The organism is Moraxella sp. ZY200743, from assembly GCF_050885545.1.
Classification (GTDB): Bacteria; Pseudomonadota; Gammaproteobacteria; order Pseudomonadales; family Moraxellaceae; genus Moraxella; species Moraxella haemolytica.
Map to the genome: position 1 here is coordinate 1,095,761 of NZ_CP091313.1, position 115,343 is coordinate 1,211,103.

The window sequence follows — 115,343 nt, forward strand, 5'->3', positions numbered from 1 at the left end:
CCCATTGCCTAGCGACATGACCGACTTGATTGATACCTTAATGCAGCAGTAGCAAACATTATGACCACCTACGCCACAGGCACAGCATGCAGCGACCCAGCACTTATCCTACACCATACACCACAAATTTTGGTGGCACAAAGCACGGCAGGAGCGTTTGAGAAATTCGCCAAAGATGACATTTATGGGCAGTTTAACCTTGCCTTGCATGTCAAAGATGACCCTAAACAGGTTTTGTCTCATCGTGCGACTTTTTTGAGAATATTCAAAGAGTATGGTGTGCATACCATTCATTGGCTTAATCAGACGCACAGCGATGTTGTGGTGAATGTTGATGAATGTTCGCCATCTATCCATGCTAGGTGTGCTGATGCACTGATCGGTACACAGATAGGGCAAGCACTTGCCATCATGACGGCAGATTGTGTACCGATTGTGATTTTTGGCGATGATAAGCATAATGACAACCAGACACCCATTGCCTGTGTGCATGCAGGCTGGCAGGGGTTGACTAACGGCATCATTAAAAATACGATCTCTTGTATGCGACAAAAACAACCGCATCTAACCTACCGTGCCATTATTGGTGCTCATATTCGCCAGTCATCTTATCAAATCACTCGCACGCTTGGTAATGACATCATTACAAGCATACATCAAAAACAGCTCACTGCCTTTGATGTTGATGCTTTATATCACACCATCATCAAAGATAGTACCGATGATGCCAAATGCCTAATTGATCTAAACAGGCTTGCTCAATTACAGCTAAGCCATTTGGGGGTTGAGGTCATAGGTGGCGATGTGCCATGCACTTATCAAGACCCACGCTTTTACTCATACCGTGCCCAGACCCACGCCAATAAGCCATCAACAGGACGAATGGCGATGGTGGTGGTTAAGCTGATTTGACAATAATCTAAAACAACCGATTATTGGACAGTTTAAATCAACAATTCACTTAAGCAAAGCACTTGCATCAAAACCAGCTTTCTAATAGATAAAACTTGGTCAAGCCGGTGTATTTTTTAGCATCAGACTTATTTTTGATGAGTGAATTTGTTGGACTTAACATCAATGGTTGGTCGCCTGCCATCACATGGGAGTTGTCAAGCATGGCTTGTTGAGTGGCATTGGGCTTTAGGGTAACAGGAAGGGGGCTTCTGGTTACTTGAATGTGCTGACATCCTGTTAATACCAAAACAGTCAAGATTGCCAATAATATCCGAACAATAGCCATGTGTTTCATCTTGTGCCTTTTGATTGGGATTGGCGATATGGGCTAAATGGGCTGAAAAGTACGCTAAGTTTGGCTGTGCCAAAAAGCATGGGTGCGATAAGTGGTTTGGTGTTAGCCATAGATAAAATCCTAGCAGGTGCGTTTTGTTTTGATGAAATCACTGTGGTTGATATATATTTCATGGTTATCGCTAAACAAGCTAAGGCATACCAACCGCCCCTAATATCACCGTCATTGTCTTGGTCAGCCCTGCAACTTCACTAAACGGGGCGGCATCATAAATGGCGGCAATCGCATTAGAAGCCAACGCTTGGTCGTCGCCCACCACCTTAACTTGGGTAACATTACCCGCTTCATCAAGATGTATGGTCAGTTTGATTTGTTGATCGCCAATGTTAGCATATCGCTCCCATGCCTGTATCATGCGTGCGGTTGCTTGTATGGAGGCTTGTTTGGCATCTTGACCACTTGGGGGTTGATTGATGTGGGTTGTCTGATTATGCTGGGCGGTGTCATCTTGAGTGCCATCAAAAAGCTGTGCATCATCAAAAGTGGCAGGATTCATCTCTTTGTGTATATCATCATGCTCGGTGGCAATCTTATTATCTATCTTCTGCGGATTTTGCCAAGTATTTGCCATCTTGGGCGGTGATGACCTAAGTCTTGATTGCCCATCCTTATGATGATGAGTGGTTTTTTGTTGATGGGAGGTCGCATGGCGTTGGTTGATTTGTACGGCTTGGTTATTGGACAGGATTTGAGCTTCTAGCACACGAATGGTTGGCTTAGTATCCATTATTGACCGAATAACATTCTTATTGGATAAAACAACAATCACAAACATATGCACAACCACCACCATCAAGACGATGACAAGCACCCATAATGGTCTGATGGGTTGAGCTTGACTGGTTGAAGATTGGGAGATGTTCATATCAATCATAAAAAAATACTGCTTACATATCTTAGCATAATTTTTTACTACATTTTTTATTACATTTAAAAAATAGTCTTAAAAATGCTATTTTTTATTGGTCATTTTACGCCATCTTGTACCCAATCCTGCCAATCTTACCAGACAAGTTTGCACACAAGATAAAAGTGCATTACAATAATCATTTTAAGTAGCCAAACTGCCACTTTATATTCACCATTATTTAATATAGCAACCATAAAACATAGCCATCATTTAGCATCACTGTATTTGATGCCACTATTTCATTAACAGTTCATCATCAATCACACCTTATGAATCCATCATCCATATTAAGCAAAGACCGTCATTATCTATATCGTTTAGCCCAAGAAATCAAAAACACACATGGCGATGATCAGTCTGCCAAACAAGCCAGATATGACGAAATATTAAACCGTTCCCATGCTGCTTTTTTAAAAAGACAATCCGCCATTCCCAAAAATTTGGACGAACTTTTAAATCATGATCTGCCTGTTACCAAAGAAGCAGATATGCTCATTAACGCCATCAAGGACAATCAGGTCATCATCGTAGCAGGGGAGACAGGCTCAGGCAAGACCACGCAGTTGCCAAAACTTGCCATGCTTGCCGGTCGTGGTATCGCAGGGCAAATCGGACACACACAACCACGCCGTCTAGCCGCTCGCTCGGTGGCAAGTCGCATTGCAGAGGAGTTGGGCGAGCCTTTAGGGCAGACCGTGAGTTTTAAAGTGCGGTTTACCGAAGAGGGTGGTCAACACAGCATTGTCAAGCTAATGACAGATGGCATCTTGCTAGCTGAACTTGGCTCGGACAGATTTTTGACTCGATACGATACCATCATCATTGACGAAGCACATGAACGCAGTCTTAATATTGATTTTATTTTGGGTTATTTAAAGAGCCTGCTCCCCAAACGACCAGATTTGAAAGTCATCATCACTTCTGCCACGCTAGATACTGAGCGGTTTGCCAATTACTTTGCCAAAGAGGGTAAGCCTGCACCTGTATTTAGTGTAGAAGGCAGAAGCTACCCTGTGGAGATACGCTATCGTCCTTTGACAGATCAGATTGTTCTAAGTCATGATGACGATGCCTTTGATGAGATAGAAGATGCCCTACCTCGAGCTTTGACAGCAGCGGTTACTGAGTGTTTTGACGATGCTGCCAAAAAAAGGCATCCTCACCAAGCCGATATACTAATCTTTGCCAGTACTGAAGCACAGATTCGTGAGCTTGGTGAAATTTTGACCACTCATGCACCGCCACATACCGAGATTTTACCGCTATTTGCTCGCCAAAGTTTTGCTGAACAGCAAAGAATCTTTCACCACACAGGCAAAGGGCGACGCATCATCATCGCCACCAATGTCGCTGAGACCGCTCTTACTGTCCCTAATATTCGTTATGTAATTGATTTGGGTTTTGCACGCATCAGCCGCTATAATTATCGTTCTCGTATTCAAAGACTGCCCATTGAGGCCGTCAGTCAGGCTGCCGCCAACCAAAGAGCAGGACGATGCGGTCGTATTGGTCATGGCGTGTGTATTCGTCTGTATTCTGAAGAGGATTTTTATGCTCGTTTAGAATTTACTGAGCCTGAGATTTTGCGTACTAATTTGGCCAGTGTGATTTTGCAGATGACTCAGTTAAATCTAGGTGATGTGGCAGAGTTTGATTTTATTACACCGCCTGATTTTCGCCTTGTCAATGACGGCAAAAAACTACTCCTTGAGCTTGGGGCAATTACTGATATCCCCACAAAAACCGCCATCAAAAAACGCAAGTCCACACCGACCAAGCTGACCAAGATAGGTCAAATTATGGCAAAAATGCCCATCGATCCAAGACTTGCTAGAATGCTCATTGCTGGCAATCATTTTGATTGTTTGGCGGATATGCTCATCATTGTCTCTGCACTTGCGGTACAAGATGTGCGTGAAAGACCGATTAACAAACAATCGCAAGCCGACCAAAAGCACGCCTTGTTCCGCCGTGAACATTCAGATTTTTTGTTTTATTTAGAGCTTTATCAGGCATTGTTTGGACTGCATGAGACCAATGACCATCAGTTACTAAGCACCAATGCACGCCGTAATTTTGCCAAAAAACATTATCTTAGCTTTACTCGTATCCGTGAATGGCAAAAGACGCATGAACAGTTGTCATCTATGATGGCAGAATTGGGCTTTGAAATTAAGCCGGCACAAGCCGAGCTGAAGGCTAGTGGTAACGACAGCATAACCAAGATTGATACCAAAAAAGGCGTTAGACTATCTTTGGATAAAAATAAAAAGCACAAAAAATCCAAACAAGCCAGTCTATCCGCCCTAAAAGGCATCAGTAAGCAAGGCATACCTGACCAAACCGCCCTAAATTACTCCAATATTCATCGAGCTTTATTAACCGCCTTATTGTCTTTTGTGGCACACAAAACTGATGTCATGGGAGAGTATCTCATGGCTCGTAGCCAAAAAGCACGCATATTTCCAGCTTCCACTTTGCACAAAAAAGGTGTGGACTGGCTTATGGCGTTTGAGGTGGTGGAAACTTCTCAGGTCTATATGCGATGCAATGCCAAGATTGAACCTGAATGGATCGTGGTGGTGGCAGACGGTTTGTTAAAATATCATTATTTTGAGCCGCACTGGTCAAAAAAAGTAGGGCGAGTGCGTGCTTATATGCAAATCAGTCTTTTCGGGCTTGTTATTGTTGCCAAAGAGCTGACCAATTATGAGCCTGTAGATATCGAGCATGCACGAGAGATTTTCATTCGTGATGCACTTGTGGGGGATAATTACGGTTTTAATGCCAAATTTCTTAGCCACAATACCGCTAAAATCAAAGATGTTGAACGCATTGAGGATAAGTTGCGTCGTCGAGATTTATTGGTTGATGAAGAAAGGCTTTATCAATTTTATGATGAAAAAATCCCAAAACACATCGCCAGTCGCAAGGCTTTTGAAGAATTTTATCATGAAAAAGCCAATGACGACCCAAACTATCTATTCTTTGGTGATGACGATGTTCTCACTCAAAGCATTGATACCAATCAGGATTTTCCAGAAACATGGCAAATGGGCACAATCAAGCTACCATTGTCTTATGTATTTGACCCAAGCTCCGATGATGATGGCGTAACGGTGCGAGTACCCATTAAGGCACTATCCCAGATTGATTCAGTTGCACTGCTTTGGGGGATTGCAGGGTGGCGATATGAGTTGGTACTACAGCTGTTAAAGACCTTACCCAAAGAGCTACGCCGTCAAATCGTTCCCATTCCTGATACTACGGATAAGATTTTTGACCAGTTAAACGCTGATGGCAGAACAGGACTTCTTGACCAGATTTGTCAAAACCTGCTAAGACTGGGCGTGCGTGTTGTGCCTGCCGACTTTGATCCTAGTAAAGTGGATAATTACCTACGACCGCTCATCTGTGTGGTTGATGACAAAAACCATGTCATTGAAAAAAGCCGAGATTTGGCACGATTAAAAGCACGCCATACCACAACCATTCGCCAAGAAGTGATGGTGGAAGAAGGGTTGCATCATGATTTTCCTGAGCATTTTAATTTTGTGAGAAATAAGCACAGTGCTGGCGTGGTCATGCAAGAATTTTCAGCACTAAAAGCCGATAAAACAGGCGTGGCGGTATCCATCGCCCAGTTTACTGAGTTAAAGTCAGCACTCAATACGCATCAAGCAGGCGTGCTATCGCTTATTAAAGCCAAACTAGGTGCCAAACAAAAACAACTCACAGGACAGATTGATAAAGCATTTAAGCTGTCATTTGCACCGCTTGGCGACCTTGAGAAGCTAAAAACTTTGGTCGTTGATGCAACCTTGCAAGCATGCCTTCATGACCATGCTCCTGCCTTTATGGATGATAGCCAAAGTGTCCGTGAGCATATTGACGCACTCATTGATGATGAGACTGCGTGGCTGTCAGAACATTTGCCTTTTAACAAGACAGAATTTGATTTAACTAAAGACAAATTACTAACAGAGTTTTTATTAACAGGGCAGTCCACTTTAAAGACCTTAAAAGACATCTACATCAGTTGGCAGAGTGCTCGAGGCAAGCTACTCATGCTTGATCGTGAGATTTTTGGTGAGAGTATTGAAGATATCGAGGATCAGCTAGATGATTTGAGTTTGTCTGATTTTATCTATCGTACCGATGTGGATCATTGGCGAGAATACCCCCGCTACTTACAAGCACTTAATATTCGCCTAGATAGATTGGTACACAACCTAGATGCCGACCTTGATGGGGTGTATCTGCTTGATGTACACATGGAACGCCTTGCCAATCGAGTACACGACCCCAAAGTGAGCGACTATCGTTGGGCGGTAGAAGAGTATCGCATCAATCTATTTGCCCAACCCATGAAAACTAAGTTTGCCATTTCAGAAAAACGCCTAGAAAAACTATGGGTCAGTCTAAATACAAAGTAGCAGGGCAAAAAATACATCATGGGTGAAAAAATGTTCACTAATTTTTGAAAAGTTGTGATAAAATTTTACAACTGGTTACATTTTTTATGGTAAACTAATCATCATAAGTCATAAGTACGACTGATTAACAAATCGTGTAAATAAGGATAATCTATGGCAATTTATCTAACCGCCACAGGACTACATAAACCAAAAGATAAAATCACCAATGAAGAGTTGGTGTCAGCATTTAACGCCTATGTAGATAACTACAACCGTGATAATGCCACCGCCATTGAAGCAGGCGACAAGACCGCTTTACAGCATTCATCTGCCGAGTTCATTGAAAAGGCTTCTGGCATCAAATCCCGCTATGTCATTGACAAAAAAGGCATCTTAGACCCAAACATCATGGCGCCAATTTTCCCTGCTAGAAAGTTGGGTGAGGAGCTGTCTATCATGGCAGAGATGGGGGTGGATGCGTTAAATCAGGCTTTAGATAATGCAGGGCTTAAAGCAGAGGATTTGGACGGTATTATCTGTGCTTGTTCAAATTTTCAGCGTGTCTATCCTGCCATCGCCATTGAAATCCAAAATGCTGTTGGTATGACTGGAGGTTTTGCTTTTGATACCAATGTGGCGTGCAGTGCAGCGACCTTTGGCATTGCCCAAGCTACTGGCATGATTAAAGCAGGCTTGGCTAAGCGTGTGGCAGTGGTCAATGTTGAGATTACTTCCGCTCACCTTAACTGGCGTAATCGTGATAGCCACTTTATTTTTGGCGATATCGCAGCAGCGACCATCATTGAACAAAGTGATACACCAAAAGGCTATGAGATCCTAGATTGCAAGCTGTTTACGCAGTTCTCTACCAACATCAAGAATGAATATGGCTTTATGGATAGAAGTGAGTACTTGGCATCTGGGGAAGAGATGCATCACGATATTAAAGAGCCTGTAACGGACAAGTTGTTTTTGCAAGAAGGACGCAAAGTGTTCCGTGAAGTCTGCCCAAAGGTCTCTGAAATCATCAGTACGCATTTGGCGGAAAACCAGATTGCAAGTGAGCAGGTCAAACGCCTATGGCTACATCAAGCCAATATTAACATGATTGATTTGATTTTACGCACTGTGATGGGTAAAGATGCTGACAAAAACATTGCACCAATTGCCATCACCGAATATGGCAACACCAGTTCAGCAAGCCCAATGATTGCCTTTCATGAACATCAAGATGGTGTAAGTTCTGGTGATTTGGGTGTCATTTGCTCGTTTGGGGCAGGCTATTCCATCGGTTCGGTCATTGTTAAAAAAATCTAACCCACCACTTTTAAGATAGCTTGTCTAAAACAGCTCACTACGAATAACACACCCCAATCGCTATACAGCTGTTGGGGTGTGTTATTCGTCAGTGTCTTCACACCCCATCATACTGCCCATTTTTAGGGGTGTAATCAGTATACAAAGGATACCCACGACTTAAACCAGAATGTTTTGGCATATCAGCTATCATCTGTTATAATGCTTAGTTATTCAAAAACAAGCCATATAGCAATGACAAAACACCAACAAGACGACTATCAAGCCCAGCTATCTGCCAAAATTCAGCGTATTGAACAGCAGTTTAGCACTTTTAATCCACCTGTTTTGCAGGTTTATCCATCGCCTATCAGTCATTTTCGCTTTCGGGCAGAATTTCGTATTTGGCATGATGAAGATGACCTGTTTTATGCCATGTTTGATAGACAAGAAAATGGCACAAAAACTGTCGTGCGTATCAATGATTTTGCCATTGCAAGTGCTGATATTAACGCACTCATGCCTGTGTTATTAGAAAAATTAAAGCAAAATCAATCTCTTAGCCAACGCTTGTTTGAGGTTCATTTCTTAAATACCTTAAGCGGTGAAATGCTTGTTACTTTAATTTATCATAAAAAATTAGATGAAAATTGGCAGGCATTGGCAAATACGCTGGCAGATGAATTAAACATTAAACTCATCGGTAGAAGTCGTGGACAAAAGATTGTATTGTCTGATGAATTTGTTACCGAAAAAATGACGGTTAAAATCAAGGAAAATGATACTGACTTTTTTTATCGTCAAATAGAAGGGGGGTTTAGTCAGCCTAACGCTTATGTCTGTCGTGATATGCTAAACTTTGCTTGTGATGTGGCAGAGTGTATTGACGGCAACAAGGACTTATTGGAATTATATTGTGGCAATGGTAATTTTACTTTGCCTTTATCCAAATACTTTAATAGAGTGCTTGCCACTGAATTGGCAAAATCTTCGGTCAATGCCGCCAAATGGGCAATCAAACATAACAATATTGATAATATTGCTATCGCCAGATTGTCAGCAGAAGAGTTTAGTGAGGCATGCACAGGTCAAAGAGAATTTCGTCGGTTGAGTGAAAGTGGCATTGATATTAAAGATTATGATTTTAATACAGTATTTGTAGATCCGCCAAGAGCAGGGATTGATGATGATACCTTAAAGATTTTGGCGGAGTTTGACAACATTATTTATATCTCGTGCAATCCTGATACTTTATTTGATAATTTGCAATTTTTAACCCAAACCCATCAAATCAAACGCCTTGCTTTATTTGATCAATTCCCCTATACACATCATATAGAAAGTGGCGTTTGGTTGGTTAGACGCTAAAATCATTGGCAATAATCCCTAAATTATGGCAGAATAAACAGTTTTTAGACATTAATCATTGATAAAAATATGAAAGAATCCCTACGCCAACGCCTAGATCAAATGTCGGATAGATTTGAAGAGGTTACGGCACTTTTATCCGACCCTGATACCATTTCTGATAACAAGAAGTTTCGTGCTTTATCGGTGGAGCATAGCGACCTGTCCGAGCTTGTGGCACTTTGGCAATCTTTTATCCAGTGTGAAAGCGATCTCCAGACCGCTCAAGAAATGCTTGCTGACCCTGATATGAAAGAGCTTGCCCAAGAGGAAATTACCACCGCCAGAGCTAAAATTGATGAGCTTACCGAAACTTTAAATGTATCAATGTTGCCCAAAGACCCCAATGACAAGGCAACGGCATTTTTGGAGATTCGTGCAGGCACAGGTGGGGACGAGGCGGCCATATTTTCGGGCGATTTATTTCGTATGTATCAAAAATACGCTCAATCACAAGGCTGGCAAGTGGAAGTGTTATCCGCCAATGAAGGTGAACACGGTGGTTATAAAGAAATCATCAGTCGTGTGTCGGGTGCAGGCGTGTATGGACGGCTTAAGTTTGAGTCTGGGGCACATCGTGTTCAGCGAGTTCCAGAGACCGAATCTCAAGGGCGAGTACATACTTCAGCGTGTACCGTAGCGGTAATGCCTGAGGTAGAGATTGATGATATGGTTGAGATCAATCCTGCCGATTTACGCATTGATACTTATCGTTCAAGTGGTGCAGGTGGTCAGCATGTCAATACCACAGACTCTGCGGTGCGTATTACTCACATTCCTACAGGTGTGGTGGCAGAATGCCAACAAGAACGCTCACAGCATGCCAATAAAGACAAAGCGATGAAAATGCTCATTGCGAAAATCCAACAAGCCAAAGTTCAGGCTCAAATTGACCAAACTAGCGACATGAGACGAAACCTAGTCGGCTCTGGCGATAGAAGTGAACGCATTCGTACTTATAACTTCCCACAAGGGCGAATCACGGATCATCGCATTAATCTCACCCTCTACAAGCTAGATGCCATCATGGAAGGGGATTTGGGTGAATTGCTTGATAGCTTGCTAAGAGAACATCAAGCAGATTTGATGGCGAGTGTATCAGGGTAGTTTATTTGGGGTGATGATTCTTAGTCGTTGATGCAAAAACTATCCCAAACATGACTGTCAGAAAAATCCCAAAACCAATCAAAGTAGGTAACAGATACCGTATCCAAACCATGATAAATGGTAAGCGGTACTCTAAGTTGCATAATGTACTTGCTAAGGTGTTTGCTTTTATAGTAATAGATAATAGCAAAACAACCAATGTTTAAAAAAACTGTGATAAACTTTTGCGTGCTGTAAAAACACAAATTTTTAATCTTATTTTATTTAACCACTGATGAAAAATCTTAATATATCCTTATGATTTTATCATCAAATAATAGGTACTTTTATAAAGGTTTTAATTATGTCAAACCAATCTCAAACCCCTGAACAACCAATCAGCGAAAATGATTTAATTGCAGGGCGACTCGCCAAATTACAAGTACTAGAAAATAAAGCTAAGGAAGTTGGTAAAACCGCTTATCCAAATACCTTTAAGCGTAAAGACTATGCTCAGGATTTACAGACTCAATTTGAAGGCGTAGATAAACAAGCCATTGAAGATGGCGAAAAGGTCTATGCCAAAGTCGCAGGGCGAGTCATGCTGAATCGTGGGTCGTTCATTGTCATTCAAGACATGACAGGACGCATTCAGCTGTATGTGGATAGAAAAGGATTGGATGGCGAAACGCTAGATTTAATCAAATCACTTGATTTGGGCGATATTGTTGCAGGGAGTGGCTATATTGGTCGTTCTGGTAAAGGTGATTTGTACATTCATTTGGAGCAGTTTGAGCTACTGACCAAATCTTTACGCCCTTTGCCTGATAAATTTCACGGACTTAATGACACCGAAGTCAAATATCGCCAAAGATATTTGGATCTCATGGTCAATGAAGAGACACGCAAAACTTTTGAAATTCGTTCAAAAGTCGTGGCGGGCATTCGTGATTATCTAACCAAAGAACGCTATATGGAAGTAGAAACGCCAATGATGCACATTATTCCTGGTGGTGCATCTGCCAAGCCGTTTATTACCCATCATAATGCTTTGGATATGGATTTATATCTACGCATCGCTCCAGAGCTGTATTTAAAACGCTTGGTTGTTGGTGGATTTGAGCGAGTATTTGAGATTAATCGTAATTTTAGAAATGAAGGCGTATCCACTCGCCACAACCCTGAATTTACGATGATTGAATTTTATGAAGCCTATGCTGATTATAAAGATTTGATGGCATTGACTGAAAATATGCTAGAAAAATTGGCAACTGATATTCTAGGTACGACCGATGTTCCTTATGGCGATGAAGTATTTAGCTTTAAAGCCCCATTTGCCAAAATCCCAATGAGTGAGGCGATTTTAAAATACAACCCAAACTTATCATTGGAAAATATCAACGACCGTGAGTTCTTGGCAGATTTTGTAAAAAATACGCTAAAAGAAGAGGTTAAGCCCTCTTTTGGACTGGGTAAACTTCAAACAATCGTCTTTGAAGAAACGGTAGAAACACAGCTAAGACAGCCGACTTTCATTACCGAATACCCAGCAGAAACTTCGCCATTGGCTCGCCGTAATGATGATGATCCACACATTACTGACCGTTTTGAGTTTTTTATTGGCGGACGAGAATTGGCAAATGGTTTTTCAGAGTTAAACGACCCTATTGATCAAGCCGAACGCTTTCGTGCCCAAGTCGCCGAAAAAGATGCAGGCGATGATGAAGCAATGCACTATGACGCCGATTTCATTGAAGCCTTAGAATATGGCTTACCGCCAACAGCCGGTGAAGGCATTGGTATTGACCGCCTTGTGATGATTTTTGCCAACGCTCCGAGTATTCGTGATGTCATTTTGTTTCCGCACATGAGACATAAACAAGAGAGCTGATCGATTGACTTACTTTGGAATCGGTTTACATTTTATCTAAATAAGGCATATGCTACAAGACAGCCTAAATATTAGCTGTTATACTAGCTATGCATCACTTGGCGTCTTTTAGTTGTGGTGTCATCTGCACACGAGAATCGTATGAGCGAGCAATATCAAGTCTTAGCAAGAAAATACCGTCCAAAAAACTTTGCTCAAATGATAGGGCAGACGCACATCACGCATGCCCTAACCAATGCCATTGATACAGGTCGGTTGCATCATGCTTATCTGTTTACAGGCACTCGTGGGGTGGGTAAGACAACCATCGCTAGGATTTTGGCAAAATGTCTCAATTGCGAAACAGGTATCACAAGTCAGCCTTGCGGGGTGTGTGATACTTGTGTGAGTGTGGATAATGGACGATTTATTGACCTAATAGAAATTGATGCCGCTAGCCGAACCAAAGTTGAAGACACCAGAGACCTGCTTGAAAATGTGCCTTACGCACCCACTCAAGGACGCTATAAGGTCTATCTGATTGATGAAGTGCATATGCTTTCAACGCACTCTTTTAATGCACTATTAAAGACATTAGAAGAGCCACCTGAACATGTTAAGTTTATCCTAGCAACGACCGACCCCCAAAAACTACCCATCACCATCGTATCCCGCTGCCTACAATTTGTGTTGCGTCCGATGTCTCAAGCATTGCTACATGAGCATCTAAGTGGCATCTTAAATACTGAACGCATTGACTTTGATGAGAATGCCGTTTGGCAACTGGCTAGCTCCGCTAAAGGCTCGGTGCGTGATGCATTATCCTTAACTGACCAAGCCATTGCCTTTGGTGGCGGTCGTCTCAATGCTGATACAGTCGCACAAATGCTAGGGCTTGTTGATGGGCTTGATGTGATATCGCTGATTGACGATATTTATACCGACAGACGCCAACAGGTTGCACAGCATATCACTCGTTTGCGTGAGCAGATGGTTGATGCAGTGGCAGTACTTGATGCCATCATTGATGGACTGCATGAGCTTGCCTTGATACAATTTTTGCCATTACAGATGGATAAAAATCAAGAGCAAAGACAAGCATTTTTAAACCTATCCCAAAAAATCTCTGCCGATACTCTGCAACTGTATTATGAGATTGCCATCAAAACTCGTGAATCAGTCCGCCTTGCTAGCACGCCAATGCAGGCACTTGAAATGGGGATTTTAAGACTTCTGGCGTTTCGTCCGCTACACACCCATCAAACCTTTTCCAATCAAACCACCACCAACGAAATCAATGTGGCTGATACAACCGCTGATGTAGCCGAACAAGCCGATAACCATACAGATGGCAATACGAATGATAATATCAACAACCATGCCATAGACAGCCACGCCACCGAAGAGCTGTCTGATGGTGTTGATGTAACGCATACACAAAAGGTAAGCATAGAGCCACAGATGAGTCATCGCCCATCAAATGATAATGATGAGATGGCTTGCCAAGAACTAGATTTGCAACCTAAAGAGATTCAAGGGGTTCAAAGTCTAACAGATGATATTTTAACCAATGATGACTCAATCTTGGATACAGACTTGCAAAGTACTGCGGATACCAAGCACGCCCATCAAGATAGCTTACCATCTGATGTACTAGCCAATCATACAAATGAGCCAATAGAGCTGACCAATAAAGCCAGCTTGATTCAAAAATTACACGCACCAAAAGCTGAGCTGACGGGTGAATGGGATGCACAAAAGTGGGACTATTGGTTATTTTTAGCACGCCAAGAGGGCATTTTTGATAATGATGAGTTGGCGTTATTACATCATAGCCGAATGATGGGGAGTATTGACAATGTCAGTACATTATATGTACAAAGTAATAACGCACAAGTTGATACCAGCTTTGCTTCTGCTAAAGAGAAAATCGCTCGTCATTTTCCAGATATGCAACTTAGCGATGAACTGCCTTCGTTGACGGATAATGACAAACACAGCACGCCATATGTTTTACAACAAGAGCGTGTAGCAGATGTACTCATTGATGCTCAAAACCAAATTATCCAAAGTCCTGTTGTGCAGCAACTGTGGCAACTTGGCTTCATCCAAAATGACAAAAACCCCATCATCGTAAGCACCAAGCTCACTTTGGATCATTCTACTAAATAACAGATGTAGAGATTTAGCAACAAAAAGGGCGTCTTGTTTCAACCAATATCAATAACAAAAAGGTGTTTATGTTAGATAATTTGCGTAGTATGGCGATTTTTGCTAGCGTGGCTCGTCATGGGTCATTTAGCAGTGCTGCCAAGGAATTGGGCATTACCACCAGTGCGGTCAGTCAGCAGATTCGTACGCTTGAGACGGACTTGGGCGTAACGCTCATGCATCGCTCTACTCGCAAGCTGAGTCTAAGTGAGGCAGGTGAAAGCCTGTATCATGCCGCCTTGCAGATGATGAAAGCTGCCGAGCAGGGCAAAGAAAATGTCCTACAATTAAAAGATGAAATCTCAGGCAATTTGCGTATTGCTACCTCGCCTGTCATCGCCAGCAATTACCTCATTCCCGCACTAAACTCATGGTTAAAAACACATGAAAATCTAGCACTCAATATCATTTGTCGTGGCAATAATCTTGATATGATAGAAGACCGCATTGATTTTGCGTTATTGCTAGAAGAAAGTCCTCAAGGTGTTAGCTTGACCAAACTAAAACAGCTACTACTTGCTTCGCCAAGTTATCTAGACAAGCATTCAGCCATCAGTGTACCAAAAGACCTATCCACACACGCTTTTATTACCAATGATGAAAGACTCTATGATAACCTAGAGTTTCAAAAAGCTCATGATAAATTTAGCATCAAAGTATCATCACGCCTCATCAGCAACGACCAAACCGTTGCTCTAGAACTTGCCGCATCAGGCTATGGCATTGTCAAGGCAAGCGAGCTTGATGCCAAGCCATTTATTCTATCTGGTAGACTTGTTCCTGTGTTGACTGAATACTCACTACCATCACTAACTTTAAGTGCAGTATCCATCTCCAAAGAACAGTTGCCCGCCAAAGCCAAAAAGTGCCTTGAGGTTTTGTTGGATTATTTTGGTAAATAATTTAGTAAAATCATTGGATTGATGTGGTTATCCTATTTTTAAGGCAAATAGGCGATTGGTTTTGTGGTGATTTTGTGATGATGGGGCTATTTTTCACAAAGATATAAAATATCTCTGATACCAAGAGAGCTTTTTAGTATAATAAAATTCATTAGTTTATAAAATAAGGAAATAATCATGAAAAAATCAACCAAGCCCACCTTGAAGCTAGGTGTTGTCTTGATTGGTGCATTGATGTTAAGTGCTTGCCAAAGCACGCCTAGCACTCAGCCTAGTAGCTTAGCTAAGACCAATTGGGCATACGGTCAGATGCATGGAAATGCTTCAGAGTTATTCAGCGATGAGCAATCGCCTGCCACCATCAGTAAAAATAAGCTAACCAATGCCCTAAAAAACCACCTACAATCAGAGCGTTTCGCCTTATCTACCATTCATTCTAGAGCCATGCCTATGGTTGGTAAAGACAGTGTCAATCATGGTGCTGATACACTAATAGCTAGCATTCTAAAGACCTACACATACCAAAATCAAAATAAATACCAGCCTGCATATCGCTCGTATGATGACTACTTGACAGAGGAAGTATTGGGTGGTTTGCGTTATGATGATGAGGTATTGGGGAGAATTCCTGAAGGCATTACCACCCAAAGTCATGACGCTGATGATGTTAGTCGTGCACTTATTGAGCAAGGTGCTTTTGTGCAGAGCTTGGCTTATCAGCTACAAGAAGATGTTGCTGATATCTCCTTGTCGCTTGATGACTTGATTGAAAAAGACCCTACGATTACCACCAATAAAGCCGAAGTAAAACAACTGCTCGAACAGTTGGATGTCGCCATCAAAGATTTTGACACCCAAAGTCAGCCGTTGTATGGCAAAGGTGGCTATATTGCTGAAGACTTGGCATATGCCAAAAGCTGTGCAATGATGTACAACACCACCATTAGACAGGCTTTATCGCCAAACCGTCAAATTCAATCCTATGCTGATGAGCAATATGATTATTATGATTTGGTCTATAAAAATTATCATGATTGTAGTGAAGTGATTACATTAAATGCCAATCTATCGCCCAGCTTTTATATCATGCAATCAATAACAAAAGACGATTTGGATTTTTTGGTGCAAGAAAAACAATGCCATCTGAATAAATACCGCACCATACAGTCGTTACTGAATTCAGGAAAGGGTCATCATAATGACGCAGAAGCATTCGCACAGGCATACATTGACAACATTAACTGTCTAGATGTTGCCTTGCATGACAGATATGATGAGTATCAGCCATCACAGATGACAACACTGCATGACGCCATTAGACATAGTGCCGAGCAATACCATCATCCAGAATCCAATACAGAACGCAGTCCACTCACTCAAATCAAGACGGCGTTTGATGATTACAAACGCATGAAACAAGAAGGCTTGGCAGACCAACCTGTCCTGTCATCCAAAAATTATGCGTTAGGTAACCTTCCGCCCATGCTTGCAGGGTTTTTGAGTATGTTTTTGGATAATAATAAACAGACTGACGGGCAAATATCAGCAAAAAACCTTTATGTTTATGACCGAAATGTCGTTACCGTACTTAGTCATCATCAACCACAAGCACGCCAAATCACAACGGTAGGCTCAATGGATTTTTATTCGCCAACGATGGAATACTCCATTCAGTTGCCCATACAGCTTGATTTTAATCAATCTAAACTAAAAGCTGATGTGTCTGCCATACTGCCAATCATTGCTACTAGGGCATCAAAGCATATGCCATCGCTTAGCGAGTTACCAGAGCGGGAGATGACTTTTGCACTGCCCAATGATTTACATAAGCAGTTACCCATGCCTGTCATTTTTGATGCCATCAATCAAGGCATACTTGATACCATCAAAGAGTTAGATGATGAAAACTTCACGGCTGTTGATATCTCAAATGACAAATTTGCCAAAAAAATAGGGGCAACTTCTGCCATTAAGGTGCATTTTGATCTGCATGATTTGGGCAATGCTACAGGTGTTGTCATTAAGCATATCAGTAAAGCCCTAAAAGCCCATGTAGATGCCAATACTGCCGACTACACTGATGGTAAATCAGCTAAAATTAAGCAGGCGATTGATGATTTGGCACTCATCAATGATGGCTATCATAGCCAAGATTTGGGCAACTTAATGCAGCTCATCGAGAGCGTCTTGTCAATGAATTTGACTCAAACGAATTATTTTTATCTAGACCATCAAGGTAAGATTGTTGGTACGCAGGTTATTGAGTCGCTCAATGAGTCTTTGGAAAATGTACGCACAAAATCCATTCATCAGACACGATTTTCTAGCAAGCCATTTGCACATCCGCTAAATGATAAACTTGTCAATAGTTTTAATACCAACAAAGAGTTTGATGGCACAAAGTGGCTTATTGATACGATTGAAGACGCTAAATTACAAAAACAGGCCAAACAAGCACGCCAATCATATGAATACACTCAAGATGGTGATTATGGCGTTGTAGAAGAGATGTCTCAAGAAGCGATGGATCAATTTGACAAATAAAAAATAGCATGGTTAATATTATAAAACATCAAGGATAAGTCATGAAAAACAACCACTCATTTCAATCAGCAAAACTAGGCTCGTTGGTTCTGATGCTTAGCATGGCATTGACAGGCTGTGCTACGACGACCCAACAAAAGACGCATAGCACCCAAAGCATGAATAATCCCAAACAAATCCTATCTGATGCGGTGCAATCACAGCTACGATCATCGTTTGGCTACCAAACCACAATTAGCGTATCACTACCGCATGATGATATGGGAAAGGCAGATGCCATTGAAATTTGTCAGCGGCAACATGATACCGCCTATATTGCGTTACTAAAATCTGCCAAAGATGATGAGTTACGCATCGCAAATGATGGTAATGTCATCAAAGAAGCCTATTTGTCTTGTCTTAATGACAACATGAGCGTCAATCACTATCAGCGTTTTGATTTTGAAAATTTTTATAAACAAAATCAATCACTTGAAACATCAGAACTTGAACAAAAATTCATCGCAGAAATACAAGAACACGCCATGGGTCAGCAAGAAATGCTGACTGGGGTGGTTATTGCTAGCGAACCAGACCCTTTAGCCATTAAAAAATCCCAACTGCTTAATGAGTACCTAATCAAGCCTACCAAGATTACCATTACAGGCAACTATCAGCCCTTATCTGGGGTCATCACCGCCATTCCAGAAGCTCGTTATGACGCCAAAAATCTTACCCTTGCCGTTAGTCAGCCAATTTATATTGACATAAAGAACGGTGTGGTTTATCTATGGGCGGATAATATCGCCTTAATTCAAAGCCTAGCATTAGATAAACAGCTTGGTGATCAGTGGAAAGATAAGTGGCTTGCCATTCCGTTAAATGATGGTAGTCTCCCCAAGACCTTTACTCAAGATTTTATTAAATCTTATTTAAAGGCAACCAAAGAAAGTTATTTGGCACTTGATGCGACGCAGATGAGACAAGTGAACGCCCAAACTGTGCTTGATTTACCGAATTTTACTAAAAATTTAGATGATCATACCAAAAATCTCATCAAAAACAGCAAAACCATCATTCAAAATGCTCCTGATAACAAAGGGTTGGCGTACAGTCGCTATGTTTTTGCTGATACTTTATATAATGAGCTGATCGCCAAATACCCACAGCTTGACAATCATGCAGGTTATCATGAATATGAAATCATTGATGGTGAGAGCCATGTTAATATCAGTACGCAAACTCAGCAGGCACAAGAGTCATCGCAAGAGATTCAAACAAAAAAAATTAATAGCCAAAAATTTGTCACATTGATTGTCAATATCTTAAAATCTCAAATCAATCATTACTATCATGTCAAGCTACCCAATCAAGATGACTACACCAAAGAGCCACCGGTGTGGCACTATGGTATTGACAATGGCAAAATCAGTTGGATACACAACCGCAAACAGTTTGGACTGGTTAATCAAATTCAACAGCTCACTAAAGCTCCGATGAGTGATAAGCCCATCTTTATTGACACATTGACGCTCATAGAGTCAGGGGTTAAATACAACTTTGACCGCCTGCCAAATCATGCACGCACCCCAAACACTGCCAATAGCATTGATGTGCTTGCCTATGCCAATGAATTTGTTGAAAACTTTGCAAGCAACAACCCTTATCTACCCATCATGCATAATGGCTGGATTGAGACTCCAACACAAACAGATGATACAGAAAATGCAACGCCGTAATATGACAAAACGACTTAGAGTCAGACGCAAGGTGCGTCCTGCTAAATTGCAAACCCATCGCTTGCGTCATGCCACAAGTCAAAAACAGCTTGCTATCAAACGCCGTTGCCGTCTGTGGCGATTTGCTTGTACTAAGGTAATGTTGTCATTAAGGGTGCAAGCTATAGAGAATAAATCCAAAACAACAAACAAAGAACCATAAAAAAAGGGTGGATATTCACTCCTTTTTTTATGGTTCTTTGTTTAATATTCTAGAAACTTTGAATCACTTGGTTTGTTTTGGAGCAAGTAGATGATTTTCTAGATAATGGATATTTTGTGCTTCATTGACGAATGCTTCATCTTGCAAAATCACATCACGATGTAAAGGCACATTTGTCTTGATGCCTTCAATGATTAGCTCATCTAATGCGTGCAATGTCTTAGCGATGGCTTGACTTCGTGTCTGAGCATGGCAGATGAGCTTACCAATCAAAGAATCATAATAACTTGGAATATTATATCCTTGATATAAATGCGAATCAAAACGCACGCCTGAACCACTTGGGGTAAAGAGATTTTCTATCTTACCAGGGCAGGGCATGAAAGTTGATGGGTCTTCTGCATTGATACGGCATTCAATGGCGTGCCCACGAATGGTAATTTCATCTTGATGATAAGACAAACCATAACCTGCAGCGATTTTTAACTGCTCAACCACAATGTCAATACCTGTAATCATCTCAGTAACAGGATGCTCTACTTGCACACGAGTGTTCATCTCAATAAAGAAAAACTGGTCATCTTCATATAAGAATTCAAAAGTGCCTGCACCACGATACTTAATTTGTTCGCAAGCACGCACACACGCATCTAAAATGGGTTGCCTAATGTCGTTAGGAATGCCTGGGGCAGGGGCTTCTTCTAGAACTTTTTGATGACGGCGTTGCAATGAGCAATCACGATCAAACAGATGTAAGGCATTGCCATTGCCGTCCCCCAAAACCTGCACCTCAACATGGCGTGGGTTTTTTAAGAATCTCTCCATGTACACCGTGTCATCACCAAAAGCACTTTCCGCTTCGGCTTTGGCAGCTTGCACTTGGTTGATGAGTTCCTCAAACCTTTCTACCACACGCATACCACGACCGCCACCGCCAGCTGCTGCTTTGACAATGAGTGGAAAACCGATGTTTTTGGCTTGTTCTTCGGCATTGTGTAGAGTAATCGCCCCAACAGAGCCTGGTACTGTTGGTACACCTGCTTTTTTCATGGCATTGATGGCAGAAACTTTATTGCCCATTAGGCGGATGTGGTCAGCATGAGGACCTACAAAGGTTAAGCCTGCTTCTTCAACTTTTTCAGCAAATTCAGCGTTCTCGGATAAAAACCCATAGCCAGGATGAATGGCGTCAGCACCTGTAACCTCAGCTGCAGAGAGCAGGGCGTTCATGTCTAGGTAGCTTTGTGATGATGGAGCATTACCAATACAGACCGCCTCATCAACGAAACGCAAGTGCATCAAATCCTTATCAGCGGTAGAATATACGCCGACAGTTGAGATGCCAAGCTGCTTACACGCACGCACGATACGCAGGGCAATCTCGCCACGGTTTGCAATCAATAATTTTTTAATCATCGCTCACCTACGCTTTATAGCGAATAACAGGCTGACCAAATTGCACCACATCAGCATTATTGACCAAGATTTCTTCGATGATACCGCTTTGGGTGGCTTCTAGCGGATTCATGATTTTCATTGCTTCAATGATGCCAAGCTGATCGCCTGCTTGTACTTTTTGACCAACTTTAACGAACGGTGGGTCATTTGGGCTTGGTGCAGAGTAGAATACACCCACCATTGGCGAGGTCTCAACTTTGCCGCTTGGGGCTTTTGGAGTGGCAGATACTGCTGTGGTGGCAGGAGCGACCACAGGGCTAGCGGCGATGGTCTGAACAGCTACATTACGCGTTAAATTGACATAATTGTCATCATGACCATACTCAAGATTGACCAAATCTTTTTCTTCCATTAAATCAATAAGCTCACGAATCTTTTTGATGTCCATAGCCATCACCTTTTTAATTACAGTTAAAATAGAATAAATAATATCTGTTTATTGTAACAAATTTTTTCAAAAACACCTAGTCAAAAACTCAAGGTGAAATCATTTAATTTTGAATAAATTGCCAATAATCAGACAAAACACACGCATAAAGCAGATGGATATAGTGTACATTCGTTTTATTTTATTGCAAGTGTTTTTTGTATATTTTTTGCCAATTCATCTAAAAACCTGATGACTTTTATCCAAAATCGTGTTTTTGACAGCCCACTACCAAGTTGGTATGGCCTTTTTATCTAGCCAGCTTGGTTGCACCCATTTTGGTGAATCATAAAATTTAAACTTTGCCATCTTATTGAGTAGTTCAATTGGGTCATCAGAGACACAAAGCAGTGCCATGCTCTGTTGTGGCATGAACCCTTCATCAGCACATTTTTGCAAAGTATTTAACAGTGGGTCAAAAAATCCATTTGTATTTAGTATGCCAACTGGCTTGGCGTGCTGTTTTAATTGTAGCAAAGACAGTACTTCATACAGCTCTTCTAGCGTACCAATGCCACCAGCCATCGCAATAAATCCATCAGCAAGCTCAATCATCTTGCATTTGCGAGTCGCCATATCTGCTGTCTCAATCAGTGTGGTCAGACCCAGATGAGCGACTTCTTTTTGTTTTAAAAAGGTAGGGATAACACCTGTCGCCATACCACCACTTTCTAGCACGCTATCAGCAATCGTACCCATCAACCCAACATTGCCACCACCATAAACCAACTGAATGTCGTTATCGGCAAGTGTTTTACCCATCAGTTTGGCGGCTTCATAATACTTAGGCGTATTACCAAAGTTAGAACCACAATATACCGCAATGCTCTTTAAGCTATTCATAATCTCTCCTAATCAGTCAAAAATAAACAATCAATCAACGCTTTAGCCACTGCCACGGCTGTACTGTACCAAGCCCCATACCAATGAGTCCAAGCACCATCACAGGGTTTAGTGCCTCATTGAGCAGTGGTACAGCAAGTAGGGCGGAAATGAACGGAGCAAGCGATGACAGACCGCCTGCCGAGAATGCTCCAAGCCTTGCTACCGCCATCGCATAGGTTAAGGTAGCAACAATCATCACCAATACGCTATGAAAGACCCCTTGGATTACCAAATGAGTTAGGCTAGCATTAGGAGATGAAAAACCAATAAATAACCCATAAATTGGCAGATATACCACTGCCGACCAAAACACCGTACTACACATAGTTTGCCATGGTGTGAATTGCCATTCTTTTAATAAAATACCAAAACCCGACCAACAAAAAGCACAAGTAATAAAAATCACATCGCCCACATTAAAATGATATGCCCCTGATAGTATCATCGCACTCATCATAAATAATGTGGCAATGATGATGGCGAGAGCGATTTTGGTATTTACATCAGGCTTCACCCCAAAAAATATTGCCAACAGCAAAGTGGTAGCAACAGGTATCATGCCATTTAAAAAAACCGCTCCGTGTACGACAGGTGCTAGAGTAAATGCCGTATAAACCAAACTACTATAACCCACACCCCCTAGCATGGCAAGCACAAAGGCACGCCAAGTAAACAAAAAATCCCATCGCTTCATGCCCCATACCACTGGCAATAAAATCACGCCAGCAAAGGCAAACCGCATGGCAATCACATCCCATACTGATACCTGCCAATGGACATTCACTCGGGCAAACAGACTAAACCCTCCCCAAATACACATTGTAAAAAACACCAGTAAATACCCTTGTGTTTTTAAGGATAATTTGCCAAAAAAATCTTGAATGAATGTCATGTTAGCCAATCTTATGTTTGGTGGTTGGGTTTTATTATATCAAAAACAACAATCCCCAAAACAGTTTGGGGATTGTTGTTGTCCATCAGTCTTTAGCGTTTTGAATGTCGGGGTCAGCAAATACAACCACCTCTTCTTCAAATTCAGGCTTAACCTGAACAATAAAGTCTTCACGAGATAAACCCATGCGAAGCGGAATTGAACTTGCAACATATACCGATGAGTAAGTACCTGCAATCGTCCCAATAAATTGAGCCAAGGCGAACCAAAATAAGCTTTCGCCACCCAAGAATAATAGGGAGAGTACTACCACAAAGATTGTGCCTGAAGTCATGATGGTACGCCTTAGCGTCTCTGTCAATGACAAATCAACCACTTGATATGGTGTCAGTCCACGCACACGACGGAAATTCTCACGCATACGGTCATAAACAACAATCGTATCGTTCACCGAATAACCAATCAAGGCAAGTACAGAAGCTAATACTGTTAAGTCAAACGGCCAGCCAAAAAGGGCGAACAAACCACACACCACAATCACATCATGAAATAGGGCAAGCACCGCACCCAAAGCTAGCTTAAACTGGAATCGCACGGATACATAAATCATCATCAAGACAAGTGCCAGCCCAAGTGCTAAGATAGAGTCTAGATAAATCTCATTGCCCACTTGGCTACCGATGATGCTGATATTGTCTACGGTAGCGGCATTTGATGGCAAGTCTAAGGCTTGATTTAGTGCTTGGCTTAACCCTTCTGGATCCTTAGTATCTTGGGGTGGCAGACGCACGAGCAGTTCGTTGCGAGTTCCAAGATATTGCACTACGGCATCATCAAACCCTTTTTCTGAAAGTGCAGAGATGACTTGTGCTTGCTCAACAGATTGTTCATACTTAACATCCGCCGACACACCGCCTGTAAAATCAAGCCCTAAATTTAACCCTTTAACTGTGATGGCAACAATGCTAACAATCACCAACAAAGCCGAGATGATAATCATCGGTATCTCGATTTTCATAAAGGGAATGATGCGACGATTACCAATCAGCTTAACACCACCTGCTTTTTCGGCAGCCTCATCAACAGTAATGATGTCTTGCCCAGCCAGTGCTTGCTCATTAGCTCTTGCATTACTACCTTTACCATCACGGCGTGGGCCACGACGGCGACGCACAGGTTCGGCAACTGATGACTGCTCGATTGGATTATTTTCATTACTCATCATAGACTCCTAACCGATGCTAATTTTTGTTAAGTTTTTGCGATTGCCGTACCACAGTTGCATGATTGCACGAGTTACGGTAATGGCGGTAAATAATGAAGTAATAATACCGATAGCAAGCGTGATTGCAAAACCTTTGATTGGACCTGTACCAACCGCAAACAAGATGAACGCCACTAACAAAGTGGTGATTTGCCCATCAAAAATTGAATTAAATGCACGATCAAAGCCTGCTACAATCGCTGATTTTGGTTTTGCACCTGCAGCCAGTTCTTCTCGAATACGCTCAAAAATTAGCACATTAGCATCGACTGCCATACCCATCGTCAAGACCACGCCTGCGATGCCTGGCAAGGTTAATGATGAACCCAGAATTGACATCAAAGCAATCAACATCATGATGTTTAACGCCAATGCAATATTAGCAATCACACCACACGCACGATAGAAGATAATCATCCATAAGAACACCAGCAGATAACCAATCATCGACGCTGTCAGACCTTTATCAATATTATCTTGACCTAAAGAAGGGCCGATGGTACGCTCTTCAACAAAGTACATCGGTGCTGCCAATGCACCTGAACGAAGCAGTAGGGCAAGCTCGCCAGCTTCAGCATGAGAATCAATACCTGTAATGACGAATGAAGAGCTAAGCACATCATTGATGGTTGCACGGTTGATGACGCGCATCTCGGCATATGGCGTACGAACTTCTTTGGTTTCGCCTGTTTGTGGGTCGGTCTCATAGCCAATGCGTTGTTTGTTCTCAATGAACAATACAGCCATTTGTTTGCCAACACTTGTACGAGTGGCGTTCTGCATCATTTTACCGCCCGCTGTATCTAGTCTGATAGACACTTGCGGACGACCATGGTCATCTAGACCTGGCTGAGCATCTTGTACTTTTTCACCCGTAACAATCGCTTGGCGATTAAGGAGTACTGGTGGACCATTTAAATCACCAAACGGATAAGCCTCTGTACCTGCAGGTGCGATTCCACCTGCATAGTTATCTGATTCATCACTAACCAGACGGAACTCAAGATTGGCTGTACGACCAAGCACACGCTTCGCCTCGGCGGTATCTTGAACACCTGGCAATTCAACAACGATGCGGTTTTCTCCTTGAGACTGTACCAATGCTTCTGCCACACCCAGCTCATTGATGCGGTTACGCAAGGTGGTCAAGTTTTGACCAACAGCATAGTCGTTAATCTCTTGAAGGCGTGCCTCAGTATAAGACATCTGCAATGCTGCACCTTCAGCATCTGCCAATGGACGCAAGGAGAATTCATCTGCCATGCTAGCTTGTAAAATGCTTTGAGCACGGTCACGAGTTTCACTCCCATTAAAAATCAACACTAAACCATCGTCAGTAGTTCTTAGGCTTTTAATGGCAACTTTGTCGGCTCGCAAGGCACGACGCACATCTTGACTGGCAGTAGCTAGGCGTTGCTCTAGGGCTTTATCCATATCCACTTCAAGCACAAAACGCACACCACCACGCAAGTCTAATCCAAGTTTCATTGGCTTAGAACCGATATTGCGTAACCACTCTGGAGTGGTTTGGGCAAGGTTTAGTGCCACGACATAGTTTTCACCAAGCTCACGGCGTAGCACTTCTTGTGCTTTTAGTTGGTCTTCGGCTGTTTTTAAGCGAAGTAGGGCACTGTTATTAACAAAACTACCACCATGATGGCTAAGATTGGCTTGGTCTAGCAGTCCTTGTGATTGTGTCAGTACATCTTCGGTCAGCTCCACACCGGCAGAAGCACCTGTAACCTGTACCGCAGGTTCGTCTGGGTAAAGATTGGGCAGGGCGTACAAACCAGAAACAGCTAATACCACAGCGATGAGTATGTATTTCCAAACAGGGTAATGCATAAGTATTTCTTATGGTTAAGGCATGATGATTTGATGGTGCTTTAAGCAACTTATCGCTTAACATCATGCAAATAAAACAAAAAACAAAACCTGCCAACGCAAGTTTTGTCATTTTTAATTAAATGTTGTCAATCGTACCCGCAGGCAATACACTGATTACGCTGGCACGCTGAATTTTGATTGAGTTGGTTGGATTTAGGGCAACAACAGCATAATCGCCTTCAATCTTGGTAACTTTACCCATCAGACCGCCAGCAAATACCACTTCATTGCCGACTGCCAAAGCATCAACCATCGCACGATGCTGTTTTCTTTGCTTTGATTGTGGGCGAAGAACCAAAAAATAAAAAATCGCAAAAATTGCAATCATGGGTAAAATTTGCAAAAAAGCGTTTGGTTGGGCAGGGGCTGCTGCAGTAGCGTGAGCACTAGCGATGAAAAAATCTAACATATAAACTCCTTACTATGAATGAAAATTGGTCAGACAAAGACAAAAAATAACGCATATCATACCATAAAATCACTACATAACGCTATGCAATTCATCTAAAACACTCTATTTTGCCATGTTTTGTTCACCTTAGTGGTTACCATTGGCGACAAGAGCACAAAAAAGCTAAAAAAGTAGGTAGTGGCGACAAAGTAGGGCGAGACAAACGATACACAAGTGCGTTGTGTATCGTTATTCTTAAATGGGCAAGCACGCATCGCATCAATTTAGATGATAATCATCCATGAAAAATAGAAATTTGGCTTAAGACTTGCAGTTATGATGGATTTGCCTTAATATATTGGTTTATTTTTTTAGAACAAATTTTTATGCCCCGACACCGATTAAGCTTGACTTCTTTTTTTGTATTGCCTTTATTGCTTAGCACTTTATTCTTTACTAGCCAAGCAATCGCCAGTCAAGCCACGCCAGTAACATCTGCCAATATTGCGTTACTCATCTTTTTTATTTCCTTGTCTTTGGTTGCTTCTTTTTTGTGTTCTATTTCAGAAGCCACGCTACTGACGATGACGCCGTCCTATATTGATACACTACAAGAGACCAATCCCAAGATTGCCAATCTCTTGGCGGATGTCAAAGTTAACAATATTGAAAAATCCATTTCATCTATTTTAACTTTAAACACTGTTGCTCACACATTAGGCTCGCTTGGTGCAGGTGCTCAGGCAACCATCGTTTTTGGCGATATGTGGTTTGGCGTATTTAGTGCAGTCATGACGATTGCTATTTTGCTTGGTACGGAGATTATCCCAAAAACACTAGGCACAACTTACTGGCGACGCTTTGCTGTGCCTGTGGCATATTATGTGCGTTTTATCAATATTATTTTAATGCCAATTGTCTGGGTGGCAGAAAAAATCTCTCGTTTACTCACTCGTGGCAATACTGAAAATACTTTTAGCCGTCATGAATTCATCGCTCTTGCCAATCAAGGTGAAAGTTTGGGTGAGATAAGTGAGCTTGAGACACGCATCATCAAAAACTCATTGGCACTGAGCATGATAAATGTTGAAGATATCGTAACACCACGCTCGGTAACGATGGCGTTTGATGAGAGCATGACTGTCGGCGATGTTTTTGCCAACCACCCAAGGTTACCATTCTCACGCTTTCCAATTTTTGATGAAGATTTGGATAGTGCCACAGGCTTTGTCCTAAAATCAGACCTACTGATTGCTAAGGCTAATCAAGAGATACATACACCCATCAAAAAATTTCGCCGAGACATTAACTTTGTTTTTGCTAAGATGAAGCTGTTTGACCTGCTTGATTTGATGCTCAAAGAACGAGTACACATTGCTTTGGCGGTAGGTGAGTTTGGTGAAGTTAAAGGATTGGTCAGTTTAGAAGATGTACTTGAGACCTTATTAGGGCTTGAGATTGTTGATGAATTTGACCGTGTTGATGATATGCAGATTTTGGCCAGACAGCTTATGGAAAGACGCATGAGCCATATCGGAGCAAAGCTTGAAAACACAGATGTGCCAGAAGATACCAAATAAATATTTGATAGAATTTACGGTACATGAATACCCAATAATTGCAACAATTCGTTACAATCAGCCATCATCAGTTAAAGCACATCTGCTATTGTAGCTACAATACACCTAAAAACAAGGGCTTGTTATGAATACAACACAACACAAAGACCGCACAAAAACGCTACTCAAAAAAGGAGTGTATATTGGTGCTTTGGCTACCATCATTGGTACGCTGGGTAAAATGTCAGGCAAGCGATTGTTGCCATCAATGAGTATTGGTCTCATCACGGCTTTAGGGGCGACAACACTTATTTCATCGCCTGCCCACGCCATCAGTGAATCGTCCGTGCAGGCATATGCCAGTGCCATGAGTAACGCTGCCAATAGCAAAAACATCGGACAAGTTGCTCGCTTGGTGTCCAATGAAGCAATTATTTCTTTAACCAGAAACGGTAAAACCGCCAATTTGGATAAAAATAACTACTTGCAATTACTACAAACAAGCTGGGCAAAATCTACTAATTATCATTATGATATTGCCATTAGTGATATCATAGTTTCAGGCAACCAAGCTCGTGCCCAAGTCATCACCACCGAAACTTGGCTAGAAGATGGTAAGCCTGTCAAGTTGATAACCACTTCTCGTGTAACTTTGTCATCGGTGGGTGGTAGTGCGGTATTGCTACGCTCAGTATCACAAGTTGCCATCAATTAAGATGGGCAAAAGCGTTAAGCAACCAACACTTGCGGTTATTTGCTATCTATTTGCCGTCAGTTGTGCTTTATATAAGAAAAATTGGCGGTTTTTTGATATTTTTTTAGGATGGCGATTGATAATACTGAAAAAATAAGGCATTATTACCCCTTTCATTAAGCATCTTTTTTGTAATTTTTTCATATTCATATTTAAAGGTCTTTAACATGACGCAGCTGCCTTTGTCAAAAAAAACATCAAACCTATCACAAAAAACCCCAAAGCAATCACAACTACCAAAACCACTCACCTTAGCGGTATCTGCCTGTTTGTTGGCAGCGTGTAGCACCACCAACACCACGCCTACCCCTAGTACCGCATCCGTTAGCAAACCCATCGTTACCAAGCAATCCAAACCAATCTCTCAACCATCTAGACCGGTTGCCCAACCATCGAGTTATGCTGGCGTGCTTGATGAGGGCACGCTTGATGAGCTAGAAGAGTTGCTTCAAGCCACTGATATGAGTATGGTAGAAAGCGATGCTTTGACTGTTCAACGCTATGGCAACTTATGGGATAGGCTACGCCGTGGCTATCGCATGGGCGAGACGAATAATGCTCGCATTGAAGCACAAAAATCATGGTTCTATAGCCGTCAAAGTTATCTTAATCGTCTGACTGCCCGTGCTTCACGCTATCTATATCATACTGTAACCGAAGCTGAACGCCGAGGCATCCCCACCGAACTTGCTTTGCTACCCATCATTGAAAGTTCGTATGACCCATCAGCCACTTCAAATGCAGCAGCAGCAGGTCTGTGGCAGTTTATCCCTAGTACAGGGCGTATCTATGGTCTAAACCAGACATCAGGCTATGATGGTCGCCGTGATGTTATTGAATCCACTCGTGCTGCCTATGATTTTTTGACCAGTCTTTATAATCAATTTGGCTCATGGGAGCTAGCATTAGCCGCCTATAATGCAGGTCCAGGCAGGGTATCTCGTGCAATCAGAGCCAACGAAGCGGCAGGGCTACCGACAGACTACTGGTCACTCAACTTGCCCAAAGAAACCATGAATTATGTACCACGATTCATCGCTGTATCACAGATTGTGGCATCGCCATCTAGCTACGGAGTGAGTTTGCCTGCCATTGCCAACCATTCGCATTTTAGAACTGTGCCTGTCAACTATGGGGTAAGTCTGCAGGAAGTTGCTAGCGTAACAGGTGTTAGCTTTGATGAACTGCGTCTATTAAACCCTGCATTGATCAGCTTGATGGTGGATAGTGCAGGCCCAAATCGCATTGTTGTTCCTGACAGTCTAAGCAACAGCATCAATGCCAAGCTATCCGCCCTAACAGGCTATAGTTATCATGATGGTGGCAACTATGTTGCTACCGCACCTGCCCAAAGCACACAATATGTTCTACCAAAATCAGGGGCGGTTGCCAACACCAATTCACAAAAAGAGCTAATGCAGTCAAACACACTACCGACCACCATTGCTCAGGTAACCGCTAATAATACCATCGTCCAAGAGCCAGCGTTAACCCAAGAAGAGCGTGATTTTATCGCCACACAGATTCAGTCTGCCACACCAGAAATGGTGCAGGCGGTCAATCCTAATGATGGCAATATCAAGTTAGATGCAATACAAACCGCCCAGTCGGTATTGGAAGCTCGTGGACAAACTAAGACGCTTAGTTATTCTGCACCTGCAACTACCAAGAGTACACCGCCAGCCCCCACACCAGTACCACCACCTGTCGTTCATCATGCACCAACACCTGCTGTTAACACGCCTGTGATTGTACAACCAACGCCGCCAAAGAGTACGCCTAAACCAGTTGTTGCCAATCCTAAGCCGAAAACACCGCAAACACCGCCCAAGCCGAAAGTCGCTCCTGAAAGCTATACGGTAAAATCAGGCGACACACTGACAGGTATCGCTGCCGCACACAACCTAAGTGTCAGCCAATTGGCAAGCTATAATAACATTACAACCAACACTTATGTTCAGCGTGGTCAAAAACTTTGGCTCGTCCCTGGCAAAGTCAAAGAACAGCCTATCCAAGCAAGTACTCAAAAGCCGACTAGTGAAACCACGAAGTCCACTAACACCAAAACAACCAACTATCGTGTAAAAGCAGGCGATAGCCTAACCGTTATTGCACGCAGACATAACATCAGCTTGCATGAACTGGCAACGATGAATGATCTTGAGCCAACTTATGGCGTGCTTATTGGTCAAGTGTTAAAAGTACCTGCGGATACAACCGCCGAACCTACACGCTCATCTCAAGTAGCAACAACCAAAACCAATGCCAAGACCAACAGTACCGCTACCACGAATTATACGGTTAAGGCAGGAGATACACTAACAGGCGTAGCAAACAGTCTGGGTGTTAGCACTCAAGAGATTGCTGCCTTAAATGACTTTTCTCCGACCGCTAATCTCATCAGAGGTCAGACCATCAAAGTGCCTGCCAAGACAGCCACCGCATCAAAAACGACTGATAAAAAGTCAGCCATCCCAAGCAAATACACCGTCAAATCGGGCGATAGCTTGACATCGGTAGCATCAAAACACGGCATCAGCATTGATGAGCTAGCAGCTGCCAATAACATGACTCGCACATCAAATCTAATCTTGGGTGCAACCATCACGATTCCTGTAGCAGGCGATACGCAAAAACCATCCAAATCCGAACGCAGTGTTCGTTCAAGCACACCAAGCTTCCCTACCGAAAACTACACTGTACAAGCTGGCGATAACCTAACTGTGCTTGCCAATAAATACGATATATCACTTGCTGAGCTTGCCAAAGCAAATAACCTTTCGGCCAATGCACAGCTACGCCGTGGTCAGACCATCAAAGTGCCAAAGCTAACCACCACTTATAAGGTGAAATCTGGTGATAACTTGACTTCTTTGGCACGCCGCTATAGTATCAGTATAGAGCAACTGATCAAGATGAATAATCTTGAAAATAATACCAATTTGCGTATTGGGCAAACCTTAATTGTGCCAAATAAATAAAGCAAATGAAAAACACCCCAAAGCTCGATGCTTTTGGGGTGTTTTTTTATGACAAAAATCAAGCGGGATTATCAATGTCAATAAACTCAACCACAACACCAAGCTCTTGGGTAATAAGCTCGCCCAACGCACGAATGCCATCTTTTTCGGTGGCATGATGACCGGCAGCAAAATAATCCAAACCAAGCTCTCTGGCACTGTGTGTGGTTCGCTCTGAGATTTCCCCTGAGATAAAGGCATCACAACCCATTTTGGCTGCCTGTTCAATCATATCTTGAGCACCGCCTGAGCATAGGGCGATTTTTGATAAACTATGCTTACCGCTTGAAATATGTAGTGGTTTTCTGCCTAGTTTTTTAGTAATCTTGTCAGCAAAATCACTTGGCATAATCGGCAAACAAGTTGCTATATTGCCTATAGGGTGTTTTTCATGTGGGTATAAAGCACCGGTAATGGTCAAATCCAGATTTTGTGCCAGTAGGGCGTTATTGCCAATGATAGGGTGGGCGTCTAATGGCAGATGATAGGCAAGCATCGATATGCCTGATTTCATCAAAGTACGCACACGCCGACCTTTCATTCCAGTTAGAGAGGTAGGCTCTCCTTTCCAAAAATAGCCATGATGCACTAAAATTGCCTGTGCGTCTTGCTTTGCAGCTGCATCAATTAACGCCTGACAAGCCGTTACGCCTGTAATAATCTTGGTGATGGGAGTGTCTGCATCAACTTGCAAACCATTGGGACGGTAGTCGTTAAACTCGCAAACTTGTAGATAATTATCACAAAAAGTTGCCAAATCCTGTGGTGAAATCGCCATATAGCACCTTCATTTTCTCGTTAAATGTATTGATGAAACCATGAGTTTTTCGGCTAATTGTAACGACTTTTTATCTGATGTGCAAATAAGTCGCAAAAATCACGAAATCTTAACAAAAATTTTTAACAAAATTTTTAACAAAAAACCATTATTTTTTTATAAAATTTTAGCAAATTATTTTATCTTGTATCACCAACCCCAATCTTAGCCCAAAGTTTCTAATTCGTTATAACCCATAGGAAAGCCCATGAAACCAACCTTAGAACATTTTAAAAAATACGAACAAGGTATAAGCTTTTGGGTGGTCTTGCCGTGGCTGATTGCAGTAGCTTTAGCTTGCTGTTTACTTGTTTTTTGGTTATTTGCCAAAGTTGATGACAAAGCAGTTGCTATTAAAAATACAGCCACACCAACGCCCATCATTGAACAATCAGTCAGCACCGCCACACCAGTCATCTCTTATAAAAATGCGGTCAACCGTGCCGCCAAATCGGTGGTGAATATTTATACCACCCAAACCATCCAACACCCTTATATGAACGACCCTGCATTTCGTGAGTTTTTTGAGCGGTACTACGGCAATCAGATGCAACAGCAGGGTTCAAATCTAGGCTCTGGCGTCATTGTCTCAAAAGATGGCTACATCGTTACCAATGCCCATGTCATTAGTAAGGCAGATGAAATCATTGTCGCACTTAACGATGGCAGAAAAACACACGCCAAGGTCATCGGCAGTGATGAAGAGAGCGATTTGGCGGTCATTAAAGTGAATCTTAATGGGTTAGAGCCATTGGCATTTCGCAGTACGCCTGTCAGTGTTGGCGATGTAGCACTTGCCATCGGCAACCCCTTTGGTGTCGGTCAAACAGTAACACAGGGTATCGTCTCAGCACTTGGGCGTGCAGGGCTTGGCGTGAGTGTTTTCGAGGACTTTATTCAAACAGATGCTGCCATCAACCCTGGTAATTCTGGTGGTGCATTGGTGGATGCAGGCGGTGCATTGATTGGTATCAACACCGCCATCTATTCACGCTCAGGTGGCTCAATGGGTATTGGTTTTGCCATTCCAAACACCATCGTTGAACGAGTGATGAACGCACTCATTAAAGACGGTAAGGTCAGTCGTGGTTGGTTGGGCGTTGGAATTGCCCAATCTAATCATAGCCCCCTCAGCTTAGAATCCGCCCAAGGCGTCATCGTCTCACAAGTATGGGAAGATACGCCTGCTCACCGAGCAGGACTTAGAGTAGGGGATATCATTACCGATCTTGATGGCATACCAACCAATGACATCAACACCCTAACAGGAATTGTCGCTAAGCACACCCCAAATACCAAACTTGACGCTCAGATTTTACGAGATGGCAAGTCGCTCAAGATTAGCATTACGCTTGGCGAACGACCAAGTATCCAGCAGTAGCTTACTAACCAATAAAAACAGCCTGTCAATAATGCAGGCTGTTTTTATTGGATTTATCAATGTGTATTATACAAAATATCATCGTTTTTGTTAGATAAAACCGCTAACCAATCACTTTGAAAAACTGCAACAAAAACAAGATGCTAAATCCAGTCAAAAAGATAATACCACTAATCGCAAACCATTTCATACCAGAAGAAGTGGTTGGCTGATTTTTAATCAAAGAATAATTAAGATAAGCATAAATCGGTGCGGCAATAAATGCAACAATCATGGCAAATTTCAATAAAGCTGCCATTTGACCTAAGAAAAATGCAATAATGGCATAACCCATCACTAATGCAAAAGTTGTCCATATTTTGACATATTTTTCGGTAAGTTCAGTAGTGCCTTTCATGATGAGTGATAAGCTCTCAGCATTGGTGCGTCCATAACCATCAGCCGAAGTGATGACCGTACCAAACATACATAAAAAAGCAATGAAAGTTACCAGTAATTTTGACCAGTCGCCAATGGTCATTGTATACATGCTGATGAGCTGACCAACATAAGCACCACCTTGCATGGCAATCTCTTGACCTGAGCCATACTGTACAAAGACGCCCAACGCCAAGAAAAATAATGCCAGCACCACTGAAGTTAAATAACCCACATTAAGGTCTACCATGCCCTGATAACGACTCGTGTTATCCGTGCTAATCTTTTTGGCAGTCCAAACCGAGGTGATTACTGAAAATTCAAGTGGGGCAGGCATAAAGCCCATCAGTGCAACAACAAAACCCAAAGCTGATAGATTCCAAGGCGATGGCTCAATAAAATCAGGTGCGACCACCGATGCCTTGCTTGCTGCAATGATCACCGCAACAACCGTAGCAATGGTCAAGGCTGCCATAATCCATTTTGTCAAATTATCCAACACCTTATAACGACCACCTATCAGCAATACCCATGATGATGACATCACAATAGCTGACAACACCAAAGTATTCGTCTCAAAAGGCAATATATACCCCAAAATTACCGCACATAACAAGGAAACCGCACCTGTGGTGATGACACTTGAGATGGTATTCATCACAAAGAAAACCAATAGGTATAACCGAGATTTTTTTGCGTAACCAACCACTAGGCTATTGCCCGTATTGTACGCATACTCGGTGGCAAAACGATAAAAAGGGTACTTAAAAAAGTTTGCTAAGATGATTATGATTGCAAGCTGCCAGCCGTACAAAGCACCTGCTTGAGTTGATGAAATTAAATGCGAAGCCCCAATGGCTGCAGATGCCATCAAGATGCCTGGGCCAAATGCCCGCCAAGATAATTTTCTGTCGGTGCTGATTTGTGATAGATTGCTCACAAAACTCTCCTTAATCCAATTCAATATCAAAAATGATAGTGTAAATAAAATTGTTATATACTAAAACAAAAATGCTACAAAAACCATATTTTATTACTCAATTTTTACAAAATTAGCAATAAAGCTGACCAATCTTGGAATTTTTAGAATAACTGGGCAGATTTTCCAATATTATGGCAAATAAAAGAAGGGTTGGTTTGGATTAGATATCTAAGTAAACGCATACCTTGACATTTGAGTATCAGATATTTCAACACATAAAAAAGCAATTAATAAAAGTTATTTAATGTAATTTGAAGCCATCAAAGAAAACAAGAGCTTGTGGAACAATCCAAAAGTTGTAGTGCCTAGGATTTTCGTCAGAACAAAAAGCAGTAAATAAACAAAAAAACCCAAGTTTTTAAACTTGGGTTTTTATAATTCATACACTTACGCATATGAATTAGCTTTATGTTGCTAAGACCAGTCCTGACCAGTGAGCCTAAAAGAAAGAAGATTACATAAAACACTTGCTTAGCTTGTAATGTTTTAGCTGCCCACACGAACCCTAGAAATGCTATATTGTATGAGATTAATAATAACACAAAAATACTATCTGTCAAGAATTTTTAATTTTTTGATAGAATATGCTTTGGCAATGACAGGTCTGTTTGAGAAGATAGGTGAAAAATAGTTTATTTAACATAATATACATTATGCGAAGTATAACTAACCAAACCGGAGTTTTTTGGAATTGCTGGGCATCATGCCATCATACTTAACCAGATTCCAATATTGACGATAAAATTTTCTCAAAATTACAAATTAGCACAACCATTCACGCAAATTTTATTTTATAATAGATGTATGCTTTATCTGATTTGGTATCTTATCGGTGATTTTATGAAATTTGTTTATTTATCCTTGCTCATGGCATCTACCTTGCCATTCATCACTCACGCCCAAAGCCTACCAGTCAATCCCGACGCTCGCCTTAGTCTTGGTTTGAATGTTGCCTATGGCAAAAACGCTTATCAAGCAGACGATATTTTGGTCGTCAGTCCACATGGTTTTTATGACAACAACCGATGGTATATTGAAGGTGGTGAAGCTGGATTTTACCCTTATAAAGACAACAAGCACCATGCTCGCATTGGCTTGGCATATGATGGACCGAGTTTTAATCCCAAAAACTCTAAAGGCACACTACAGGGCTTGGATAAACGAAAAGCATCGGCACAAGCATTGATAAGCTATATGTATGTAAGCCCCATTGGCGGTTTTAAGGCAAAAGTTGCTACAGACGCCCTATCGCATCATGATGGCACTGTCATTACATTGTCGCATATTAGTCGTTTTGAGCACGATAAATTCACTATTTACCCCACCGTTGGTGTTAATTGGTATGATAAGAACTACAATAGCTACTACTATGGCGTATCCTCAGCTGAAAGTAATCGCACAGGCATAGATGCTTATCAACCTAATAGTGGCTTTGCCCCTTTTGCCTCAGCGATGATCAACTATGAAATGAAAGACAATATTACCTTATTTGCCAATCAACGCATAGAATGGCTTGCATCCGCCCAAAAAAATAGTCCAATGACCGACGACAAAATCACCAGTACCACAAGATTGGGCGTTAGCTATCGATTTTAAACAATGATGGGTATCTGGTTATGCCATACAGTAACCGCTCAGTATTTGAGCGGTTTTTTGTGGTTTAATCAGTACTGGCATTATGATTACTTGGTTAAGGGTTGTAATACCAGACTCTCTGCTTTTTTTACTGTCTCTTTATTGGCAATATTATTTGCCCATTTTTGCACATGTGGATATTCATCAACATTCAAGAACCGAGCAGCATTATAATGCTCACCAATATACAATTTACCCAGTATAAGCCAACCATACCAAGGATAAATTGCCATATCCGCCACCGTATATTCATCGCTAGCCACATACTCACGACTTGCCAAATGCTGATTTAGAACATCAAGCTGTCGTTTGGTTTCCATCGTGTAACGATTGATGGCATATTCTACAGGTTCTGGTGCATAAGCATAAAAATGACCAAAACCACCACCTACAAACGGTGCAGAACCCATCTGCCACATGAGCCACGACAACACTTCGGCATGCTTGGCGGTATCGGTTGGCAAGAATTTATTATATTTTTGGGCAAGGTGCAATAAAATCGCCCCGCTTTCAAAAATATTCACAGGCTCATCACCTGATCTATCAATCAAGGCAGGTATTTTAGAATTAGGATTGATTGACACAAAATCCGTACCAAACTGATCGCCTGCCACGATATCAATCTTATAGGCATCAAAATCTAAAAGACCTAACGCTTTTAGCTCCTCTAAGATGATGTTTACCTTAACACCATTGGGCGTATTTAGACTATATAGTTGATATGGTTTATCGCCTTTTGGCAGGATATATTCATGGCGAGCTCCTGCAGTTGGGCGGTTAGTGCCACCAAATTTACCACCCATATTGATGGCATTAAAATCCCAGACTGCTGGCGGTGTGTATGTTGTCATAAAAAATCTCTCTTTTGGGGTAATTTTCTTAATAAACTTTATGGGTTAAGTCCATGCTGATTGATGGGCAATTATGCCATTACTTTATACATTCAAAATAAAGACAATGGCTATACCAACCATCACCATGCCAATCACTTTATGATTTCATCTGTTTTTATGTTAAGCGACGGCATTCACCAAAAAAACCATCTTCAAAAATATAGCGGTGCCTATCTTTACCATCAAATTCAACCGAATGCTGATTATTAACTTCCATCAACTGCTCGACTTCTGCTTTGATGTCGGCAGTTGCTTGATCGCTCAGTTTTACCAAACTGTCGCCAATAAAATGATAAGTATAATCTTCATTGATTTTTTGATTGGTCATATACAGCTTATCATCTTGAACATGCCAATCATAAGTAATGCTTGTTATATTAAGAAAAGATTGGTATGGAGGTAAGGACTTATCAATATACTCTATCAGTTCATGAGCCCATCCATCTTGATGATAGCGAATTATATTTTTCGCATGAATGTTTTGCATTTTTGCTTCACACAGCCAGTCACCCACCAAATCATCACGGATAGATGACTGGGCGTGGCTAAGCGTTGCCAGCAGCACAGACAGGCTACATAATAGTATTTTTAGCATTAGATACTCCTTATTTATTCTTTTTAAAAGAGTGCAAGACAAGATGATTGGATTTCTTTGTTCGCTCTTTTTTAATTAAATTAAGTATAGCCAAGTCATACCTATTTTACAATCGTTGATACAAATAAAAAGGCAGTATGACACCGCCCTTTTATTTGTATCGCCAGTTAACTTATCTTTGCCTTTATAGCAAAATCTTGCGTGGGTCAGCAAGCAGTTTGGCGATATAGCGAGTAAATACGGCAGCATCAGCACCATTGATGGTGCGATGGTCGTAAGACAGCGACAATGGCAACATCAAGCGTGGCTCGAATTCTTTACCATTCCAACGAGGTTGGAAGGTTGACTCTGAAATACCCAAGATTGCCACTTGTGGGTGATTAACTAACGGCGTAAAGTAAGTGCCACCCATATTACCTTGAGATGAGATGGTAAATGACGCACCTTGTAAGTCCTTAGCACCAAGTTTCTTATCTCGTGCTTTTTTGGCAAGCTCACCAATTTCAATCGCCAACTGCTTAATGCCTTTGGATTGAGCATCACGAATGACAGGGACAATCAAACCATCGTCAGTTGCCACCGCAATCCCCATGTGTACAGATTTGCGGATAATCATCTGCGTGTTGTCATCTGATACATGGCTATTAAATTTTGGATGCTGTGTTAGAGCATATGCCACCGCCTTAACAATAAAGGCTAAGATGGTCAAACCCACACCCTGTGCTTTAAACTCTGTTTTTAGTTCATTACGCAAGTTTTCGGTATCGGTGATATCCGCCAAATCAAACTGCGTTACCTGTGGTAATAGCGTGTTTAGATTCAGTTGTGGAATCGAGACTTTTTGTAGACGGGTCAAATCCACTGTCTCAATCTCACCCCAAATCTCTTTATTGGACATATCAGGCAATGGCGGTAAGCTAATGCCAGTAGCTTTGGCAGGTGTGCCATTTGCCACCGATGTGGCTTTTGCTCCTGTCATGACTGACTTCACATAACCAAACAAGTCTTCTTTTAGAATGCGACCATGAGCCGCTGTGCCTGTAACCGCACTAATATCCACACCCAATTCACGAGCCAACTTACGCACAGCAGGCCCTGCGTGTGCATTGCGTGCTTTTTCATTCACTTGTACTTCAGATAACTTGGTGGCAGGTGCTGATGGTGCAACAGTGGCATTGGTTTCTGATTTTGGTGTATCTGCCTTTGGTTGTTGCGTTTGGGCCGGCTGTGCCTGCTCTGTCGCAACGGTTGTAGTAGCTGCAGCTGACTTGATGACCACAAAGGACTGACCGTTTGATACGCTATCGCCTGCATTAACCAAAATAGACTCAATCATGCCAGAAACAGGGGCAGGCACCTCAACCGATGCTTTATCCGACTCAACCAGTAGTAATGGCTGATTCTCATCAACAATATCGCCAACAGCCACTAAAATCTCAGCGACTTCGGCACTCTCTACACCCAAATCAGGTAGGTTATAGGTTTGGCTGCTAGCCACTTCGCTTTTGGTAGGCTGTGAATGCTCAACAACTGGGGTGGCTTGCGGTTGATTGTCTTGCTGAACTGACTGCTCTTCTGCTTGAACAGGTGTATTGTCCGCTGTATCTGTTGCCTCAACAGTTAACAGAATACTACCTTCGCTTACGCTATCTCCCACATTGATGGCAATAGCAGTAACTTTTCCTGAGACAGGCGACGGTATTTCTACCGACGCTTTATCCGATTCAACTAGGATAATGTTGTCATTTTCGCTGATCACATCACCGATATTTACCAAAATCTCAGCGACTTCGGCACTCTCTACACCCAAATCAGGGGCTTTAATTTCCATGTTCGTCTCCTTATTTTGGCTCTACAACTTGGTTGTCATTTAGGATTGGTGCATCAGCTTGATTCTTGATACGACCTTCGTTACTGATGACCTCGTCAGAATCCTCAACAAAGTCAGGCACTGGTGTTGGATTTTGATTGACCGATACCGCAGGAGCATCTGGGAAATAATCATAATGTGGTTGTGGCTGCCAAGCCGGTGCTTGATCCACATCAATCTCAAGGCTGTTGATGGCATCTAGAACCAAACGCACATCAATCTCACCTTCATCTGCCAATTTTTTCAATGTTGCCACAACAATATGTTCAGCATTCACATGGAAGAAATTACGCAACTGTTCACGACTGTCTGAGCGACCAAAGCCATCAGTACCTAGCGTGGTGTATGGACGGCTATCAGGTAACCAACCACGAATCTGTTCTGAATAGTTACGCATATAATCTGTCGCTGCAACCACGATACCTTTGTGCGGTGCAAGCTGTTTGGTTATCCAAGGTGTCTTAACCTCTTCGGTTGGGTGTAGGCGGTTATAATCATCACACGCCATACCATCACGAGTCAGCTCGTTGAAGCTAGTTACACTCCAGACATTCGCTTTGATACCAAAATCGTCATTTAAAATGCGAGCAGCTTTTTGAACTTCACGCAAAATAACACCTGAGCCTAACAACTGCACTTGGCTTGAACCGTTGTCTTCTAGAAGATACATACCACGCTTAATGCCTTCTTCAACACCCTCTGGCATGGCGTGATGTTGGTAGTTCTCATTCATCAAGGTAATGTAGTAGTACACACGCTCACCCTCACCATACATGCGTCTTAAACCATCGTGCATGATGACCGCCAACTCATAACCAAAGCATGGATCGTAGGTTACACAGTTTGGTACAGTGCCAAATAAGATATGACTATGACCATCTTGATGTTGCAAGCCCTCACCGTTTAGCGTGGTGCGACCTGCTGTCGCTCCGAACAAGAAACCTTGCGACTGCATATCACCAGCAAGCCATGCCAAATCACCGATACGCTGGAATCCAAACATTGAGTAGTAGATATACATGGGAATCATCGGCAAGGCATTGGTTGAATAACTGGTTGCCAAGGCAAGCCACGCACTCATTGCCCCTGCTTCGTTAATCCCCTCTTCTAGCATATGTCCATCTTTGGCTTCTTTATAGCCCATCAAAGCTTCGGCGTCTTCTGCAGTATAATTTTGACCTGCAGCAGAGTAGATGCCCAACTGACGGAACATACCCTCTAGACCAAAGGTGCGTGCCTCATCTGGCACAATTGGTACGACATATTTATTTAGCGCTTTGTCTTTTAATAGAGCTGATAATAGACGCACGAACACCATCGTGGTTGATTGCTCTTTACCTTTTGAGCCTTGTAATACTTGGTCAAAGATAGACAGCTCGGGAATTTGTAGTGGAATATGACCGCTACGACGAGCAGGTAGATGTCCACCCAATGCCTGACGGCGACCCATTAAGTATTTGTATTCTGCCGAGTCTTCTGATGGGCGATAAAATGGTAGTGTTTGTAGGTCTTCATCACTAAATGGCAAGTCAAAACGATCTCGGAAATATTTTAGACCTGTTTCATCAAGTTTTTTTAGCTGATGTGCTTTGTTCACCGCTTGAATTTGACTTGATAGACCATAGCCTTTAACGGTTTTTACCAAAATAACGGTAGGCTGACCTTTGGTTTTCATTGCTTCAGCATAGGCAGCATAGACTTTCTTTGGATCATGACCACCACGGTTTAGGTGCATCAATTCTTCATCGGAAAGGTCTTTGACCATCTCTGCAAGTTCTGGATACTTGCCAAAGAATTCTTTACGCACAAAAGCACCATCACGAGCAGTATATAGCTGATATTCACCATCTACGACCTCTTCCATGCGGTGTTTTAAAGCGCCTGTATGGTCTTTGGCAAGCAGACTATCCCAATGGTCGCCCCAGATTACTTTAATTACTCGCCAGCCGGCACCACGGAAGACAGATTCTAGTTCTTGAATGATTTTGCCATTGCCACGCACAGGACCATCAAGTCGTTGCAAGTTGCAGTTAATCACCCAAATAAGGTTGTCAAGCTTTTCACGACCTGCCATGCTAATAGCACCCAAGCTTTCTGGTTCGTCCGTTTCACCATCGCCTAGAAACGCCCAAATTTTGCGGTTTTCGTCTTTAATGAGCTTGCGGTTGGTTAGGTATTTTTGGATATGTGCTTGATAAATTGAAGTCAATGGACCTAGACCCATTGATACGGTTGGAAACTGCCAATAATCAGGCATTAGGTAAGGATGCGGATAACTTGATAGACCCTTACCACCCACTTCACGGCGAAAATTGGTTAACTGCTCTTCGGTCAAACGACCTTCTAAGAATGAACGAGCGTACATACCTGGTGCACCATGACCTTGATAATAAATCATATCACCGCCAAAGTTCTCATCTGGGGCACGCCAAAAATGGTTAAAACCTGTTTCATACAAGGTTGCTGATGACGCAAAAGTCGCCAAATGCCCACCTAACTCATCGTCATTTTGGTTGGCACGCATCACCATCGCCAAAGCATTATAACGCACAAGGGCACGCAACTTACGCTCCATGTGCAAATCACCTGGATAGGTTGGTTCATCTTCTACAGGAATGGTGTTGATATAGGCGGTATCTAGGCGGTTAAACGGTAGGCCTTCTTGCACCGCCATGTTATACAAGGCTTTTAGCAAAAATTGAGCACGCTCTTTGTCGGCATTTTTAATGACTGAAGCAAATGCGTCAAGCCATTCTTGGGTTTCGACATGGTCAGAATCTTTATAGTAAGTCGTCATGATGATTCCTTAGGAAGTTTCGCCAAATTGGCAGTGAATTGGTGCACCACCTCATTCTCTTTGTTGTGTTCTACAGAGATATTTGAGATTGTTTTGCACTTTTTTGATGGTTTAATATTATAAAGGCTTTTTAAAAAAAAGTTTATCGCTTTTAGAAAATGTAAAAATTATCAGTATTTTTTAAAAAAATACTGATTGAAAATCAATTTATTATAACATAAAAATTTTATAAAAATAAGAATTATAATTATTTATACAATAAAAAACTAAGACCGATCAGCGTGATGCTCATCGGTCTTTTTGTGGTTAAATTTACGCTTCGCCGGCTTGCATTTGAATGTAGTTTTGGATACCAATGTCTTCAATTTTTTCTAATTGAGTCTCTAGGTAGTCCTCATACTCTTCATTAGCATCTTTTAGCGTGATGAGTAGTTCACGAGAAACAAAGTCCCGTTTTTGCGTGCAAATGTCAATGGCGTTAAGCAATACATCATGCTTGCGTTTCTCTAAACGCAAATCACAGTTTAGGATTTCTTGAACATCTTCGCCGATAAGCAATTTGCCCAGCTCCTGCAGATTTGGTAGACCCTCAAGCAACAAGATACGCTCAATGAGTTCATCAGACCATTTCATTTCACGAATTGACTGATGGTAAAATACATCGTTTAATTCATTGATGCCCCAATTTTTAACGATACGAGCATGCAAAAAATATTGGTTGATGGCAATTAACGACTGATTCAATACCGAATTTAATGCACGGATAACCTCTTTATCACCTTTCATGACTTATCCTTAATTGTATGATTTTATCTTTATGAGTAAAGATAGTCTATCATTAGTGAGTTACTGTTGCCATGTTTGGTTCGGCGGTTTGACTTTGTAGGTAGTTTTGTAGCCCCATCAAGTCAATCAAACGAAGCTGTTTTTCTAGCCAATGAGCATGGTCTTCTTCGGTGTCTTTTAGCTGTCCGACCAACATATCACGAGTAACATAATCACGCTCTGCCTCACAAATGGCGATACCCTCTTTTAGATGCTCTTGTACAGCATATTCTAGGTCTAAATCACTTTTTAGCATGGCTGGCACATCAGCACCAATATTAATCTCACCTACTTGCATATTTGGTGTGCCGCCCAGCATAATGATGCGATTGATGAGCAAGCGAGCATGCAAAGTCTCATCTTCCATTTCGTGATAAATACGGTCATGTAACTTGCCAAGTTCCCATTCAGCATACATTTGCGAATGGATAAAATACTGATCTCTTGCACCCAGCTCACCTGCCAATAAGAAATTTAAATAATCAATAACTTTTTGAGACGACTTCATCATAAGCTCCTTTAATTAAACAAAACATGATTTCATACAGCATGGTTAATGAATATGATAAACGGAAAAATGAACGAACTACAATGGGTTTGGATAATGCTTAACCAACTTAATCTCGCTCACCGCTTAGCTTACTGCATTGATACTATCGTCTTATATTAACATAATCACCACAAAAATCATGTCAAAATTTGTATCACTAATGAACTGATAACGAAGTGCAATCTGCGAATGCCTCTCAAATTTACCAAGACATAAGCCTACCAACACAATCAAAGTCAAAAGATAATCATTTTAAAAAATATTTTATAACATATTGATTTTATTGATAAAAATAAAAAAATAACAACTCACAAAAGCAAGTTGTTATCATTTCATCATGATTGCGGTCATTTTATTCAAGAATGATTATTCATTAGCTATTTTAACCAATGCCCACCAAGCTAAACCACCCACCGCTTTCTTTATTCATAGAAACAATACGGTAATAATTTAATGGTAAAGATTTAATTTTTAGGTTCGGTGTTATTTGTAACATTAGCCTGCCATCACATCAATCGCAGGCAAATTGGCAAGATGCTCATCAACCAAATCTTGCACCATAGGAATACAACAACCACAACAAGTGCCTACCTGCAAAGTATCTTGTAGTCCCTGCACGGTCGTGATGCCTTGCACCATGGCAGTGTTGATTTGTGTGTCCTTGACATCATGGCAGATACATACATACATTATTATTCTCCCTAGGTGGCAACTCTCGGTTTATTGCTTGCTTGGATTTCACAACCGCATGATAGCAGAGATGATATATTAGCTGAAGCAATCGCTTAATTACTCGGATACTAATATAGCAAGAATAATTCTTGTTTGCAATAGTTTTTGAGAATTTTTCTTATATGATAAAGAAAATAAATAATAATATCCTTAACGATTGATAAAATCAAATATCCGACCAAAACACTCAGATTTGACAAGTTTGAATTTTATGATTGATTTGGTATCAAATATGGGCATTTTGTTTTGTGTTATTTTGTGGCATAATGGCAAAAAAATGATTAGATCTAAGGAGTGGTCATGATTAGTGTTTTTGATTTATTTAAAATTGGTATTGGGCCGTCCAGTTCGCATACGGTTGGACCAATGGTAGCGGCAAGTCGTTTTTTATCACTATTAGGCGAACGCATCAATCAAGTTAAGCAAGTGCGAGTGGATTTGTATGGTTCGCTATCTGCTACAGGCAAAGGGCACGCTACCGATACAGCAACAATCTTGGGTTTGCTTGGGCATAAGCCACGAACCATTGACACCACCAAAACCGAAAGCTATCTACACCCTGTCATGGAAGATGGCGTGATGATGCTAGGTGGCGTACAACAGATTGCCTTTGATTATGGTCGAGATGTTGTATGGTATGACGATGTTACCCTGCCTTTTCACCCCAATGGCATGACTTTAACCGCCTTATTTGATGAAGGCGAATCCATTAACCAGACTTATTACTCAATTGGTGGTGGCTTTGTGATGGACGATAAGGAAATCAATGCAGAATCAGTCCATGATGATGAATGTCAATACCCCTACCCATTTAGGCTTGCTTCTGAATTATCTGCCATCTGCGAAGCAAAATCATGGAATATTGCAGAGCTGATGCAACACAACGAAACTGCCATTAGAAGTGAAGAAGAAGTCAAAAACTACCTAAATGAAATTTGGGAAGTCATGCAGGCGTGCGTTACAGAAGGCTGTAAAAAAGACGGTATCTTGCCAGGCGGTCTAAATGTCAAAAGAAGAGCTAAAGCTCTGTATGATCAGCTATCCAAAGAATATGGCAAATCCACTGATGGCGGACTGTTAGCAATGGACTGGGTGGATTTATACGCCCTAGCGGTCAATGAAGAGAATGCTGCAGGCGGTAAAGTGGTAACCGCCCCCACTAATGGTGCAGCAGGCATTATTCCTGCAGTTTTGCATTATTATCGTGGGTTTATTCCTGAATTTAGTTATCAAGGCGTGCGAGATTTCTTGTTGGTAGCAGGAGCAATCGGTGCACTCATCAAACAAAATGCTTCTATTTCAGGTGCGGAAGTTGGCTGTCAAGGCGAGGTAGGTTCAGCCTGTGCGATGGCGGCGGCAGGACTTGCCCATGTCATGGGCGGTTCGGTCGCTCAATGCCTAAATGCTGCCGAGATCGGTCTTGAACATAACCTAGGATTAACCTGCGATCCCATCGCAGGATTGGTACAGGTCCCCTGTATTGAGCGAAATGCGATGGCATCGGTCAAAGCAATCAATGCTGCTCGCCTTGCCTTGCGTGGCGATGGTTCTCATCATGTCTCACTGGATAAGGCAATCTTAACCATGAAAGAGACAGGAAAAGACATGATGGATAAATACAAAGAAACTGCTCGTGGTGGTCTTGCGGTCTATGCCGACAACCGCATTCCGACCGCAAGCGTTGGCGTAATGGTGGGTTTTAGTCAGTGCTAAGATATCCATCAGCCCTAAAATCAAGCCAATAAAAAGAGCGATATGCTTTTTTATTGGCTAATTAAATACTTAGAGCAGTAAATACTTAAAACAGCAAGTTTTTAACAATTAAAGTAGCAGGCTTAATTAAGCTAAGTATCATGGATCGTAAAGCCTTGCACCTTCTTACAAAGATGCGGTCTTTTGGATAAACGCACATCAGTGCTTTTCTTTTTCTTTTTTATTATCATCTGGAACAACTGCCCGCACCACAGCCACCGTGCCTTTTACCACACCTTTGGTGGTCTTATAAGCAATTTTCACAGGTGTTGTTACAACCTTATGTACACAGGCTTGCAACACCAAGCCTGACAACCCAAGCGTTATTATCAATATCAATTTTTTCACGGTTATCTTATCTTTTTAGAACCCTAATCAGCTAGCTACGATAATCAGCATTGATACTGACATAATCGTGCGATAAATCGCAAGTATAAACCGTATCAACATAAGCTGTATCATACCCCAAATCAATACTGACAGTAATTTCAGGGCGATTCATCACCGCTTGACCTAGGCTTTCTGTATAGCCATCAACCAGACCGCCACGCTGACAGATGACAACTTCATCAAGCAAGACATTAACACAAGCCTGATCAATAGATGCACCCGCATAACCAACCGCCGCCAAAATCCTTCCCCAATTCGGATCAGACGCAAAAAATGCCGTCTTTACAAGCGGTGAATGTGCCACTGCATAAGCAACTTTGGTACAATCATTAAGACTTTGACCACCTGACACCTTCACCGTGATGAACTTGCTCGCTCCTTCGCCATCTCGTACGATAAGCTGAGCAATTTTTAGCATGACTTCTTTGATTAACTCAAATACTGCCTGATAGTGGGCATGATTTTCATCATCAATAAGCGTACCCACTTTTCCTGTAGCAATGAGCGTACAGCAGTCATTGGTTGATGTATCGCCATCAACGGTAATGCGGTTAAAAGTCTGATTGGTGAGCGTAGCTAGGATTCGTTGTAAGAGTGGCCGGCTGATATTAGCATCCGTTGCTACAAAACCAAGCATGGTTGCCATATTTGGACGAATCATACCCGCCCCTTTACTAATACCAGTAACAGTATAGGTTGTGCCGTCAATAGTCGTCTGCACGCTATGCCCCTTTGGCGTGGTATCAGTGGTCATGATGGCATAAGCAGCGTTTAGCCAGTTGTCTGCTTTTAGGTCTGCTAACGCAGCATCAAGCCCAGCGATAATGCGTTCGCTTGGCAATCGCTCGCCAATTACCCCTGTAGAATATGGCAACACCTCTACCATATCCACACCGGTTTTATTCGCCAAAGCCTGACAGACTGCCACCGCCCTATCAATCCCTTCTTGACCCGTAGCAGCATTGGCATTTCCTGTATTAATGACAAGATAGCAAGGCATAGTTTTGGAGATATGCGACCGAACCACTTGCACAGGGGCGGCAGCAAAGGCGTTTTGGGTGGTAACCACCGCCACATTTGCTTTGTCGCTAATCTCAAATATGCTTAAATCACGGCGATTTTCATAACGCACCGCCGCCTCTGCAATACCAATTCTCACCCCATTGATGGGCAATAAAGGCACTAAGTTTACATCACCTACAGGCATAAGACCTCTTTATTTATCTAAAATTCACTGATTATTTGGGTTGTGATAAACACACAAACGATTACAATGCAAATCTCGCCCAAATTGGTGCATGGTCAGACGGCTTCTCCAATCCACGAATATCATAGCTAATCCCTGCATCCACACAGTCGGCGATGAGTTTATCCGTACACAAAATATGGTCGATGCGTAATCCTCGTTTTGGTGTATCCTCAAAACCCCTTGAGCGGTAATCAAACCAGCTAAATTCATCAGCACTATCAGGCTTAAACTTGCGATAAGTGTCGTGCAAATCACGACTCATTAAAGCATCATACCACTCTCTTTCTTCTGGCAAAAATGAACAAGTGCCATTTTTTAACCAGCGTTTAGCATTTTGTTCACCAATACCAACATCACAATCATGCGGTGAGATGTTCATATCCCCCATGATAATCAGCTCTCGCCCTTGACCTTTTAGTTCATCAATATAAGTATTTAAATCCGCATAAAAAGCACGCTTCATGGGAAATTTAATCTCATGATCTCGGTTTTCGCCTTGTGGAAAATAGCCATTCATCACATCAATCTGACGCCCACCTACTTCAAATCTGGCATGAATCAAACGCCTTTGGGCATCAGCATCGGCAAAAGGGAAGCCCTTTTGCACAAAAATCGGTTTAGATTTTGATAAAATCGCCACACCATAATGGGCTTTTTGTCCAAAAAACTCCACATGATAGCCCAAGCTCTTAACATCAATCAGCGGAAATGCCTCATCATGCACTTTGGTTTCTTGCAATCCAATGATGTCCGCTCCCAACATATCGCGCACAGCAACAAGTTGATGCAGTCTGGCACGCAGCCCATTGATATTAAAGCTCACAAAAGTTGTCATGTCTCAATCTCTATCTATAAAAATGATGCTATTGTAACAAACTTTTGATAAAAATTTTGCAAATTTTGCATGACTTTGCTAAATTGGGCGTAGCATAATGCCAATTTAGATAACTCACCCACCATCAGGATACACCATGAATAGCCCTATTTTTCATCATACTTATAAAGTCTATATCAATCACACAGACGCAGGTGGCATCGTCTATCATGCCAATCACCTGACCTTTTTTGAAAATTGTCGCAGAGATTGGCTAAGCTCGCTTGGGTTTCATGGTTATTTTTTTGATGCTGATGGTGTGGCAGGTGGTACAGACAGCCATGATGGAAAAATTCACTTTGTGGTCGCTCGTGCCGATTTGACCTATAAATTACCACTCTTTGTTGATGATGTGCTGATTGTTACCGTGCAAAAGATGACAAAAAAGTCCGCCAGTCTTATTCTAACCCAACATATTTATCGCTCGTATGATGATTTTAAAAGCGGTAAGGTTGCAAGTACTGGCGTGATTACCTTAGCTTGCGTTATCAATAGCGATGATGGCATTCGCCCCTATCGACTGCCTCGCACCTTTTAACAGCACACCAAGTCATTTGTTATCGCCTAGAAAAAGGAGCGGTACTACCTACTGCTCCTTTTTTATGCTCTTTATTTTAAAGCAAGTCAGTTATCAAGACTACCAAATCACAACCACCAAATCACAAAAACTTAGTAATCAATCGCAGTGGCAAATACTTCATGCCCAGACCAATTGGCAACCACGGCCATGCAGGCACATATGCTTCATCAACTTTCGCTTCAATCGCTTTGACAATCACATCAGCACCCTCCTCTTCTTCAACTTCAAAAGGTAGGTATTTTGCTCCAATATTTAAATCAGTACGAACATACCCTGGATAGATGGTTGATACCGTGATAGGCAGTTTTTCAGTGATGGAATCAGCACGAATTCCCTCTGCCAATGTTGCAAGCCCTGCCTTAGCTGCAGCATAGGTGGTTAAATGGCGTGGCAGACCACGCACAGCCGACATGCTAGATATGACCACCAGATGACCACTATTTTGACGGCGGAAAATCTGCATGGCAGATTCACACTGTGCCAATGCAGAGATGAAGTTGGTCTCAGCGGTAGCACGGTTAATGGCAAAACGACCATAACCAATCACACGGCTGTCCCCAACCCCTGCATTCACAATGATTTTATCAATGGTTGTGCCATTTGCCTGCACTTCTTTATCAAAGTCATCGAACACCAAGAATACATCATCATAGATGGTAACATCAAGTGGGCGAACATAAACCTTGATGCCAAACTCTTGCTCAAGCTCTGCTTTTAGTGCCTCTAGGCGGTCAAGCCGTCTGGCACAGATTGCCAAATCATAACCTAAAAAAGCAAACTTACGAGCCATCATCGCCCCAAGTCCTGAGCTTGCCCCTGTAATTAGAACAACTTTACCTTGACCGATGCCACGAATGTCTTTTAAATCTTTAATTTTATTAAACCGGTTTGCCACCACACGACCAAACTTATCCGCTTTAGCAAACAACTCTTCTAATCTTTTCATAACTTACCCATAAAACAACTTAAAAAATAAGTAGCTATTTTAGCGTATTTTTTGGTAAAATTCTAATAATTTACTGTGTACAATCAATCACTTAAGGGCGATTAATCTTCGCCAAAAACTCGGCAGCTCTTAAGCCAGCTTTACCAACAAAGTCTGTTATAGAAACGCCAATTTGCTCATCTAAGCCTAATTTTTCTAGCAAATTTGGCTTGGTGCGTAAGTTTAATGCAAAGACATTGTGATTATCCATTAATCCCAAAATATACGCATCTGATGTGCCAAGCTCATCAATCAAGCCCAAAATATGGGCGTCTTTACCAAACCAAAATTCGCCTGTCGCTACTTTTTCAATATCTAGGCGTGGTCGATGTGAGGCAACATGATTTTTAAACAACCAATGAATGCGTTCTAGTTCAGATTGGTATTTTTCACGGTCTTTATCATCATTTTTATCAAACATGGTAACGGTGCGTTTATATTCCCCTGCTGTAAAAGACTCAATATTGATGTCGTATTTTTTAAGAAAATCATAAAAGTTCGGCATTTGGCTAACCACACCGATAGAACCAACGATAGAAAAAGATGCACCAATAATCTTATCAGCCACGCACGCCATCATATAGCCACCACTGGCAGCGATTTTATCCACACAGACGGTTAAAGACAGCTGAGCTTCTTTAATTCTTTGCAACTGTTCAGCAGCCAGTCCATAAGCATGCACCTGACCACCACCACTTTCAAGACGAATCACCACCTCATCGTTGGCTTTAGCCACGCTAATAATGGCACTAATCTCTTCACGAAGCTGTGATACGGCACTTGCTTTGATGTCGCCATCAAAATCTAGCACATAGATGGTTTTGGCATCATCTTGCTTATTGGTTGTCTTATCCTGCCCTTTTTCTTTAGCATTTGACTTAGCCAAAGACAAAAGTTTAGATAGACAACCACCACAATCATCGGCAGTAACTACTTGCTCAAACTCTTGTCGTTGCTTTTTTTGGACTTTGTTTAAGTGAGTGATTTGTAACTCTACTGGTTTTTTTGATGAAAAAAGTAGCATATTAACCCTTAAAATTTTATAGCATGGTTGATAAAAACTTTTATGCAAATTCACTAAAAATAAATTGGTGCGGTGTTTTTCAAGTTCAGCCAAACGGCAGACCCTTAGCTGTCTGTTGTATTTTTTAGACCTACGCCACGCAAGCGACCGTACCCATCAATATCACGAACAATCAGCGACCAAGCATCATTGAGTCTCACCTCATCGCCCTTGACAGGCTCCGCCTTAAAATGCGATAGCATGAACTCTTCAACCGTCTGATCACGAGCATCGCTCAAAGTTTGCATCAACTCATCATCAATACCAGCCAAGCCTGTGGCACTAGGCGATAAAGTAAACATATCTAAAGCACTGGCAACGGGTGCGATTTTACTAAAACGATTTTGACTAAGGCTACGAGTTGCCAAATTATAAAACGGTAAATCCATGATGCGTGCGTGTGGAGACAACAGCCAATCACCATAAAACTCACTGGTTTTTTGATATTGAGTAGCGGAGTTGTTAAAAACCTTAGCAATATTACCCGCCCAATCACCCAGCAAAGCATACCAAACAATATCGCCAACTTTAAGCACTGTATCATCGTCAACATGCACAAGATGACTGCCACGAACAACAGCGAAGACGCTGATTTCTTGAGGATTTACCTTTCCTGAAATGTCTTGTGGGTGGCGACCAATGGCAAACGCACCGGGCTTAACCTCAAACTCATATAAAGTTATATTGGCTTGATCACCCACCCAAATTTCATGTTCAGCCTTAGGTTCAGCATCGGTTGGCACCCAAACTTTAAACAACCGAGACATGAATGGAATTGTTGTGCCTTGTGCCAACAAAGATAAAATCACCACACCAAAGACGATGTCAAACGCTAAATTTGCCCCTACAACACCGCTGACCACAGGAATGATGGCCAGTGTGATTGGTACTGCACCTCTTAGACCAACCCACGAGATAAAACCAATCTCTTTTAGACGAAAGCCAAACGGTATTAGGCTTGTTGCCACCGCAATCGGACGAGCTACAAATAACAAGAATAAAAAGATTGCCAGTGAATAATACCACTCTTCAATCATTCTTGATGGTGTAACCAATAGACCCAACACCACAAATAGTACTGCTTGTGATAGCCAAGCAAAACTATCCATGACACGCAAAACATGTTCTGTAGCACGGACTTTGGTATTGCCAATGATGACACCTGCCAAATACACCGCCAAAAATCCACTGCCCCCAAATAAGTTGGTCGCACCAAACACCGCCATACCTGCTGACATGATTAAAATGGCGTACATACCATCAGCCAAATGCACCTTTGGTAATAACTTAGATAACAACCAACCTGCCGCCAATCCTGTAATCAGACCAACTAAAATCTGTTGGGTTAGCATTAGGATGATGCTGCCGATTGTTTGACTCTCTGGATTGAGATTCAAAGCAATCATGACCGTAACCAACAAAATTGCCAAAGGGTCGTTCGTGCCAGATTCCAACTCAAGTGTGGCCTGCACACGGTCATTGAGCTTGACCCCGCCATTTCTAAGTAGGCTAAAAACCGCTGCAGCGTCAGTTGAACCAACAATCGCTGCCATTAAAAAACCCAATCGCCAATCAATATCAAGTAGCCAGCTAACAAAAAGACCCAATGCACAAACCGTTGCAATAACGCCCCAAGTTGCCAGTGTAATCGCAGGTTTTAGACCGACACGAAAAGATTGGAATGAAGTGCGAAGTCCACCATCAAGCAAGATGCAGGCAAGTGCTGCCTGACCAATGAAATTTGCGGCAGAATACTCCTGAAATTCAATACCCAGCACCCCTTCTTCGCCAGCAAGCATGCCCACACCCAAGAAAAACAACAACAAAGGCACACCCAAGCGTGCTGACAAGGTGTTTGTCATGATGCTGATAAAAATCAGCATAGAAGTAACAAGATAAATGATATTTAAAGTATCCATCGGCGAAGAAATGCTCCTTTTGGTAAATAACCCGCTTGACAAGTAACGGCTAATTTGGCTTTATTACCACAAATAAATCAGCTAATACTATCACAATATACCGTCAAATTTCCATAACAAACTCATCAATTTAATCGGTTTTTTCATATTAAACATAGTTATTGATTATACTAATTGTATTTAGTACATAGAATATCAAAAACCACCTAAGCCGATATTCCGACAAAGGTGGTTTTATGGTAGTGATTTAAAGAGTTAAGTCAATCAAGATAGGTTTGATGCCTGTACCAAAATCTTGGTATACTCTTCTTGTGGGTTTTCAAAAATCTGCTCGGCAGTACCCTCTTCGATAACTTCGCCTTTACTCATCACCATCACACGGTCAGATAAAGCACGAACCACAGACAAATCATGGCTGATGAAAATATAGCTTAGTCCATATTTGCGTTGCAGGTCATTTAACAGCTCAACCACCATAATTTGGGTTGATCGGTCAAGTGCTGAAGTTGGCTCGTCCAGAAGAACAAACTTAGGTTCTAAAATAATTGCACGAGCAATGGCGATGCGTTGACGCTGACCGCCTGAAAACTCATGCGGATAGCGGTTAATCATTATAGGTGATAGATTAACCTCTTTGAGCATCTTCACCACTTTTTGACGACGCTCCTCTTTGGTCATCTGCGGAAAATGTACTGTCAGACCCTCACCAACAATCTCCCCCACCGTTAAGCGTGGCGACAGCGAGTTAAATGGGTCTTGAAAAACAATTTGCATATCACGGCGAAGCACATCACGCTCTTTGGCATTCATCTGCTTGATGGGTCTGCCACCAAAGCTGATTTCTCCTGTAGATTCCACAATTTGCATGATGGCACGACCAATGGTTGATTTACCAGAACCAGATTCACCCACAATCCCTAAAGTCTCCCCCTCTTTTAGGTGAAGAGAGATGCCCTTGACCGCACTAAAGGTCTTGGTTGGTTTACCAAAGAAACTACGCTCCATCACATAATCTACATGCACTTTGTTAGCAGTAATGATATCTGGCACACCCTCTCCCAATAACGGCTTTTGATTCATTGGGATTGGCATCAGCAGCTCTTTGGTGTATTTATGCTGTGGTTGATTAAATACGCTTTGAGTATCACCTCGTTCGATAATCACCCCATGTTGCATGACACACACTTGATGGCTATACCTTCTAACCAAACGCAAATCATGAGAAATCAAGATGATTGCCATGCCAAGATCTTTTTGTAATTGCATGAGCAAATCTAAAATCTCAGCTTGAGTGGTAACATCAAGTGCTGTGGTTGGTTCGTCAGCAATGAGCAAGTCAGGCTTATTGATGATTGTCATTGCAATCATAATACGCTGAAGCTGACCGCCTGAAAACTCATGCGGATAACAGTCCATCTTACGCTCAGCATCAGGGATTTTCACCGTTTCAAGGGTTTCCAATGCCATTTGACGAGCCTGTTTTTGGCTGATGTTTGGGTTGTGAATACACACCGCTTCGGCAACTTGTTTACCGATTTTCACAAAAGGATTAAGACTGGTCATTGGCTCTTGGAAAATCATGCCAATGCGGTCGCCCCTTAAGGATCGCATTTGTTTTTCAGACAGTTTTAAAATCTCTTTGCCATCAAAAACAACCGAAGAATTCTGACCAAATGTAGCAATCTTTTTGGGCAATAACTGCATGATTGCCATACTGGTAACTGACTTACCCGAACCTGATTCACCCACAATGGCAAGTGTCTGCCCACGATTTAGGCTAAATGTCATGTCTTTGACAACATGAACATTTTCCTCATCAGTCTTTAAAAATATATCTAAGTCTTTAACTTCTAATAGTGCCATCTTCTCATCCTACCATTCGATTATTTATCTTTAGGGTCTAAGGCATCGCGTAAGCCATCGCCTAAAAAGTTAAAACAGAACAATGTCGCTACCAAAAATATTGATGGAATGAGAAGTTGCCACGGTGCTACTTGCATACTTTGAGCTCCTTCTTGTAGCAATGCACCCCAACTGGTCATTGGTTCTTGTACTCCCAATCCTAAGAAACTTAAGAAGGATTCAAACAAAATCATGCCTGGCACAATGAGTGATGCATAAATTACAACCAACCCTAAGACATTTGGCACAATATGACGCATAATGATGCCAGTACTAGAGACGCCTGTGATTTTTGCAGCTTCAACAAATTCTTTATTTTTTAGGCTTAAAGTTTGTCCACGCACGATACGAGCGACATCCAACCATGACACCATACCAATTGCCACAAAGATTAAGAAAATATTTCTACCGAACAAAGTTACGAGTAAAATCACAAAAAACATAAAGGGGAAAGCGTTTAACACATCCAAAAAACGCATGAGCAACATATCCACTTTACCACCCAAGTAGCCTGATAAAGCACCATAGATAGTACCAATCAATACCGCAACGAACGCACCTGCCACACCTACCATAAGCGAAATGCGACCACCAACAGCAACACGAACAAGCAAATCTCTACCAATCGGATCTGTGCCAAAATAATGTCCTGAGCTTAGTGAAGGTGCAGTACCCATACTCGCCCAATCAGTGTGGTCATAAGTATAAGGTATGAACATTGGTGAAAAAATAACAAAAATGGTAATAATTAGCAGAATTAATGCACTAGCAATGGCGGCTTTATTTCGGCGAAAGCGTCGCCACGCATCCTGCCAAAGACTGCGTCCTTTAACATCATCAAGGTTGTGAGGCTTTATGGTTGTATCAATAGACATAAAACATCCTTTTTTATTTTAATATTTGATTTTTGGATCAATGAGTGCGTATAAAATATCAACGATAGCATTAAATGTAATTGTTAGCACTCCCACCAGGATGGTTAGGCTTAGCACCAAACTATAATCACGGTTTAATGCCCCATTGACAAAGAGCTGACCAATGCCTGGCAGACCAAAAATTGACTCAATCACGATAGAGCCTGTAATAATACCTACAAAAGCAGGTCCTAAAAATGAGATAACAGGCAACATCGCAGGACGCAAAGCGTGTTTAAAGACAATGTGAGAGGTTGGCAAGCCTTTTGCTTTGGTGGTGCGGATATAAGGGCTGTTTAGCACTTCAATCATAGAACCCCTTGTTACCCTTGCGATGCTAGAGGCATAACCAAGAGCTAACGTGCCCACAGGTAGGATAAGATTTGGCAATGCACCACTATTCCAACCCCCTGCTGGCAGTACCTGCCAAATAACAGCAAACAACAAGACAAGCAATGGACCTTTTACAAAACTTGGCATGACCACACCTGTCATGGCAACCGTCATGAGTGCATAGTCAAAAAAGGTATTTTGTTTTAAGGCGGCGATAACGCCAAGCGTGATGCCCAATACAAGTGCTATCACGAAGGCGTAAATACCTATCTCCACCGAGACAGGCAAAGACTGAGCAAGCAATTCATTGATGGTGTAATCTTTGTACTTAAAAGAAGGGCCAAAATCCCCCATGAAGAGTTGCTTTAGATAATTTAGGTATTGAAGCCATAACGGATCGTTTAAATTATATTTAGCTTCAATATTAGCAAGTACTGCAGGCGGTAAGTTACGCTCACCAGTAAATGGGCTACCAGGTGCCAAACGCATCATGAAAAATGACACAGTGATAAGAAACAACATGGTTGGTATCGCTTCTAAAAAACGCTTAAAAATCAGTTTTAACATAAAAAACCTTGTGTTCTAAATACCATGAACAAAAGCCAAAAACTTGCTAAATGCAGGTCTTGTCATCCATCTCAGGCTTGCTTTTTATCCTTGAATAGCGAGCCGATCTTGTATCAATGCCACCAATCACTTATCATCATATCTGCTAAGTGATTCAGTGATAAAGCTAGCGTATGATACCTAATTTATAGGAAATTGCACAAAATAATCATCAAGTTGTGCTAATTTATCCTGCTTTACAATCTATCTAATTATTCTAAATTACCAATAAATTAGGTAGATTTAGCGAATAAAAACAAGCATATTATTCAACATGCTTGTTTTTTCATACTTGCCTTATTTAACAGACCAATCTTTGACTAACCAGCCATTTAAAGGATCGGCCAATGAATCAGCATTAATATTGTTTTTAACCAAACGGTTGTAAACAGATACATACAAAAAGATTCCAGGGTTGTCTTTTTGTAGTATAGATTCTGCTTCATAATACAACTGCTTACGCTCTTCATCATTAGCCACCATCAATGTTTTATCAAGCACTTGATCAAAGGCGGCACTTTGATATTTACCTGTATTATTACCATTGTTTGTGCGTAACATGTTATAAAAACTTGATGGCTCATTATAATCAGCACACCAACCAGCCAGTGCCGAATCAAATTTTCCTTGACGGCGAGTATCTAATGAGGTTTTCCATTCTTGGTTGATGGTACTAACATCCACCACGCCATCTGACTGCTGTTTCATCATAGAAGCAATGGCGGTGGTTAAGCGTTTGGCAGATTCACTGGTACTATATAACAACTCAAATTGAAGAGGTTTACTGGTGCTATAGCCAGCTTCAGACAACAGCTTCATTGCCTGCTCGGTACGACCTTTCGCATCAAGAGATGCCCATGCAGGATCAATTCTCTTCATGCCATTGATGATTTCAGGGGTAAACTGATAAGAAGAAATCTCACCTCTTCCTAAAATCTGCTGAGTGATGGTGTCTCTGTTTACCAACATGGTTAACGCTTGACGCACTTTAGGGTCAGAAAACTGTGGCTTGTTCATATTATATTCAATATAAAAACTGCACAAACGAGGCGTAGTGTCAACTTCATTTGGGTGTTCGGACTTGATTTTGGCAAACTGCTCTGGTGGTATGCCTGCTGTAATATCAAGCTCACCTGCCTTATAACGATTGATCTCATTCGCCCCTTGAATGGGTAAAAACGATACTGTCTCAATCTTGGTATTAGCATTATCATGGTAGGCAGTATTACGCTCTAAGGTCAAATGACTATTAACCATCCACTCTTTGAGTTTATAAGCACCACTAACAACTATATTAGCAGGCTCAATCCATTTGTCGCCATGTTTTTCGATGACTGACTTTGGCACAGCATAAGTTACAGGCAGTAACATCAAGTCGGGCAAATACGGCACGGCTTCATCAAGTGTGATTTGTAGGGTGTGATCGTCAAGAGCCTTAACACCCAAAGCATCAACTTGTGCCTTACCTAAACTCACCGCTTTGGCATTTTTAACCTTTGCATCAACCAAGTATTCGCCATAAGGTGCACCCGTTTTAGGGTCAGTTAATCGTTGCATGGCATATACGAAGTCATGTGCTGTTAGCGGTTCTCCATTTGACCATGTTAGCCCTTGCTTAATGTTAAAAACCCATACTTTTTGGTCAGCACTTTCCCAGCTTTCGGCTGCCGAAGGGATTGTTTTGCCATCAGCATCAGATGCTGTTAGACCCATGAACATCTGGCGGATGATGTTGCCAGAGCCTACATCAGATGATTTTTGTGGATCTAAAGTTTCTGGCTCTGCACCATTACCAATATTTATATGACCTGTAGAGGCAGTGGACTGCACTGCTGCCTTATCATCCGCACCGCCACAGCCAGCAAGCACTAGCATGGTGCCTAGTACCGCACTACCAAGCAGTTTTTTATGTAAATTCATATGATTCTCCTTTAATCAATGCTTCAAAATTTTTATATCTTTGATATAGTAATTATTTAGTGGGTCTTTAGCTGAAAAGCCCTGCACATAAGGTTTAATTAGACGAGGTGAAACATATTGATACACGAAAATATTTGCCGAATCCTTATCTAACAAAGCCTCCGCTTGTCTATAGATATCGGCACGAGCCTCATCACTAACACCTGCTTCAAACGCACTATCCAATAGCTGGTCAAATGCTGGGTTATTGTACTTACCATTGTTGTTTGAGTCAGTAGAAAGAAGTGTATTTAGGAAAGTAGATGGTTCGTTGTAATCAGCACACCAACCACCACGAGCCATTTCATGATTTTGGTTGCGACGAGTCTCAAGATAGGTTTTCCACTCTTGGTTATTCAATGATACATCAACAAAGCCCAAACTATCCTTCCAGAATGATGCCGCTGCCACTGCCAATGTTTTATGTTGTTCACTGGTGTTATACAATAGCTCAAATTTCAAAGGATTTGATTCATTATAACCAGCTTCGTTTAATAAACGCTTAGCCTCGCTGATTCGCTTTGCATCATCCCAATTTTTCCATTCTGGCTCGTAAGGCTTGACACCATTAACTGCTTCTGGGGTGAATTGGTAGGCTACTTTTTGACCTTGTTTTAAGATGCTGTCTGTGATGATCTCACGACGCAGCGTCAAAGACAGTGCCTTACGCACACGCACATCGTTAAATGGTGCTTTGGTGTGATTAAATTCATAATAATAAGTACATAGTTTTGGCTGTGCAACCACTTGATCGCCCAATTCTTTTTTTAGCTGCTCAAACTGAGTCGGAGGTAGAGCATCGGCTGTAATGTCTAATTCACCCGCTTTAAAGCGTGCAACATTAACCGTATCTTGAGGGATTACCAAAAAAGTCGCCTCATCAATGGTGGTGTTAGCATCATCAAAATAGCTTGGGTTACGCTTGAGTACAATGCTTTCATTTACACGCCAATCTTGTAGAATATAAGGACCATTGCCCACAAAGTTGCCTACATTTGTCCATTTATCTCCCAGTGCTTCCACTGTTTTTTGATGTACAGGCTTAACAGATGTGTGGATCATCGCATCAGGAAAGTATGGCGTTGGCTGAGTCAATGTGATTTTAAGTGTCTTGTCATCAATCGCTTCTACACCTAGCGTTTCAGGCTTGGCTTTGCCATCAACAATCGCCTCTGCATTAAGTACTTTTAGACCTGACAGATAGGTAGCATAAGGAGATGAGGTTGCAGGATTTACCAAACGGCGAAAGCTATATACGAAGTCATGTGCTGTTACAGGCTCTCCATTAGACCAATTTGCATCACGCAGTTTAAATATCCATACTTTATTATCCTCAGATGACCATTCTAGTGCCATGGCTGGGATGGTTTTTCCATCTTGATCGGTCGTTGTTAGCCCCACAAGCATTTGACGCAGCAAGTTGGATTCTGGCACACCACTAACTTTGTGTGGATCTAAAGACTCTGGCTCTGCACCATTGCTGATGGTAATTTTTTGAACTTCGCTAAGCTCGCCAATTTTTTCGGCAACGGCAGACTGAGCATCCTTTGTCTTGTCCTCACTGCCACACCCTGACAATGCAAACATACCGATTGCTACCATGCTTGCCAATAATGGTACTCTTAACTGCATCATATTTTCTCCTTTGTGATGATGTTTAATGAACTAGCAACATTCATTGTACAATTAGTTAACCAAAATAACAAGCATTTAATCTAAAGAATTACCGTTTATACCAACTCGTCAACAGTCCACTTCAGTTAAATATAAAGTTCATTTATATGTTAAGATTTTGGCAGTTAGGTGCATCACAAGTATCATGACAACCATTAACACAACGCCTTTTACTTTATCTTTTTTCATTCTAAGGCTCTTTTTTATTGTCAAAGCCGTCCCATTTTGTAAAATTCACAATTTTTAATCAATTTGGGATTAACTTTTTGGTCTATTTTTGTTAAAATCCCAAAAGCATATTTATTGGATTTATAGTTTCTACTTTATTTAAGGCAATTTATTTATGATGCGTAGCCATTATTGCGGTCTTGTTACCGAAGAACTCATTGACCAAACCATTACCATCGCAGGCTGGGTGCATCGCCGTCGAGACCACGGTGGGGTTATCTTTTTGGACATGCGAGACCGTGAGGGTCTACTACAAGTCGTGATTGACCCAGATACGCCTGAAGCTTTTTCAACCGCTGACTCAGCTCGTTCTGAATACCTGCTAAAAATTACAGGTCGTGTTCGTCGTCGTTATGAAGGCACAGAAAACAGCAACATGACCAGCGGTCAAGTAGAATTACTGGGTAAAGAGATTGAATTGCTTGCCAAAGCAGACACCCCACCTTTTCCATTAAACGATGACAACATCAATGTATCAGAAGAGTTACGCCTAAAATATCGCTTTTTGGACATTCGCCGTCCAGAGATGTTAGACCGCCTGCGTTTTCGCTCAAAAGTTACCAATCTTATTCGTAACTATTTAGATGAGCATGGCTTTTTGGATGTTGAAACGCCAATTTTAACTCGTGCCACTCCAGAGGGTGCAAGGGATTATCTAGTGCCGAGTCGTGTCTCCAATGGCGAGTTTTATGCTTTGCCACAATCACCCCAGCTATTTAAACAACTGTTGATGGTTGGCGGCGTTGATCGTTACTATCAAATCGCCAAATGCTTCCGTGATGAGGACTTGCGTGCAGACCGTCAGCCAGAGTTTACCCAGATTGATATCGAAACTTCATTCCTAGACGATAATGACATCATGGACTTGATGGAAGGTATGACTGTCAAACTATTTGATGAGTTGTTGGGCGTGAAGTTTGACAAATTCATCCGTATGCCATACAGCGAGGCAATGCGTGATTATGCTTCTGACAAGCCAGACTTACGCATTCCACTAAAACTTGTTGATGTTGCTGACATCATGCAAAATGTTGAGTTCAAAGTATTCTCCGCCCCAGCCCAAGACCCCAAAGGTCGTGTGGTTGCCTTGCGTGTGCCAAACGGTGCCGAGATCAGTCGTAAACAAATCGATGAGTACACCAAATTTGTTGGTATCTATGGTGCTAAAGGCTTAGCATACATTAAAGTCAATGACGCAAGCAATATCAACAATGGCGTAGACAAAGAGTCAGGACTACAATCACCCATCATTAAGAACATGACTGATGAGGTATTGACAGAACTGATTGAGCGTACAGGTGCACAGTCTGGCGATTTAATTTTCTTTGGTGCAGATAAGGCTAAAGTTGTCAATGATGCAATGGGTGCGTTGCGTGTCAAGCTCGGCCATGACCTTAATTTATTAACTTGTGAATGGGCACCGTTATGGGTGGTTGATTTCCCAATGTTTGAAGAGACCGATGATGGCAAATGGACTTCAGTTCACCATCCATTCACCTTGCCAAAATCAAGCGTTGAGGAAGTGAAAAACAACCCAGGTGAAGCACTGTCTGTCGCTTATGACATGGTGCTAAATGGTACTGAAATCGGTGGTGGCTCACTGCGTATCTACACACTTGAAATGCAAAAAGCAATTTTTGAAGCATTGGGTATCAGCGAAGAGGAAGCTGAAGAAAAATTCTCATTCCTACTCAATGCTCTAAAATATGGTGCACCGCCACACGGTGGTTTGGCATTCGGTCTTGACCGCCTTATCATGCTAATGACAGGCTCATCATCAATTCGTGATGTCATCGCATTTCCAAAGACCAAAACAGCTGAATGTCCACTTACCCAAGCCCCTGCTGCTGTAGAAAGCAAACAGCTGCGTGAGCTAGGTCTTCGCATCCGTGAACAAAAAAGTGCAGAATAAGGCATCATTTGGATGTTGAGGTTGATTCGGTTTGTGCCATTGTCCTTACTTAGGACTTTGGCACGAGCCATCGCTTGCTTGGCACTACTGATTGATGCAAGCATCTATCGCAGTATTCGCAAGAATTTACTGATAACCAGACCACTACTGTCTAATGAGCAACGAAAAGCAATGGCTAAGCAACTGCTTTTTAATCAGCTCATCAGCACCGCAGACAGCCTAAAAAGCTGGGCAATGCCAACAGAGTGGTCAGTCAGTCAAATTAAGTCCGTACATCGTTTGGATATACTACAAGATGGCTTAAATCACCCCAACGGTATGCTTGCCATAGTACCGCACATTGGTACTTGGGAAATGATGAACGCATGGATCAATCAGTTTGGTCAACCTGTCATCATGTATAAACCTGTCAAACAAAAAGCAATCGACAACTTCATCCGTGAAGGACGACAGCGTCTTAACGCCACACTTGTGCCAACAGACAGTACAGGCGTCAAAGCAATATTTAGGGTGCTAAAACAAGGTGGATTTAGTATCATCTTGCCCGACCATGTCCCTGACCCATCAGGTGGCGTAATTGTGCCTTTTTTTGGCATACCTACGCTAACTGGTACGCTTGCCCCTAAACTTGCCCAAAAAACAGGTTGTGCTTTGGTTGGATTAAGCTGTGTACGCTGCGATGATGGCAATGGGTTTGAGGTTCATTGCCACAACTTATTCGACCCGAAATTATATGACCCAGACATCAATATAGCTACCCAAGCGTTAAACGATGCCATGCAAGGCATGATTGATGAGCATTTTACTCATTATATGTGGGGCTATCGCCGTTTTAAGTTTACATCCTTTGAGAACAATCCCTACTTGCTTGATGAAAGTGAGCTACACCAACGAATACTTTCTTATCATGCTACACAGAATAATAAGGATAGGACATGAGTACAGCCAATACCAATTACATCATCTGTATGAAATGGGGCAATAAATACGGTGCTGACTATGTAAACAGACTGTACAATATGGTACAGCGTAACATGACCCTACCCTTTACTTTCGTTTGTCTAACTGATGACAGCACAGGCATACGCTCGGAAGTCGTCTGCTACCCCATACCTGAGCTGAATCTACCGAGCAATATTCCTGAGCGTGGCTGGAAAAAGCTCACCACATTTAAGCCTGATTTATACGGCTTAAAAGGTACGGCACTATTTTTAGATATTGATATTGTCATTGTTGATAATATTGATTGTTTCTTTATACATCAATCACAACATGATGACAGTGTGATGATTATCCGAGACTGGAAAAAACCATGGCGAATGGTTGGTAATAGCTCAGTTTATCGCTTTAAGGTGGGACAAAATACTTACCCCAACCTACTGGCATATTTTGAACAAAACTTTGAAAAAATCCGCTCGGAAGTTCGCCATGAACAGGCGTTTTTATCTAACTACCTAAGAGAACATTATCATTTAGAGTATTGGGATGAATCGTGGTGTGTGAGTTACAAATATCACTGCCTACAAAAAATTCCTTTGGCGTATTTTAAGCCACCTGTTAAGCCAAAAGATGCCAAAATCATCATCTTTCATGGCGAGATCAATCCGCCTGATGCCATCGCAGGTGGTGGTGGTAAATGGTATCGCCATGTATTGCCAAGCGATTGGATTAAGCAAGCATGGCAATAAGACCCATCAATTGTAGCAATCAAACTAAAAAAGCACCTATTAGGTGCTTTTTATTTATTAGCGTTTGAACATATCGCCTTGCCGATTTTTCTTGACATATTCAATCATGCAATCACGCAACAACTGGCTTGCAGTACGGTTATTATCTCGTGCTGCTTGTTTAAATTGCTCAATCAAATTCTTATCAACACGCATGTTAAAAGTAGTTTGTTCGTCTCGCTCCACCATATCTAGCCCCTTTTGCCTACAAGAAATAAAATAGGGCGTAATTATAACAATCAGTATAGATTTTTCAAGTATTTGTTAAGATTTTTTTACTTTTTTTTGCCAATTTGAATGAATCTTTTCATGATTTATTCAAAAAAATTAACCAATCTCAAACCATGCTAGCAGTCAGACATTCTTAAAACATGATTCATGATAAATACAGGATAAGGTTTGAGTGTCATTATCAGACAACAAATCAAATACTAGAAGCTCTCGCCAGTTCGTCATGGCGTTGGCAAGTATATTCAAAATAGCACTACAAAAGCCAAACTAAAAGGACTAAGCTCTGTTAAGTGCAGAAACTTAGTCCAATCAAGTCTTTAAAAACCGACCACTTAATACAACCTAATATTTATTTCGTGTTGTATCAGTTGGTTTATTGGGTATTTGGATTTGTTGTTCATGCCCAATTTGGCAGTCTTATACTCTAAACTGAGGCAAGAACGCTTCAACGCCTGGAAACATACTAACAGCACCCATCGCAAGACATAAGACAACAAAGCCAATCAGCGGAATCATCACACGCCCAGAAAAACCAAGTTCACGGCTGCGTTGTTTATCACCAATAAGACCTAAGTTATCTAACATCATGGTTAAAGACCAACCAAAAACAGGGTTTACCAACGCTGATGCAAACACCACAATGGCAGCAGATTGCGTTGTCTTGCCCTTACGAGTCATTTCCATACCTGCTTCTAACAAAGGTACGAATACCGCCACAATCAACGCTGTGCTTAGTACAGGTTGCCAAAAACCGCCAAATCCATCGGGGATAACCCCAAATCGCCGCTACAATACAAAATACAACGGTTAAAATTGCACCTGCAGGGATTGGACGCTTGGCAATGGCAGCTGGCACAATATAAGTACCCCACGATGAGGTAAAATTTGCACCGCCCAACGCTGAGCCAACTGCTTGACGCACTGAACAGGAAATCATCGTATCGTCAATATTCATGTAAGTGCGTTCTGAGCGTGGTGGATAGCTAATTTTTTGGAATACTTGATGACCCAAAAAGTCAGGCGACCACATAGCAACTGCCAACACCGCAAATGGGAAAGCAACGATATACGCCTTCAAATCTGACAGACCCAATGTCCAACCTGTATCTTCACCCCACCAGTACATTGGGTTTAATGGTGGTAGTCCTGGGTCGGTATTAAATTCAAAGGTGCACCCAAGGCGAACGCCAACCCACCTGCAATGGCACAGCCAATCGGTACAGCCAACCAGCGTTTTTGCCAATGCTCAAGCAAAGCATACATAACAATGGTTGCTACAATGATAATAAAGGCGATGTGCGGTAAACCAATTTTATCCACCCATGCAATCATTGCTTTTACCTGTCCTATCGTACCAACAAAACCCAGATACAAGAGTAAGCCGCCCGCCACGCTTACTGGTTAGGCGTGCCATAAGGCTACCACCCTTACACAAGGCAAGAGCAATGCCAAACACTCCCATCAATACACCAAATGCTAGCGGATGTCCACCTGCGGCGACAACGATAGGAATGAGCGGAATGAGTGGTCCATGTGTACCAGGTAGATTTGAAGTAGGTAGGATAAAACCTGAAAGAATCAGGACAAAAAATGCCGCAATTAACATCTCATAGCGAACATTCTCAAGAATGAAAGCATCGGATAGTCCCAAAGGCGTAGCAAATGCCGCCGCCATCGCCCCCCACCATAACGATTTTACCGATGGTGGCAGCAATTGCAGGAATGGTATCCTCCAACTCAAAACGATAATCACGAAACGGCAGGTTAATTTTCCAGCGTTTTGGCTGCATGATTTGCAGTTCGTGGTTTAGATATTCGTTGCGTGTGGCAAAATTAGAGCTTGGTCTATATAGCTCGGCATAACTTTTATTGCCCAAGTCGCTTGACTGACCATTGTTTGCCACTGAATTATCAATCATATCACTCACAATACATACTCCTTAACATTGTGATGACTAACGGCATTTAAGATTCATTTTTTCCATCAGCCTTGATGCCGAAAAAACACGCTTAAACACCACTGGTTGTTTACAATGAGCATAGAAGCTACTGTATTGTGCATTTTTTAAAACACATTTCTAAAAATAACCAAACCTAGATGACTAAAAATACTCAAAGCCGAACAGACAAATCTGCTCGGAAATTTGTTCATTTTTTGAAATACATTTAAAAGTATTTGATCCACAAATACAGCGTCATCCATGTTCGGGCATGATTATATATTGGTTTTATTCATCTGTCATGCACTATTTTTATAATGATTAAAAAATTTGCAAATAAATCATCGTCAAAACATAACAATTCCATCATTTATGGTACAATAAATCATCATTATTTTTTCAATCAATAAGCATCATGGCAATCACCACCACCTACCCCTGCCCCACCTGTAAGACACTCACAACATGGGCAGATAATCCAGTCAAACCTTTTTGCTCCAAACGCTGTCAGCTTATCGACCTTGGCGAGTGGGCATCAGAAAACTACAAAATCCCCACAGCAGACACCCCATTTAGCGAAGAAATAGAACATCACAGTCCAAATGCCTAGACAGGAGTTTTTTTATGAGTCATCTTATGCCCACCTATGCCCGACAACCAGTCAATTTTGTGCGTGGCGAAGGGTCTTATTTGTACGATGATCATGGCAAGCGTTATCTGGACGCATTGACAGGCATTGCTGTATGCGGACTTGGGCATTGCCACCCTACCATCTCCAACGCCATTAAAGAACAAGCTGATACACTCATTCATACCAGCAATTTATTTGGCGTTCCATGGCAAGAAAAAGCAGCAGATATTCTATGCAAAAAAGCAGGCATGGAGCAGGTGTTTTTTGGCAACTCTGGGGCGGAAGCCAACGAATGTGCCTTAAAACTGGCTCGCTTATACGCCCATCAACAGGGCAAAACACGACCAAAAATAATCGTCATGACCAATGCCTTTCATGGTCGCACTTTACTGACCGTTACTGCCACTGCCAACCCCAAAGCACGAGAAGGATTTTATACCCTAGAAGATGACTTTATTCGTGTGCCATTTGGCGATGCTGCTGCCGTATCTGCCCTAAGCGATGATAAGGATATTTGTGCGGTATTGGTTGAACCAATTCAAGGTGAAGGAGGGTTGCATACGCCACCTGATGGTTATCTTGAGGCATTGTCTAGTATCTGTGAGCGTAACAACTGGCTGTTGATGCTTGATGAAGTGCAAACAGGCAATGGTCGTACAGGCAAATATTTTGCTTATCAATACACCAGTATCCGCCCTGATGTTCTGACCACCGCAAAAGGTCTAGGCAATGGCTTTCCTGTGGGTGCGTGCATGGTGGCAGGTCGTGCTGTTGGACTTTTTGGGTATGGTTCGCATGGCTCTACTTATGGTGGCACGCCACTTGGTAGCCGTATTGTCTGTGCTGTGTATGATGAGCTGACCGATGCCGTACTTGACAATGCCAAAAAACAAGGCGATGCCATCAGATGTGCCATCAACAAAAAATTCTCTCATCAAGGCGTACAACTGCGAGGTCTTGGCATGATGATTGGCATCGTCTTGCCAGATGGCATTGATTGTAGTCAGTTGGTAGACATCGCACGAGATGACCACCAACTCATCATCAATGTTACTGGTGACAATGTCATACGCCTACTGCCCGCCCTTAACCTAAGCGATGCTGACACCACCTTGTTAATAGCCAAGCTAGAATTGCTATTAACAACGCTTTTATCTTAAGTCGTGCAATCAAGTCAGCCACAACCCACAGTCAGCTTTTGGGGTGTGCCTTGCTCTTTTTTGCACAGTTTTATTCAAATCAATCGTCAGTACACCCCAAGATAACAGCGAAATAAACAACAAATTGATTTTGGCCTTTTTTGTATTTACAATACTTATTCATCAGTGCTGAAATATTTTTTATAGTATAGGCAATTTTATAGCCACCAGATAGCCAGACCTGCCATGCTCAATTCTAGTTTTTCCATCTGCTCGTTGGTATCGCTACTTACTCTTAGCGTGAGTATGACCGCCTGCCAAACCCTGCCAAGCAACGCTCACCTGAATAAAAGCACCCAACTCACCCAAAAAGCACATAGCCGTCAACCAACCTTTTTGGCAAATACTGACAGTGGTCATTCAACGCCACATAGCACTTTTAAACACCTTATCAATTATCAGCAAAATAACCCACCATCAGGCTACTATCCGATAGCCACAGGTGCAGATGCCCTAGATGCTCGTAGCTCATTGACCAAGATGGCAAGATCTACCATTGATATCCAATATTACATTTGGCACAATGATAAAGCAGGACGCAAAATGATAAAGGAGTTATGGCAGGCGGCAGAGTGTGGGGTCGTTGTACGGCTATTGCTTGATGACTTTAATAGCTCGCCTACGCTTGATGAGTTACTACTGGCATTTGATCAACACCCCAATGTCGCCGTCAGACTTAGCAATCCTTTTGCTCATCGCCGATTCAAAGCCATCGACTTTTTGACCAACCCTACTCGAATCAATCGCCGTATGCACAACAAAAGCATGACTTTTGATAATGAGCTTAGTATCATCGGCGGTCGCAATATTGGCAACGAATACCTAAATCATCACAAAAATAACAACTTTGCCGACTTAGATGTGCTACTAGCAGGTTCTGTGGTGAAAGACATCAATCAAAGTTTTGAGCAATATTGGTCATCGCCATTAAGCTATGACATACGCACACTGGTCAAACCTTCGCCAAAAAAGCTGTTTGACCTCATTGAAGATGATATGACCGATGACACCAATTCCCGCACAAACCCATTTACCCAGACCATTGCTTTTCGTTGGGCTGACATTGAATTTTTGGTTGATGATGTGGGCAAGCTAGATAAAAGTGCATCACTGGACGAGCATTTGGTCAGTTTACTACAACATAAGCTCGGTCATCCCAATAAACGCATCAGTATCATCTCATCATACTTTGTACCCACCAAAGATGGGGTGCTAACGCTTAGACGATTGGCAAGAAGTGGTGTAAAAATTAACATTTTGACCAATTCTTTTGATGCCTCCGATGTAGGGGTAGTACATGCAGGGTATGGACATTGGCGACACGATTTACTTGCAGCAGGGATTAATCTGTATGAAATAAAATCCACTGCCATCAATACCAAACAGAATGACAATAAATTTTGGCGTACCAAACAAATCACCACAACCAGTTTACACGCCAAAGCCTTTGCCATCGATGATGAGCAGGTATTTATCGGCTCATACAATATTGACCCTCGCTCGGCAAACATTAACACCGAGCTTGGTGTGCTGATTTATGATGAAAGATTGGCAATGCAGCTGCATAACGCCCTACAAAATCAAAAAATCCTAAACCAAGCCTATAAAGTTGTACTGACCAAACAAAATACGCTAGAGTGGCACACCTTAGAAGATGGTAAATACACTGTTTATACCAATGAACCCAACATGAGCCTAAAAGACCGAGCAGGCGTGGCATTGATGGCAATAATGCCAATAGACTGGTTATTATGATGTCATTCTAATAAAAGCGGTTTTGTTGTTAGTTCTTGATGGTCTATTGGAAGGGAAAGTAAGGCAAGTTTAAATTATAACACCTTTATCACTCATCAATAATGCAGAAAATGCCCCACTCAATGCTATACCAATCAAGTGAATGCTTATGCTTAGCCCTTAAATAACAAAAAACCCATCAAAACGGGTTTTTTTGTTATTTGGGAATTTCTTTACTAAAAGTATCTTTTGATTGGTTAGAAGCTGACGGTCTCAACGCTCGCATCTGATGCTTTTAGCATGATGTTGGCAGATTGGTGGGCAAATATGCCGTTACAGACCACACCAACAATGTTGTTTAACGCTTCTTCTAGCTGTACTGGTGATACAATATCCAAATCATAAGTATCTAAAATGACATTACCATAATCAGTAACAAAACCTTCACGATATACAGGGTCGCCACCCAACTTGACAAGCTCTCTGGCGACATAGGAACGAGCCTGTGGCAACACTTCTATGGCAACGGGGAATTTACCCAGCTTTTGTACAATTTTTGACTCATCAACCATGCACACAAACGACTTAGAAGCAGCAGCGACAATCTTCTCACGAGTCAAAGCACCGCCACCACCTTTAATCATGTTACCCTGAGCATCAATTTCATCTGCACCATCAATGTACAAATCAAGCTCGCCAACCGTATTTAAATCAAAAATCTCAATACCGAGTGCCGCAAGTTTTTCTTCGGTAACCCTAGATGACGATACCGCACCTTTTAGTTTGACTTGTGGCAAAAGCTCAATTAAGCAATTTACCGTACTGCCTGTACCCACGCCTAAAATCATACCATCTTGAATATAGTTTAGGGCAGCTTTGGCAGCAGCTTGTTTTTGTGCCAGCTTGGGGTCGACTATCGTCATATCACACCTATTGGATAAAAAATAAATGCTTGGTAAGTAGCCATAAGATTTTAACTCATTAAAAAGTAACGAATAAAATCATAAACTTAGCTTAATTTTAAATAAAAAAATGACTTCATCAGCACATCTTCGGCACACTTTGTATCTACTACCGTTGCTACCTTCCGGTCCTGGCGGGGTTCATAGTACATAGTTGCGAAGCTACCGATGAAGCCAAGCCATTATTATACTTAATAATTTAAAATATGCAAGGGGATTTTAAATTTTTTAAGTCAAAATAACATACAAATCATTAAGGCTGTATCGGCACAAATCTTCTTATCTGATGTGCTAGCCCTTCTGCAATGATTTCTGCTTGTAACACTCGGCATTCTGCCAGTTCAAAATGACTAGGACAATCCCCTTCAAGGATTGCTGTCATGTGTGCCACAATTGGCATATGGCATACGATGGCAACGGTTAAACCGTTCATCTGGGTACCATATTTATGACGAAGGGCGTACTCAATATCATTTATTCCAATCTTTGGATTGTCATCAGGGGTGATGCGATTGACCGTGATAAAATCAGGCTCTTGACCTGCTACCACAAGCTCATCAAAAATAATGCTCGCAGTTTGGTTGGCACGATTATAAGGGCTTGTAATAATAACATCAATCAAACCTTCACTGACCAAAAACTCTGCCGTTTGCTTGGCTTGCCGTCTGCCAAAATCAGTTAAATCACGCCCTGCATCATCATGATGTGGCACAGCCTGTCCATGTCGAACAAAAATTAATTTCATTGTCATCACTTGTCTTCTGCTTCTTTATCAATACCACTTAGCGTGCTTGGTTTGGCATCTTTACTGGTTCTTAGCACTTCACTAAACTCTTGGCTTAATCGCTGATTACTCTCATCATGTGGCATGACAAACTCCACATCACTTCTAAAGCCTGTCTCCATCAAGTTCAACGCCACACCCAGCGGAGCTTTATCTTCATATAATACGGCATGCAGAGCGTGCGTGATGGGCATATACACACCCATTGCTTTAGCACGCTCATGCACTTGCAAGATGGTATTCACCCCTTCTGCAGTTTGTCCGAGTTTTTTTGCGGCATTATTCAAACTTGTTCCTTTGCCCAACATATTGCCAATACGATAGTTACGACTCAGCACTGAATTACAGGTTGCATACAGATCGCCAACACCTGACAACCCCAAGAAGGTCAAAGGATTAGCTCCCATCGCCACCCCAAATCGGCTCATCTCCGCCAATGCACGAGTTAATAACATGGCTCTAGTGTTATCGCCCACATCATAGGCAGCTGCCATACCCATGGCAATGGCATAAATGTTTTTTAAGGTGCCGCCAAGCTCCACACCCTTAACATCATCAGATGCAAACACCCGAAAAAATGCACTATGCAATGCCTCTTGCACCGCTGTACGCAACAGCTCTGATGGTGATGCGATGACAGTCGCTGATGGCATATTGTCCATGATTTCAAGGGCTAAATTTGGACCACTCATCACACCATAATTGACCTGTGGTAGCACTTGTTGAATAATATCGCTCATCATGGCAAAGGTCTGTTTTTCCATTCCTTTGGTCAAGGATATCACTGCTTGATGTGTGATGAACGGCTTGATTTGTGTCAGCATCTCACGAAATGCCGAGCTTGGCACTGCCACAAAGATAATATCTTTACCCTTGACCACAGATTCTAGGTCATGGCTGAATTTTAAAGCATCGTCTAGCTTATGATTAGGTAGGTATTTTTTGTTGATGCGGGTTTTTTTCATTGCCTTGACCGCAGCCTTATCACGCACCCATAGCGTAGCATCACAGCCGTTGCGTGCCGCCATGTTCGCCATCGCCGTACCAAAACTACCACCCCCTAAAAACACCAGTCTTAAGGCATTGGTGCGAGATGTTTTTTGTTCATCTATTGGTGCTGTTAGATTCTTTTTCTTGCCAAGCCGTGCTAATTGTGCAATATTTGCGATGATGGGTGTATTTTCAAGGCCTACATCTTTGATGGCATGTATTGCATCATCAATGCCACTACTTGCCGCATTGACAATTTGTTTTACCGCTGTGCCGCTTATTGGTTTTGGTAATTTCATAAATTAAGCCTTTATTTGTGGTAGTAATGGCAACAGCCATAAGCACATAAACATCAATGTCTAAACTCAGTCAATTCATCAAAATCAATGGCTTCTCGAGCAGGCACTTTAATATCACTAGAACCCACATACACAAAACCACAAATCATATCTTTATCCGACACCTTAAAATACGCCTTAACAGCAGGTTCATTACAAAGCGGACCTGTACGCCATACGGTACGATAACCCAACGACTCAAAAGCAAGCAACATATTTTGAACCAATGCTCCTGTACTTAGTAACTGCTCAAAAGATGGCACCTTTTCATGTTTTTTGATATCGGTAGCAACCGTGATGATCATTGGTGCTCTTAGTGGCATATTTAATAGTTTTTGCTTGGCAGTATCATCAAGTGGCTCTTTAGATGCTTCTTCACCTGCCTGTAGCAACGCCCGACCAAACGCCACCAATGCATCACCTGTCATCACGGTCAGACGCCAAGGCTTTAGTTGCATATGGTCAGGAGCGGTTACAGCCGCCCGTAAGACATGGGCAAGCTCATCATCGCTTGGCATGGGTAAGATGAGTTTGCCAATGCTACGGCGAGCGTGCATGACATCAGTGATGGGGTTGATTAGGGTATCGTATTTCATTACTTATCCTTGTTGCATTCATATTATTCCACACGATGCTCTTCGGCAAGATAATCTTCTGACTGCATCTCAAGTAGGCGTGAACGAGTGCGTTCAATCTCAAAGGCAAGTTTTTGCCCTTGATATAACTCCAAGATGGATTGATCGGCACGCACCAACAGTTTGACACGGCGGTCATAAAATTCATCCACCAAATAAATAAAGCGTCTGACAGGATCCATCAGTGTATCTGTCAAAGCAGGAACATTGTCCACCATCACCGTATCAAAATCATTGGCAATCTCAATAAAATCCGCTGCAGAGCGAGGCTGCATACACAAAGCACGAAAATCAGCCAACAAAATAGTTTCGGTTCGCTTAACAATCTCTATCTCACGCCCTGCCACCACAATGGGAGCGGTTGTGATCGATTGTCCTGCCGACAAGGAATCAAATCGCTCAGATAGCCAGTCTTTGGTGTCGTCCGTCAAAGGATAACTGTATAGTTTGGCCTGTTTTAATAACCTTAAACGATAATCAACGCCGATGTCAATATTCATGACGGTATTATTTTTCTCAACTTGAGCAATGGCAGGTAAAAAGCGGTTACGATGAATGCCGTTCTTGTACAGCCCTGATGGCTCAATGTTTGATGTCGCCACCAAAGTGATGCCACGCTCAAATAGCATGGTAAATAAATCTCCTAAGATCATCGCATCAGATACATTAGAAACAAAGAATTCATCAAAACAGATGACGACTGCTTCTGAATGAATGATGTCTGCCACCTTCTGCAATGGATCGGTCTGCCCTTGTAGCTTGACCAGTTCAGACTGTACACGCTGCATGAAGTGATGAAAATGCATACGCATCTTGCGTTTGATGGGCAAACTTTCATAAAACATATCCATCATCCATGTTTTACCACGACCGACACCACCCCACATATAAAGCCCTTTTGGGGGGGTTGGCTTAGATTTAAATAAGCTAGCAAAAAACCCTTGCTTGGTAGCACCATCAGCCGTAATAAGCTCGTGATATAGGTTATCCAAATAGGTCATGGCTTGGCGTTGCACTTCATCTTCGCTAAAATTACCTGTTGCCAATGCCGCATGATAACGCTCAAGGGGCGTTTGATTGCTCATGATTATCCTTAAAACTTAACTTGCAATGATAGATAAAATATAAAACCCAAAATATTGTACATACTCATGACTTAATACAACTTAGATGGTTTGGTATTTTGGATTAAGGCTTGCTTTAGGTCGGTCAGCTTGCCATGAAAAAGATGACCAGCACCTGCAATAATCGCCTGATTAAAGCCACGATGAACAGCAAATTGATGTAACAAAGCAGGTGCAACAAGCCCATCGTTATCACCATAAATAACAAAGGCATGACCAGCGTTAATCGTCAGACGACTTGCATCATTACGCACAACCGATGGGGCAATTAAAGCCAGATTATCAAGGCGTAATGACTCAAAGACACCGCCCGTCCGCTGATGCTCATCAAGCAAATCCGCCATACGACAAGCAATAAAGCCCCCAAAAGAAAAACCACCAAGCCAAAGCACTCTAGCATTCGTACGGCTCATCGCCCATTTTAATACCGTCTGTGCATCCATAAATTCGCCATCGCCATATTCTGATACACCTGATGAGCGACCTACGCCACGATAATTAAAACGCACCACATCCATATTAGCATCACGACAAAATCGATACATGGTGCTTACCACCTTGTTCATCATCGTACCGCCATCTATTGGATTTGGGTGGCATAGTAAAGCAAGCGTATCTGTCGGTTGTCGGTATCCCTTTTGCCATATAGCATCTACTTCTAATACGCCATGGGGTGCATCTATTAAGGTGGTCTCGTTATTCATGATAAAAATTTTCCTAAATCCTCACATTATAACACAGTTTTGGTTATGGTGCATTTATCTAAGTTTTAAGCTCGTCTGGCTTTGCCATTTCCTTTTTTCAGCTAAAAATCTGTTAAGTACCCAAAAAAGCAGTATAAAATCAAAAATAACCCACTCTTTATTAAAAACTCATTATGCTCCAAATAAATAAGTGTATTACCATCTCTTATTAGTCCACTAATTCTAAAATGGAATAATAATTTGTATTTTTGCACTTAATCATTTGCACGCAACTATCATATAATGATTTACCTGTTTAACAAATTGGAACAATTCATGAAAAAACAACTACTCCCCCTAACGCTTACCATTGCCACCCTTACCCTAACCGCCTGCGGTAGCAATCAAGACAAAGAAAACACTACCGCTAAGACAACAGACACCAAGATTGAGCTTTTGAATGTCTCTTATGATGTGGCAAGAGATTTTTATAAAGACTATAATCCCTTGTTTATTGAGCATTACAAGAGCATCAATCCCAATGCTAGCATTGATATCAAGCAATCTCACGGCGGTTCTAGCAAACAAGCCCTATCGGTTAAAAACGGTCTTGAAGCTGATGTGGTTACCATGAATCAAGGCTCTGATGTTGAGCTACTTGCTGACAGTCAGCTTGTTGATAGCAAATGGCGTCAAAATTTCCCAAATAACGCTATTCCATTTACCAGTACCATTGTCTTTATTGTACGAGATGGCAACCCTAAGGGCATTAAAGACTGGCCAGACCTAGCCACACAAGGCAAAGAAATCGTCATCGCCAACCCAAAAACTACAGGTAATGGTCGTTATGCCTTTTTAGGTGCTTATGGCTATGGTTTGCACACCTTTAATAAAGACGAAGTCAAGACCCAAGAGCTTGTTAAGGGTCTGTTGAGTAATGTCAAAGTATTTGATAATGGCGGACGAGCAGCGACCACAACTTTTGCCCAGCGACAAATTGGCGATGTACTCATCACCTTTGAAAACGAAGCTAATGTCATCAAAGAAAAATTCGGCAATGTGCAAATCATCTATCCAAGCTACACCGTCAATGCCGAAAACCCTGTGGCGGTCGTCAATGCCATCGCTGAAAAGAAAGGCACAACTGAAGTCGCCAAAGAGTACCTAAACTACCTATACAGCGATGCAGGTCAAGAGCTTGCAGTGAAATACTTCTTACGCCCAAGCAACCCCGATATTTTGGCTAAATATCAAGATAGATTCCCAACCATGCAGACTTTTTTCCCAAATGATGTGTTTGGCGATTGGAAATTTATTATGGATACCTACTTTAAAGAAGGCGGTATTTATGACAAATTGGCAGTCGGTGCTACAGGCGAAGTGGTCAAAACCAATAAATAATTAGCCCCAATACGCTGATGACAAGCTCGCTTTTTATGGTGAGCTTATCTTTTTTTAGACCGCCTAAGCTCATCAGTATCTTGAGTTTGTCAAATGTCATATCTATACAATAAAAATAAATCATTAAATCGCATTGGTCATTTGCCCAAATCAAATCAACACTCAATCATTCCAAAAAGGAAAAAGCATATTCCATATTAACCATAGCATAACGCCATCAATATTTTACAATACACTCAAATTTTTATAAAAAGACAGCAGTCATGACAGCATCAGTCATACACCAACCAAAAAACAAACAAAGACGCATCATGCCATTTTTTGGACTAAGTTTGGGAGTAAGTGTGTTTTCGCTATCGTTACTTGTGGTATTGCCTTTTGTGATGATGATTTTTACGACACTCAACATGGGGTTGGATGAAATCATTGACACCATCAAAGAACCACAAGTCTTTGCTGCCATTAAATTATCGCTATCTATGGCAATTTTAGCGACCTTGACCAACCTTGTCTTTGGCACACTGATTGCTTGGGTGCTGGTACGCTATGATTTTTGGGGCAAATCGCTCATCAATGCTTTGGTAGATTTACCCTTTGCTCTACCAACCGCTGTAACAGGCATCGCTCTTGCCACACTTTATGCTCCCAATGGGTTTTTTGGACAATGGTTTACCAAAATAGGCATGGCTTTAACAGGAGAGCCTATTCGCATTGCCTTTACCCCAATAGGCATATGGCTTGCCCTGATTGTGGTGAGTTTTCCTTTTATTGTGCGTGCAGTACAGCCCGTACTTGCCGAGATGTCGGTTGAATTTGAAGAAGCGGCGGCTGTGATGGGAGCAAATCGCCTGACAACTTTTACAAAGGTCATCTTACCTGAGATTGCTCCTGCCATGCTAATCGGTGCAGGCATGATGTTTGCTCGTGCTACAGGCGAATACGGTTCGGTGATTTTTATTGCAGGTAATATCCCCATGAAATCTGAAATCCTACCACTCATCATCGTCTCAAAATTAGAGCAGTTTGATGTAGCAGGGGCATCATGCGCAGCACTCTTTATGCTACTGGTCTCCATGGTTGTATTGCTTGCCATCAACTTTACTCAATGGAAACTTTCTGCCAAACTTGGGGCAAAAACCAATTAAGACAGCTCATCAAACACCCCTTAATTCATTAAAGTAAATCAGCAAACACGATAAAGCATCATCATTTAAGCAAAAATTGGAAAAACGACATGGCAAGCCAATCCACCTACGACTATCAAGCCCACCCTGCCACCAAAGATGCCACATGGATGAAATGGCTGCTTATTGCTTTTGCGGTTGGCTTTATGACCATTATGCTAGTGATACCACTCATTACAGTATTTTATGAAGCCCTAAAAGAAGGTTGGGAAGCGTATGTTATTGCACTATCCGACCCAGATGCTCTGCACGCCATCAAGCTGACACTCATGACCACTGCCATCGTCCTACCCATCAACATCATCATTGGGGTGGCACTCGCCTATCTCATCACACGGCATAAATTTCGTGGTAAATTTATCATCACCACCCTACTTGATCTACCTTTTGCCGTCTCTCCTGTTGTGGCAGGTCTTATGTTTGTACTACTGTTTGGGGCAAATACAATAATTGGGGGATTTTTTGAAAGCATGGGCGTTAAAATCATTTTTGCCACAACAGGAATCGTGCTTGCCACGCTATTTGTTACCTTTCCTTTTATTGCACGAGAAATCATACCGCTTATGCAATCCATTGGCGACAGCGAAGAAGAAGCTGCCCTAACCTTAGGTGCTAATGGTTGGCAGATGTTTTGGCACATCACCCTACCAAACATCAAATGGGCATTGCTCTACGGAATCATTTTGACTAATGCTCGTGCAATGGGGGAATTTGGTGCGGTATCAGTAGTCTCTGGACACATTCGTGGTCAGACCAATACCATGCCATTAATGATTGAAATCGCTTATAACGAATACGCTTTTACGACCGCTTTTGCCATGTCAAGCCTGCTAGCCTTACTTGCTTTGATTACTTTGGCGGTACAAAATATCATGGCTCGCAAGAAAGCTACATAAAACCAACCTGTCCCATGATAGACATTAGATATTAACTTGCACTGGAAAAAATATGAGCATTGATATTAAAAACATCTACAAACAATTTGGCAGTTTTACCGCTTTAAATAACATCAACTTTACCGTTAATACAGGCGAACTGACTACTCTACTAGGACCATCTGGCTGCGGAAAAACCACACTGCTTCGCATCATCGCAGGTCTTGAGACGGCGGATTTAGGAGACATATGGTTTGATGACATCAATGTTACCAACCTGCCCGTACAAAAGCGTGGCATTGGCTTTGTGTTTCAAAACTACGCCCTATTTCGCCACAAAACCGTTGCCCAAAACATTGCCTTTGGTCTTACTTTACTAAAAAACAGACCAAGTACCGCTAACATTGATGCACGAGTGGCAGAGCTTTTAGAATTGGTGCAACTTGGTCATACCAAAGACCGTTATCCACACGAACTATCAGGCGGTCAGCGTCAGCGTATTGCTTTGGCACGAGCCTTAGCAACATCACCCAAACTATTACTACTCGATGAACCTTTTGGGGCATTAGACGCCAAAGTGCGTAAAGAACTGCGTACTTCACTTAAACAAATTCAAAAAGACATCGGCATCACTTCCATCATGGTAACACATGACCAAGAAGAAGCAATCGCCATCTCTGATAAAATCATCATCATGAATCACGGTGTGGTTGAGCAAATTGGCACGCCTGATGAACTATTTGCTCGCCCAAATAGCGAATTTGTGGTGGACTTTTTGGGTTTATAGTAAAACAAAATTGGGGGGAGATTGGCTAAATTTAACCACACTTAGGTTAAATACTGGCGAATTTTTATTAGCCAATCCACCCAAAAAGAACAATGGTTTACTAATATTTTTTTGCTAATAACGCAAAAAATTTGTTACAATGGTTAAAATTTTAATCCTGATTTGACATGATGCAACAAGAACACACTTTTAACCACTCATCAGATAACGCTTCACAAAAACCACAATCCACGCTAGAGAATTTTGCTCAGATTAGCGGTTTTGACGGCGATAGACTGATTGAAGATATTTTTATCAGTTGGCAACAAACCCTAAGTAGCCTAAAGCACACTTATGCTAACGCTACTAGCCAATTTATTGATGAGATTAAAATACCTATCAGTCAAAATCAAATCAACGATGCACTATTTACCTATGTCGTTAAAAATGTTGATATGGTGCACGATTTAAGACTTGATGTTCACGATGGTTGGTTGCGACTATATACCACGGTTCATGTTCAAGGGATATTTGCCAGTCTCGCTAGCAATTTTGAATTGGTGCATTTGCAACTAGACAAACACACTCAGCGACTGGTGCTACGCCAGACTGGCGATACCGATGTATTAGAACTACACAGTAAAAAATGGTGGCAAGCACCTTTGGCAAAATTTGCCCTAAATAGCTACCGTGCGATCTTCAGAAAAGACCCGCTACCTGTCATTTTAAATAATATTAAAATTAAACAAGTGCCATTCGTTGAATACAAAGGCAATATCGTCTATTTAGAAATCGGACGATGGCTAAAAAACAGTGAACTTGTCATGAACGCTATTAAAAAAGTACAGGTAAATCAAGGCGTTCTAGAAAAGCAGCAGCTGTCTTTATACATTGAGCCAAACTTCGCTGAGATTTTAAGTTTTGGCGATCCTAACGCTCCCATCATCACCGAACAAGACAATCCAAACCCAGATGACGACAAGAAGGATTGATGATTGTAGAGATTTTGGCAGTTTGATTATGCCATGACACACGACTTTTCCATCACAGACGGCTAAAAGCCTACTTCATACTTACTAAGAAAATACCCCAAAGCCAGAGTTCTAGCTTTGGGGTGTGGCTTAAAGACAGACTGGTTTTATCAAGCCCATGACTGGTCAGTCTATTGGATTAAACGCACTTGGTCAATCCATCTATTATTGACCGACTTTCATGATATTGACATCACTCATTTCATCGCCAATCTGATGCGTAGCAATGGCAAGTACGCCAATCTGCCCATCAGTTTGTAACTGAACAAGGCTATGCCAAACTGTTTGGCGAGTACTTTGATCAAGCCCTGCAAATGGTTCATCAAGTAACAGCACCGCCTTTGGAGCAAGTAGTAGCCGTGCCAAAGCCACACGCCTGCCTTGACCGCCAGAAATTGCCGTGCCATATTCGCCAAGCGGAGTATCTAGCCCTTTTGGTTGGGATTTTGCCCAGTCAAGCAGTCCCACCTTATCTAACACCGACCACAGTTCATCGTCATTTGCAGATGGCTTACCCAGTCGTAGATTATCCGCTAATGTTTGATCAAAGATATCGACATTCTGCCCCAAATAGCCAAGAGAGCTACCAAAATCCACCGCATCAATATCCACACCATTAACCAAAATTTCACCACCAACACGAGCAATCTCTCCTGCCAATGTACCAAGCAAAGTGGATTTACCTGCACCTGATGCACCAACAATGAGTGTTGGCTTAGTGGGAGTTAATACGCCATTGATGTTGGTTGTAGCCATCAGCCCTTTTGGCATTTTTACGGATATACCATGCAGATGAATCGTGGGCGTGCTGGCTATTGACTGCTTTTGGGGAATTGACTCACCATCAATCAAGGTGTTAATGCGAGTTTTAGCAAGCAGGCTTCTACCCCAAGCCAATGGCTCGCCAACCAGTCCGAGCAAGATTTCTATCAGACCTAGTAAACCAAGTAGCAGTGCCAGAACAACAGCAGGAGTTGGAGTTAAGGCTTGATTGCTTAGTGACTGTATGACAAATGATTTAGCCTGACCATCAAACAGACTGCCTGCCACCATCAGCAGTTCAACCGAAGCAATGGCGATGATGACTTGAATGAGTGCTTGACGGTTGCGTCTTAATCGCATGGTTTGGCGTGTGGTTTGGGCGTATGCTTCATCTTGTGCCGACAAAGTCGCTACTTGCTCTTGCCACCTATTCCATGTCAATAGTGCGGTTAAAGCAGGCAAAGTATCCAATAGCTTGCTCTTTTTTTGGGTTAATAGTATACTTTCACGCTCTGCTAGCCTTACCCCTTGTTTTAGCGTCCAAAGTGCCACAAGCAAAGATGCTAGCAGACACAGCACGGTAAATAATGCCGTTGGTAACACCAAAAGTATCAACACCGATAATACACCAACCGCCAAAGTGGCCACAATAAATGGCGAAATCAGCCGTAGTGGTAATTCATCAAGTGTATCAATATCTCGCACGAGCCGTTGCATGGTCTCGCTACTACTTTGAACATCTTGTCTATTCATACGAACTGACAGTGGCAGACTTGCCCAACGAGCAAAAAATCTCACCCTTAGTTCTTTTAATAGACCAAATACCGCATGATGCGACACCATCAAATCACCATAACGAGCAAAAGTACGCACGATGGCAAAACCACGAATCATCACAGATGGTATCAGATAATTAAAGGTTGTACCAAGAGCAAGTACACCTGCCACACCTGCCATCGTAATAAACCATCCTGAGAGCATCACCAAGCCCAATACAGACAGAACGGTTGCAATGCCCAAAAGCCATGCAATGCTCCACAATAACTTTTGACTTAACAAAAGCTGTCTTAGGCGAAACTTATCATTTTGCCCTCTCATGGTGCCTCTCCATTAACCAAATCCTGATTGTTATCCTTGCCTAAATAATACACCTCATCAAATGCCACGCCCGCCTTATCATGCGTTACCCAAATCACGGTTTTATCCTTACTAATATGGCTAAGTAACGCCTTGATATACCCTGCTGTCTCGCCATCTAGGTGCTCGGTTGGTTCATCAAGCAGCCATACTTTGGCATCTTGAAGTAACAACTGAGCGATGGCAATACGCTGACCCTGACCACCTGATAGACCACCGCCACGCTCGCTAAGCATGGTATGAATACCGCTAGGCAACCCATCAATCACCTCTTTTAGACCGACCGCCTGCAACACTGACACCAACTCATCATCACAAGCATCAGGCTTGGCTAGGCGTAAGTTATCTGCAATACTCATCGGCAACAGTGGCACGGTCTGCGACAGATAACCAAATTGTTCTCGAAGTGTAGCCACATCTATGTCATCATAGCGTACCGAATTACCATCAGCATGAATAATAATATCGCCCTCAAAATCGCCAAAACCCAATAAAATCTGCAAAATCGTAGATTTACCCACACCACTTTCACCCATGAGCACTGTGCATTGACCTGCCTGACAAGTCAGCGTAGTTGGCGACAGTCTCACTCGACCATCATCACCAAAGACTTGCACATTTTTTAATTCAAAAGCAGGAGATGAATCAAAGACAAAAGGAGTACCACCGATTTGTTTTACCTTAAAATTCAATATAGGAGCAATCGCCTTAGCACACGCTACCGCTTGACCTTTCACATGATATTCCGCCCCCAATCTGCGAAGCGGAGCATAAAATTCAGGGACAAGTAGCAAGATAAACAATGCTTCGCCATAACTGGTCAGCACCTGCCCTTTAGCCCATGGTAGTACACCCATCAAACCAAAGCCCAAATACATGGCCACCAAAGCGATTGATAAAGCCGATAAAAACTCAAGCACTGCACTGTTTAAAAAAGCAATCTTTAGCACTTCCATCGTCCGCTTGCGATAGTTGTCCGAGCTTCGTTCAAGGTCTGATGTTGCAATATCTACCACACCAAGTCGTGAAAGTGTATTCACCCCACGAATCCAATCCAAGAACCGACCGCCAAGCTGTGCTAAAGCATCCATCTGCTCACGACTCTTGCGAGCAGTTGCTATGCCAATCAGCATCATAAAAATCGGTACAAGCGGTGCAGTGGCAAGCAGTATCACTGCCGCTGTCAAGTTATAATACGCCACACATCCTGCCAGTATGATGGGCGTAGCTATGGCAGTCATCTTTTGGACATTAAAACGAGCGTAACCAACCAGACGGTCAGGTTCATCAATGATTTTGCTTGATAACGCCCCATCAGAACCAAAGTAGCGTCTGGCTTGTCCCAATTTACCTAACTTATCAAACAGCCTTGCTCGCACACGCCCAGCAATATCAATACCAATATTTGTCAGCACATCATCTTTGATATAACCAAGCCCAATGCGTATCAGCATACAACCAAGTAGCACCGCCAAACTCGTCCAAAGCCCCCTTGCCCGATATGGCACATCATGCACAAAAACATCAAACCAGCCACCAAACAACACCATCAATTCATACGACTGCACCACAAACACCAATACGCTTGCCACATCCAGTAGCCATACCATCATCATGGGTTTTTTAGCGGTGGCGAAAGTCGTGCGTAAAAATTTATTTGCCATGATGTCATCTTGACTGCGTTTGGACTTTCGTTTTGATTGTCTTATGGGCTTTTGAATAGTTGTTGGGCTATGGCTGTTATTTGGGGATTGATCGGTCATGGCGTTATTGTTATATAAAAGATGCTATTAAAGAATTTTAGGATAAATAATGACGAAAAACAAAATGTTTCATTATCGCTAAATTTACCCAACTTTTCAAGATAGCATGGCAAAATATAGAAAAATAGACCGTTATTGATGATGCTTTATTGGTTATATTGCCACCTTACTACTATCATTCCATTTATAAATGAGTCATTGAATTAAAATACCAAAATAAAATAATGAAAAATTATTTTGGCGAGACCATCTGTTCTGGACGAACAATCTCATCAAACTCTTCGCTTGTCAATAAACCCAACTCAATGGCGATCTCTTTTAGCGATTTGTCATTTTTATAGGCAGTTTTTGCAACTTTGGCTGCATTTTCGTAGCCGATTTTGCGGTTCAGTGCCGTAACAAGCATGAGCGAATGATGCAAGAAATAATCAATCTTCTCGTGATTTGGCTCAATACCTATTGCACAGTTATCATTAAAACTATTAATGCCATCACTTAGCAGACGAATGGATTGCAATAAATTATAACCAATCACTGGCATATAGACATTAAGTTCAAAATTGCCACTTGCTCCAGCCATCGAGATGGTTGTGTCATTACCAATCACTTGACAGCACACCATCGTCATCGCTTCAGATTGGGTAGGATTTACCTTGCCTGGCATGATGGATGATCCAGGTTCATTCTCAGGAATTCGTAGCTCACCCAATCCACATCTAGGACCACTGGATAGCCAGCGGATATCATTGGCGATTTTATTCAAGCTGACGGCCAAAGTTTTTAGAGCACCACTGGCAAACACTTCAGCATCACGAGCTGCCAGTGCCTCAAATTTATTCGGAGAGGTAACAAAGGGCAATTTGGTCAAATTAGAGATTGTTTGAGCAACTTCAATAGCGTACTTTGGGTGACTGTTTAACCCCGTCCCAACCGCTGTTCCACCCAGTGGCAGCTGATATAGACCAGTTAAAGCATCATCAATGCGACTAAGTGCCAAATCAAGCTGTGCCACATACCCACTAAACTCTTGCCCCAAAGTCAAAGGGGTGGCATCTTGCAAATGAGTGCGTCCGATTTTGACAATATCGGCAAAGTCAGCGGATTTTTTAGCAAGGGTTTCACGCAATGATTTAACGGCAGGAATGAGCTTATGGTTAATCTCTATGACACTTGCCACACGAATGGCAGTAGGAAAGCTGTCGTTAGTAGATTGGGCATGATTGACATCATCGTTCGGATGAATCGGCTGATACAAACCTTTTGGACTGCCTGCAAGTTCATTGGCACGATTAGCAAGAACTTCATTCATGTTCATATTAGACTGCGTACCAGAACCTGTCTGCCAGACCACAAGCGGGAATTGATCCATAAGCCCGCCTGATAAAATTTCATCACAAGCCTTAACAATCAGCTCCGCCTTATCACCATCAATACGACCTAAATTGCTATTAGTGATGGCAGCTGCTTTTTTGACGGTTGCCATTGCTTGAATGAGTGGAACTGGCAAGGTTTCACCACCGATTTTAAAATTCTCACGACTGCGTTGAGTCTGTGCACCAAAGTAAGCATCGCTAGGGACAGCAATCTCACCCACCGTGTCTTTTTCTATGCGAATATTGGTCATATCAGTCATTGCATTTTCCTTCTAAGTGAATTTAAGATAAAATAAGTGCTTGGTATATTCACCAAACACTATACCACCATTAAAAATAATTCTCAATCATTAGTTATTATCATTTAATCATTAAACACCTAGCTTGGTTAATTGGAAGCCCTATGGACAACGCCACACTCAGAAAAAACATCAAAAAACAACGAAAGGCACTCACTCAAAAACAACGGCAAAGATTCGCTTTTCTTGCCGGCTTGCACCTACCCAAGTTATTACCACATCTGCCTAAGCACGCTAACATTGGGCTGTATTTGGACGATTTTGGCGAATTGCCAACAGCTCCCATCATGAAGTTCTGCCAAAAATATGGCTTTACGCCCTACTTGCCCATCACCAAGCAAGGCAAACCCCTAACATTCGCTCCTTGTTTTTATCAGCCAACCAAAACCCCCTTAAAACGCCACACGCTCGGCATGAAAGAACCCATGACAAAGCCATCATTAACAGCAAAGCAAATGGACTGCATCATCTGTCCTTTGGTGGCGGTGGATCAGCTGGGTCATCGGCTGGGCATGGGTGGTGGATTTTATGACAGAACTTTTGCCAATTTTCACGGCTTAAAGGTCGGTTGGTGCTACCACTTTCAAATGGTAGATAGATTGGCGGTCAATGATTGGGATCAAAGGGTGGATCTGGTGATTACAGATAGCAATATTCTCAGATTTTTCTAGGGTTAGCTCCATCTTATCCAATAACTCGCCCCATTTGTTGTCATGTGATGACAATATAATGACAAAGAATATATTTTATAATTACTCGTTCCATCTCATAACCGCTAAACTTTTTGGCTAAAATGTCATGCAAGTAGATGGGTTTTTTATGACTAAATCTTCCCCAATAAAAAACCGCCCACGATGAATCATGAGCGGTTAAAATCACTGTTTTTTTGATAACAAAAAAGCCAAATAATTCATACAATTTTTAACATTTTTGCAAAAAAAGTGTATAAATTACTTGACTTTTAATGTAGTTTAAACTATAATATGTTTATCAAGACAAGGTGTTGCAGCACCAAGCCTTGATAGGTTATCCGCCACCGACCTTGTGAAATGGTGGCGACCTTAGGAGATAAGACAATGAAGGCAGTCGTAAAGCTAATTATCATTGTTATCCTGCTACTACTAAGCAACAACGCTTACTAATGGCAGGTAGCCTGTAAAGGCTGGGGTGGTGGGCAAGCACACCGCCTTCTCCTAAAACTTATGATTATCTTACCAATAATGTAAGGATTTGTCAAATGCCTAAGATTGTCAAAACCCCAAAAAGCCGTGCCGAAACTCAGCGTGAGAGTGATGAACGCCGTGGAGTAAAACCGATTGGTTTTAAAGTGCCGATAGAATTTGCCGAACTGCTTGATGACCTTGCTAAACAAACAGGCAAAACCAAAAACATCATTATCATGGAGGCGGTGGAGCTTTGGGCTAAGCAAGTTTAGCATGACGCACGACAAGCCCAACCCTATCCGCCCACCCCTTGCCATAAATCTCACGCACGCTTTGCCGTCCGTAGGGGTGGTGCAGGATTAGAGTGTTGCCCACGCAAGGCGGTGTAACTTCGCTTTTGAGCGTGTCATTGTTGCCGAGCCAAATTAAGGCATGATTAACATGGTGCGTGCGTCCGACACGGCAAAGCAGGACATCGCCGTATTGCAGGTTGTCTTTGTCCACTTCCACAAAGCCTGCTTTTTCAAAGTTCTGCTCATACAGTGGGGCGTGATTGGGGTCTTCCCACCAAGCGTCTGTGCGGTCAAAATCAGGCAATTCAATCTCAAACTCACGGCGATAAAAATCACGGACAATGGCATAACAATCTTGCACACCGTGAATGTAATTTCGCCCCAACAGTGGCGGTTTATACCCACACGGTTCATAAATACCAAAAGCAGGCTCATCACCATAATCTTGCTTGGACACCGCCACAATGACCCACGGCAAGCCATGCAGCTCAATTTGTAATTTATCCAAATCAGACGGCAACACACCGCCGTCAGGGTGGTTATGGACGATGGCTTGTATCTGCCCCATACTTTCAGCACGGGCATACTCTTTTGGACAAAGAGTAAATTGCTCATTGTCATGGGCGGTGTTGGTGCAGGCAATGTATTTGTTATTCACAATCACGCCACAGCACTCGGCAGGGTAGCAGTCAAGGGCGTGGGAGGTAATGTCCGATTTTAATTGTTTGGTTAATTTCATCTTAATTCCTATGAGCCAATCAAACTACTGGCAGGACAGCCACCAAAGGGTAAGGGCTTGTTTTTACCAAAACGGCGAACGCACGATTTCATGCGACCACCGCATTTGTCCAAAATTGGGTTGTCGGTTGGTTTGTCGTGTTCGTCAAACATTGTCGCCCCTGTATAGCCGCATTCTTCGCCACGATACTTACCCACGACCGCCCAATGGCAATAATTGGTAATCTCTCTGACTGGGATTTTTAAGCCCTCTAAATCAATCGGATTTGACAGCTCAAAAGTAACTTGTTGGGCATTTTCCGATGTTTTTTGTTCCACAAACCAAATCTGCTCTTTGCATTCATCGCTTGCCGTAGGGTTGCCACCGTCAAAATTAACCGCATCAAGATACTTGGCAAGGGTGGCAATAACGGTAAGTTTTGCTCCTGCAAAGTCGCTAAACTGCAAGCAATACGCCGACACCGCACCTTGTACCCCTGCGATGTTATTGGCAAGGGTCAAGGTGGGGGTGCTTGCCTTACCGTCTGACCGCATTTCAAGCCCTGTTACATTTAGGGCTTGGGGGTTGTACTCTTTGCCACGGAAGGTAATTACACCATCGTTTTTGTCGTGATTATGTCCGTGAAAGCGTAAAATGCCCGCTCCAAGACGGCTTGCATCCAGTTCAAACAAGGTAATTAGTCCATCTACGGATAATTTTTGAAAGTCGCTGTTTAATGGCATAAGCCCTCCAAATAAAAGACGGAAAAATCACTTTTTCCGTCTTTGTGTGTTATGCTTCTTCGTCTGCCAGTTCGTCGGTTGGCTCGGTTTCGCTTGCCAGACTTGCCGTCGGCACAACTTCCACCGCCACGCCAAATTCATCATTAGCATAGACTAAATGCAGGACGGTAACAGCTTTGTCATTACCCCAACCTTTAATCTGGTTAAGTTGGTTGGTCGCCCAAGCTAGAATCTCGGCACGAAAGATAGTGGTGCGATTGCGTTTTAAAATGCCATTATTCTCTTCGCCGTTCATTGCCTCAAAGCCGTCATCTTCAGGATAATAGACGATTTCAACCTTATTGGCTTTGTCGCCATATTGACTTTGCCAAGTGTCTACCTGCCAGATAAATGCTTGTAGGATTTGGGCTTCGGTGCGGTTTAGGGTGGTTAGGGTTTGGGTGGGTTCGGTCATGGTTTTGCTCCAAATAAAAAGCCCCAAGCGGTATTGCGTGGGGCGGTTGTTAAGGCGATATTGCCTAAAAAACTTGTTCAAACTTCAAGCTAATTTCCCAAAAGTTACCTTTTCTTTGAGAAATTTCATAATCTTGGCAAATGTATTTGGCGGTCGTGCCATGCGGATCAGCCCAATAAAAGGGCGTAACGCCACCATGCTCATCAAGAAAATCTTTGATTGGCTTGATGACGGTCGCCCAGTCGCCAGTTTTGCTACCGCTCCAATCGGTGCGTTTATTGTTAATACCAAAACTCACACGCTGGGCATAGCCATCACCAAACTGCGTCTTACTGACCGCATGGCGAGTGCTGGCAGACGCTCCCATGTTCATTTTCCAAGTGAAGGTTTTCATGCACTACTCCAAAATAAAAAATCCCATCAAATGATAGGATTTTTTATTCAAGTCATTTTCTATTTTTTGAATTTAGATTGATAAAAATCAAATTCTTGTTCAATAGCATCTTTAGTTTCTTGACTATAATCGGGTGATTGCATCAATCTTTCTTTTAAATCATTCATATAATTTAAATAATCATCCAAATCAATAATACCTTTTTCGGCTAAGTAAAGCACCGTACCAGCACTAAACAAACTGTTTGCGTGTAATTGTGTAGCTATCGGCTTTGCAACACCTTCCGCCAATAGTGCCAAACCTTTCATGTGTTGTTCATTCATAATCATCTCCCATAAAGCTCACCGCCTTGTCGGCGTGCTTGGATAAATCGTTGATTGACTTTGGCATCTACCGTGTCACTAATCATCTTGCCGATGGCAACCATCATGTCACCATTTGGCATTTGTTGCACATGAGCTTTTTCGCTGGTGTAATTGTTAATGATGACCTTCGTTTCACCTCGACCCTGCAAGCTGTTCAATTTATCATCTAAGGCTTTGGCGGTATGTTTAGGCAGTACTCGCTCGCCTTTTTCCAAGTTCCAAGTACCTGATTTGGGGACGCTCATGATGCCGTCGTGGGCTTGACCCACGGGCATGACGACTGATTTAATCGCACTGATGATTTTCGCCCCATGCGACACCGCCAACGCCATATCGCTAAGTCCTGTCGGAAAGCCTTTGGCGAGACCCTGTGAAATGGCTTGTTGCATGGCAAGACCTGCCTGTGCAATCGCAAAACCCTGCTGCATGGCAAACATCGCACGGTAGACCTTAGACTGCTTGCCAAGTCCGTCTTTGGCGATGTTGGCGAGTGAGCCAAACAGACTTTCAGACTCTGTCAGTATGAGCTTGTTTTTGGTCTCCTCGTAGTGCTGTTTTACCGCCGCTCGTGCCTGTTCGCCTTGCTCGGTGATGCGTGTCAAAGCTTTTTCGTTGCCCTTGTACAGCTCTTGTTGCCGTTCCAAAAAACCCTCAATCATATCAAGTCTGCTTTGATGCTCTGATTCTAGTTGCTCAATAGCATTCATCGGTACGCTTGGCAAATCAAGGGCTTGTTTGAGCACGCCAAAGCTGGCATCAAGCGGGTCGATGGCACTACTCATCTGCGGCATACTCTGCATGAGCTTGTGCTGCTTGGCGATGACATCAAGCTGGTTTTGCAATGTGCCAAGTTTTTTATTCTCTTCATCTTGCAAGCCATCAAGTATGTCTTGATAAGCGGTCTGTGTAGCAAGCATCTGTTGGCGTAGCTTGAGCTGTTCGGCTTGATTTTTTATGAGTGTGTATGCTTCGGTATCATCAAGCTCTGCTAAGTGGGCATATTTATCCAAGGTGGCTTGGTATTCATGCTCAAACGCAAGCAGCTCTTTACTAAAATCCCCCTTAGCCTTGACCAGCTCGATTTGCTTGTCAAGCTCACCAATGCTCTGATTGGACGCATGAGCGTATTCGTGCCAATCTGCCAACGCCATCTGCGACAAAGCAACGCCCAGCTTGCCTGTGGTCTTAATGACCCGTTTGCCTTGTTCGTTAAACTCAATCACTTCATCTTTGAGTAAGGAGAACTTATGGCGTGAGTTGTCAAGATGTCCTAACAGCTCAGCCAATTTGCCTGTCTGCCCACGGTTCATGTTATCGATGGCGGTCTGCTGTACCAGCTTGTCCAGCTCATCATGAATGATGTCAATGTCCATCGCTCGTGCGGCGTCTTGCAGCTGCTTTTTTAGTGCCTTATCAATGCCCTTAAACTTGCCGTTGGCAATCTCCCAGTTTACCTTGTCGATTTCAAGATTTAAGGGGTGTGCCATCTCATAGCGTAGCTTTTCCCATTCTGACCGCTGTTCCTTGATGGCATCGGTCAAAGACTTTTGGGTGTTTTCGTTTTTCTTGGTGTTCTTGGTGGCATTTTCGCTCGCCTTGCTGGTGGCATCCAGTGAACCAGCCAAATCATCGTGAGCGTCTTTGGATTGGTTGGCGGCATCTGTTATTTTGTCGTGGGCGGCAAGTAATTTGCCTTCAAGATACTGGTTATTGTTTGATTTGACTGCATCAAAAAATCCAGCCACGCCAAAGTCTATGCTGCCATAGCTCAATCGCCCAAAGGACACCGAATCTAATCGCTTGATTTGCCCACCACCAAAAAAATCGGACACAGCATTCATGCCATCGATGAGAAAATTGATATTTTTGCTGATGTGGTTGACTAAGCCTTCAAAGACAGAGATGGCAAAATTACCAATGCCCTTAAACACATTAGCGATTGCCGTGCCAAGTGAGCTGATGTTTTTCCAAGCGTACTGCACAAAGGTCTTGATGGTCGCTGATGCCAAATCAAACACCCGAGCGATGATTTGTAGCACACCCACAAAGCCACCACGAGTACCTTTAAACAGCCCACCAAAAAAGCCCAAGACCTGATTGGTGGACTGTTTGCCATCTGATCTAAAACGGCTAAAAAAATCCAGCGTAACATCGCCAAGCCATTTAAATCCTTTAATGCCAGCATCGACCATCTGCCCAAGCAATTCGCCCAGTACCGCCGTCGCCTCAGACAAACTCTCCATCGCCTTTTGTAGTCCCATCGTGCGGATGACAATCGCAGCGATGACAGCACCGATTGCCATTAACGGGTGGGCTAGGATAATGCGACCAACAGCGGTAAAGGCGGTGCCAATACCCATCACACCACGCCCCAGCAGGGTTGCTGATGCAATGCTTGCTTTTTTTGTGGCAGTCATCACACTAAAATTGCGAGCGGTGGCAAGTGCTTGTGTGCCTGATGCTTTCAGTGCTGTGATGTGAGCAGGGGCTTGGCGAATGTACGCCATCGCTGCTGCTGTTTTTGCTTTGATGGCGACGCTTAGACGATACATGCCAATTTGTGTGGATGTCGTGCCTGATAATACAGACATCAAAGCATCACCGAGTCGCTGGGTGCTGGTGGCGGCAGCCACATTGCTTGCGATGATGCCAGCGTTACTTGATGCCCACGCAGCACCAAGACGCACAACGCTGGCAATCGCTCCACGAGAAAACGCCAGTACTGCCATGAGTGCTGCCCCCATGACGACTTGGATATTTTGACTTACCCAATCTAAGGCGGTGGATAAGCCAAAAGCAGCCTGTTTGAGTAAATCCATAAAACTGGTGTCGCCGATGATTTTGGCATCGCCGATGGCGAGTAACAGGTTTTTATAGCTTCCTTCAAGATTGGCAATTGCCCCATCTAGGGTGTTCATTCGCTCTGTCATCGCACTAGCAAAATTGACATTGCCCAAATTAAGTAAATAATCCTGAATGGCATCGGCATTTTTACTTACTTCGGTAGTAATCCCCTGAAAGGTAAAGGCAACCTTATCTTTTTGCTGACTTGCCTTGATGCCAAACTCTTTTAGGCGTTCAAATTCAAAAGTTGTGGCATCAGCGACCGCCTCAATCATCTGGCTTAAGTCTTTGCCCATTGCAGACGCTGTATTACCAAAGCTGGTCATACTGTTAATCGATGGGTTTAACCCTAAATTTTTTAACTTAACAAAACCATCAACCGCTTGTGCCAAGTCATATGGCGTGGTTTGGGCAAAGTCTTTAAGCTTGTCCATTTGTTCAGCCGCTGATTGTGCCGAACCTGTGGCGGTAATCAGGCTTGCATTTAAAACATCAAACTCACGGCGTACAGACACCATGCTACTGACAGAAGCAAACACCCCCGTAACGACTGCAAACCCCTTGGCGATAAGACCACCCATCTTAGATAGCCTATCAAGTCCCAAGGTGGCTTTTTGGGTGTGCTGTGTTAAGTTATTCATGCCTTTAGACGCTTGGCTTGTGGCATGAGTGATGGAAGATTGCATCTGCTGGGCGGCTTGCTTAGATTGCTTGCCGACTTTGCTGATGTTTTTGGTGAATTGAGCGGTGTTTGCCGCCACATGAATTTCGATGCCTAATGACATGAATTTCTCCAATAAAAAAGCACTCATGACGAGTGCTTTGCGTTGATTTTATCGGCATTATCCACCCAAAGTTAGGTAGTCTGTGCTTTTGGCGTGATGCTTGATTTTTTGGGTATCTTTACTGCTGGCTTTAACAATTAAACTGCGTCCATCATCAAAAATAAGCTGCAATAAGTGCATTTTTTTCGCACCCAATAATGAGCCAACCACAGCACCTGCCATACCAGCAAACATACTCTCGGTAGCGATTGCCAGTGCACCACCAAGTAACGCACCATCTATCACTGATGGTTGATAATCGCCATCTTGAGTGATGATTTCATTGACATGAGCAAGGTTTTCTTGACGCAGTACGATATTTTTGCCAGTGTGAATACACTTTAAGGAAAAACCACCCAGCATATAATATAAAGGTTGTTTTTTGTCAAAATCATCAGAAGCAATAAAGTCTAATCGCATGGCGACCACCTCGAACAAATACACTTCATACCATACCTCAAATTATCCTAAAATTCAAGCAATGGCAAGCAAATGCCTAATGCAAATAATGCTGTTTTTTGGCACGATGCTTATCAAGGAAATCTTGGGCTTGCTTACGCCTTTCGGCAAACGGCATGAGACTACCTGTCGCCTGTTCGTTTAATGCATCAAAGATTAGCCCTGTGCTTTTGGATAGCTTAAAGAATTTTTGACTCAGTACATCAAGACATCCTTGTAGCTCCCTGATTTCTGTGGTAACTCGGTCATACTCCATCAAGCCCACCGTCCGCCAAAAGGCGGTCAGCACGAAAGCCCCACAAGCGTGCTTGCAGGGTTTCATAATGAAAAGTTTAGTTAATTAATAATAACGACCAACCGCCCACTGCTGATGGGTAATCATGTCAGGGTTCATGCCATCATAGCCCAAATGTTTGCCGATGGTGTTGGCTTCTATTGCCGCATGAATGATATGGTCATGGATTTGTCCTGATAAGCGTGGCGACAAGGCACGGAAGGCTCTTCGATGGCTTTATACCAAGAATAAATAAACTGTGTATGCCACGCTAGGTGTTGGGCACTGATGGATAAGCGTTCATTCATACCGCCTTTTGATTTTACCATCAGTTCATGCACATATTCCACCGCTTGTAGGATTTGTTCTTTTGACAGTTCTTTGATTTCATCAATACCAAATCTTTGATGCACCATTTTATAAATCGTGGCATAGTCCAATCTCAACACCCCAGTGGCTAGACTGACAGCGTTACGGAGCGGTAGCGTATCGTCTGATGACAGTTTGGGCAAGCAAAGTATCGCCCTGTGTTTAGATTGTCAAATGCTCGGATAACCATTAGGCTGAATTTTGCACTTATCCACATACCGTAACGGATTACCAGTTCACGGCAAACGAATGTACCACCTTTTTTGCCTTCTGTTGTTGTATATGCGATACTCATCAAATTTGATGAGTTTGATTTTTCAAGCTCAATTTCTTTGATAAGCTCTTGTGTTTCAGCATTACGCATAAAGTTTGATGGTTGGTGTTTGCTTGCACCGCCAGAAACTTTATGCAGATCGTTTAGGGAAAATAAGCCGTTATGTTGGCTAATTGAAGTGTTTGCAACAATAAGATTGACATAGTACATTACCTTTTTCAGTTGGTAGAAAGCCCAAAAGGGCGGATAGGAAGCTGAAAAACCGCTGTACTAACGGCGTGTGGTATTGGGTATTTCCACACCTTCCTACCCATAAAAAAGGTAATCGTAAGGATTGGCAATTTTTGTGGGCACAAAAAAATCACAGATTTCGCTTGTGATTGGCGAGTACAAAAGAAGTTTTTCAGGCTTCGTGTGGTTATTCTATAAAAATCAAAATTTATTATCAAGATATTTTTTGATTATTTTTAAATGCTCAAATTTGAGCATTTAAACTTAATTTTCTGAAATTTCCCCAATTAAGGGGGCTAGGGGGTTCAGAAACCGAAAACAAGAACGGTTGGATTTATTCGTGTAGCAAGCTACCTTATTTCATCGCCCCCTAACATAATTTTAGCGATGGCGGAAATCCGCCAACGGTTATTTTTTGAGCGATACGCAAATTTGCGTATGTCATGAAAGGGAATTTTTGACAATAAAAAACCGCTTGGGCTTTCGGGTGCGGTTATCCGCTAGTTACTAAGGTTCTGACACCTTACGCACATCATACCCCAACCCACAGCCTTTGTCAATCCAAATCATTAAAAATCAGTTCAGAAGCATTCATAGATTTCCTTTGGGTAATAAAAACCGCTCACGATGGAGCGGTGGTAAATAAGCAGCAATACTGTCATTGTGCCAGTTGATACAGACAGTCAGCGACAGTCCTAGCAAGCATCTCGTGTGGCTCGTCATTTTCTACAATCTCCACCATCAAATCATCCAAGCCGACATTGGCAGGAATGGAAATGCCTTGCACTTCTAGGAATGCCAGCATCACGGATAAGCCTGTGCGTTTATTGGCATCGACAAAAGCGTGTCCTTTGGCAATAGCAACGCCATACCAAGCAGCAATCTCAAAAGCATCATCAATGCAATTGTAGTGCATTTGTTGGTCTATGCGACCAAGTACACTTTCAAGTCTGTCAAGATGAACGCCTGCACGCCCCACGCCTGTTTGGGCAAGGATTTCATCGTGAACCGTGATGACAAAAGCTGTGCTAATCATCGATATGCCAGTTTTTGCAGCTCTTCTTTATGGGCTTTGATCACACGCTGAGTTGCATGAGCAACCAGTCGGCGAGTTGCTTCGTCGTCGCTTAATTGCATTGGGACAATCGGTGTGGTTGGGCGTTTGATGGGTTCGGTTGCCAATTTTTTAAGCATTGGCGACTCCTTTTAAGTTATTGTGAATCAATTGAACTATTTTAGCCAAAAAACAATAGTTTTGCAATCATCGCCATCTAACCCTTCAATTTATCAATCCGCTCGCCCAATTTCTTTTTAAATCGCCGCACCGCTTCGTCTTTGTTATGATCAAAAGCAGGTCGCAAAAATGGCACAATGTTTTTTAACACTAAAGTCAGATACTCTCGCCCACTTGCATTGTCTGCCAGTGGTTCGCCCACAATCTCATACATTCGCCCTATGTGTTCTACTCGCATTGTGTTATCAATATCCGTGCGATAACGGATTTTGGCTCTTGCTGTAATTTGGCTATCTTGTGCCTGCCCTGCGATGATGTCTTTGACCGATAGGGGCGTAAACTGCCCCCAAATTGTCAAAATATGCTCCCATCGTTTAGATCTGAGCTCCTGTGGCGGAGCGTTCGGTGGCAGGACGGTGGATTTTTAAGCGGTGGCGTAATTGACCTGCCTGCATTCACACCCCCATCACACGATAAGGGGTAAGCAGGTACTGTACGCCAAATGGCACTTGAGTGATTGTTACCATGTTTGTTTTTGTTGCTTCTCGATTCTCATACCAATGAGTAATAAGCATCAAGCAGGCTTGATTGATTGACGGCGTGTACTCTAAATCACCGCCATTATCTTCAAACTCTCGGCTAGTAAAATTGCTGACATAGTCATAAGCAGCACTAATATAGCTACGCAACAGCTCATCTTCATCGTCATGCTCAATGCGACACTGATGCTTGACTTGTTCAAGGGTAATCATTCTTTTGCTTTACCTTTTGTTTTTTTCTCAATATCTGCTATTTTCCCCCATACACCCCAAGCCTTGCTTGGGGCTTTTATGTTATTTTGCTTGTAAAGTGCCGTAAATAAATGCTTCTGGTCTATACACTGCTAAAGCTAATCGCTCTTCACACAGCACGGTTACTAAGTTTTTAACAAAATCATCTTCATTTTCCGTTGCAACAGCGACAGAAGACAGTTGTCTATCAAAGATTTGTGCACCCAAATTAAACGCACCAGTTAAAAATTTACCCGCTTCCATGGCGGTCGTCTCAACGACAGGCAACCCCCACAAAGTGCGGTTGGCTGAACCTTGAGGCAAGCCGATAATGTGTCTGCCATCTTTGTCTTTTTCTAGCTCAATCTTCGCTCAATCAATTGGATTTAGCACCAAACCAGATACTGGATATTCCGCCAAATAAGCCTGCAAGACTGCCAAGCGGATCTGATCAATGATGCTATAATTTGCCATCGATGCCTTGTCAGAAAAAGCCGTGGCTTGTGGAATAATGCCTTTTAGATTGCCATTTTCGCCATCGCCATTGAGCAATTGTCTATCTTCAACCAGTTTTAAACCGTACATCAAGCGACCGTTGATATAGCTTGATAACATTGATGCGTCATCAAGAATTTGTCGGCTTGCTTTGACAAAGTGAGCAAGCGTACGCATTGACACAGTCTCTGTGCCAAATTTGATGTGCGACTGAGCTTTTTTATCGCCTTCGTTTTCTTGTGCCGCCGCCGAGTTTGTAAAACCAGTCTCTTTGACATACTCAACAGCGTTGCTATCAGTCGTGCCTGCCATCAACAAATCACGCACACGCAACTTTTGGTTTGGTGGTGCGATGATGCCTTGTAGTCTTTGCGTTTGCACCAACGCACCTGCTGCACCATCTGTGTCTGTTGTCGCCGATGTGATTGTTGCTTTTACCTACAAAGACGCACGGTTGCCTTTTACTGGATTTTGGGCAAATTGTTTGAACGATTCAGATTCAAACAGCTTTCGTCCTAACGGTTGATCCGGTACAGACGCACTGCTACGACGAGCTTGTTTTTGTTCAACATCAGCCAAGCGTGTGGTTACCTCGTTGATACTTTGCAGTACGGCATCAACATCGCCTTTGATGTTGTCTAGTTTTTGTTCACCCAAGCTCATGCGACCTTTTAGCTCTTCGCCCAAGCCCTTGACTTTTTCTGTTGCTTTTTGTAGTTCTAAAGCAAGCTCTTTACTTGATTGTGTCATATTACACCTTGATTGATTTTAAGATTTCTAATGCCATGTCATCATCATTTAGCATTTTTTAGTCCGCCATCGGCAATTTTGGCAGCCTGCTCTTGATTAAAGCCTGCATCGACCAAAAATGCTTCAAAGTCTTGCAGGCTTGGCAACGCTCCTTTATGTAGCGTACTTTTGATTGAATTGATACGGCTTTCTTGGTTGGCTGGCATCGTAACGATCGATATTTCTTTTAGGTCAATATCGATCAGCTCATGTGCTTTTTGCTCTTCGTTGTATTGCCAACGATTAAGTTGATAGCCGATTGATAACCCATCAATTGCGTTGTTTTTTAGCAGTGCGTAAGTCTCTTTTGCTTTACTGATGTCATCAATAAACAGCTGACCTTCGCCATACAAGCCATTTTCGTCTTCATACAGCTTATGCCATACGCCGATGACTTCATCCGTCTTGTGTTGCTACAAAATTGGCAACTTCTTAGACTTTACGGACAATTCATTGATTGACTCTAAAAAAGCACCTTTTTTCACGATGTCGCCATAACTGTCTTTTACATCAAACACGCTAGCATAACCGCTAAAAAAGCCGTCATCTTGAACGGCTTTGGCTTTAAACTCTATTGATTTTGTCTTCATCTTTACCCACATTTTCTACTGCAGACAACTTTAAGGCGGTATCAGCAGTAACCGCTGTGCCTGATGGCATATACACACTGTCAAATGGCTGAGCGGTACTACCTTTTGACAGTCGTTTACCACCGCCAAGCCACTTGCTATAAAAGCGTTGCCACCAGTTTTTATCATTTGTTGTCATAGTCTCCTCAAAAAATAATTGGATTGTCTAAAAAGTCATTGATATTACCCTTATCTTGATGCGTGATTGCTCGGCTCATCGCCATAATCAGTGCAACCACGCCATCAATCTTATTCTCGGCTCGCTCTTTGTTTGGATAAATGTTATCTTTTTTGTCAACTTGTGCAACAACATTACTCATCATCCAAGTCATTACTGGGTCGTCACCATGGGCTAAGCGTTTTTGTAATACGACAGCCTCAAGCTCCTTCATTGGTTCACTCATGTTTTGAACGGTGTGCCGAAGCTCAACCATGGTCATGCCCTCTTTTTCCATTTCTTGAGCAAGCTGTGTTGCCTGCCAAGGGTCATAGGCGATTTGGCGAACATCAAAGCGACCCATAAACTCACGCAAATCGTCTTTGATGACTTCAAAATCCACGACTTCGCCCATTGTGAGTGTCAAAAGCCCCATTGTGTCCCACGCACGGTAGCGGTCAGCATTGCCATCCATACTTTCTAGCACCCGAGCATCTGGCAGATAATACCGCCCCGTGAATGTGATAATAAGGGTCATCATTGGTGGGCGGAAATAGCAATATTAGAGCGTTTAAGTCAATCTTTGTCGCCAAATCAAGCCCAATGTAACAGGGGCGGTTTTCCAGCTCGTGTAAAGACTTGCGAACAGGGGCGTTTTGCCATTTTGCCATATTCATACATGCGTTTTTTGCACCAACCCATTCATTTAAATGCTTTGTTCTAAAAATCGTTTGCTTGGCTGACGATGCGATGGCATCTCGTTGCCTTGCCTTTAAAAACTCACCCGACACAGAGATATCGTAGTTTGGATTGGCTTTCATCAGTGCTATGTCGCCTGTCCATTCATCGTCTTTGTCTTTGCCGTATAGCACCGCCCACAAATCAGGAATATCAAGGCGGTGGTAATGACAAGCATCACAGGCTGTTCCCTTGCCCCCATGCCTGTCTCCATCGTGTCATACAGCGTATCATCTTTATGCTCGTGGTATTCATCGATGATGGCACAGCTGGGGCTGGCACCATCGCCAGGCTTGCCGATAACTGGCTCAAAGCGTGAACCGTCCATCACACGGTTCATGTTTGACGCATTAACTTCAACGCCATAATATTCTTTGAGCTGTGGGGTGCGTTCGACCATAATTTTGGCCGGTCTAAAACTTCCCACGCCTGCTTTTCTGTTGTTGCACCGCTATAGACTTCTGCACCAAATTCCCCATCAGCACAAAACATATAATTTGCCAAGCCAGCTGCAATCGCTGATTTGCCATTTTTACGACACACAAAAATCAAAATTTTACGGTAGCGTCTTAAGCCATCTGATTTTTTTACCCATCCAAAAGGCAAGCAACAGGCGAACAGTTGCCACGGTTCTAGCTTGATTTTTTCGCCCTTAGCTGCCCATTTGCCTTTAGTGTGTGGCAACAACTGAATGAACTTCGCCACTTTTTCGGCTTTATCAGCGTCAAATTGATAAGGATAATCCTTATTTTTACTTAATTCTTTATCGCCAAAATGCCTTTGGCACGCTAATTTTATCCATTTGTTTGTGATGATTTTCCCATTGATGACATCACGAGCGTACTTTTCGGCTTTTTTTACATTGTGATAGATCATGAGTTAAATTTTTGATACGCCAAATACCCTACAAGCACGCTTGCAGGGTATTTAAGATTTTAAGAAAATTTAGTTAGTAATAACCAAATCACAAATCCGCAAATGGATTGCTTACATTTTCTTGCTTTGCCCCACCTGTTAATCTTGCTCTACTACTCGGATCAAGCCCTAATAGCGAACCGAACTGCACCAATTGACGAGCTGTCTCATTCATCACAGTAACCGCAGGGTTTTTTGCCATCGAGCCAGTTTCTTCATTCGTGATGACAATGCCGTTGTATTTTATGTGCTCTTGTGCTTCTCGCCATCTTGCATAAGCAACACAAAAGCACTCAATATTGTGTACATCTGCAATCGTCAAAACCTTATTGCTCAATAGCTCTGGCATGACAAGTCGCCACATCTCAAATGCCAACGGTGGCAACCACTCAGGCGGCTCAATGTTGGTTATCGCACCAAACTTGGGTTCATTTTTATTTAATGCACGCTTACCAGCATTGCCGTTTAACTCTTTCAACTTTGTTGGCTTAGGTTTTCGCCCACGCCCTGCAACTGTCGCAATTCCGCCCATTCTTGCCCTACCCCCTAAACTTTTAATTTTGCGGTCGTAAAAATTTTAGCAGGGGGTCGGTCATACCGCTTGATGCCGTGAACTTTTTACCCACCCCCATATCTCTCTGCCTTCGTTTTTATTTGGTGACAGGCATGGCAGATGGCTTGTAGGTTTGTTAAGTCGTCTGTACCGCCTTGTGCCTTACTGACAATATGGTCCACTTCGGTGGCAGGTGTGTACCTGCCTGAATGCTGGCAAACTTGGCAGATATAACCATCTTGTTGCATGACTTGCTTGCGAAGTTTTCTCCACGCCTGCCCATAGCCACGCTCGGATGCGGTGCGACCTTTCTGACTCTTGTGCCAACCGTGCCTGTGGTGGGCGTGGTCGTTGCAAAAACCTTTGTCCGCACGGCTGACAAGGGCGGGGCAACCAATGGCTCGGCAAGGTGTTTTTGGCATTGCTACCCCCACAACAAAAAACCCCTGCAAGGGGCTAAAAACAAAAAAGCCACAACCTTTCGGTTATAGCTTTTTTCAATTATGGCATGATTTTACCCCTTAGCGTTTCCAAAATCAAGGGTTTTTTATTGATAATTTGACAGTTAGGCACAATATTCCTATAATATACTACATAGCCAAGCAATACCGCTTAGGCAACCCAAACCGCCTAGGAGCGATGAGACGACCAACCTTGACAAGGAGCTAAAAATGGCAGAAATCAACAAAATCCATGCCGAAACCGCACGCCTTACCATGGAAGCTGAACAACTTAGAGCAACCACCTTAAAGCTACAAGCCGAAGCTCAAAAAATCCAAAAAGATGCCAAATGGAACCTTTGGCTTGCAATTATTCTAGCTTCTGTTGCCATTGTGGTTGCACTTGTCAAATGAAACCCAATCTTGCCCACCACAACCCAGACCCTACCTACATCAGAGCCTTGCTTGACAAAGCAGGGCTATCCCAACGCAAAACCGCTCATCTTTTGGGCATATCCGAGCGGGTAATGCGTTATTATCTTGTCAAGACCGATGACCCTAATTACCGCCCCATGCCTTATACTGTGCAATTTGCCATTGAGTGTTTGGCAGCCACAACCACTCCAACTCACTAGGCATGGTTAAAGTTAGCCCTTGGCCAAACGCCCAAATCTCAATTTTGTTTAGATACTCACTCATTTGTTTTACACTCGCTTTTGTTGTACTGATGTTTTTAATGACATTGTTTGCTAAATTCTCATACTGCCAATCGTCAAGTAAGCCTTTGCACTGTGCGACACTCCCTACCATTTGGGCAAAATCGCCGTCATCTCGTGCATAAATCTTACTCAAAAATAGCCGTTTAAAATACAAATGCAAATCTTGCCCTGTTTGCTGTTTTAACTGGTGCAACCATTTCCAGTAAAGGCGGTTTTGAGCAAGGCTTCTTGCCTTATCATCATCAATACCAATGGTTACAACAACCTTGTTTGGTGTGTCTAAAAAGTGGTTTAAAAAATCAAAAGCCAAAAGCCTAAATCATCACTCCGATAGGGATTGCTCCACCTAATAGCATTGAGCAAAAACTAACCCAAATCCTAACCGAAATCCAATCATTAAAAAAACCGCCCAACTAAGCAGTTTTTATTTTAGTTGTCTCATTTTGCACCCATAAAAAACCGCCCAAGTTGCACTTGGACGGCTGAATATGTGTTTATAATTCAATGGCCTATAAAATAAAAAAGCCAAATAATTTTGCGAAAAAACGCAGAAATTACTTGGCTTTATTTGTATATTGTAATACAATATATTCCATCAACACAAGGGGTGTTGATTGGGTAGGACAAGCCTAGTGATAAATAAGGAAAAGAACGATGTACAAGTTAATCCAAATCATCGTCCTTATTGTCTTACTACTTATTAGCATAAATGCTTGGTAAGCAATAAGCCAGTGAGTTAGCTACCAACTAACAAACTGGGTGCTAAGTGGGATAGCCGTCCTACTTAGCACATTCCTTACCCATTATCATAGCACCATTTTTATAAAAATCAAGGATTTTTTATGGCAGATAAAGCAAGCCCACAAGCACGCAAAAAAGCAACCGCTAACTATTTTGATAAGTCATTGGCACGCATCGGACTTGTCATCAGTCATACCGAGCCAGAAGTCCTAGCAGCCCTTGAGAGCATTGTAGCACGCAAGGGATGCTCAAAGGCAATGGCAATCAAAACCGCTTTGGTTGAGTATGCCAAAACGCTTGACTAACCCACCAAACTACTGGCAGGAAAACCGCCAAATCGTTGTTCATTGTCTCTTAATTTACAATCAGATAAACGCCCACCACACCTGTCCAGCTCTGGATTGTCGGTGGGCTTGCCGTCATTGGTAAATCTTGCCGTGCCAAGATAACCACATTCTTCGCCACGATAACGACCACACACCGCCCAATGGCAGTAGCTGGTAATGTTGCGAACAGGGATTGTTAATCCTTCAAAGTCCACAGGGTTGGATAATTCAAAGGTGGTGGCATTGGTCTGGCTTGTTTTTTGTTCAATGTACCAGTTTTGGATTTTAAAGTTTTGTTCATCGGCACTGGTCAGATATTATGCTAATGTGTGAATGACTTTTAATTTAGCCCCTACAAAATCACTAAACTTTAGGCATAAGCTCATCTTTTTTGGGTGCGGTTACTGCTCCAACGGTAATCATGCCATCCACAAATGGTTGCATATCATGACTAGATTATAAAACCAGACAAAGACTGTCGCAACCTTTGTTCGGTTTAATGCTCTGATGGTTTGACCTCAACCGTGATGACATAATCCATCACCGCAGGCTGACGCTCAAATGCGTCATATTCCAAACGAATGACATGGCGACCGTTCGCCACCACTTGATAATCGCCATTGGCAAAATCGTGATAATAAGGGGTATTTAGATACGGCTTCAAACGACGATCAGACACCGCCACACTGACCACATCACCAATAGCAGGATAAATAAAATAATCGCAAGTACTACTCAAAATACTGTCTTTGCGAGAAATAACCGTATTATCAATGCGTTTTTGCACCAATCTTGGGCATTCATCTTGTGCTTTTGTACGCCTATTTAGCGGAGTGGCACTTGGCAACTGCTTTATGCCAACACTCACCCTTTCGCTAGCGTCTTGATCTGTATGACTTGGGGTAATTTCAAGTGGCTGTTCGTCTAGCTTACACCCATACAGCAATGCCGATAACGCAAAGATCCATGCGGTCGGCTGTTTCACCCATCTTTTTTTCATGTTCACAAATACCATACCATCATAAACCCTACTTGCGTCCATTGACCATAATGTCTGACAACCCACAAGAACTTGGTGCATCAGTCAAATGCCATACAATAGCATTATAACATAATTTATGATAGACTTTTTATCCAAACCAAGACCTTATCAGTCATCAATAATATCCACAAAACTTGCTCCAAGCACCTTAGCAAGATGAGCAGGAATCATTCCCACATCAAGCCCACGCCGTCCACCACTAACATACATTTTATCTAGGCTTTGGGCGGTGCGGTCTATCACACTAGGCAGTTGTTTCTTTTGAGCGATAGGACTGATACCGCCAACCAGATAGCCTGTGATACGCTCAGCACTGGCAATATCCGCCATTCTTAGTTTCTTAACACCCACTGCTTTGGCAAATTTTCCCAGATTTAGCTGATATGCCACAGGCAATACTGCCACAAAATAACTCTTGCCATCTGTTGCCAGTAAAGTTTTAAAAACTTCGATATCAGCCAAACCTAGTTTTTCGCACGCCTCTTGCCCAAAATTAGTATTGCTTGGGTCGTGGTCGTATTCATGAATACTAAACTCAGCTTTAGCCCTTTTTAATAAAGTTATGGCAGGTGTCATTGCTTATATCGCTTGCTAATAAGGATAGTTAGGGTTAATGAGTGGGTGAATCTTGGTTGAGCTGATGAATTCTTTGGCGTACAGCTTTGTGAAAGTCGCTATTATCATGAGTACCGTTTGCTCGATTTTCTATGATGCGTTGCCATGCTTTTTTCTCAGTCATGAAAAAGCCGTAATGGTCTGAAGCCAATAAGATATTATAAATACCATAAACATCTTCGTGATCTTGGCATAATTGTAAAATATGATCAGAAATATCATCTAGGTCATCATACATTAGGCTTAATCGATGATATCCCCAAACCATACAATGATAATAGGCCCCTTCGGACAATTTCGCCCCAAGCTGTATTTTTTGTGAACTAAGTCGTTCATCTGAAAATTGTTGCTCGCTACTGGGGCGAAAAGTCTGTGAAAACACCATATTGTCCAAATCCGAACCATACAATTGTTGGAATTGAGCATAATTAGGGGTAATCATTTTGTACCAGTCCATCAACATTGATTCGTTGGCAATACTTAACTGACCAACAAACAGTAGTGGCAAACTCAAGGCTTTAAAAATCAGTTTTATGTCAAAAAACATATCACACCAAGCACTCACTCAATCGGTCTTAATGGATAAGCAACATCGGCATTTTGGCTACGATGACGCAGGTAATGATCAAGCAGAACAATGGCAAGCATGGCTTCAGCAATAGGAGTTGCTCGCACACCCACGCAAGGGTCATGACGACCTTTAGTAATGACATCAGTTGCCTGACCGTCTAGGTCAATCGTCCTGCCTGCGGTTGTGATACTGGCGGTTGGTTTTAGAGCAATGGCGACACGGATGGTCTGCCCACTACTAATACCGCCTAAAATCCCGCCTGCGTGATTGGCACAAAAGCCATCAGGGGTGAGTTCATCTCGACTGTCATGGCCAAACTGCTCAATCACACCAAAGCCATCACCAATTTCCACACCCTTAACAGCATTGATAGACATCATTGCATGGGCAATATCGGCATCTAAACGATCAAAGATTGGCTCTCCCAAACCAACAGGAACATTATGAGCAAGAATCTCTAGCCTCGCCCCACAGCTTGTGCCTTGCTCACGAAGTGAGATAATCAGTTTTTCAAATCTGGGTATAGCATCACTATCTCCACAAAAAAACGGGTTTTGGTTGACAATATCCCAATCTAGCTTTTCTGCTTTTTCGGTGCCAATCTGCGTAACATGACCACGAATAATAATGCCCAAACGCTCTTTTAAATACTTTTTAGCAATCGCTCCTGCTGCCACACGCATGGCGGTTTCACGAGCGGAAGAACGACCACCACCTCGATAATCCCGAAAACCGTATTTCATCGTGTAGGTGTAATCGGCATGATTAGGACGAAAGGTCTTGGCGATATTGCCATAATCTTTGGATTTTTGGTCGGTATTGCGGATTAACAGTCCAATCGGTGTGCCTGTGGTTCGCCCCTCAAATACCCCAGAGATAATCTCTACTTTATCGTCTTCTTTTCGTTGGGTGGCGAATTTAGATGTGCCAGGTTTTCGGCGATCAAGCTCGGCTTGCAAATCTTCTTCACACAAGGGTAAATTAGGCGGTACACCGTCCACGATTGCCATAAGTCCCACACCATGCGACTCGCCACAAGTGGTTACACTAAAAAGTTGCCCTATGGTATTACCTGACATATTACCCCCTCTAAATGATTTAAAACAAAGTGGCAAGATAACCACTTGTCTTTGTTATTTTCATTACGCCGTTATTTATAAAAGGCGTATCGCTAAACAGACTTACCTTTTATCTCATAAAAATTTGGTTGCTAAGTTGCTAAATGATGGCTACCTGTGTTATTTCAGCCACGATTCGCCTTTTACTCTCTCAACCTGTCTTGCAAATTCCTCTTGATACTCCAAAAGCTCCTCACAAGTAATCGCAAATACCCCATTACCACCTTTTTGGAAAGTCAACCAATCAAACTGAATCTCAGGATAAGCCTGTCGTAGATGCCATTCACTATTGCCCACCTCACAAACCAGCAGTCCATCACGGGTTAAGTAGTCTGGGGCATGATAGAGAATTTGATGCACCAAATCCAAGCCATCTTGTCCTGCTGCCAAAGCGTGTTCTGGCTCATGTAGAAACTCTGGCGGTAATTCCGCCATATCCTCAGCATCAACATAAGGTGGGTTGGTAACAATCAGTTCGTATTGATTCTCAGCAGGGATTTTTTCAAATAAATCGCTTTGGAGTAAATTCACCTGATGCTCTAGATTATGATGCTCTACATTCGTCCATGCCACTTCCAATGCGTCTTTATCAATGTCTGCCCCATCGACATTCGCATCAGGAAAAGCTACTGCCAAAGCAATGGCAATACAACCAGAACCTGTACACAAATCTAAAATTCGCTCAGGGGGTGATAACTGCAACTCTTGTAATCCGTGTAAGAAAAACTTGCTTTTGCCCACATTGTCCACATCAAAATAAGGATAAAACTGCTGACTGATCAGCTCGGCAATGGGTGAACGAGGAATAAGCACTCTCTCGTCCACATAAAAAGGCAAATTGCAAAAGTACGCCAAATTGATGAGATAAGACAAGGGTTTACGCTCAGTAATACGGCGACCTAATAAATCTAGTACTGCCTGTTTTTCGCCGTCAGTTAGTCGGCAATCAAGAATTTCAGGGTTTGCCTCCCAATCCAGATTAAGAGTATGTAGCACAATCGCAGAACTTTCAGCAAATTCATCAGTTGTCCCCTGTGCCACCACCACATCATATTCACGCAGTTTGCTCACACAAAAACGGATAAAATCACGAATGCTACGCAGATTACGCCCTGCTTCATCAAGTTTCGCATACAACGCATCTATCTGTGCTTGGTTTAATTTACCATCTTCCAAGTCAAACTCTTGCTCGTATTCGTCATAAAATTCATCGTGTTTATAGGTGGTATCCGACATGCTATTGCCTTTTTAATAGGTAGAAACTAAATTGCCATTATAAAGAAAATTTTATTTTTTTTAAACCAGTTTTTGCACATCACCTAAAAAATCAATCAATAAGTTTTTAGCCATTTACATGGTTTTTTTGGTTAAAAATTGCTAAAATAGCCCATTGTTTTAACCAAAGAAATGACATTATGAGCGATAAACTACCCTTTTGCCTTCCTACCGATATCACGCCAGAGATTTTCCTGCAAGAATACTGGCAAAAAAAACCTTTGCTGATTAAAAACGGTCTACCTGCGTTAGTCGGTATGTTTGAGCCAACCGATGTACTAGACTTGGCAACAGAAGACGGTGTATCAGCTCGTCTCATCACCCAGCAAGACAACAACCCAACAGTATGGACACTCAAAAATTCGCCCCTAAACGAGCAGGATTTGCAAAACACACCCAAACTCTGGACGGTCTTGGTACAAAACCTAGAACAATGGTCGCCTGAGCTTGGTGAACTTTGGCAGGCCTTTGATTTTATTCCAAGATGGCAACAAGATGACATCATGGTATCAGTTGCTCAAGCTGGCGGTAGCGTAGGCGAGCATTATGACGAATATGATGTGTTTTTGGCACAAGGCTACGGCAAACGCCGTTGGCAACTGGGTAAAATGTGTGATAGTGACACACCATTCATCGAAGGTCAGCCCATTCGCCTGCTTGATGGCATGGGAGAAATCATTTTTGACGAAATCTTAGAAGCTGGCGATGTTTTATATGTGCCGCCACGCCTTAGTCATTATGGTGTTGCGATTGATGACTGCCTGACTTTTTCGTTTGGTTTTCGCCGCCCAAACATGGTGCAAATCCTAGATGAAATCGCTGATGTCGCCACTGGTGAACACGCCCTGTTTTCTCCGCTGGTTTTGCCCCAAAATGTGCAAAACAGCCCTCATGAATTATCCAATGATAGCATCAACGCCATCAAAGATGAGCTGATTAACCTACTAAATTCCGATCAAGGCAACGCCATCTTAACTCAAGCAATCAGTGAGCTGGTTAGTAAGCGAGGGTACGATCTGATTTCTTTTGATGATGAATTAAGCCCTAATGAACTTGCTAAGCGACTACACAATGGCGAGTGCTTGATGATCAATCCTGCGTGCCGTTTTGTATTACAAAATAATGACTGGTACATCAACGGCGAGCATATTTGTTTTAATGACCAAGAGTTAATACTCATTGAGCGGTTTACCAATAATGAAGCAATCATCTTTGATGATTTGAATGATCAACTGTTGGCAAGCTGTACAAATTGGCTAAATGACAATTGGCTGATTTTGATTTAAAGTTTGACAATGGCATGGCAAGTACTTTTGCAAGTATGTTTATAAGTCCATATCCAACAAAAATGAGCCAACTTCGGCTCATTTTTTATACCCCACTCATCACTATACCAAAGCCAAAATCCGAAGCCACGCCATACCCACTGCCATGCCTATCATGCTAACCACAGTAGTAAACGCCAAAATATTCGCCGCCAAGACATCATTACCACCCATTGCTTTTGCCATCACATAGCTTGCCGCTGCCGCAGGGCTTGCCACCATGACAAACAGCACACCAAATTGCACAGGAGACAATTTTAATAAAATACCCACCAACACTGCCAACAATGGAGCAATGACAATCCGACCAATACTCGCCTGCATAGATAAGCAAGACAAACCCAACATGGATTTAATCTCTAAAGTCGCCCCTGCACAGATAAGGGCAAGTGGCAGAGCAATGTTTGAAAGCAGCTCACCTGTTTTGGCAATGGGTGTAGGTGGTAAGGGCAGATTGGCTATTTTATAAACAAAAGCGGACACCAACGCAATGATGAGCGGATTGGTAAAGATTTTTTTGATGACATTGATGCTTTGTGATTTAAAGTTGGTATTTTGGCTTGTGCGTGATAAAGTAATGACCGATAATATATTATAAAGAATCGTAAGAATCCCCATATACATCGCCCCCACACTCGTTCCCACCACGCCATAAGCATTGGTCGCCACCGACAGGGCGATAATCGCCATATTAGAGCGAAACACCCCCTGTACAAACACGCCTTTATCACGAACATCGCTGACAAAAAATTTGGCGTAGATTTCCGCCCCAAAAAATAACACAAAGGTTGTGATAAACCCTGCGATAATAAGTGGCAATTGCTCGGCATAATTAACTTCACTTTTAATCACGCTAAAAAATAGCAAGCACGGCAAGCCAAACTTAAAAACGATGTTGGAAGCAGTATCAATAAAATTAGGATTGATTTTATCCGTCTTTTTCATATAAAAACCCAGCCCCATAAGAGCTAGGTTTGGAAAGACAATCATAAAGGCAAAACTTATGGCTTGGAAGATTTCTTGAACATTCATCGCTGTTTACTTTTTGGTTAGGCAGAATATTTAAAATCCTGCCGTTGTTTTTTAAAAACCGCTTTTAAAAAAGATATTAAAATCATCAACTCAATCATCGCTGATTTTTCTTTTATGGGACGGCTAAACTCTACAGGCATATCGCACACTTTTTATGGCAAGCCTAAGTAGTGCGTATTTTATTCATCAAACCTTCTACTACACCAACTTCTCCGCCTTTTTTAACTTCTTAACCGTCATCGCAAGTAAACTCACCGCTGCAGGCGTAACACCACTGATTCGGCTTGCCTGCCCTAAGGTAGATGGGCGTATGTGTGAGAGTTTTTGTACAATTTCGTTGGATAAACCAGAAACTTGGGTATAATCAAAATCAAGAGATAGTGGCGTATTTTCAAGGCGTTTCATCTGCTCAATTTCCTCATTTTGGCGATCAATATAGCCTTGATATTTCACACTAATTTCAATCTGTTCACCAGCTTCGCTACTAACTTGGCTGTCCGCTACTTGGGCGATGTCAGCAAAACTCACATTAGGGCGTTTTAATAAATCAAGCAGATTGTTTTCTTTGGTTAAAATCTCGCCTGTATTATCCATAAACGCTTTGCCAATGGCATTGTTTGGCGTCGCCCAAATGTCTTTTAGGCGTGCGGTTTCGCTTGCTATCATTTCCATTTTTTGATTAAATTTAGCCCAGCGTTCATCATCCACCAAGCCTAATTCTCGCCCAATGGCGGTCAAACGAGCGTCTGCATTATCCTCACGCAAAAGCAATCGGTGTTCGGCACGGCTAGTAAACATACGGTATGGCTCTTTAGTACCGTGCGTAATTAGGTCGTCCACCAATACACCCAAATAAGACTCATGGCGTTGTGGTGTCCAAGCCTTACGCTCTTGTGCCTGCAAAGCAGCATTCAAGCCAGCCAAAAGCCCTTGAGCCGCTGCCTCTTCATAGCCTGTTGTTCCGTTAATTTGTCCTGCAAAATACAGATGCTCAATGGCTTTGGTTTCTAGTGTGGGCTTTAGGGCTTGTGGGTCAAAATAATCATACTCAATGGCATAGCCAGGGCGTGTGATGTGAGCATTTTCAAGCCCACGCATTGTATGAATAAATTCAACCTGTACATCAAAAGGTAAACTTGTGGAAATGCCATTGGGGTACAATTCATGCGTGGTCAAGCCCTCAGGCTCAATGAAAATTTGATGACTGTCTTTGTCAGCAAAACGATGAATCTTATCCTCAATACTTGGGCAATATCTAGGACCAACACCTTCAATCTTACCGCTAAACATCGGACTTCTATCAAGATTGTTGCGGATAATATCATGGGTTTTTGCGTTGGTATGCGTGATATAGCAAGGGATTTGGCGTGGGTGCATAGACACATCACCCATATAACTCATCACAGGCAAAGGCGTATCTCCCTCCTGTATGGTCATCACAGAAAAATCCACCGTGCGTGCATCAATCCTAGCTGGCGTGCCTGTTTTTAGTCGTCCAACAGGTAATTTTAACTCACGCAAACGGTCCGCCAAACGAACAGATGGCATATCACCTGCCCGACCGCCACTTTGATGATCCAATCCAACATGAATCACACCACCTAAAAAAGTCCCTGATGTCAGTACTACCGAGCGGGTGTTTAGGCAAATGCCTGTGGCTGTAGCCACTGCCACGGCACGCCCATTTTCCACAATGATGTCATCAACAGGTTGCTGAAAAATCGTAAGGTTTTGCTGGTTTTCAAGAATGTGACGGACAAATGCCTTATATAACAAACGGTCTGCTTGAGCTCGTGTGGCTCGAACCGCCGCCCCTTTTCGGCTATTTAGCACTCGAAACTGAATGCCTGAATGGTCGGTTGCCAGTGCCATCACCCCGCCCAATGCGTCCACTTCTCGCACCAAATGTGATTTGCCAATACCGCCGATAGCAGGGTTGCAACTCATCTGCCCAAGCGTCTCAATATTATGCGTAATCAGCAGTGTATCTGCCCCCATACGAGCAGCTGCAAGACTCGCCTCTGTACCTGCATGCCCACCACCAATAACGATGACATCAAATGTTTTGGTTAAAAAGCTCATAATAAATCTTTATTGTTTGTTTAATTTAAAAACTTATTATTCTAGCATATTTTTACTATACTGTAATATCAAGCCAGTCAATTTTTATCATAAAATGGTTGTAAGCTGTGCAATATTTTACCGTTTTTGTGTTTTTTGGACGATTTTTAAAGCAATAAAAAATCAGAGCCAAATTGACTCTGATTTTTTTATTATTATCAACCCAACAAATCAGGCTTAAATGCGTTGCACCACGCAGGCAGTCTAGCAAAAATGGTAGCTATCTGGCTGGGTACGCCCTGCTGTTCTAGCCTTGCTTGATAGGCGGCATCAATGGCATCACGATTGATACTAATCTTACCAGTCAGCTGTGCCACATCAAGCGACGCATGAGCATTAAGTAGCGTTATCATTGCGTCTTTTAAAGACTTGCGAAGATCAAGCTCCATGTCTAGTTGTAACTGTGCTGATATTTGATTATCTAGCTTTTCAAGCGATTGCCATAGCGACTGTACCTCAAAAACATCACGCACCACGGCATACGCACGGGTAATGTCAGCAATGCTACGCTTGGTCTGAC

Annotated in this window: 107 protein-coding genes, 1 other RNA gene and 5 pseudogenes (2 of these 113 running past the window's edge); 36 read left to right on the plus strand and 77 right to left on the minus strand. The window is 42.4% G+C overall.

The genetic code is table 11. The features are described from left to right. Both L3D27_RS05355 and L3D27_RS05360 read left to right on the plus strand, forming a co-directional pair. Nucleotides 1–52, plus strand: partial view of an RluA family pseudouridine synthase gene (locus L3D27_RS05355; protein WP_432481827.1) — the final stretch only. The gene continues 959 nt to the left of window position 1, outside the view; only the last 52 of its 1,011 coding nucleotides appear in the window; its start codon lies off the left edge, out of view; it ends in the stop codon at nucleotides 50–52. An 8-nt stretch (nucleotides 53–60) separates the two neighbouring features. Beyond that, a complete protein-coding gene (locus L3D27_RS05360) occupies nucleotides 61–912 on the plus strand; it encodes a polyphenol oxidase family protein (RefSeq protein ID WP_432481828.1) in 852 nt (283 codons plus the stop codon). Between the two features lie 67 nt (nucleotides 913–979). Here L3D27_RS05360 and L3D27_RS05365 read toward each other — a convergent pair whose 3' ends face one another. From L3D27_RS05365 to L3D27_RS05375, 3 genes are read right to left on the minus strand one after another with little or no spacing between them, the layout of a single operon-like run. Continuing rightward, entirely contained in the window at nucleotides 980–1,249 is a 270-nt protein-coding gene (locus tag L3D27_RS05365) for a lipoprotein (protein WP_284674488.1), read from the minus strand. Then, complete coding sequence (locus tag L3D27_RS05370) at nucleotides 1,246–1,422, minus strand: hypothetical protein (RefSeq protein ID WP_432481829.1); 177 nt, start codon at nucleotides 1,420–1,422, stop codon at nucleotides 1,246–1,248. Before L3D27_RS05370 ends, L3D27_RS05365 begins: the two co-directional genes overlap by 4 nt. 17 nt (nucleotides 1,423–1,439) lie before the next feature. Then, entirely contained in the window at nucleotides 1,440–2,183 is a 744-nt protein-coding gene (locus L3D27_RS05375; RefSeq protein WP_432481830.1) for a hypothetical protein, read from the minus strand. Nucleotides 2,184–2,488: 305 nt separating this feature from the next. On the opposite strand from L3D27_RS05375, the gene hrpA reads away from it, so the two are divergent. The 4 genes from hrpA (at nucleotide 2,489) to prfA (ending at nucleotide 10,447) form a co-directional block, all read left to right on the plus strand. Next, nucleotides 2,489–6,655, plus strand: coding sequence for an ATP-dependent RNA helicase HrpA (hrpA, locus tag L3D27_RS05380; RefSeq protein WP_432481831.1), 4,167 nt, complete (start codon nucleotides 2,489–2,491; stop codon nucleotides 6,653–6,655). 153 nt (nucleotides 6,656–6,808) lie between these two features. Beyond that, nucleotides 6,809–7,954, plus strand: coding sequence for a beta-ketoacyl-ACP synthase III (locus tag L3D27_RS05385; RefSeq protein ID WP_432481832.1), 1,146 nt, complete (start codon nucleotides 6,809–6,811; stop codon nucleotides 7,952–7,954). Between the two features lie 234 nt (nucleotides 7,955–8,188). Then, complete coding sequence (trmA, locus tag L3D27_RS05390; RefSeq protein WP_432481833.1) at nucleotides 8,189–9,301, plus strand: tRNA (uridine(54)-C5)-methyltransferase TrmA; 1,113 nt, start codon at nucleotides 8,189–8,191, stop codon at nucleotides 9,299–9,301. Between the two features lie 69 nt (nucleotides 9,302–9,370). Next, nucleotides 9,371–10,447, plus strand: a complete 1,077-nt coding sequence (prfA, locus tag L3D27_RS05395; protein ID WP_432481834.1) for a peptide chain release factor 1 — start codon at nucleotides 9,371–9,373, stop codon at nucleotides 10,445–10,447. A gap of 20 nt (nucleotides 10,448–10,467) precedes the next feature. Here the strand turns inward: prfA and L3D27_RS05400 are convergent, their stop codons facing one another. Next, the gene (locus L3D27_RS05400; RefSeq protein WP_373627269.1) at nucleotides 10,468–10,590 is read right to left on the minus strand and encodes a hypothetical protein; all 123 of its coding nucleotides are present in this window, start codon (nucleotides 10,588–10,590) and stop codon (nucleotides 10,468–10,470) included. A gap of 200 nt (nucleotides 10,591–10,790) precedes the next feature. Between L3D27_RS05400 and lysS the strand changes: the two genes are divergently transcribed. The 6 genes from lysS to L3D27_RS05430 all read left to right on the plus strand — a co-directional run bounded on the left by lysS (nucleotide 10,791) and on the right by L3D27_RS05430 (nucleotide 19,873). Beyond that, on the plus strand, nucleotides 10,791–12,317 hold the full coding sequence (gene lysS / locus L3D27_RS05405) for a lysine--tRNA ligase (RefSeq protein ID WP_432481835.1): 1,527 nt from the start codon (nucleotides 10,791–10,793) through the stop codon (nucleotides 12,315–12,317). Between the two features lie 141 nt (nucleotides 12,318–12,458). Then, complete coding sequence (dnaX, locus tag L3D27_RS05410) at nucleotides 12,459–14,468, plus strand: DNA polymerase III subunit gamma/tau (protein ID WP_432481836.1); 2,010 nt, start codon at nucleotides 12,459–12,461, stop codon at nucleotides 14,466–14,468. 68 nt (nucleotides 14,469–14,536) lie between these two features. After that, complete coding sequence (locus L3D27_RS05415) at nucleotides 14,537–15,409, plus strand: LysR family transcriptional regulator (RefSeq protein WP_373627264.1); 873 nt, start codon at nucleotides 14,537–14,539, stop codon at nucleotides 15,407–15,409. Nucleotides 15,410–15,586: 177 nt separating this feature from the next. Beyond that, nucleotides 15,587–17,953, plus strand: a complete 2,367-nt coding sequence (locus tag L3D27_RS05420; protein ID WP_432481837.1) for a hypothetical protein — start codon at nucleotides 15,587–15,589, stop codon at nucleotides 17,951–17,953. Between the two features lie 41 nt (nucleotides 17,954–17,994). Continuing rightward, a complete protein-coding gene (locus L3D27_RS05425) occupies nucleotides 17,995–19,671 on the plus strand; it encodes a hypothetical protein (protein WP_432481838.1) in 1,677 nt (558 codons plus the stop codon). Between the two features lies 1 nt (nucleotide 19,672). Continuing rightward, nucleotides 19,673–19,873: a hypothetical protein gene (locus tag L3D27_RS05430; RefSeq protein WP_432481839.1), complete on the plus strand. Its 201-nt coding sequence runs from the start codon at nucleotides 19,673–19,675 to the stop codon at nucleotides 19,871–19,873. 63 nt (nucleotides 19,874–19,936) lie between these two features. Here the strand turns inward: L3D27_RS05430 and accC are convergent, their stop codons facing one another. From accC to yajC, 7 genes are all read right to left on the minus strand, one after another. After that, a complete protein-coding gene (gene accC, locus L3D27_RS05435) occupies nucleotides 19,937–21,289 on the minus strand; it encodes an acetyl-CoA carboxylase biotin carboxylase subunit (protein ID WP_373627259.1) in 1,353 nt (450 codons plus the stop codon). Nucleotides 21,290–21,296: 7 nt separating this feature from the next. Beyond that, nucleotides 21,297–21,719: an acetyl-CoA carboxylase biotin carboxyl carrier protein gene (gene accB / locus L3D27_RS05440; RefSeq protein ID WP_373627257.1), complete on the minus strand. Its 423-nt coding sequence runs from the start codon at nucleotides 21,717–21,719 to the stop codon at nucleotides 21,297–21,299. 267 nt (nucleotides 21,720–21,986) lie between these two features. Then, nucleotides 21,987–22,601 carry a TIGR00730 family Rossman fold protein gene (locus L3D27_RS05445; protein ID WP_373627255.1) on the minus strand — a complete coding sequence of 205 codons (615 nt, stop codon included), beginning with the start codon at nucleotides 22,599–22,601 and terminating at the stop codon, nucleotides 21,987–21,989. 34 nt (nucleotides 22,602–22,635) lie between these two features. Continuing rightward, nucleotides 22,636–23,535 carry a DMT family transporter gene (locus tag L3D27_RS05450; protein WP_284674504.1) on the minus strand — a complete coding sequence of 300 codons (900 nt, stop codon included), beginning with the start codon at nucleotides 23,533–23,535 and terminating at the stop codon, nucleotides 22,636–22,638. Nucleotides 23,536–23,620: 85 nt separating this feature from the next. Beyond that, nucleotides 23,621–24,757, minus strand: coding sequence for a protein translocase subunit SecF (secF, locus tag L3D27_RS05455; RefSeq protein WP_432481879.1), 1,137 nt, complete (start codon nucleotides 24,755–24,757; stop codon nucleotides 23,621–23,623). 9 nt (nucleotides 24,758–24,766) lie between these two features. Beyond that, on the minus strand, nucleotides 24,767–26,644 hold the full coding sequence (secD, locus tag L3D27_RS05460) for a protein translocase subunit SecD (RefSeq protein WP_432481840.1): 1,878 nt from the start codon (nucleotides 26,642–26,644) through the stop codon (nucleotides 24,767–24,769). A gap of 118 nt (nucleotides 26,645–26,762) precedes the next feature. Then, nucleotides 26,763–27,095, minus strand: a complete 333-nt coding sequence (yajC, locus tag L3D27_RS05465) for a preprotein translocase subunit YajC (RefSeq protein ID WP_284674506.1) — start codon at nucleotides 27,093–27,095, stop codon at nucleotides 26,763–26,765. 368 nt (nucleotides 27,096–27,463) lie between these two features. Between yajC and L3D27_RS05470 the strand changes: the two genes are divergently transcribed. The 3 genes from L3D27_RS05470 (at nucleotide 27,464) to L3D27_RS05480 (ending at nucleotide 32,371) form a co-directional block, all read left to right on the plus strand. Then, nucleotides 27,464–28,657 carry a CNNM domain-containing protein gene (locus L3D27_RS05470; protein ID WP_373627253.1) on the plus strand — a complete coding sequence of 398 codons (1,194 nt, stop codon included), beginning with the start codon at nucleotides 27,464–27,466 and terminating at the stop codon, nucleotides 28,655–28,657. Between the two features lie 124 nt (nucleotides 28,658–28,781). Continuing rightward, entirely contained in the window at nucleotides 28,782–29,351 is a 570-nt protein-coding gene (locus tag L3D27_RS05475; RefSeq protein ID WP_373627252.1) for a hypothetical protein, read from the plus strand. Between the two features lie 206 nt (nucleotides 29,352–29,557). Beyond that, nucleotides 29,558–32,371: a LysM peptidoglycan-binding domain-containing protein gene (locus L3D27_RS05480; RefSeq protein ID WP_432481841.1), complete on the plus strand. Its 2,814-nt coding sequence runs from the start codon at nucleotides 29,558–29,560 to the stop codon at nucleotides 32,369–32,371. 58 nt (nucleotides 32,372–32,429) lie between these two features. On the opposite strand, the gene L3D27_RS05485 is transcribed toward L3D27_RS05480, so the two are convergent. Next, nucleotides 32,430–33,188: a Nif3-like dinuclear metal center hexameric protein gene (locus L3D27_RS05485; protein ID WP_432480564.1), complete on the minus strand. Its 759-nt coding sequence runs from the start codon at nucleotides 33,186–33,188 to the stop codon at nucleotides 32,430–32,432. A 247-nt stretch (nucleotides 33,189–33,435) separates the two neighbouring features. On the opposite strand from L3D27_RS05485, the gene L3D27_RS05490 reads away from it, so the two are divergent. Beyond that, nucleotides 33,436–34,608, plus strand: a complete 1,173-nt coding sequence (locus L3D27_RS05490) for a trypsin-like peptidase domain-containing protein (RefSeq protein ID WP_432480565.1) — start codon at nucleotides 33,436–33,438, stop codon at nucleotides 34,606–34,608. A 103-nt stretch (nucleotides 34,609–34,711) separates the two neighbouring features. Here L3D27_RS05490 and L3D27_RS05495 read toward each other — a convergent pair whose 3' ends face one another. Then, a complete protein-coding gene (locus L3D27_RS05495) occupies nucleotides 34,712–35,896 on the minus strand; it encodes an NRAMP family divalent metal transporter (protein WP_432481880.1) in 1,185 nt (394 codons plus the stop codon). 951 nt (nucleotides 35,897–36,847) lie between these two features. Here L3D27_RS05495 and L3D27_RS05500 point away from each other — a divergent pair. Beyond that, nucleotides 36,848–37,603, plus strand: a complete 756-nt coding sequence (locus L3D27_RS05500) for a MipA/OmpV family protein (RefSeq protein WP_432480566.1) — start codon at nucleotides 36,848–36,850, stop codon at nucleotides 37,601–37,603. An 86-nt stretch (nucleotides 37,604–37,689) separates the two neighbouring features. On the opposite strand, the gene yghU is transcribed toward L3D27_RS05500, so the two are convergent. The 7 genes from yghU to L3D27_RS05535 form a co-directional block, all read right to left on the minus strand. Beyond that, nucleotides 37,690–38,493, minus strand: coding sequence for a glutathione-dependent disulfide-bond oxidoreductase (yghU, locus tag L3D27_RS05505; protein ID WP_432480567.1), 804 nt, complete (start codon nucleotides 38,491–38,493; stop codon nucleotides 37,690–37,692). Nucleotides 38,494–38,650: 157 nt separating this feature from the next. Beyond that, nucleotides 38,651–39,130 (minus strand): hypothetical protein, encoded by a 480-nt coding sequence (locus tag L3D27_RS05510; protein ID WP_284674515.1) that lies wholly within the window; start codon nucleotides 39,128–39,130, stop codon nucleotides 38,651–38,653. Nucleotides 39,131–39,314: 184 nt separating this feature from the next. Beyond that, a complete protein-coding gene (locus L3D27_RS05515) occupies nucleotides 39,315–40,961 on the minus strand; it encodes a 2-oxo acid dehydrogenase subunit E2 (RefSeq protein WP_432480568.1) in 1,647 nt (548 codons plus the stop codon). Between the two features lie 10 nt (nucleotides 40,962–40,971). Beyond that, on the minus strand, nucleotides 40,972–43,797 hold the full coding sequence (gene aceE, locus L3D27_RS05520) for a pyruvate dehydrogenase (acetyl-transferring), homodimeric type (RefSeq protein ID WP_284674517.1): 2,826 nt from the start codon (nucleotides 43,795–43,797) through the stop codon (nucleotides 40,972–40,974). Between the two features lie 312 nt (nucleotides 43,798–44,109). Beyond that, a complete protein-coding gene (gene bfr / locus L3D27_RS05525) occupies nucleotides 44,110–44,583 on the minus strand; it encodes a bacterioferritin (protein WP_284674518.1) in 474 nt (157 codons plus the stop codon). A 52-nt stretch (nucleotides 44,584–44,635) separates the two neighbouring features. Continuing rightward, nucleotides 44,636–45,130, minus strand: a complete 495-nt coding sequence (gene bfr, locus L3D27_RS05530) for a bacterioferritin (RefSeq protein WP_284674586.1) — start codon at nucleotides 45,128–45,130, stop codon at nucleotides 44,636–44,638. Nucleotides 45,131–45,667: 537 nt separating this feature from the next. After that, nucleotides 45,668–45,862: a (2Fe-2S)-binding protein gene (locus L3D27_RS05535; RefSeq protein WP_284674519.1), complete on the minus strand. Its 195-nt coding sequence runs from the start codon at nucleotides 45,860–45,862 to the stop codon at nucleotides 45,668–45,670. A 342-nt stretch (nucleotides 45,863–46,204) separates the two neighbouring features. Here L3D27_RS05535 and L3D27_RS05540 point away from each other — a divergent pair, with 342 nt between their 5' ends. Then, a complete protein-coding gene (locus L3D27_RS05540) occupies nucleotides 46,205–47,617 on the plus strand; it encodes an L-serine ammonia-lyase (protein ID WP_373627240.1) in 1,413 nt (470 codons plus the stop codon). A gap of 198 nt (nucleotides 47,618–47,815) precedes the next feature. Here L3D27_RS05540 and L3D27_RS05545 read toward each other — a convergent pair whose 3' ends face one another. The 3 genes from L3D27_RS05545 to xthA form a co-directional block, all read right to left on the minus strand. After that, nucleotides 47,816–48,004, minus strand: coding sequence for an NF038104 family lipoprotein (locus L3D27_RS05545; RefSeq protein ID WP_284674521.1), 189 nt, complete (start codon nucleotides 48,002–48,004; stop codon nucleotides 47,816–47,818). 31 nt (nucleotides 48,005–48,035) lie between these two features. After that, a complete protein-coding gene (gene argJ, locus L3D27_RS05550) occupies nucleotides 48,036–49,253 on the minus strand; it encodes a bifunctional glutamate N-acetyltransferase/amino-acid acetyltransferase ArgJ (protein WP_432480569.1) in 1,218 nt (405 codons plus the stop codon). 61 nt (nucleotides 49,254–49,314) lie between these two features. Beyond that, the gene (gene xthA, locus L3D27_RS05555; protein ID WP_432480570.1) at nucleotides 49,315–50,130 is read right to left on the minus strand and encodes an exodeoxyribonuclease III; all 816 of its coding nucleotides are present in this window, start codon (nucleotides 50,128–50,130) and stop codon (nucleotides 49,315–49,317) included. 136 nt (nucleotides 50,131–50,266) lie between these two features. On the opposite strand from xthA, the gene L3D27_RS05560 reads away from it, so the two are divergent. Continuing rightward, nucleotides 50,267–50,707: a thioesterase family protein gene (locus L3D27_RS05560; protein ID WP_432480571.1), complete on the plus strand. Its 441-nt coding sequence runs from the start codon at nucleotides 50,267–50,269 to the stop codon at nucleotides 50,705–50,707. Between the two features lie 121 nt (nucleotides 50,708–50,828). Here the strand turns inward: L3D27_RS05560 and L3D27_RS05565 are convergent, their stop codons facing one another. The 8 genes from L3D27_RS05565 to L3D27_RS05600 form a co-directional block, all read right to left on the minus strand. Beyond that, entirely contained in the window at nucleotides 50,829–51,695 is an 867-nt protein-coding gene (locus L3D27_RS05565) for an SDR family oxidoreductase (protein ID WP_373627236.1), read from the minus strand. A 91-nt stretch (nucleotides 51,696–51,786) separates the two neighbouring features. Next, nucleotides 51,787–52,758, minus strand: coding sequence for a protease SohB (gene sohB / locus L3D27_RS05570; protein WP_432480572.1), 972 nt, complete (start codon nucleotides 52,756–52,758; stop codon nucleotides 51,787–51,789). Between the two features lie 104 nt (nucleotides 52,759–52,862). Next, nucleotides 52,863–54,716 (minus strand): potassium/proton antiporter, encoded by a 1,854-nt coding sequence (locus tag L3D27_RS05575; RefSeq protein WP_284674528.1) that lies wholly within the window; start codon nucleotides 54,714–54,716, stop codon nucleotides 52,863–52,865. A gap of 264 nt (nucleotides 54,717–54,980) precedes the next feature. Next, nucleotides 54,981–56,579 carry an ABC transporter ATP-binding protein gene (locus L3D27_RS05580; protein ID WP_432480573.1) on the minus strand — a complete coding sequence of 533 codons (1,599 nt, stop codon included), beginning with the start codon at nucleotides 56,577–56,579 and terminating at the stop codon, nucleotides 54,981–54,983. A gap of 20 nt (nucleotides 56,580–56,599) precedes the next feature. Further along, nucleotides 56,600–57,493, minus strand: coding sequence for an oligopeptide ABC transporter permease OppC (gene oppC, locus L3D27_RS05585; protein ID WP_432480574.1), 894 nt, complete (start codon nucleotides 57,491–57,493; stop codon nucleotides 56,600–56,602). Nucleotides 57,494–57,511: 18 nt separating this feature from the next. After that, nucleotides 57,512–58,432, minus strand: a complete 921-nt coding sequence (gene oppB, locus L3D27_RS05590) for an oligopeptide ABC transporter permease OppB (protein ID WP_284674531.1) — start codon at nucleotides 58,430–58,432, stop codon at nucleotides 57,512–57,514. A gap of 336 nt (nucleotides 58,433–58,768) precedes the next feature. Continuing rightward, nucleotides 58,769–60,391 (minus strand): peptide ABC transporter substrate-binding protein, encoded by a 1,623-nt coding sequence (locus L3D27_RS05595; RefSeq protein WP_432480575.1) that lies wholly within the window; start codon nucleotides 60,389–60,391, stop codon nucleotides 58,769–58,771. Between the two features lie 15 nt (nucleotides 60,392–60,406). Beyond that, nucleotides 60,407–62,065, minus strand: coding sequence for an ABC transporter substrate-binding protein (locus tag L3D27_RS05600; protein WP_284672787.1), 1,659 nt, complete (start codon nucleotides 62,063–62,065; stop codon nucleotides 60,407–60,409). Nucleotides 62,066–62,447: 382 nt separating this feature from the next. On the opposite strand from L3D27_RS05600, the gene aspS reads away from it, so the two are divergent. Genes aspS through L3D27_RS05615 form a run of 3 tightly spaced genes read left to right on the plus strand, consistent with a single transcriptional unit; the run spans nucleotide 62,448 to nucleotide 65,932 of the window. Further along, nucleotides 62,448–64,244: an aspartate--tRNA ligase gene (gene aspS, locus L3D27_RS05605; RefSeq protein ID WP_284672788.1), complete on the plus strand. Its 1,797-nt coding sequence runs from the start codon at nucleotides 62,448–62,450 to the stop codon at nucleotides 64,242–64,244. Between the two features lie 12 nt (nucleotides 64,245–64,256). Next, nucleotides 64,257–65,183, plus strand: coding sequence for a lysophospholipid acyltransferase family protein (locus L3D27_RS05610; protein WP_284672789.1), 927 nt, complete (start codon nucleotides 64,257–64,259; stop codon nucleotides 65,181–65,183). Further along, complete coding sequence (locus L3D27_RS05615; RefSeq protein WP_432480576.1) at nucleotides 65,180–65,932, plus strand: glycosyltransferase; 753 nt, start codon at nucleotides 65,180–65,182, stop codon at nucleotides 65,930–65,932. Before L3D27_RS05610 ends, L3D27_RS05615 begins: the two co-directional genes overlap by 4 nt. Before the next feature lie 57 nt (nucleotides 65,933–65,989). Here L3D27_RS05615 and L3D27_RS05620 read toward each other — a convergent pair whose 3' ends face one another. From L3D27_RS05620 to L3D27_RS05630, 3 genes and pseudogenes are all read right to left on the minus strand, one after another. Next, nucleotides 65,990–66,160, minus strand: a complete 171-nt coding sequence (locus L3D27_RS05620; RefSeq protein WP_373627227.1) for a hypothetical protein — start codon at nucleotides 66,158–66,160, stop codon at nucleotides 65,990–65,992. A gap of 165 nt (nucleotides 66,161–66,325) precedes the next feature. Continuing rightward, complete coding sequence (locus L3D27_RS05625) at nucleotides 66,326–66,448, minus strand: hypothetical protein (RefSeq protein WP_432480577.1); 123 nt, start codon at nucleotides 66,446–66,448, stop codon at nucleotides 66,326–66,328. A 171-nt stretch (nucleotides 66,449–66,619) separates the two neighbouring features. Continuing rightward, nucleotides 66,620–68,121 (minus strand): annotated as a pseudogene (locus tag L3D27_RS05630) (DUF3360 family protein). 436 nt (nucleotides 68,122–68,557) lie between these two features. Here L3D27_RS05630 and L3D27_RS05635 point away from each other — a divergent pair. From L3D27_RS05635 to L3D27_RS05645, 3 genes are all read left to right on the plus strand, one after another. Further along, nucleotides 68,558–68,752 (plus strand): DNA gyrase inhibitor YacG, encoded by a 195-nt coding sequence (locus L3D27_RS05635; RefSeq protein WP_284672796.1) that lies wholly within the window; start codon nucleotides 68,558–68,560, stop codon nucleotides 68,750–68,752. Between the two features lie 14 nt (nucleotides 68,753–68,766). Then, nucleotides 68,767–69,933 carry an aspartate aminotransferase family protein gene (locus tag L3D27_RS05640; RefSeq protein ID WP_432480578.1) on the plus strand — a complete coding sequence of 389 codons (1,167 nt, stop codon included), beginning with the start codon at nucleotides 68,767–68,769 and terminating at the stop codon, nucleotides 69,931–69,933. A gap of 225 nt (nucleotides 69,934–70,158) precedes the next feature. After that, nucleotides 70,159–71,727 (plus strand): phospholipase D-like domain-containing protein, encoded by a 1,569-nt coding sequence (locus L3D27_RS05645; protein ID WP_432480579.1) that lies wholly within the window; start codon nucleotides 70,159–70,161, stop codon nucleotides 71,725–71,727. Between the two features lie 236 nt (nucleotides 71,728–71,963). Here the strand turns inward: L3D27_RS05645 and rpiA are convergent, their stop codons facing one another. The 7 genes from rpiA to L3D27_RS05680 form a co-directional block, all read right to left on the minus strand. Then, nucleotides 71,964–72,629 carry a ribose-5-phosphate isomerase RpiA gene (rpiA, locus tag L3D27_RS05650; protein ID WP_432480580.1) on the minus strand — a complete coding sequence of 222 codons (666 nt, stop codon included), beginning with the start codon at nucleotides 72,627–72,629 and terminating at the stop codon, nucleotides 71,964–71,966. 113 nt (nucleotides 72,630–72,742) lie between these two features. Further along, nucleotides 72,743–72,839: signal recognition particle sRNA small type (ffs, locus tag L3D27_RS05655), an RNA gene on the minus strand. Between the two features lie 82 nt (nucleotides 72,840–72,921). Then, complete coding sequence (locus L3D27_RS05660) at nucleotides 72,922–73,419, minus strand: SixA phosphatase family protein (RefSeq protein ID WP_432480581.1); 498 nt, start codon at nucleotides 73,417–73,419, stop codon at nucleotides 72,922–72,924. Then, nucleotides 73,419–74,741 (minus strand): NAD(P)H-dependent glycerol-3-phosphate dehydrogenase, encoded by a 1,323-nt coding sequence (locus L3D27_RS05665; protein ID WP_284672801.1) that lies wholly within the window; start codon nucleotides 74,739–74,741, stop codon nucleotides 73,419–73,421. Before L3D27_RS05665 ends, L3D27_RS05660 begins: the two co-directional genes overlap by 1 nt. Nucleotides 74,742–74,794: 53 nt before the next feature. Beyond that, nucleotides 74,795–75,376, minus strand: coding sequence for a nitroreductase family protein (locus L3D27_RS05670; RefSeq protein ID WP_432480582.1), 582 nt, complete (start codon nucleotides 75,374–75,376; stop codon nucleotides 74,795–74,797). 23 nt (nucleotides 75,377–75,399) lie between these two features. Next, nucleotides 75,400–76,500, minus strand: coding sequence for a cell division protein ZapE (zapE, locus tag L3D27_RS05675; protein WP_284672803.1), 1,101 nt, complete (start codon nucleotides 76,498–76,500; stop codon nucleotides 75,400–75,402). Between the two features lie 71 nt (nucleotides 76,501–76,571). Further along, the gene (locus tag L3D27_RS05680; RefSeq protein WP_284672804.1) at nucleotides 76,572–77,243 is read right to left on the minus strand and encodes an alpha/beta hydrolase; all 672 of its coding nucleotides are present in this window, start codon (nucleotides 77,241–77,243) and stop codon (nucleotides 76,572–76,574) included. 315 nt (nucleotides 77,244–77,558) lie between these two features. Between L3D27_RS05680 and L3D27_RS05685 the strand changes: the two genes are divergently transcribed. The 5 genes and pseudogenes from L3D27_RS05685 (at nucleotide 77,559) to L3D27_RS05705 (ending at nucleotide 82,440) form a co-directional block, all read left to right on the plus strand. After that, on the plus strand, nucleotides 77,559–78,623 hold the full coding sequence (locus L3D27_RS05685) for a sulfate ABC transporter substrate-binding protein (RefSeq protein ID WP_432480583.1): 1,065 nt from the start codon (nucleotides 77,559–77,561) through the stop codon (nucleotides 78,621–78,623). A gap of 263 nt (nucleotides 78,624–78,886) precedes the next feature. Beyond that, the gene (gene cysT, locus L3D27_RS05690) at nucleotides 78,887–79,768 is read left to right on the plus strand and encodes a sulfate ABC transporter permease subunit CysT (RefSeq protein WP_432480584.1); all 882 of its coding nucleotides are present in this window, start codon (nucleotides 78,887–78,889) and stop codon (nucleotides 79,766–79,768) included. A gap of 89 nt (nucleotides 79,769–79,857) precedes the next feature. Beyond that, nucleotides 79,858–80,703 (plus strand): sulfate ABC transporter permease subunit CysW, encoded by an 846-nt coding sequence (gene cysW / locus L3D27_RS05695; protein ID WP_432480585.1) that lies wholly within the window; start codon nucleotides 79,858–79,860, stop codon nucleotides 80,701–80,703. A gap of 52 nt (nucleotides 80,704–80,755) precedes the next feature. Continuing rightward, a pseudogene (locus tag L3D27_RS05700) lies at nucleotides 80,756–81,254 on the plus strand (sulfate/molybdate ABC transporter ATP-binding protein); the annotation flags it as partial. A gap of 382 nt (nucleotides 81,255–81,636) precedes the next feature. Continuing rightward, nucleotides 81,637–82,440 carry a hypothetical protein gene (locus L3D27_RS05705; protein ID WP_432480586.1) on the plus strand — a complete coding sequence of 268 codons (804 nt, stop codon included), beginning with the start codon at nucleotides 81,637–81,639 and terminating at the stop codon, nucleotides 82,438–82,440. Between the two features lie 204 nt (nucleotides 82,441–82,644). Here the strand turns inward: L3D27_RS05705 and L3D27_RS05710 are convergent, their stop codons facing one another. From L3D27_RS05710 to fumC, 3 genes are all read right to left on the minus strand, one after another. Further along, the gene (locus L3D27_RS05710; protein WP_432480587.1) at nucleotides 82,645–84,339 is read right to left on the minus strand and encodes an amino acid ABC transporter ATP-binding/permease protein; all 1,695 of its coding nucleotides are present in this window, start codon (nucleotides 84,337–84,339) and stop codon (nucleotides 82,645–82,647) included. Beyond that, complete coding sequence (cydD, locus tag L3D27_RS05715; RefSeq protein ID WP_432480588.1) at nucleotides 84,336–86,141, minus strand: thiol reductant ABC exporter subunit CydD; 1,806 nt, start codon at nucleotides 86,139–86,141, stop codon at nucleotides 84,336–84,338. Before cydD ends, L3D27_RS05710 begins: the two co-directional genes overlap by 4 nt. 232 nt (nucleotides 86,142–86,373) lie before the next feature. Continuing rightward, a complete protein-coding gene (gene fumC, locus L3D27_RS05720) occupies nucleotides 86,374–87,765 on the minus strand; it encodes a class II fumarate hydratase (RefSeq protein WP_432481881.1) in 1,392 nt (463 codons plus the stop codon). 152 nt (nucleotides 87,766–87,917) lie between these two features. Here fumC and L3D27_RS05725 point away from each other — a divergent pair, with 152 nt between their 5' ends. Together L3D27_RS05725 and L3D27_RS05730 are read left to right on the plus strand one after the other, a co-directional pair. After that, complete coding sequence (locus tag L3D27_RS05725) at nucleotides 87,918–88,484, plus strand: 5-formyltetrahydrofolate cyclo-ligase (RefSeq protein ID WP_373627207.1); 567 nt, start codon at nucleotides 87,918–87,920, stop codon at nucleotides 88,482–88,484. Between the two features lie 566 nt (nucleotides 88,485–89,050). Next, the gene (locus L3D27_RS05730) at nucleotides 89,051–89,248 is read left to right on the plus strand and encodes a hypothetical protein (protein WP_284672813.1); all 198 of its coding nucleotides are present in this window, start codon (nucleotides 89,051–89,053) and stop codon (nucleotides 89,246–89,248) included. Here L3D27_RS05730 and L3D27_RS05735 read toward each other — a convergent pair. From L3D27_RS05735 to L3D27_RS05845, 23 genes and pseudogenes are all read right to left on the minus strand, one after another. Next, nucleotides 89,235–90,008, minus strand: coding sequence for an NlpC/P60 family protein (locus tag L3D27_RS05735; protein WP_432480589.1), 774 nt, complete (start codon nucleotides 90,006–90,008; stop codon nucleotides 89,235–89,237). The two genes, L3D27_RS05730 and L3D27_RS05735, sit on opposite strands and share 14 nt — an antisense overlap. Before the next feature lie 8 nt (nucleotides 90,009–90,016). Next, nucleotides 90,017–90,730 carry a phage minor tail protein L gene (locus L3D27_RS05740; protein WP_373627201.1) on the minus strand — a complete coding sequence of 238 codons (714 nt, stop codon included), beginning with the start codon at nucleotides 90,728–90,730 and terminating at the stop codon, nucleotides 90,017–90,019. 49 nt (nucleotides 90,731–90,779) lie between these two features. After that, nucleotides 90,780–91,184 (minus strand): hypothetical protein, encoded by a 405-nt coding sequence (locus tag L3D27_RS05745; protein ID WP_432480590.1) that lies wholly within the window; start codon nucleotides 91,182–91,184, stop codon nucleotides 90,780–90,782. A gap of 64 nt (nucleotides 91,185–91,248) precedes the next feature. Beyond that, a complete protein-coding gene (locus L3D27_RS05750) occupies nucleotides 91,249–91,578 on the minus strand; it encodes a phage tail protein (RefSeq protein WP_373627198.1) in 330 nt (109 codons plus the stop codon). Nucleotides 91,579–91,637: 59 nt separating this feature from the next. Continuing rightward, nucleotides 91,638–91,901, minus strand: a complete 264-nt coding sequence (locus L3D27_RS05755; RefSeq protein ID WP_432480591.1) for a hypothetical protein — start codon at nucleotides 91,899–91,901, stop codon at nucleotides 91,638–91,640. Nucleotides 91,902–91,903: 2 nt separating this feature from the next. Then, nucleotides 91,904–95,599, minus strand: coding sequence for a tape measure protein (locus L3D27_RS05760; protein ID WP_432480592.1), 3,696 nt, complete (start codon nucleotides 95,597–95,599; stop codon nucleotides 91,904–91,906). Between the two features lie 30 nt (nucleotides 95,600–95,629). Continuing rightward, complete coding sequence (locus L3D27_RS05765; RefSeq protein ID WP_432480593.1) at nucleotides 95,630–96,031, minus strand: hypothetical protein; 402 nt, start codon at nucleotides 96,029–96,031, stop codon at nucleotides 95,630–95,632. A gap of 76 nt (nucleotides 96,032–96,107) precedes the next feature. Next, nucleotides 96,108–96,392, minus strand: coding sequence for a hypothetical protein (locus L3D27_RS05770; RefSeq protein ID WP_373628597.1), 285 nt, complete (start codon nucleotides 96,390–96,392; stop codon nucleotides 96,108–96,110). Nucleotides 96,393–96,502: 110 nt separating this feature from the next. After that, complete coding sequence (locus tag L3D27_RS05775) at nucleotides 96,503–96,856, minus strand: hypothetical protein (RefSeq protein WP_284674641.1); 354 nt, start codon at nucleotides 96,854–96,856, stop codon at nucleotides 96,503–96,505. Continuing rightward, nucleotides 96,802–97,197 (minus strand): KilA-N domain-containing protein, encoded by a 396-nt coding sequence (locus L3D27_RS05780; protein ID WP_432480594.1) that lies wholly within the window; start codon nucleotides 97,195–97,197, stop codon nucleotides 96,802–96,804. Before L3D27_RS05780 ends, L3D27_RS05775 begins: the two co-directional genes overlap by 55 nt. Before the next feature lie 679 nt (nucleotides 97,198–97,876). After that, nucleotides 97,877–98,260, minus strand: coding sequence for a type II toxin-antitoxin system death-on-curing family toxin (locus L3D27_RS05785; RefSeq protein ID WP_284674589.1), 384 nt, complete (start codon nucleotides 98,258–98,260; stop codon nucleotides 97,877–97,879). Continuing rightward, nucleotides 98,251–98,412, minus strand: coding sequence for a hypothetical protein (locus tag L3D27_RS05790; RefSeq protein WP_284672826.1), 162 nt, complete (start codon nucleotides 98,410–98,412; stop codon nucleotides 98,251–98,253). The genes L3D27_RS05785 and L3D27_RS05790 overlap by 10 nt, the downstream gene beginning before the upstream one ends. Nucleotides 98,413–98,489: 77 nt before the next feature. After that, nucleotides 98,490–98,810 (minus strand): phage head closure protein, encoded by a 321-nt coding sequence (locus tag L3D27_RS05795; protein ID WP_432480595.1) that lies wholly within the window; start codon nucleotides 98,808–98,810, stop codon nucleotides 98,490–98,492. Between the two features lie 97 nt (nucleotides 98,811–98,907). Beyond that, nucleotides 98,908–99,204, minus strand: coding sequence for a head-tail connector protein (locus tag L3D27_RS05800; RefSeq protein WP_432480596.1), 297 nt, complete (start codon nucleotides 99,202–99,204; stop codon nucleotides 98,908–98,910). Nucleotides 99,205–99,285: 81 nt separating this feature from the next. Further along, nucleotides 99,286–100,467, minus strand: a pseudogene (locus L3D27_RS05805) (phage major capsid protein). Between the two features lie 44 nt (nucleotides 100,468–100,511). Further along, nucleotides 100,512–101,108 (minus strand): annotated as a pseudogene (locus L3D27_RS05810) (HK97 family phage prohead protease). Next, a complete protein-coding gene (locus tag L3D27_RS05815) occupies nucleotides 101,071–101,274 on the minus strand; it encodes a hypothetical protein (protein ID WP_432480597.1) in 204 nt (67 codons plus the stop codon). The pseudogene L3D27_RS05810 and the gene L3D27_RS05815 overlap by 38 nt, the downstream one beginning before the upstream one ends. A 7-nt stretch (nucleotides 101,275–101,281) precedes the next feature. Next, nucleotides 101,282–101,833 carry a terminase TerL endonuclease subunit gene (locus tag L3D27_RS05820; protein WP_284672830.1) on the minus strand — a complete coding sequence of 184 codons (552 nt, stop codon included), beginning with the start codon at nucleotides 101,831–101,833 and terminating at the stop codon, nucleotides 101,282–101,284. After that, the gene (locus L3D27_RS05825; RefSeq protein ID WP_432480598.1) at nucleotides 101,751–102,164 is read right to left on the minus strand and encodes a terminase TerL endonuclease subunit; all 414 of its coding nucleotides are present in this window, start codon (nucleotides 102,162–102,164) and stop codon (nucleotides 101,751–101,753) included. Before L3D27_RS05825 ends, L3D27_RS05820 begins: the two co-directional genes overlap by 83 nt. Beyond that, the gene (locus L3D27_RS05830) at nucleotides 102,119–102,370 is read right to left on the minus strand and encodes a terminase large subunit domain-containing protein (RefSeq protein ID WP_284672832.1); all 252 of its coding nucleotides are present in this window, start codon (nucleotides 102,368–102,370) and stop codon (nucleotides 102,119–102,121) included. The genes L3D27_RS05825 and L3D27_RS05830 overlap by 46 nt, the downstream gene beginning before the upstream one ends. Next, on the minus strand, nucleotides 102,367–102,906 hold the full coding sequence (locus tag L3D27_RS05835) for a terminase large subunit domain-containing protein (RefSeq protein ID WP_432480599.1): 540 nt from the start codon (nucleotides 102,904–102,906) through the stop codon (nucleotides 102,367–102,369). Before L3D27_RS05835 ends, L3D27_RS05830 begins: the two co-directional genes overlap by 4 nt. A gap of 88 nt (nucleotides 102,907–102,994) precedes the next feature. Continuing rightward, nucleotides 102,995–103,477, minus strand: coding sequence for a phage terminase small subunit P27 family (locus tag L3D27_RS05840; RefSeq protein WP_432480600.1), 483 nt, complete (start codon nucleotides 103,475–103,477; stop codon nucleotides 102,995–102,997). 86 nt (nucleotides 103,478–103,563) lie between these two features. Next, nucleotides 103,564–103,920: an HNH endonuclease gene (locus L3D27_RS05845; RefSeq protein WP_432480601.1), complete on the minus strand. Its 357-nt coding sequence runs from the start codon at nucleotides 103,918–103,920 to the stop codon at nucleotides 103,564–103,566. A gap of 249 nt (nucleotides 103,921–104,169) precedes the next feature. Here L3D27_RS05845 and L3D27_RS05850 point away from each other — a divergent pair, with 249 nt between their 5' ends. Both L3D27_RS05850 and L3D27_RS05855 read left to right on the plus strand, forming a co-directional pair. Continuing rightward, nucleotides 104,170–104,352 (plus strand): hypothetical protein, encoded by a 183-nt coding sequence (locus L3D27_RS05850; RefSeq protein ID WP_432480602.1) that lies wholly within the window; start codon nucleotides 104,170–104,172, stop codon nucleotides 104,350–104,352. Next, nucleotides 104,349–104,573 carry a hypothetical protein gene (locus tag L3D27_RS05855; protein WP_432480603.1) on the plus strand — a complete coding sequence of 75 codons (225 nt, stop codon included), beginning with the start codon at nucleotides 104,349–104,351 and terminating at the stop codon, nucleotides 104,571–104,573. Before L3D27_RS05850 ends, L3D27_RS05855 begins: the two co-directional genes overlap by 4 nt. On the opposite strand, the gene L3D27_RS05860 is transcribed toward L3D27_RS05855, so the two are convergent. Next, complete coding sequence (locus L3D27_RS05860) at nucleotides 104,497–104,967, minus strand: hypothetical protein (RefSeq protein WP_432480604.1); 471 nt, start codon at nucleotides 104,965–104,967, stop codon at nucleotides 104,497–104,499. The genes L3D27_RS05855 and L3D27_RS05860 overlap by 77 nt on opposite strands. A gap of 532 nt (nucleotides 104,968–105,499) precedes the next feature. Here L3D27_RS05860 and L3D27_RS05865 point away from each other — a divergent pair. After that, a complete protein-coding gene (locus tag L3D27_RS05865; protein WP_249100407.1) occupies nucleotides 105,500–105,703 on the plus strand; it encodes a hypothetical protein in 204 nt (67 codons plus the stop codon). On the opposite strand, the pseudogene L3D27_RS05870 reads toward L3D27_RS05865, so the two are convergent. From L3D27_RS05870 to prmB, 6 genes and pseudogenes are all read right to left on the minus strand, one after another. Then, nucleotides 105,700–106,107, minus strand: a pseudogene (locus L3D27_RS05870) (phage minor tail protein L); the annotation flags it as partial. The gene L3D27_RS05865 and the pseudogene L3D27_RS05870 overlap by 4 nt on opposite strands. Nucleotides 106,108–106,220: 113 nt before the next feature. Next, on the minus strand, nucleotides 106,221–106,805 hold the full coding sequence (locus L3D27_RS05875; RefSeq protein WP_373628584.1) for a hypothetical protein: 585 nt from the start codon (nucleotides 106,803–106,805) through the stop codon (nucleotides 106,221–106,223). A gap of 69 nt (nucleotides 106,806–106,874) precedes the next feature. Then, entirely contained in the window at nucleotides 106,875–107,342 is a 468-nt protein-coding gene (ybaK, locus tag L3D27_RS05880; RefSeq protein WP_432480605.1) for a Cys-tRNA(Pro) deacylase, read from the minus strand. Between the two features lie 34 nt (nucleotides 107,343–107,376). Then, nucleotides 107,377–107,928 (minus strand): hypothetical protein, encoded by a 552-nt coding sequence (locus L3D27_RS05885; RefSeq protein ID WP_432480606.1) that lies wholly within the window; start codon nucleotides 107,926–107,928, stop codon nucleotides 107,377–107,379. A 14-nt stretch (nucleotides 107,929–107,942) separates the two neighbouring features. Continuing rightward, nucleotides 107,943–109,031 (minus strand): chorismate synthase, encoded by a 1,089-nt coding sequence (aroC, locus tag L3D27_RS05890; RefSeq protein WP_432480607.1) that lies wholly within the window; start codon nucleotides 109,029–109,031, stop codon nucleotides 107,943–107,945. A gap of 159 nt (nucleotides 109,032–109,190) precedes the next feature. Continuing rightward, nucleotides 109,191–110,306, minus strand: coding sequence for a 50S ribosomal protein L3 N(5)-glutamine methyltransferase (gene prmB / locus L3D27_RS05895; protein WP_432480608.1), 1,116 nt, complete (start codon nucleotides 110,304–110,306; stop codon nucleotides 109,191–109,193). Between the two features lie 179 nt (nucleotides 110,307–110,485). On the opposite strand from prmB, the gene L3D27_RS05900 reads away from it, so the two are divergent. Beyond that, nucleotides 110,486–111,631 carry a JmjC domain-containing protein gene (locus tag L3D27_RS05900; protein ID WP_432480609.1) on the plus strand — a complete coding sequence of 382 codons (1,146 nt, stop codon included), beginning with the start codon at nucleotides 110,486–110,488 and terminating at the stop codon, nucleotides 111,629–111,631. A 102-nt stretch (nucleotides 111,632–111,733) separates the two neighbouring features. On the opposite strand, the gene L3D27_RS05905 is transcribed toward L3D27_RS05900, so the two are convergent. The 3 genes from L3D27_RS05905 to L3D27_RS05915 all read right to left on the minus strand — a co-directional run. Further along, nucleotides 111,734–112,687, minus strand: a complete 954-nt coding sequence (locus L3D27_RS05905) for an AEC family transporter (RefSeq protein WP_432481882.1) — start codon at nucleotides 112,685–112,687, stop codon at nucleotides 111,734–111,736. 213 nt (nucleotides 112,688–112,900) lie between these two features. Continuing rightward, nucleotides 112,901–114,784, minus strand: coding sequence for a tRNA uridine-5-carboxymethylaminomethyl(34) synthesis enzyme MnmG (gene mnmG / locus L3D27_RS05910; protein ID WP_432480610.1), 1,884 nt, complete (start codon nucleotides 114,782–114,784; stop codon nucleotides 112,901–112,903). 197 nt (nucleotides 114,785–114,981) lie between these two features. Then, nucleotides 114,982–115,343 carry the end of an NAD-glutamate dehydrogenase gene (locus L3D27_RS05915; RefSeq protein ID WP_432480611.1) on the minus strand. The gene runs 4,045 nt beyond the window's last position, so only the last 362 of its 4,407 coding nucleotides appear in the window; its start codon lies beyond the right edge, outside the window; its stop codon occupies nucleotides 114,982–114,984.

What these genes read in the sequence shown, in the direction of transcription:
- L3D27_RS05360 (WP_432481828.1), top strand. Translation starts at nt 61, where the DNA reads ATGACCACCTACGCCACAGGCACAGCATGCAGCGACCCAGCACTTATC.
- L3D27_RS05365 (WP_284674488.1), bottom strand. Translation starts at nt 1,249, where the DNA reads ATGAAACACATGGCTATTGTTCGGATATTATTGGCAATCTTGACTGTT.
- L3D27_RS05370 (WP_432481829.1), bottom strand. Translation starts at nt 1,422, where the DNA reads ATGAAATATATATCAACCACAGTGATTTCATCAAAACAAAACGCACCT.
- L3D27_RS05375 (WP_432481830.1), bottom strand. Translation starts at nt 2,183, where the DNA reads ATGATTGATATGAACATCTCCCAATCTTCAACCAGTCAAGCTCAACCC.
- hrpA (WP_432481831.1), top strand. Translation starts at nt 2,489, where the DNA reads ATGAATCCATCATCCATATTAAGCAAAGACCGTCATTATCTATATCGT.
- L3D27_RS05385 (WP_432481832.1), top strand. Translation starts at nt 6,809, where the DNA reads ATGGCAATTTATCTAACCGCCACAGGACTACATAAACCAAAAGATAAA.
- trmA (WP_432481833.1), top strand. Translation starts at nt 8,189, where the DNA reads ATGACAAAACACCAACAAGACGACTATCAAGCCCAGCTATCTGCCAAA.
- prfA (WP_432481834.1), top strand. Translation starts at nt 9,371, where the DNA reads ATGAAAGAATCCCTACGCCAACGCCTAGATCAAATGTCGGATAGATTT.
- L3D27_RS05400 (WP_373627269.1), bottom strand. Translation starts at nt 10,590, where the DNA reads ATGCAACTTAGAGTACCGCTTACCATTTATCATGGTTTGGATACGGTA.
- lysS (WP_432481835.1), top strand. Translation starts at nt 10,791, where the DNA reads ATGTCAAACCAATCTCAAACCCCTGAACAACCAATCAGCGAAAATGAT.
- dnaX (WP_432481836.1), top strand. Translation starts at nt 12,459, where the DNA reads ATGAGCGAGCAATATCAAGTCTTAGCAAGAAAATACCGTCCAAAAAAC.
- L3D27_RS05415 (WP_373627264.1), top strand. Translation starts at nt 14,537, where the DNA reads ATGTTAGATAATTTGCGTAGTATGGCGATTTTTGCTAGCGTGGCTCGT.
- L3D27_RS05420 (WP_432481837.1), top strand. Translation starts at nt 15,587, where the DNA reads ATGAAAAAATCAACCAAGCCCACCTTGAAGCTAGGTGTTGTCTTGATT.
- L3D27_RS05425 (WP_432481838.1), top strand. Translation starts at nt 17,995, where the DNA reads ATGAAAAACAACCACTCATTTCAATCAGCAAAACTAGGCTCGTTGGTT.
- L3D27_RS05430 (WP_432481839.1), top strand. Translation starts at nt 19,673, where the DNA reads ATGACAAAACGACTTAGAGTCAGACGCAAGGTGCGTCCTGCTAAATTG.
- accC (WP_373627259.1), bottom strand. Translation starts at nt 21,289, where the DNA reads ATGATTAAAAAATTATTGATTGCAAACCGTGGCGAGATTGCCCTGCGT.
- accB (WP_373627257.1), bottom strand. Translation starts at nt 21,719, where the DNA reads ATGGACATCAAAAAGATTCGTGAGCTTATTGATTTAATGGAAGAAAAA.
- L3D27_RS05445 (WP_373627255.1), bottom strand. Translation starts at nt 22,601, where the DNA reads ATGAATAGCTTAAAGAGCATTGCGGTATATTGTGGTTCTAACTTTGGT.
- L3D27_RS05450 (WP_284674504.1), bottom strand. Translation starts at nt 23,535, where the DNA reads ATGACATTCATTCAAGATTTTTTTGGCAAATTATCCTTAAAAACACAA.
- secF (WP_432481879.1), bottom strand. Translation starts at nt 24,757, where the DNA reads ATGAGTAATGAAAATAATCCAATCGAGCAGTCATCAGTTGCCGAACCT.
- secD (WP_432481840.1), bottom strand. Translation starts at nt 26,644, where the DNA reads ATGCATTACCCTGTTTGGAAATACATACTCATCGCTGTGGTATTAGCT.
- yajC (WP_284674506.1), bottom strand. Translation starts at nt 27,095, where the DNA reads ATGTTAGATTTTTTCATCGCTAGTGCTCACGCTACTGCAGCAGCCCCT.
- L3D27_RS05470 (WP_373627253.1), top strand. Translation starts at nt 27,464, where the DNA reads ATGCCCCGACACCGATTAAGCTTGACTTCTTTTTTTGTATTGCCTTTA.
- L3D27_RS05475 (WP_373627252.1), top strand. Translation starts at nt 28,782, where the DNA reads ATGAATACAACACAACACAAAGACCGCACAAAAACGCTACTCAAAAAA.
- L3D27_RS05480 (WP_432481841.1), top strand. Translation starts at nt 29,558, where the DNA reads ATGACGCAGCTGCCTTTGTCAAAAAAAACATCAAACCTATCACAAAAA.
- L3D27_RS05485 (WP_432480564.1), bottom strand. Translation starts at nt 33,188, where the DNA reads ATGGCGATTTCACCACAGGATTTGGCAACTTTTTGTGATAATTATCTA.
- L3D27_RS05490 (WP_432480565.1), top strand. Translation starts at nt 33,436, where the DNA reads ATGAAACCAACCTTAGAACATTTTAAAAAATACGAACAAGGTATAAGC.
- L3D27_RS05495 (WP_432481880.1), bottom strand. Translation starts at nt 35,896, where the DNA reads ATGGCATCTGCAGCCATTGGGGCTTCGCATTTAATTTCATCAACTCAA.
- L3D27_RS05500 (WP_432480566.1), top strand. Translation starts at nt 36,848, where the DNA reads ATGAAATTTGTTTATTTATCCTTGCTCATGGCATCTACCTTGCCATTC.
- yghU (WP_432480567.1), bottom strand. Translation starts at nt 38,493, where the DNA reads ATGACAACATACACACCGCCAGCAGTCTGGGATTTTAATGCCATCAAT.
- L3D27_RS05510 (WP_284674515.1), bottom strand. Translation starts at nt 39,130, where the DNA reads ATGCTAAAAATACTATTATGTAGCCTGTCTGTGCTGCTGGCAACGCTT.
- L3D27_RS05515 (WP_432480568.1), bottom strand. Translation starts at nt 40,961, where the DNA reads ATGGAAATTAAAGCCCCTGATTTGGGTGTAGAGAGTGCCGAAGTCGCT.
- aceE (WP_284674517.1), bottom strand. Translation starts at nt 43,797, where the DNA reads ATGACGACTTACTATAAAGATTCTGACCATGTCGAAACCCAAGAATGG.
- bfr (WP_284674518.1), bottom strand. Translation starts at nt 44,583, where the DNA reads ATGAAAGGTGATAAAGAGGTTATCCGTGCATTAAATTCGGTATTGAAT.
- bfr (WP_284674586.1), bottom strand. Translation starts at nt 45,130, where the DNA reads ATGAAGTCGTCTCAAAAAGTTATTGATTATTTAAATTTCTTATTGGCA.
- L3D27_RS05535 (WP_284674519.1), bottom strand. Translation starts at nt 45,862, where the DNA reads ATGTATGTATGTATCTGCCATGATGTCAAGGACACACAAATCAACACT.
- L3D27_RS05540 (WP_373627240.1), top strand. Translation starts at nt 46,205, where the DNA reads ATGATTAGTGTTTTTGATTTATTTAAAATTGGTATTGGGCCGTCCAGT.
- argJ (WP_432480569.1), bottom strand. Translation starts at nt 49,253, where the DNA reads ATGCCTGTAGGTGATGTAAACTTAGTGCCTTTATTGCCCATCAATGGG.
- xthA (WP_432480570.1), bottom strand. Translation starts at nt 50,130, where the DNA reads ATGACAACTTTTGTGAGCTTTAATATCAATGGGCTGCGTGCCAGACTG.
- L3D27_RS05560 (WP_432480571.1), top strand. Translation starts at nt 50,267, where the DNA reads ATGAATAGCCCTATTTTTCATCATACTTATAAAGTCTATATCAATCAC.
- L3D27_RS05565 (WP_373627236.1), bottom strand. Translation starts at nt 51,695, where the DNA reads ATGAAAAGATTAGAAGAGTTGTTTGCTAAAGCGGATAAGTTTGGTCGT.
- sohB (WP_432480572.1), bottom strand. Translation starts at nt 52,758, where the DNA reads ATGCTACTTTTTTCATCAAAAAAACCAGTAGAGTTACAAATCACTCAC.
- L3D27_RS05575 (WP_284674528.1), bottom strand. Translation starts at nt 54,716, where the DNA reads ATGGATACTTTAAATATCATTTATCTTGTTACTTCTATGCTGATTTTT.
- L3D27_RS05580 (WP_432480573.1), bottom strand. Translation starts at nt 56,579, where the DNA reads ATGGCACTATTAGAAGTTAAAGACTTAGATATATTTTTAAAGACTGAT.
- oppC (WP_432480574.1), bottom strand. Translation starts at nt 57,493, where the DNA reads ATGTCTATTGATACAACCATAAAGCCTCACAACCTTGATGATGTTAAA.
- oppB (WP_284674531.1), bottom strand. Translation starts at nt 58,432, where the DNA reads ATGTTAAAACTGATTTTTAAGCGTTTTTTAGAAGCGATACCAACCATG.
- L3D27_RS05595 (WP_432480575.1), bottom strand. Translation starts at nt 60,391, where the DNA reads ATGAATTTACATAAAAAACTGCTTGGTAGTGCGGTACTAGGCACCATG.
- L3D27_RS05600 (WP_284672787.1), bottom strand. Translation starts at nt 62,065, where the DNA reads ATGATGCAGTTAAGAGTACCATTATTGGCAAGCATGGTAGCAATCGGT.
- aspS (WP_284672788.1), top strand. Translation starts at nt 62,448, where the DNA reads ATGATGCGTAGCCATTATTGCGGTCTTGTTACCGAAGAACTCATTGAC.
- L3D27_RS05610 (WP_284672789.1), top strand. Translation starts at nt 64,257, where the DNA reads ATGTTGAGGTTGATTCGGTTTGTGCCATTGTCCTTACTTAGGACTTTG.
- L3D27_RS05615 (WP_432480576.1), top strand. Translation starts at nt 65,180, where the DNA reads ATGAGTACAGCCAATACCAATTACATCATCTGTATGAAATGGGGCAAT.
- L3D27_RS05620 (WP_373627227.1), bottom strand. Translation starts at nt 66,160, where the DNA reads ATGGTGGAGCGAGACGAACAAACTACTTTTAACATGCGTGTTGATAAG.
- L3D27_RS05635 (WP_284672796.1), top strand. Translation starts at nt 68,558, where the DNA reads ATGGCAATCACCACCACCTACCCCTGCCCCACCTGTAAGACACTCACA.
- L3D27_RS05640 (WP_432480578.1), top strand. Translation starts at nt 68,767, where the DNA reads ATGAGTCATCTTATGCCCACCTATGCCCGACAACCAGTCAATTTTGTG.
- L3D27_RS05645 (WP_432480579.1), top strand. Translation starts at nt 70,159, where the DNA reads ATGCTCAATTCTAGTTTTTCCATCTGCTCGTTGGTATCGCTACTTACT.
- rpiA (WP_432480580.1), bottom strand. Translation starts at nt 72,629, where the DNA reads ATGACGATAGTCGACCCCAAGCTGGCACAAAAACAAGCTGCTGCCAAA.
- L3D27_RS05660 (WP_432480581.1), bottom strand. Translation starts at nt 73,419, where the DNA reads ATGACAATGAAATTAATTTTTGTTCGACATGGACAGGCTGTGCCACAT.
- L3D27_RS05665 (WP_284672801.1), bottom strand. Translation starts at nt 74,741, where the DNA reads ATGAAATTACCAAAACCAATAAGCGGCACAGCGGTAAAACAAATTGTC.
- L3D27_RS05670 (WP_432480582.1), bottom strand. Translation starts at nt 75,376, where the DNA reads ATGAAATACGATACCCTAATCAACCCCATCACTGATGTCATGCACGCT.
- zapE (WP_284672803.1), bottom strand. Translation starts at nt 76,500, where the DNA reads ATGAGCAATCAAACGCCCCTTGAGCGTTATCATGCGGCATTGGCAACA.
- L3D27_RS05680 (WP_284672804.1), bottom strand. Translation starts at nt 77,243, where the DNA reads ATGAATAACGAGACCACCTTAATAGATGCACCCCATGGCGTATTAGAA.
- L3D27_RS05685 (WP_432480583.1), top strand. Translation starts at nt 77,559, where the DNA reads ATGAAAAAACAACTACTCCCCCTAACGCTTACCATTGCCACCCTTACC.
- cysT (WP_432480584.1), top strand. Translation starts at nt 78,887, where the DNA reads ATGACAGCATCAGTCATACACCAACCAAAAAACAAACAAAGACGCATC.
- cysW (WP_432480585.1), top strand. Translation starts at nt 79,858, where the DNA reads ATGGCAAGCCAATCCACCTACGACTATCAAGCCCACCCTGCCACCAAA.
- L3D27_RS05705 (WP_432480586.1), top strand. Translation starts at nt 81,637, where the DNA reads ATGATGCAACAAGAACACACTTTTAACCACTCATCAGATAACGCTTCA.
- L3D27_RS05710 (WP_432480587.1), bottom strand. Translation starts at nt 84,339, where the DNA reads ATGAGAGGGCAAAATGATAAGTTTCGCCTAAGACAGCTTTTGTTAAGT.
- cydD (WP_432480588.1), bottom strand. Translation starts at nt 86,141, where the DNA reads ATGACCGATCAATCCCCAAATAACAGCCATAGCCCAACAACTATTCAA.
- fumC (WP_432481881.1), bottom strand. Translation starts at nt 87,765, where the DNA reads ATGACCAATATTCGCATAGAAAAAGACACGGTGGGTGAGATTGCTGTC.
- L3D27_RS05725 (WP_373627207.1), top strand. Translation starts at nt 87,918, where the DNA reads ATGGACAACGCCACACTCAGAAAAAACATCAAAAAACAACGAAAGGCA.
- L3D27_RS05730 (WP_284672813.1), top strand. Translation starts at nt 89,051, where the DNA reads ATGCCTAAGATTGTCAAAACCCCAAAAAGCCGTGCCGAAACTCAGCGT.
- L3D27_RS05735 (WP_432480589.1), bottom strand. Translation starts at nt 90,008, where the DNA reads ATGAAATTAACCAAACAATTAAAATCGGACATTACCTCCCACGCCCTT.
- L3D27_RS05740 (WP_373627201.1), bottom strand. Translation starts at nt 90,730, where the DNA reads ATGCCATTAAACAGCGACTTTCAAAAATTATCCGTAGATGGACTAATT.
- L3D27_RS05745 (WP_432480590.1), bottom strand. Translation starts at nt 91,184, where the DNA reads ATGACCGAACCCACCCAAACCCTAACCACCCTAAACCGCACCGAAGCC.
- L3D27_RS05750 (WP_373627198.1), bottom strand. Translation starts at nt 91,578, where the DNA reads ATGAAAACCTTCACTTGGAAAATGAACATGGGAGCGTCTGCCAGCACT.
- L3D27_RS05755 (WP_432480591.1), bottom strand. Translation starts at nt 91,901, where the DNA reads ATGAATGAACAACACATGAAAGGTTTGGCACTATTGGCGGAAGGTGTT.
- L3D27_RS05760 (WP_432480592.1), bottom strand. Translation starts at nt 95,599, where the DNA reads ATGAGTGCTTTTTTATTGGAGAAATTCATGTCATTAGGCATCGAAATT.
- L3D27_RS05765 (WP_432480593.1), bottom strand. Translation starts at nt 96,031, where the DNA reads ATGCGATTAGACTTTATTGCTTCTGATGATTTTGACAAAAAACAACCT.
- L3D27_RS05770 (WP_373628597.1), bottom strand. Translation starts at nt 96,392, where the DNA reads ATGAAACCCTGCAAGCACGCTTGTGGGGCTTTCGTGCTGACCGCCTTT.
- L3D27_RS05780 (WP_432480594.1), bottom strand. Translation starts at nt 97,197, where the DNA reads ATGTACTATGTCAATCTTATTGTTGCAAACACTTCAATTAGCCAACAT.
- L3D27_RS05790 (WP_284672826.1), bottom strand. Translation starts at nt 98,412, where the DNA reads ATGCTTAAAAAATTGGCAACCGAACCCATCAAACGCCCAACCACACCG.
- L3D27_RS05800 (WP_432480596.1), bottom strand. Translation starts at nt 99,204, where the DNA reads ATGATTACCCTTGAACAAGTCAAGCATCAGTGTCGCATTGAGCATGAC.
- L3D27_RS05815 (WP_432480597.1), bottom strand. Translation starts at nt 101,274, where the DNA reads ATGACAACAAATGATAAAAACTGGTGGCAACGCTTTTATAGCAAGTGG.
- L3D27_RS05820 (WP_284672830.1), bottom strand. Translation starts at nt 101,833, where the DNA reads ATGATGACCCTTATTATCACATTCACGGGGCGGTATTATCTGCCAGAT.
- L3D27_RS05830 (WP_284672832.1), bottom strand. Translation starts at nt 102,370, where the DNA reads ATGAACCGTGTGATGGACGGTTCACGCTTTGAGCCAGTTATCGGCAAG.
- L3D27_RS05835 (WP_432480599.1), bottom strand. Translation starts at nt 102,906, where the DNA reads ATGATCTATCACAATGTAAAAAAAGCCGAAAAGTACGCTCGTGATGTC.
- L3D27_RS05840 (WP_432480600.1), bottom strand. Translation starts at nt 103,477, where the DNA reads ATGGGCGGAATTGCGACAGTTGCAGGGCGTGGGCGAAAACCTAAGCCA.
- L3D27_RS05845 (WP_432480601.1), bottom strand. Translation starts at nt 103,920, where the DNA reads ATGCCAAAAACACCTTGCCGAGCCATTGGTTGCCCCGCCCTTGTCAGC.
- L3D27_RS05850 (WP_432480602.1), top strand. Translation starts at nt 104,170, where the DNA reads ATGGCAGAAATCAACAAAATCCATGCCGAAACCGCACGCCTTACCATG.
- L3D27_RS05855 (WP_432480603.1), top strand. Translation starts at nt 104,349, where the DNA reads ATGAAACCCAATCTTGCCCACCACAACCCAGACCCTACCTACATCAGA.
- L3D27_RS05865 (WP_249100407.1), top strand. Translation starts at nt 105,500, where the DNA reads ATGGCAGATAAAGCAAGCCCACAAGCACGCAAAAAAGCAACCGCTAAC.
- L3D27_RS05875 (WP_373628584.1), bottom strand. Translation starts at nt 106,805, where the DNA reads ATGCACCAAGTTCTTGTGGGTTGTCAGACATTATGGTCAATGGACGCA.
- ybaK (WP_432480605.1), bottom strand. Translation starts at nt 107,342, where the DNA reads ATGACACCTGCCATAACTTTATTAAAAAGGGCTAAAGCTGAGTTTAGT.
- L3D27_RS05885 (WP_432480606.1), bottom strand. Translation starts at nt 107,928, where the DNA reads ATGTTTTTTGACATAAAACTGATTTTTAAAGCCTTGAGTTTGCCACTA.
- aroC (WP_432480607.1), bottom strand. Translation starts at nt 109,031, where the DNA reads ATGTCAGGTAATACCATAGGGCAACTTTTTAGTGTAACCACTTGTGGC.
- prmB (WP_432480608.1), bottom strand. Translation starts at nt 110,306, where the DNA reads ATGTCGGATACCACCTATAAACACGATGAATTTTATGACGAATACGAG.
- L3D27_RS05900 (WP_432480609.1), top strand. Translation starts at nt 110,486, where the DNA reads ATGAGCGATAAACTACCCTTTTGCCTTCCTACCGATATCACGCCAGAG.
- mnmG (WP_432480610.1), bottom strand. Translation starts at nt 114,784, where the DNA reads ATGAGCTTTTTAACCAAAACATTTGATGTCATCGTTATTGGTGGTGGG.